This window comes from Sinorhizobium sp. RAC02, assembly GCF_001713395.1.
Classification (GTDB): domain Bacteria; phylum Pseudomonadota; class Alphaproteobacteria; order Rhizobiales; family Rhizobiaceae; genus Shinella.
The window spans coordinates 680,897-794,214 of sequence record NZ_CP016452.1 but is presented as its reverse complement, the minus strand read 5'-3'; the positions used below and the strand labels follow the sequence as shown (position 1 = coordinate 794,214).

At 61.9% G+C, this 113,318-nt stretch carries 107 protein-coding genes and 4 pseudogenes (2 of these 111 running past the window's edge); 37 read left to right on the top strand and 74 right to left on the bottom strand.

Features of this window, described 5'->3' with window-relative positions; genetic code table 11:
* A protein-coding gene (gene lhgD, locus BSY16_RS24845) for an L-2-hydroxyglutarate dehydrogenase (RefSeq protein ID WP_069062481.1) crosses the window boundary here: on the top strand, positions 1-587 show its end. The gene continues 622 nt to the left of window position 1, outside the view; 587 of the gene's 1,209 nt are visible here — the last part of the coding sequence; its start codon lies off the left edge, out of view; the stop codon is at positions 585-587.
* A gap of 21 nt (positions 588-608) precedes the next feature.
* On the opposite strand, the gene BSY16_RS24840 is transcribed toward lhgD, so the two are convergent.
* From BSY16_RS24840 to BSY16_RS32170, 13 genes are all read right to left on the bottom strand, one after another.
* A complete protein-coding gene (locus BSY16_RS24840; protein WP_069062480.1) occupies positions 609-1,970 on the bottom strand; it encodes an amidase in 1,362 nt (453 codons plus the stop codon).
* 2 nt (positions 1,971-1,972) lie between these two features.
* Entirely contained in the window at positions 1,973-3,205 is a 1,233-nt protein-coding gene (locus BSY16_RS24835; protein WP_069062479.1) for an ABC transporter substrate-binding protein, read from the bottom strand.
* Complete coding sequence (locus tag BSY16_RS24830) at positions 3,205-4,281, bottom strand: CobW family GTP-binding protein (RefSeq protein ID WP_069062478.1); 1,077 nt, start codon at positions 4,279-4,281, stop codon at positions 3,205-3,207. The genes BSY16_RS24835 and BSY16_RS24830 overlap by 1 nt, the downstream gene beginning before the upstream one ends.
* Positions 4,274-4,603, bottom strand: a complete 330-nt coding sequence (locus BSY16_RS24825) for a hypothetical protein (RefSeq protein WP_069062477.1) — start codon at positions 4,601-4,603, stop codon at positions 4,274-4,276. The genes BSY16_RS24830 and BSY16_RS24825 overlap by 8 nt, the downstream gene beginning before the upstream one ends.
* Before the next feature lie 55 nt (positions 4,604-4,658).
* Positions 4,659-5,540, bottom strand: coding sequence for a polysaccharide deacetylase family protein (locus tag BSY16_RS24820; RefSeq protein ID WP_069062476.1), 882 nt, complete (start codon positions 5,538-5,540; stop codon positions 4,659-4,661).
* 41 nt (positions 5,541-5,581) lie between these two features.
* Positions 5,582-6,685: an ABC transporter ATP-binding protein gene (locus BSY16_RS24815; RefSeq protein ID WP_069062475.1), complete on the bottom strand. Its 1,104-nt coding sequence runs from the start codon at positions 6,683-6,685 to the stop codon at positions 5,582-5,584.
* A 63-nt stretch (positions 6,686-6,748) separates the two neighbouring features.
* Positions 6,749-7,981, bottom strand: a complete 1,233-nt coding sequence (locus tag BSY16_RS24810) for an ABC transporter substrate-binding protein (protein WP_069062474.1) — start codon at positions 7,979-7,981, stop codon at positions 6,749-6,751.
* Positions 7,982-8,059: 78 nt separating this feature from the next.
* Complete coding sequence (locus BSY16_RS24805) at positions 8,060-8,839, bottom strand: SDR family NAD(P)-dependent oxidoreductase (RefSeq protein ID WP_171902483.1); 780 nt, start codon at positions 8,837-8,839, stop codon at positions 8,060-8,062.
* Positions 8,840-8,841: 2 nt separating this feature from the next.
* Positions 8,842-9,579, bottom strand: a complete 738-nt coding sequence (locus BSY16_RS24800) for an SDR family NAD(P)-dependent oxidoreductase (protein WP_069062473.1) — start codon at positions 9,577-9,579, stop codon at positions 8,842-8,844.
* Positions 9,579-10,424 (bottom strand): ABC transporter permease, encoded by an 846-nt coding sequence (locus BSY16_RS24795; RefSeq protein WP_069062472.1) that lies wholly within the window; start codon positions 10,422-10,424, stop codon positions 9,579-9,581. Before BSY16_RS24795 ends, BSY16_RS24800 begins: the two co-directional genes overlap by 1 nt.
* Before the next feature lie 2 nt (positions 10,425-10,426).
* On the bottom strand, positions 10,427-11,332 hold the full coding sequence (locus BSY16_RS24790; RefSeq protein WP_069062471.1) for an ABC transporter permease: 906 nt from the start codon (positions 11,330-11,332) through the stop codon (positions 10,427-10,429).
* Positions 11,333-11,377: 45 nt separating this feature from the next.
* Positions 11,378-12,451: an ABC transporter ATP-binding protein gene (locus tag BSY16_RS24785; RefSeq protein WP_069062470.1), complete on the bottom strand. Its 1,074-nt coding sequence runs from the start codon at positions 12,449-12,451 to the stop codon at positions 11,378-11,380.
* 104 nt (positions 12,452-12,555) lie between these two features.
* Positions 12,556-12,747 carry a hypothetical protein gene (locus BSY16_RS32170; protein ID WP_150130141.1) on the bottom strand — a complete coding sequence of 64 codons (192 nt, stop codon included), beginning with the start codon at positions 12,745-12,747 and terminating at the stop codon, positions 12,556-12,558.
* Positions 12,748-12,995: 248 nt separating this feature from the next.
* On the opposite strand from BSY16_RS32170, the gene BSY16_RS24780 reads away from it, so the two are divergent.
* Positions 12,996-14,006 (top strand): GntR family transcriptional regulator, encoded by a 1,011-nt coding sequence (locus BSY16_RS24780; protein ID WP_069062469.1) that lies wholly within the window; start codon positions 12,996-12,998, stop codon positions 14,004-14,006.
* Between the two features lie 135 nt (positions 14,007-14,141).
* On the opposite strand, the gene capA is transcribed toward BSY16_RS24780, so the two are convergent.
* Both capA and capB read right to left on the bottom strand, forming a co-directional pair.
* Entirely contained in the window at positions 14,142-16,223 is a 2,082-nt protein-coding gene (capA, locus tag BSY16_RS24775) for a caprolactamase subunit alpha (protein WP_069062468.1), read from the bottom strand.
* A gap of 12 nt (positions 16,224-16,235) precedes the next feature.
* On the bottom strand, positions 16,236-17,996 hold the full coding sequence (gene capB / locus BSY16_RS24770; RefSeq protein ID WP_069062467.1) for a caprolactamase subunit beta: 1,761 nt from the start codon (positions 17,994-17,996) through the stop codon (positions 16,236-16,238).
* Between the two features lie 241 nt (positions 17,997-18,237).
* Between capB and BSY16_RS24765 the strand changes: the two genes are divergently transcribed.
* Complete coding sequence (locus BSY16_RS24765) at positions 18,238-19,194, top strand: AraC family transcriptional regulator (RefSeq protein WP_069062466.1); 957 nt, start codon at positions 18,238-18,240, stop codon at positions 19,192-19,194.
* A 96-nt stretch (positions 19,195-19,290) separates the two neighbouring features.
* Here BSY16_RS24765 and BSY16_RS31730 read toward each other — a convergent pair.
* From BSY16_RS31730 to BSY16_RS24720, 10 genes and pseudogenes are all read right to left on the bottom strand, one after another.
* Positions 19,291-19,591 (bottom strand): annotated as a pseudogene (locus BSY16_RS31730) (tetrahydrofolate dehydrogenase/cyclohydrolase catalytic domain-containing protein); the annotation flags it as partial.
* Positions 19,592-19,600: 9 nt separating this feature from the next.
* Positions 19,601-20,485 carry a formyltetrahydrofolate deformylase gene (purU, locus tag BSY16_RS24760; RefSeq protein ID WP_069062465.1) on the bottom strand — a complete coding sequence of 295 codons (885 nt, stop codon included), beginning with the start codon at positions 20,483-20,485 and terminating at the stop codon, positions 19,601-19,603.
* Between the two features lie 33 nt (positions 20,486-20,518).
* A complete protein-coding gene (locus BSY16_RS24755; protein ID WP_069062464.1) occupies positions 20,519-21,664 on the bottom strand; it encodes a quaternary amine ABC transporter ATP-binding protein in 1,146 nt (381 codons plus the stop codon).
* A 4-nt stretch (positions 21,665-21,668) separates the two neighbouring features.
* Complete coding sequence (locus BSY16_RS24750) at positions 21,669-22,541, bottom strand: ABC transporter permease (RefSeq protein WP_069062463.1); 873 nt, start codon at positions 22,539-22,541, stop codon at positions 21,669-21,671.
* A gap of 117 nt (positions 22,542-22,658) precedes the next feature.
* Complete coding sequence (locus BSY16_RS24745) at positions 22,659-23,663, bottom strand: glycine betaine ABC transporter substrate-binding protein (RefSeq protein WP_069062462.1); 1,005 nt, start codon at positions 23,661-23,663, stop codon at positions 22,659-22,661.
* A gap of 102 nt (positions 23,664-23,765) precedes the next feature.
* Entirely contained in the window at positions 23,766-24,770 is a 1,005-nt protein-coding gene (locus tag BSY16_RS24740) for an Ldh family oxidoreductase (protein ID WP_069062461.1), read from the bottom strand.
* A gap of 10 nt (positions 24,771-24,780) precedes the next feature.
* Positions 24,781-25,359 carry a DUF3726 domain-containing protein gene (locus BSY16_RS24735; RefSeq protein ID WP_069062460.1) on the bottom strand — a complete coding sequence of 193 codons (579 nt, stop codon included), beginning with the start codon at positions 25,357-25,359 and terminating at the stop codon, positions 24,781-24,783.
* Positions 25,356-27,050, bottom strand: coding sequence for a hypothetical protein (locus BSY16_RS24730; protein ID WP_069062459.1), 1,695 nt, complete (start codon positions 27,048-27,050; stop codon positions 25,356-25,358). The genes BSY16_RS24735 and BSY16_RS24730 overlap by 4 nt, the downstream gene beginning before the upstream one ends.
* Complete coding sequence (locus BSY16_RS24725; protein WP_069062458.1) at positions 27,047-28,042, bottom strand: membrane dipeptidase; 996 nt, start codon at positions 28,040-28,042, stop codon at positions 27,047-27,049. Before BSY16_RS24725 ends, BSY16_RS24730 begins: the two co-directional genes overlap by 4 nt.
* Before the next feature lie 4 nt (positions 28,043-28,046).
* Positions 28,047-29,498, bottom strand: coding sequence for an aldehyde dehydrogenase family protein (locus BSY16_RS24720; RefSeq protein WP_069062457.1), 1,452 nt, complete (start codon positions 29,496-29,498; stop codon positions 28,047-28,049).
* A gap of 99 nt (positions 29,499-29,597) precedes the next feature.
* Between BSY16_RS24720 and BSY16_RS24715 the strand changes: the two genes are divergently transcribed.
* Positions 29,598-30,491: a LysR family transcriptional regulator gene (locus tag BSY16_RS24715; RefSeq protein ID WP_069062456.1), complete on the top strand. Its 894-nt coding sequence runs from the start codon at positions 29,598-29,600 to the stop codon at positions 30,489-30,491.
* 355 nt (positions 30,492-30,846) lie between these two features.
* Positions 30,847-30,969, top strand: a complete 123-nt coding sequence (locus tag BSY16_RS32955) for a hypothetical protein (protein WP_286157337.1) — start codon at positions 30,847-30,849, stop codon at positions 30,967-30,969.
* Between the two features lie 190 nt (positions 30,970-31,159).
* Here the strand turns inward: BSY16_RS32955 and BSY16_RS24710 are convergent, their stop codons facing one another.
* The 3 genes from BSY16_RS24710 to BSY16_RS24700 form a co-directional block, all read right to left on the bottom strand.
* Positions 31,160-32,299: a sensor histidine kinase gene (locus BSY16_RS24710; protein ID WP_083243109.1), complete on the bottom strand. Its 1,140-nt coding sequence runs from the start codon at positions 32,297-32,299 to the stop codon at positions 31,160-31,162.
* A gap of 268 nt (positions 32,300-32,567) precedes the next feature.
* Positions 32,568-33,662, bottom strand: coding sequence for an alpha/beta fold hydrolase (locus BSY16_RS24705; RefSeq protein ID WP_069062455.1), 1,095 nt, complete (start codon positions 33,660-33,662; stop codon positions 32,568-32,570).
* Positions 33,663-34,072: 410 nt separating this feature from the next.
* Complete coding sequence (locus BSY16_RS24700; protein ID WP_069062454.1) at positions 34,073-34,684, bottom strand: glutathione S-transferase family protein; 612 nt, start codon at positions 34,682-34,684, stop codon at positions 34,073-34,075.
* 93 nt (positions 34,685-34,777) lie between these two features.
* Here BSY16_RS24700 and BSY16_RS24695 point away from each other — a divergent pair, with 93 nt between their 5' ends.
* From BSY16_RS24695 to BSY16_RS24685, 3 genes are all read left to right on the top strand, one after another.
* Entirely contained in the window at positions 34,778-35,497 is a 720-nt protein-coding gene (locus BSY16_RS24695; RefSeq protein ID WP_069062453.1) for a helix-turn-helix transcriptional regulator, read from the top strand.
* A 156-nt stretch (positions 35,498-35,653) separates the two neighbouring features.
* The gene (locus BSY16_RS24690) at positions 35,654-35,929 is read left to right on the top strand and encodes a hypothetical protein (protein ID WP_150130140.1); all 276 of its coding nucleotides are present in this window, start codon (positions 35,654-35,656) and stop codon (positions 35,927-35,929) included.
* A gap of 47 nt (positions 35,930-35,976) precedes the next feature.
* Positions 35,977-36,783: a Crp/Fnr family transcriptional regulator gene (locus tag BSY16_RS24685; RefSeq protein WP_069062451.1), complete on the top strand. Its 807-nt coding sequence runs from the start codon at positions 35,977-35,979 to the stop codon at positions 36,781-36,783.
* A gap of 9 nt (positions 36,784-36,792) precedes the next feature.
* Here the strand turns inward: BSY16_RS24685 and BSY16_RS24680 are convergent, their stop codons facing one another.
* The 8 genes from BSY16_RS24680 to BSY16_RS24645 all read right to left on the bottom strand — a co-directional run bounded on the left by BSY16_RS24680 (position 36,793) and on the right by BSY16_RS24645 (position 44,628).
* Positions 36,793-37,749, bottom strand: coding sequence for a HEAT repeat domain-containing protein (locus BSY16_RS24680; protein ID WP_069062450.1), 957 nt, complete (start codon positions 37,747-37,749; stop codon positions 36,793-36,795).
* Position 37,750: 1 nt separating this feature from the next.
* Positions 37,751-37,984: a 4Fe-4S dicluster domain-containing protein gene (locus BSY16_RS24675; protein ID WP_069062449.1), complete on the bottom strand. Its 234-nt coding sequence runs from the start codon at positions 37,982-37,984 to the stop codon at positions 37,751-37,753.
* Positions 37,985-37,995: 11 nt separating this feature from the next.
* Positions 37,996-39,732 (bottom strand): fumarate reductase/succinate dehydrogenase flavoprotein subunit, encoded by a 1,737-nt coding sequence (locus BSY16_RS24670; protein WP_069062448.1) that lies wholly within the window; start codon positions 39,730-39,732, stop codon positions 37,996-37,998.
* A gap of 8 nt (positions 39,733-39,740) precedes the next feature.
* Positions 39,741-40,028, bottom strand: a complete 288-nt coding sequence (locus tag BSY16_RS24665; protein WP_069062447.1) for a gamma-butyrobetaine hydroxylase-like domain-containing protein — start codon at positions 40,026-40,028, stop codon at positions 39,741-39,743.
* Between the two features lie 167 nt (positions 40,029-40,195).
* Complete coding sequence (locus BSY16_RS24660) at positions 40,196-40,939, bottom strand: ABC transporter ATP-binding protein (protein ID WP_069062446.1); 744 nt, start codon at positions 40,937-40,939, stop codon at positions 40,196-40,198.
* Positions 40,936-41,772 carry an ABC transporter permease subunit gene (locus BSY16_RS24655; RefSeq protein ID WP_069062445.1) on the bottom strand — a complete coding sequence of 279 codons (837 nt, stop codon included), beginning with the start codon at positions 41,770-41,772 and terminating at the stop codon, positions 40,936-40,938. Before BSY16_RS24655 ends, BSY16_RS24660 begins: the two co-directional genes overlap by 4 nt.
* The gene (locus BSY16_RS24650) at positions 41,772-42,725 is read right to left on the bottom strand and encodes a sulfonate ABC transporter substrate-binding protein (RefSeq protein ID WP_069062444.1); all 954 of its coding nucleotides are present in this window, start codon (positions 42,723-42,725) and stop codon (positions 41,772-41,774) included. The genes BSY16_RS24655 and BSY16_RS24650 overlap by 1 nt, the downstream gene beginning before the upstream one ends.
* Positions 42,726-43,659: 934 nt before the next feature.
* Positions 43,660-44,628 (bottom strand): GlxA family transcriptional regulator, encoded by a 969-nt coding sequence (locus BSY16_RS24645; protein WP_069062443.1) that lies wholly within the window; start codon positions 44,626-44,628, stop codon positions 43,660-43,662.
* 131 nt (positions 44,629-44,759) lie between these two features.
* Here BSY16_RS24645 and BSY16_RS24640 point away from each other — a divergent pair, with 131 nt between their 5' ends.
* From BSY16_RS24640 to BSY16_RS24630, 3 genes are read left to right on the top strand one after another with little or no spacing between them, the layout of a single operon-like run.
* Complete coding sequence (locus BSY16_RS24640; protein WP_069062442.1) at positions 44,760-45,587, top strand: alpha/beta fold hydrolase; 828 nt, start codon at positions 44,760-44,762, stop codon at positions 45,585-45,587.
* Between the two features lie 23 nt (positions 45,588-45,610).
* Positions 45,611-46,402, top strand: coding sequence for an SDR family NAD(P)-dependent oxidoreductase (locus tag BSY16_RS24635; protein WP_069062441.1), 792 nt, complete (start codon positions 45,611-45,613; stop codon positions 46,400-46,402).
* 12 nt (positions 46,403-46,414) lie between these two features.
* Positions 46,415-46,921, top strand: a complete 507-nt coding sequence (locus tag BSY16_RS24630) for a hypothetical protein (protein WP_069062440.1) — start codon at positions 46,415-46,417, stop codon at positions 46,919-46,921.
* A gap of 116 nt (positions 46,922-47,037) precedes the next feature.
* Here the strand turns inward: BSY16_RS24630 and BSY16_RS24625 are convergent, their stop codons facing one another.
* From BSY16_RS24625 to BSY16_RS24595, 7 genes are all read right to left on the bottom strand, one after another.
* A complete protein-coding gene (locus BSY16_RS24625; RefSeq protein ID WP_069062439.1) occupies positions 47,038-47,364 on the bottom strand; it encodes a cupin domain-containing protein in 327 nt (108 codons plus the stop codon).
* Between the two features lie 8 nt (positions 47,365-47,372).
* The gene (kduD, locus tag BSY16_RS24620; protein ID WP_069062438.1) at positions 47,373-48,128 is read right to left on the bottom strand and encodes a 2-dehydro-3-deoxy-D-gluconate 5-dehydrogenase KduD; all 756 of its coding nucleotides are present in this window, start codon (positions 48,126-48,128) and stop codon (positions 47,373-47,375) included.
* Complete coding sequence (kduI, locus tag BSY16_RS24615) at positions 48,125-48,967, bottom strand: 5-dehydro-4-deoxy-D-glucuronate isomerase (RefSeq protein ID WP_069062437.1); 843 nt, start codon at positions 48,965-48,967, stop codon at positions 48,125-48,127. The genes kduD and kduI overlap by 4 nt, the downstream gene beginning before the upstream one ends.
* A 33-nt stretch (positions 48,968-49,000) precedes the next feature.
* Entirely contained in the window at positions 49,001-49,732 is a 732-nt protein-coding gene (locus BSY16_RS24610; RefSeq protein WP_069062436.1) for an ATP-binding cassette domain-containing protein, read from the bottom strand.
* Positions 49,732-50,751, bottom strand: coding sequence for an ABC transporter permease (locus BSY16_RS24605; RefSeq protein WP_171902482.1), 1,020 nt, complete (start codon positions 50,749-50,751; stop codon positions 49,732-49,734). Before BSY16_RS24605 ends, BSY16_RS24610 begins: the two co-directional genes overlap by 1 nt.
* A 79-nt stretch (positions 50,752-50,830) precedes the next feature.
* Positions 50,831-51,781, bottom strand: a complete 951-nt coding sequence (locus tag BSY16_RS24600; RefSeq protein ID WP_069062434.1) for a sugar ABC transporter substrate-binding protein — start codon at positions 51,779-51,781, stop codon at positions 50,831-50,833.
* Positions 51,782-51,904: 123 nt separating this feature from the next.
* Complete coding sequence (locus BSY16_RS24595) at positions 51,905-53,419, bottom strand: aldehyde dehydrogenase family protein (protein ID WP_069062433.1); 1,515 nt, start codon at positions 53,417-53,419, stop codon at positions 51,905-51,907.
* Positions 53,420-53,543: 124 nt separating this feature from the next.
* Between BSY16_RS24595 and BSY16_RS24590 the strand changes: the two genes are divergently transcribed.
* The 5 genes from BSY16_RS24590 to BSY16_RS33325 all read left to right on the top strand — a co-directional run bounded on the left by BSY16_RS24590 (position 53,544) and on the right by BSY16_RS33325 (position 56,046).
* Entirely contained in the window at positions 53,544-54,245 is a 702-nt protein-coding gene (locus tag BSY16_RS24590; protein WP_069062432.1) for a GntR family transcriptional regulator, read from the top strand.
* Between the two features lie 401 nt (positions 54,246-54,646).
* The gene (locus BSY16_RS24585; RefSeq protein ID WP_069062431.1) at positions 54,647-54,844 is read left to right on the top strand and encodes a hypothetical protein; all 198 of its coding nucleotides are present in this window, start codon (positions 54,647-54,649) and stop codon (positions 54,842-54,844) included.
* A gap of 11 nt (positions 54,845-54,855) precedes the next feature.
* A complete protein-coding gene (locus BSY16_RS33335; protein WP_502696027.1) occupies positions 54,856-55,329 on the top strand; it encodes an MFS transporter in 474 nt (157 codons plus the stop codon).
* A 58-nt stretch (positions 55,330-55,387) separates the two neighbouring features.
* Positions 55,388-55,909 (top strand): MFS transporter, encoded by a 522-nt coding sequence (locus BSY16_RS33330; RefSeq protein ID WP_502696031.1) that lies wholly within the window; start codon positions 55,388-55,390, stop codon positions 55,907-55,909.
* Positions 55,909-56,046 (top strand): hypothetical protein, encoded by a 138-nt coding sequence (locus tag BSY16_RS33325; RefSeq protein WP_502696041.1) that lies wholly within the window; start codon positions 55,909-55,911, stop codon positions 56,044-56,046. The genes BSY16_RS33330 and BSY16_RS33325 overlap by 1 nt, the downstream gene beginning before the upstream one ends.
* A 58-nt stretch (positions 56,047-56,104) precedes the next feature.
* Here BSY16_RS33325 and BSY16_RS33320 read toward each other — a convergent pair.
* From BSY16_RS33320 to BSY16_RS24545, 8 genes and pseudogenes are all read right to left on the bottom strand, one after another.
* Positions 56,105-56,458 (bottom strand): annotated as a pseudogene (locus BSY16_RS33320) (sulfite exporter TauE/SafE family protein); the annotation flags it as partial.
* A 29-nt stretch (positions 56,459-56,487) separates the two neighbouring features.
* A complete protein-coding gene (locus tag BSY16_RS24575; RefSeq protein WP_069062430.1) occupies positions 56,488-57,306 on the bottom strand; it encodes a DUF2182 domain-containing protein in 819 nt (272 codons plus the stop codon).
* Positions 57,307-57,316: 10 nt separating this feature from the next.
* A complete protein-coding gene (locus BSY16_RS24570) occupies positions 57,317-57,958 on the bottom strand; it encodes a DUF1326 domain-containing protein (protein ID WP_069062429.1) in 642 nt (213 codons plus the stop codon).
* A gap of 98 nt (positions 57,959-58,056) precedes the next feature.
* The gene (locus BSY16_RS24565; RefSeq protein WP_069063686.1) at positions 58,057-58,512 is read right to left on the bottom strand and encodes a DUF411 domain-containing protein; all 456 of its coding nucleotides are present in this window, start codon (positions 58,510-58,512) and stop codon (positions 58,057-58,059) included.
* 2 nt (positions 58,513-58,514) lie between these two features.
* Positions 58,515-61,688: an efflux RND transporter permease subunit gene (locus tag BSY16_RS24560; protein ID WP_069062428.1), complete on the bottom strand. Its 3,174-nt coding sequence runs from the start codon at positions 61,686-61,688 to the stop codon at positions 58,515-58,517.
* Entirely contained in the window at positions 61,685-63,094 is a 1,410-nt protein-coding gene (locus BSY16_RS24555; RefSeq protein WP_069062427.1) for an efflux RND transporter periplasmic adaptor subunit, read from the bottom strand. The genes BSY16_RS24560 and BSY16_RS24555 overlap by 4 nt, the downstream gene beginning before the upstream one ends.
* 2 nt (positions 63,095-63,096) lie before the next feature.
* On the bottom strand, positions 63,097-63,498 hold the full coding sequence (locus BSY16_RS24550) for a FixH family protein (RefSeq protein WP_150130137.1): 402 nt from the start codon (positions 63,496-63,498) through the stop codon (positions 63,097-63,099).
* Between the two features lie 110 nt (positions 63,499-63,608).
* Positions 63,609-63,977 (bottom strand): hypothetical protein, encoded by a 369-nt coding sequence (locus BSY16_RS24545; protein WP_069063684.1) that lies wholly within the window; start codon positions 63,975-63,977, stop codon positions 63,609-63,611.
* Positions 63,978-64,105: 128 nt separating this feature from the next.
* Here BSY16_RS24545 and BSY16_RS24540 point away from each other — a divergent pair, with 128 nt between their 5' ends.
* The 6 genes and pseudogenes from BSY16_RS24540 (at position 64,106) to BSY16_RS24515 (ending at position 69,826) form a co-directional block, all read left to right on the top strand.
* Positions 64,106-65,035: a sulfite exporter TauE/SafE family protein gene (locus BSY16_RS24540; protein WP_083243106.1), complete on the top strand. Its 930-nt coding sequence runs from the start codon at positions 64,106-64,108 to the stop codon at positions 65,033-65,035.
* Positions 65,034-65,330: pseudogene (locus tag BSY16_RS24535) on the top strand (SOS response-associated peptidase family protein); the annotation flags it as partial. The gene BSY16_RS24540 and the pseudogene BSY16_RS24535, both read left to right, overlap by 2 nt.
* Before the next feature lie 225 nt (positions 65,331-65,555).
* Positions 65,556-65,804 carry a DUF982 domain-containing protein gene (locus tag BSY16_RS33175; RefSeq protein ID WP_069062426.1) on the top strand — a complete coding sequence of 83 codons (249 nt, stop codon included), beginning with the start codon at positions 65,556-65,558 and terminating at the stop codon, positions 65,802-65,804.
* A 107-nt stretch (positions 65,805-65,911) separates the two neighbouring features.
* On the top strand, positions 65,912-66,169 hold the full coding sequence (locus BSY16_RS24525; RefSeq protein ID WP_069062425.1) for a hypothetical protein: 258 nt from the start codon (positions 65,912-65,914) through the stop codon (positions 66,167-66,169).
* A 70-nt stretch (positions 66,170-66,239) separates the two neighbouring features.
* Positions 66,240-68,201 carry a hybrid sensor histidine kinase/response regulator gene (locus BSY16_RS24520; protein WP_069062424.1) on the top strand — a complete coding sequence of 654 codons (1,962 nt, stop codon included), beginning with the start codon at positions 66,240-66,242 and terminating at the stop codon, positions 68,199-68,201.
* 86 nt (positions 68,202-68,287) lie between these two features.
* A complete protein-coding gene (locus BSY16_RS24515; RefSeq protein WP_150130135.1) occupies positions 68,288-69,826 on the top strand; it encodes a sensor histidine kinase in 1,539 nt (512 codons plus the stop codon).
* 12 nt (positions 69,827-69,838) lie between these two features.
* On the opposite strand, the gene BSY16_RS24510 is transcribed toward BSY16_RS24515, so the two are convergent.
* From BSY16_RS24510 to BSY16_RS24495, 4 genes are all read right to left on the bottom strand, one after another.
* Positions 69,839-70,381, bottom strand: coding sequence for a DNA-3-methyladenine glycosylase (locus tag BSY16_RS24510; protein WP_069062422.1), 543 nt, complete (start codon positions 70,379-70,381; stop codon positions 69,839-69,841).
* Positions 70,382-70,660: 279 nt separating this feature from the next.
* Complete coding sequence (locus BSY16_RS24505; RefSeq protein WP_069062421.1) at positions 70,661-70,912, bottom strand: YMGG-like glycine zipper-containing protein; 252 nt, start codon at positions 70,910-70,912, stop codon at positions 70,661-70,663.
* A 475-nt stretch (positions 70,913-71,387) separates the two neighbouring features.
* Entirely contained in the window at positions 71,388-80,018 is an 8,631-nt protein-coding gene (locus tag BSY16_RS24500; protein WP_069062420.1) for a GH36-type glycosyl hydrolase domain-containing protein, read from the bottom strand.
* Positions 80,019-80,186: 168 nt separating this feature from the next.
* Complete coding sequence (locus tag BSY16_RS24495) at positions 80,187-80,438, bottom strand: DUF1488 family protein (RefSeq protein ID WP_069062419.1); 252 nt, start codon at positions 80,436-80,438, stop codon at positions 80,187-80,189.
* A 420-nt stretch (positions 80,439-80,858) separates the two neighbouring features.
* Here BSY16_RS24495 and BSY16_RS24490 point away from each other — a divergent pair, with 420 nt between their 5' ends.
* Positions 80,859-81,128 (top strand): hypothetical protein, encoded by a 270-nt coding sequence (locus BSY16_RS24490; protein ID WP_069062418.1) that lies wholly within the window; start codon positions 80,859-80,861, stop codon positions 81,126-81,128.
* Between the two features lie 595 nt (positions 81,129-81,723).
* Here BSY16_RS24490 and BSY16_RS32550 read toward each other — a convergent pair.
* The 3 genes from BSY16_RS32550 to BSY16_RS24480 form a co-directional block, all read right to left on the bottom strand.
* On the bottom strand, positions 81,724-81,864 hold the full coding sequence (locus BSY16_RS32550; RefSeq protein WP_171902481.1) for a hypothetical protein: 141 nt from the start codon (positions 81,862-81,864) through the stop codon (positions 81,724-81,726).
* Between the two features lie 292 nt (positions 81,865-82,156).
* Entirely contained in the window at positions 82,157-82,744 is a 588-nt protein-coding gene (locus BSY16_RS24485) for a hypothetical protein (RefSeq protein ID WP_069062417.1), read from the bottom strand.
* A gap of 128 nt (positions 82,745-82,872) precedes the next feature.
* Positions 82,873-83,283: a hypothetical protein gene (locus BSY16_RS24480; RefSeq protein WP_069062416.1), complete on the bottom strand. Its 411-nt coding sequence runs from the start codon at positions 83,281-83,283 to the stop codon at positions 82,873-82,875.
* Between the two features lie 523 nt (positions 83,284-83,806).
* Here BSY16_RS24480 and BSY16_RS24475 point away from each other — a divergent pair.
* Entirely contained in the window at positions 83,807-85,123 is a 1,317-nt protein-coding gene (locus BSY16_RS24475; RefSeq protein WP_069062415.1) for a glucoamylase family protein, read from the top strand.
* 41 nt (positions 85,124-85,164) lie between these two features.
* On the opposite strand, the gene BSY16_RS31720 is transcribed toward BSY16_RS24475, so the two are convergent.
* Positions 85,165-85,389: a transglutaminase-like domain-containing protein gene (locus tag BSY16_RS31720; RefSeq protein ID WP_286157351.1), complete on the bottom strand. Its 225-nt coding sequence runs from the start codon at positions 85,387-85,389 to the stop codon at positions 85,165-85,167.
* A gap of 174 nt (positions 85,390-85,563) precedes the next feature.
* Entirely contained in the window at positions 85,564-86,277 is a 714-nt protein-coding gene (locus tag BSY16_RS24470) for a carboxypeptidase-like regulatory domain-containing protein (RefSeq protein ID WP_069062414.1), read from the bottom strand.
* 663 nt (positions 86,278-86,940) lie between these two features.
* On the opposite strand from BSY16_RS24470, the gene BSY16_RS24460 reads away from it, so the two are divergent.
* A complete protein-coding gene (locus BSY16_RS24460) occupies positions 86,941-87,375 on the top strand; it encodes a pyridoxamine 5'-phosphate oxidase family protein (RefSeq protein ID WP_069062412.1) in 435 nt (144 codons plus the stop codon).
* Between the two features lie 24 nt (positions 87,376-87,399).
* On the opposite strand, the gene BSY16_RS24455 is transcribed toward BSY16_RS24460, so the two are convergent.
* The 4 genes from BSY16_RS24455 to BSY16_RS24440 form a co-directional block, all read right to left on the bottom strand.
* On the bottom strand, positions 87,400-88,863 hold the full coding sequence (locus BSY16_RS24455) for a UdgX family uracil-DNA binding protein (protein ID WP_069062411.1): 1,464 nt from the start codon (positions 88,861-88,863) through the stop codon (positions 87,400-87,402).
* The gene (locus tag BSY16_RS24450) at positions 88,863-90,092 is read right to left on the bottom strand and encodes a putative DNA modification/repair radical SAM protein (protein WP_069062410.1); all 1,230 of its coding nucleotides are present in this window, start codon (positions 90,090-90,092) and stop codon (positions 88,863-88,865) included. Before BSY16_RS24450 ends, BSY16_RS24455 begins: the two co-directional genes overlap by 1 nt.
* Positions 90,093-90,465: 373 nt before the next feature.
* The gene (locus BSY16_RS24445; protein ID WP_069062409.1) at positions 90,466-90,930 is read right to left on the bottom strand and encodes an MgtC/SapB family protein; all 465 of its coding nucleotides are present in this window, start codon (positions 90,928-90,930) and stop codon (positions 90,466-90,468) included.
* Between the two features lie 1,411 nt (positions 90,931-92,341).
* Positions 92,342-93,382 (bottom strand): LacI family DNA-binding transcriptional regulator, encoded by a 1,041-nt coding sequence (locus BSY16_RS24440; RefSeq protein WP_069062408.1) that lies wholly within the window; start codon positions 93,380-93,382, stop codon positions 92,342-92,344.
* A 102-nt stretch (positions 93,383-93,484) separates the two neighbouring features.
* Here BSY16_RS24440 and BSY16_RS24435 point away from each other — a divergent pair, with 102 nt between their 5' ends.
* Both BSY16_RS24435 and BSY16_RS24425 read left to right on the top strand, forming a co-directional pair.
* On the top strand, positions 93,485-94,321 hold the full coding sequence (locus BSY16_RS24435; protein WP_069062407.1) for a phytanoyl-CoA dioxygenase family protein: 837 nt from the start codon (positions 93,485-93,487) through the stop codon (positions 94,319-94,321).
* A 658-nt stretch (positions 94,322-94,979) separates the two neighbouring features.
* Positions 94,980-95,414: a DUF1810 domain-containing protein gene (locus BSY16_RS24425; RefSeq protein ID WP_069062405.1), complete on the top strand. Its 435-nt coding sequence runs from the start codon at positions 94,980-94,982 to the stop codon at positions 95,412-95,414.
* A 72-nt stretch (positions 95,415-95,486) separates the two neighbouring features.
* Here the strand turns inward: BSY16_RS24425 and BSY16_RS24420 are convergent, their stop codons facing one another.
* The 3 genes from BSY16_RS24420 to BSY16_RS24400 all read right to left on the bottom strand — a co-directional run bounded on the left by BSY16_RS24420 (position 95,487) and on the right by BSY16_RS24400 (position 98,549).
* A complete protein-coding gene (locus tag BSY16_RS24420) occupies positions 95,487-95,720 on the bottom strand; it encodes a hypothetical protein (protein WP_069062404.1) in 234 nt (77 codons plus the stop codon).
* A 44-nt stretch (positions 95,721-95,764) separates the two neighbouring features.
* Positions 95,765-96,519 (bottom strand): IS5 family transposase gene (locus tag BSY16_RS31710; RefSeq protein ID WP_502695997.1). Its coding sequence is split into 2 segments (ribosomal slippage): positions 95,765-96,175 and positions 96,178-96,519, totalling 753 coding nucleotides; the frame shifts between segments, so codons are not numbered across the junction.
* A gap of 1,160 nt (positions 96,520-97,679) precedes the next feature.
* Positions 97,680-98,549, bottom strand: a complete 870-nt coding sequence (locus tag BSY16_RS24400; protein ID WP_171902480.1) for an SDR family oxidoreductase — start codon at positions 98,547-98,549, stop codon at positions 97,680-97,682.
* 163 nt (positions 98,550-98,712) lie between these two features.
* Between BSY16_RS24400 and xth the strand changes: the two genes are divergently transcribed.
* On the top strand, positions 98,713-99,495 hold the full coding sequence (gene xth / locus BSY16_RS24395; RefSeq protein ID WP_069062402.1) for an exodeoxyribonuclease III: 783 nt from the start codon (positions 98,713-98,715) through the stop codon (positions 99,493-99,495).
* A gap of 2 nt (positions 99,496-99,497) precedes the next feature.
* Here xth and BSY16_RS24390 read toward each other — a convergent pair whose 3' ends face one another.
* On the bottom strand, positions 99,498-100,394 hold the full coding sequence (locus BSY16_RS24390) for a hypothetical protein (RefSeq protein ID WP_353652400.1): 897 nt from the start codon (positions 100,392-100,394) through the stop codon (positions 99,498-99,500).
* 198 nt (positions 100,395-100,592) lie between these two features.
* On the opposite strand from BSY16_RS24390, the gene ku (BSY16_RS24385) reads away from it, so the two are divergent.
* From ku (BSY16_RS24385) to ligD (BSY16_RS24375), 3 genes are read left to right on the top strand one after another with little or no spacing between them, the layout of a single operon-like run.
* Positions 100,593-101,498, top strand: a complete 906-nt coding sequence (ku, locus tag BSY16_RS24385; protein ID WP_069062400.1) for a non-homologous end joining protein Ku — start codon at positions 100,593-100,595, stop codon at positions 101,496-101,498.
* Positions 101,499-101,509: 11 nt separating this feature from the next.
* Positions 101,510-102,322 (top strand): non-homologous end joining protein Ku, encoded by an 813-nt coding sequence (ku, locus tag BSY16_RS24380; protein ID WP_069062399.1) that lies wholly within the window; start codon positions 101,510-101,512, stop codon positions 102,320-102,322.
* 55 nt (positions 102,323-102,377) lie between these two features.
* Positions 102,378-103,436, top strand: a complete 1,059-nt coding sequence (gene ligD, locus BSY16_RS24375; protein ID WP_069062398.1) for a non-homologous end-joining DNA ligase — start codon at positions 102,378-102,380, stop codon at positions 103,434-103,436.
* A gap of 6 nt (positions 103,437-103,442) precedes the next feature.
* Here the strand turns inward: ligD (BSY16_RS24375) and BSY16_RS24370 are convergent, their stop codons facing one another.
* From BSY16_RS24370 to BSY16_RS24360, 3 genes are read right to left on the bottom strand one after another with little or no spacing between them, the layout of a single operon-like run.
* Positions 103,443-103,820: a DUF4112 domain-containing protein gene (locus BSY16_RS24370; protein WP_069062397.1), complete on the bottom strand. Its 378-nt coding sequence runs from the start codon at positions 103,818-103,820 to the stop codon at positions 103,443-103,445.
* A 37-nt stretch (positions 103,821-103,857) separates the two neighbouring features.
* On the bottom strand, positions 103,858-106,497 hold the full coding sequence (ligD, locus tag BSY16_RS24365; protein ID WP_069062396.1) for a DNA ligase D: 2,640 nt from the start codon (positions 106,495-106,497) through the stop codon (positions 103,858-103,860).
* A 37-nt stretch (positions 106,498-106,534) separates the two neighbouring features.
* On the bottom strand, positions 106,535-106,906 hold the full coding sequence (locus BSY16_RS24360; RefSeq protein ID WP_150130134.1) for a hypothetical protein: 372 nt from the start codon (positions 106,904-106,906) through the stop codon (positions 106,535-106,537).
* A 205-nt stretch (positions 106,907-107,111) separates the two neighbouring features.
* On the opposite strand from BSY16_RS24360, the gene BSY16_RS24355 reads away from it, so the two are divergent.
* The gene (locus BSY16_RS24355) at positions 107,112-107,462 is read left to right on the top strand and encodes a response regulator (RefSeq protein ID WP_069062394.1); all 351 of its coding nucleotides are present in this window, start codon (positions 107,112-107,114) and stop codon (positions 107,460-107,462) included.
* 126 nt (positions 107,463-107,588) lie between these two features.
* On the opposite strand, the gene BSY16_RS24350 is transcribed toward BSY16_RS24355, so the two are convergent.
* Complete coding sequence (locus BSY16_RS24350) at positions 107,589-108,281, bottom strand: DUF899 domain-containing protein (protein ID WP_083243105.1); 693 nt, start codon at positions 108,279-108,281, stop codon at positions 107,589-107,591.
* A 217-nt stretch (positions 108,282-108,498) separates the two neighbouring features.
* Here BSY16_RS24350 and BSY16_RS24345 point away from each other — a divergent pair, with 217 nt between their 5' ends.
* The 4 genes and pseudogenes from BSY16_RS24345 (at position 108,499) to BSY16_RS24335 (ending at position 111,951) form a co-directional block, all read left to right on the top strand.
* Entirely contained in the window at positions 108,499-108,735 is a 237-nt protein-coding gene (locus tag BSY16_RS24345) for a DUF6894 family protein (RefSeq protein ID WP_069062393.1), read from the top strand.
* 64 nt (positions 108,736-108,799) lie between these two features.
* Positions 108,800-109,168 (top strand): response regulator, encoded by a 369-nt coding sequence (locus BSY16_RS24340; protein WP_069062392.1) that lies wholly within the window; start codon positions 108,800-108,802, stop codon positions 109,166-109,168.
* A gap of 404 nt (positions 109,169-109,572) precedes the next feature.
* Positions 109,573-110,022 (top strand): annotated as a pseudogene (locus BSY16_RS33315) (methyl-accepting chemotaxis protein); the annotation flags it as partial.
* Positions 110,005-111,951, top strand: a complete 1,947-nt coding sequence (locus BSY16_RS24335; protein WP_502696030.1) for a hybrid sensor histidine kinase/response regulator — start codon at positions 110,005-110,007, stop codon at positions 111,949-111,951. The pseudogene BSY16_RS33315 and the gene BSY16_RS24335, both read left to right, overlap by 18 nt.
* A gap of 113 nt (positions 111,952-112,064) precedes the next feature.
* Here the strand turns inward: BSY16_RS24335 and BSY16_RS24330 are convergent, their stop codons facing one another.
* The gene (locus tag BSY16_RS24330) at positions 112,065-112,658 is read right to left on the bottom strand and encodes a general stress protein (RefSeq protein WP_069062391.1); all 594 of its coding nucleotides are present in this window, start codon (positions 112,656-112,658) and stop codon (positions 112,065-112,067) included.
* Between the two features lie 22 nt (positions 112,659-112,680).
* Positions 112,681-112,998 (bottom strand): PepSY domain-containing protein, encoded by a 318-nt coding sequence (locus BSY16_RS24325; RefSeq protein ID WP_069062390.1) that lies wholly within the window; start codon positions 112,996-112,998, stop codon positions 112,681-112,683.
* A gap of 264 nt (positions 112,999-113,262) precedes the next feature.
* Here BSY16_RS24325 and BSY16_RS24320 point away from each other — a divergent pair, with 264 nt between their 5' ends.
* Positions 113,263-113,318: the start of a hypothetical protein gene (locus tag BSY16_RS24320; RefSeq protein ID WP_069062389.1), read on the top strand. 844 nt of this gene lie beyond the right edge of the window; only the first 56 of its 900 coding nucleotides appear in the window; it begins with the start codon at positions 113,263-113,265; the stop codon falls past the right edge of the window.

Below are 113,318 nucleotides of genomic sequence, written 5' to 3'. Positions count from 1 at the left end.
CTGTGATTGCCGGACTTGCGATCGAGCATCGCATCGTTCCCTTCCGTGGCGAGTACTATCGCCTTCCGGCAGCGAAGAACGACATCGTCCGCCACCTGATCTACCCTATTCCGGATCCCACCCTACCCTTCCTCGGCGTGCATCTGACACGGATGATCGACGGCAGCGTGACCGTCGGGCCGAATGCCGTGATCGGTTTTGCCCGCGAGGGCTACCCACGCCTTTCCGTCAATTTCGCCGATATGGCAGACTACGCGCTGTTTCCCGGCTTCTGGAAAACCGTGTTCGCCCACCGCGGATCAGCCGTGACGGAGCTCAAAAACTCTCTCTGGAAGCGAGGCTATCTGGAGGAGTGCCGGAAATACTGCCCGAGCCTCGAGCTCGCCGACCTGTTGCCGCACGAGGCGGGCATTCGCGCGCAGGCCGTGGGCAAAGATGGCGCACTCATCCACGATTTCCTCTTCGCGCAGACGGACCGCATGCTGCACGTCTGCAACGCCCCCTCACCTGCCGCGACATCAGCGATCCCGATTGCGGAGATGATCATCGACCGCATGACGCAGGAACACCGCTTGCAGGTCTCGTAGTGCGCAGATGCCAGGGACGGACTAGCCCAACAGGCTTTCCACTGCCGAGGCGATAGCCAGGAGGCGCGTATCGCTTCCCCTCGGCGCCGAGACCAGAAGCCCGGCGGGCATGCCGCCGGCGCCGACGCAGCAGGGGAGCGACACGCCGCACCAATCCAGGAAATTGCCGATAAGGGGATTGCGGAGTGTCTTCGCGTTCACCCGAAAGAACAGGTCCTCGTCATCCACGAGCGGCTGGAGCGGCGGGGCGACATGGGGCAGCGTTGGGCTGATCAGGACGCTATCCCGGCCAAGCCGCGTCTCGAAGGACGCGATCAGTCTTTCTCGCGCGTTCAGCGTCTCTATATAGTCGGCCAGCGAGATCTTTGCGCCCAGGGCCGCCCGCTTGACGACGCGAGGGTCCATGCCGGCAGCGGCCGGTCCCTTGAGGCGCTCGCGGTGCAGGACGAAGGCTTCGGCCGTGACGAGTGCGCCATGTTTTGCCATGAGATCGAAGATCGCGGTGAATTCCGGGAAAGCCATGCGCCTGATATCGGCGCCAGCCCTTTCCAGCCGCTCGACCGCGGCCTCGAACGCCGCAACGACCTCCGGTTCGGCGTCATCGAAGAACACGGTCTCCGGAATGACGAACGAAAGATCGGTTGGGCTGGGGCGCGGGAGTGCGTCGGCTGCCGGCAGGCCGCGCATGGCGGCGTCAATCCAGATCGCATCCTGCACGGTGTGGCACAGCGACCCCAGAGAATCGAGGCTCTTCGAGAGCGGGAACACGCCGTCCATGGCATATCGGCCCCGGGTCGCCTTGTAGCCGACGGTACCGTTGAAGGTTGCGGGGATGCGCACGGAGCCACCGGTATCCGTGCCGATGGAAACAGGCACAAGGCCCGTGGCCACAGCAACCCCGGAACCGGACGACGAGCCGCCGGGAATACGATGCTCGCCGGCGGGCGAGGCCGGATTGCGCGGCGTGCCGTAATGCGGGTTGATGCCGAGGCCGGAAAAGGCGAATTCGCTCATGTTCACGCGCCCGACGTTGACCATGCCCGCACCCGCAAGCGCCCGCACCACGGCAGCGTCCGTGTGCGCCGGCTCATTGCTGGCAAACACGCGGGAGCCGGCCGTCGTCGGCAGGCCCTCGATATCGAAAAGGTCTTTCCAGGCAATCGGCACGCCATCGAGCACGCCGAGCGAACGGCCTTTGCGAATGCGCCGGCGGGAGGCTTCCGCCTCGGCTTTCGCCCGGTCCTTCAACAGATAGGTAAAGATCGCGGTGTCCGTATTGCCTTCGATCGCCTTCAGCGTCTCTTCCGCAAGCTCCACGGGATCCAGCGTGCCGGACTGGAGGAGAACGGAAAGCTGGGCGACCGACCGGGGTCGTCTCGACATCGTCAAATGTCCTTCTCTGCACGCCCGACAAGCTGCATCCAGCGGCGAACGAGGTAGTTGTGTTCATCCATGGTGGTGTTCCACACCGCGATACCGTTGGCGCGCTGCCAATAGGAGCCACCGCTGCGCACGGAACCACGCTTGACGCGGATGGCACCGTCGGGGCCGGCAAGGTCTTCGCGCGCCGGAAGACCCTCATACCAGTAATCCCATTCAGCGGCCGTCATGTAGCGGCGCGAGCGTTCAGGCGTCGAGATGTAATAACCCTGCCGCGCGACCACCGCGCCGGGCCAGCCGGAAATCCACCAGTTGAGGTACTCGTAGGCGACGTCGAGCATGCGGCCGCTGAGATGCCTGGAGAGGCAGAGACCGCCGTGCCAGGCGCGATAGCCTTCAGCAGGCGCCGCCTGTTCGACGGGGAAGCCGCGGCCGTTAAGGATGCCGATGCCCGTCGACCACATGCTCTGGATGTCGGTCTCGCCGTCGATCATCAGCGCGGCGGCGTCTTCCGCCGTGCGCCAGAAGCCGCGGAAGAAGCCCACCTTGCGCCTAGCCTCCAGAATGTCCACCAGCTGGTCGATTTCGGCGACGGTCATGTTGCCGATATTGCCGAAGGTCATAAGGCCAGACGCCTGCGCAGCGAGCGCCGCATCGAAGATGCCGATCGCCGGCTCGTCGACGAGGGCAGCGCGGCCGCTCCAGCGCTCGTCGAAAAGGGCTGCCCAGCTGTTCATCGATGGCAGGTGCTCGACGGCATCGCTGCGATAGGCGAAACTGTCGAAATTATGCGTCGTCGGCAGCATCGAAATCCGTCCGGTCGGCGTATCGCCAAGGGCAAGGCTCGGCTGGACGTAGAGCTTGCGGGCCGGCACGTCGCCCTGTCCCATGCGGGCGCTCGGACTGATCTGGCCGATCTTCGTCAGGTCGTTGATCTCGTCCCACAGCGCGATGCGGGAAATCTCGATCGGCTGAATCGCGCGCCAGTACCAGACGATGTCCAGGTTGTGGAAACACTGGTCGTAGATGTCGTAGCTGTCCGGCTCCTGCGCGGCCTTGTGCTGGGTGACGATGAAATCATTGTTGTCGAAACTGACATCAATACCGAGATCGGTCTCAGCCTTTACCCGCAACTCTTCCAGCAGGGAGATTGCGGTGCCGAGCACGCGCAATTTCGGCCGGCCAGCCGTGTGGATGGCCGGTGCTGCAGGTTCCGGTTTCGGGGAATGTTTGTTCATCAAGTGCTCTGGGCGTTACGGGCCTGCGCTGCCGCCTCTGGCTGCGGATTGCCAGCTGCCTTCCCGGCAAGCGAGAAGGCGCTGAATGACCGTTTCAACAGGTTCGCGTCGAGACCGTCAACAATAAAGACGATCCGCGACACGCGTTCCGTCGTGGGCCAGGCGTCCAGATGCACCGGTGGATGGACGAGATGCTGCACGCCGTGAATGGCCACGGGTCGCTCCTCGCCTGCAATGTCGAGAATGCCCTTCACCCGCAGCACCCGTTCGCCGTGGCGGTTGAGGAGCATGGTGAGCCACACCCCGAAACCGGTCCAGTCGATCGACTCGTCGACGGCGATCACGAAAGAAGAGATTGCCGTCTGATGCGTCGTGCCGTCTGCCGTCAGCAGCGTCGCAGCGGCATCGCAGTAGAAGCCGCTCGCCGATTGCAGTTGTGCCGCGCGCTGTGCCTCTCCGGCACCGAGCAACGTTTCGGCGTCGGGGCCGTCCGTTGTCGCGATATGGCGGATCGCATCCGGGTTGAGCTGTGCCAGTCGCTCGACAAGCGCCGCGGAGACGGTCGCGCCCTCGCAAAGATCCGCCTTGGTGATGACGATCCGGTCGGCGATGGCCGCCTGGCGATTGGATTCGACATAGGTGGCGAGCTGGGCAAGGCCGTTGACGGCATCGACCGTCGCCACCACGCTGCCCGCCCGGAAATGGTGGCGCAGTACCGGATCGGACTTGAGGGTCGAGAGAACCGGAAAGGGATCGGCAAGTCCGGTGCTCTCGATCACCACGCGCGTGAACGGCGGCACGAGACCGCGTTCACGCTTCGAGTGCAGTTCGCGTAGGGAATCGGCAAGCTCGCCGCGCACGGTGCAGCAGACGCAGCCGGATTGCAGCAACACCACCGTGTCATCGATGCGTTCGACGAGGTGGTGGTCGAGGCCGACCTCGCCGAACTCGTTGATCAGCACGGCGGTGTCGGCAAGTGCCGGATCGGCAAGCAGCCGTTTCAGCAGTGTCGTCTTGCCGGAGCCGAGAAAGCCGGTCAGCAGGTGGACGGGCGTGAAGACCGGTGCATCAACCATCCCTGCCCTCCATACGCGCAATGAGGAGCGGATCGAGTGGGTCACACAGACGACCCGAAAGCCGTTCGGCCGCCGGCCACAGATGACCGAGATCCTCGATCACCTCGCTCTTGCCGGTCTGCGTGGAAAGAACGAAGGACGAGCCCTGCCAATCGGACAGGCTCATGCCGAAGGCCGCGAGTGTGCGGTTGGCGACCGTCACCCGCCGCGCCCGCTCACGGCGCCGGTCGAGCCGCTCGACATTACGTGTGAAGACGCCGGGCCGTGCAACGGCATCCGTCCAGTGCTCGTTTCCACCGAGCACACCGCAAAGCGAACACATGGCACTCCCTTTCCAATCGTTCGAGGGAGCGGGCAAAACCCGCTCCCTCCTGCCCTTACGCCTTGCGCGGCGCGCGCTTGGCGAAGTCGTCTGCCATCTCGTTCATCGTCACGAATTTCACGCCAGGATGCTTGATCATATGCGCATAGAGGCGTTCGAGCATCATCAGCACCTGCGGGCGACCGGCCACATCCGGATGGATGGTGAGCGGGAAGACGGCATAGTCCATCTCGCGATAGACCCAGTCGAACTGGTCACGCCACATCTGCTCGATATCGCGCGGGTTGACGAAGCCGTGGCTGTTCGGCGCCTTCTTCATGAACATCATCGGCGGCAGGTCGTCGAGATACCATGAGGCCGGGATTTCGATCAGGTCGGTTTCCTTGCCCCTCTTCAACGGGATCATCCAGTCGGAGGGCTTGCGCGAATAGTCGATCTTGGTCCAGCTGTCGCCGACACGCACATAGTAAGGTGTGAAGTCGTTGTGCATCAGCGAGTGATCGTACTTGATGCCGCGTTCCAGCAGCAGTTCGTTGGTGACGTTGGAAAACTCCCACCACGGCGCGACATAGCCGGTCGGCCGCTTGCCGGACAGTTTGGTGACGAGTTCGATGCTCTTGTCGAGCACTTCCGTCTCCTGCTCGCGCGTCATTGCGATCGGGTTTTCGTGGGTATAACCATGGATGCCGATCTCGTGCCCGGCATCGGCCACGGCCTGCATCTGCTCGGGGAAGGTCTCGATCGAATGGCCCGGGATGAACCACGTCGTCTTGATCCCGAAGCGTTCGAACAGCTTCAAGAGCCGCAGGCTGCCGACCTCTCCGGCAAAGATGCCGCGCGAAATGTCGTCGGGCGAGTCCTCGCCGCCATAAGAGCCGATCCATCCGGCCACGGCATCGACATCGACGCCGAAACTACACAATATCTCTTTCGCCATTGGGTGTCTCTCCTTTGGTTTCCTTGGGTCTTCTAGGATTGTCAGTGAGCGGGAATGACCGTCGCCTCGGCGGGGTTCCAGCTCAGGAACACGTTGCTTCCGGCCGGAAAATCGCCCGGACGGTACTTGTCGACATGGGCTTCCAGAGAAACGGAGCGCCCGTCGCCGAGGCGCGCCGTCAGGTGGGCGATATGCCCCACTACCTCGGAACGCTCGATGCAGGCATCGACGAGGTTGCGTGTGCCGGCTGCGGCGAGCGCTTCGCGCCGTGCCACCGCGTGCACCTCGATGGCTTCGGCCGGAATGACGAGGTTGACGCGGCTGTTGCCGGCAAGCGTGCCGTTGGCGCGACCGGCAAGCGTGCCGATCCCCGTCGCCACCACGATGTCGGCGCCATCGTTGCCGGCAACCTCGCCCGAGAGCACGGTGTTGCGGCCTATAAACTGCGCCACGAAGGGCGTGTTGGGCCGCGTATAGAGCTGGTGCGGCGGGCTTACCTGCTCCACGCGGCCCTGGTTCATCACCACGATGCGGTCGGAAAGCGCCAGCGCCTCCGACTGGGCATGCGTGACGAAGATGAAGGTAACGCCGAGGCGCTTCTGCAACAGCTTCAGCTCGTTCTGGATCGCCTTGCGCAGATTGGCGTCGAGAGCGCCGAGCGGCTCATCGAGTAGCAGGATGTCCGGTTCCACGACGAGGCCGCGCGCAAGCGCGATGCGCTGGCGCTGGCCGCCTGAAAGCCTGTCCGGCTTGCGTTCCGCGATATCCTCCAGGCCTAGTGTTGCGAGGATGCGATCCACCTTCGCGTCGCGTTCAGCCCTGGCTATTCCCTTCACTTCCAACCCGTAGCCGATGTTGCGACGCACGGACATGTGCGGGAAGAGCGCGTAGTTCTGGAAGATCGTTGAGGTCGGGCGGCGTTGCGGCGGCACATCGTTCATGCGTTCGCCGCGGATCAGCATGTCGCCCGAGGAAATGCTCTCGAAGCCGGCTATCATGCGAAGCGTCGTCGTCTTGCCGCAGCCTGACGGGCCAAGGAAGGCGATGAACTCACCCTTGGCGACCGACAGGTTGAAGTCGATGACCGCCGGCGTGCCGTTGTCATAAACCTTGCCGACAGTGTTGAGTTCCAGATCGAATATCATGGGGGCGTCTCCCGGAGGATCGGTCGGGACCGGGGCATCGAGCCCCGGTCCGCAGTCTTAGGATCATGCGTTGAGAAACTCGTCCCACTTCTGGATGAGGTGATCGTATTCTTCCGGCCACTGGTGCCAGTAGGCGACGTTCTTGGCGCGCTCTTCGAGCGAGCCACCGTCGCGCAGGTCGCCTTCCTTAATGCCACGCTCCTCGGCACCGACCCAGGGCTTGCCCTCGTACCAGAAGGCATATTTCTCCGGCGCCATCACATCCTTGATTTTGGTGGAGGGCGAATAGTAACCCTGCTCGGAAACGGTGATGCCCGGCTCGCCCGAGAGCCAGTAGTCAGCATAGGCGATGACGGCGTCCCGGTTCGCCGTGCCGGCGATCATGGAGGGGCCGATTGCCCAGCCGCGATAACCTTCCTTTGGCACGGCATATTTGCAGGGTTTTCCCTGCGCCTTGACGGCCATGACGGCGGGCTGCCAGGCGTCGCAGACGACCATTTCGCCGGAAGCCATGAGGTTGACCAGTTCGCCGAAATCGCCCCAGAGCGCACGGAACTGACCTTCCTTCTTCTTGGAGACGAGGAAGGCGGCGGCCTCGTCGATTTCGGCAACGGTGGGGTTGCCGGGATTCTTTACGTCGGAAAGGCCGAGCGTGTTCATCGCCATGATGGCCTGGCCGAAGGCGATCAGCGGATCGGTATTGAGACCGGACTTGCCCTTCCACTTCGCATCGAAGATCGCCGTCCAGGTGTTGGCCTCCTCGTCGGAGAGCACATCCGGATTATAGCCGATGGAATCGTAGTTGTAGACGGCGGGCACCATGTTCAGCACGGTCTGAGCCTCGTCCGCCCAAATCTGGCCGACGATCTGCGAAGCCCGGTCCCATTTCTCGCTTGCGGTGGTGAACGTGTCGCGGATGTTTGCCCAGTTCTTGAGAGAAGCGGCTGGGATCGTCTCGACGTTGTCGGTCATGACGATGGAGGGCAGGCGCTCGGCGATGATCTCCCAGCAGTCATAATCCTTCGAGCCGGAGAGGATCTTGGTCTGCGCGTCCGGAAAGGTCGCGGCAGTGCCCGAGGTGGTGCCGACTCCGGACACTTTCTTGAATTCGTCGAGGATGCGTTCCTGCACCGTGACCGAGAGGCCAATGGTGCGCAACTGTTGTCCGGCGAGGTCCGCCGCCTGTGCGAAGGCCATCCGCGACGACAGGAATGGCGCGCCACCGCCGATCGCCAGCGCCATCACGCCGGCCGAGCGCTTCAGGAGCGAGCGGCGATTGATTTCCGACTTGATCATATCTCTTCTCCAGTTTGTTTATCGTTCCCCGGAGCCGCTCCGCGACCCCTTGTTTTCGCCCCATTACGGCGGGACGTTTCAGTACCGGCCCACGAGCAGGCCGCCATCCACGACCAGCACCTGGCCGGTCACGTATCTCGCGCTGTCGGAGGCGAGGAACGTGGCGACATCGGCAATGTCCTCCGGCGTCCCGAGCCGTCCCATCGGAATGAATTCGGCAGCCTTCTCCGCACCCGCCGGCCCGAGGGAGTTTTCTTCGGAGAGAAGCTGTGCGGTGCGGATGTAGCCCGGCGCGATGCCGTTCACCCTGACGCCGTCGCGCGCCATCTCCACTGCAAGGCCGCGCACAAGACCCACCACGCCGGATTTGGCGGCGGAATAGTGAACATGCTCATCCCATCCATAGGCGACGCCCATAATCGATGAGAGTGCGATGACAGCGCCTGAACGGCGGGCACGCATGCCAGGAGCGACCGCACGCACGAGGCGGAAGATGCCCTTGAGGTCTATGTCGAAGGTAAGGTCCCACTTCTCGTCGGTGAGGGTTGCCAGCGGCACGCGGTGCGCGATGCCGGCATTGGCGACGACCACGTCGATCCGCCCATGGCGTTCCTCGACATGGGCGACGAGCCGGTCGGTCTCCTCCGTCGACCGCACATCGTAGAAGCGGAACTCCGCTGAGCCGCCTGCCGCGATGATAGCCTCGGCCGTTTCGCGGCCCTCTCTTTCGAGGACGTCGGTGACGACGACGTGGTCGCCCAGCGCTCCGAACGCCTTCACCATTGCCCGACCGATGCCGATGCCGGCACCTGTAACGATAACGATCCGTTTTTTCTCTGCGGTCACGGGTTGCTCCATGTTCAAAGCATCACATCGCCGGAATTGGGTCCAAGCGTCTGGCCAACGAAGAGGCTGGCGCCGGGCGACGCGAGGAATGCGACCGTCTCGGCCACCTCTTCCGGCTCGCCGAATCGGCCAAGTGGAAGGCCCGCGCGCTTGGCAGCGCGCCAGTCCTCGGAAAGCTCCATGACCAATGGCGTGTTGATCGGGCCGGGTGCGACGGCATTGACGCGCACGCCGCGGGCCGAAACCTCGCGGGCAAGCGCCTTGGTCATGCCGATGATCGCCGCCTTGGCGGCGGAATAATGCACGAGTTCGACGCCACCGATCTGGCCGAGCTGTGAGGCGATGTTGATGATCACGCCTTCGCCTGCGGAAAGCATGGCCGGCAGCACGGCCTTGGTCATCAGGAAGGTACCGCGCACATGGACGGCGAACATCCGGTCGAAATCCTCCACCGTCAGGTTCTCGAACAAAGCCTGATGGGCGATTCCGGCATTGTTGACGAGCAGCGAGGCCTCCCCGTGTACCGCGACGGCGGCGGCGTAGATGGCAGCGACATCGGCTTCGCGGGAAACGTCGCCCGCGACAGCCACAGCGGTTCCACCCGTTGTCCGGATTCCAAGGGCTACGGCTTCGGCACGCTCGAGAGAAAGGTCGTTGACCGTCACGGCATAGCCGATGGCAGCGAATTTGATGGCGATGGCGCACCCGATGCCGGAACCGGCGCCGGTGACGATTGCAGAGCGAGCCGCCATCACGCCTCCTCCTGTATCGCGAGGCGCTTGGCGCGGCGAACCGAGAGCGCCATCAGAAACGCGTAGGTGCCGAGCAGCGCGAAGGAGAAGATCGTCGTAAGCACGCCGAAGGCAAAGACGTTGGGATGCACCTCCACGGAAAAGGTACCGTAGATCGCTAGCGGCAGTGTCAGATCACGGCCCGAGGCAAACAGCGTGCGCGAAAATTCGTCATAGGAGAGCGTGAAGGCAAACAGCATGGCCGAGAGCACACCGGGAAAGATCAGCGGAAAGGTGATCTTGCGGAAGGTGCGCGCCGGAGTGACGCCGAGCGACCAGGCGGCTTCCTCGACGCTTGGATCGAAGCGGTTAAAGATCGCGAGCATCACCAGGAAGGCGAAGGGAAAAGTGTAGACAACGTGCAGCACGAAGGCTGTGCCCCACCAATGCCGGTCGATGCCGAGTGTATTGGCAACGAGTGCCATGCCGAGGCCGACCAGCACGCCAGGCACCATCATGCCAAGCACGATGAGGTAGAAGACGATGCCCGAGCCGCGGAATTTTTTGCGGAAGGCCTGGGCGGCGGTAACGCCGAGCACGGTCGAGACGATCATGGTCATGACGGCGAGCGCCAGCGAGCGCACCAGCGCCTGTTCGATCGGCAGCGGAGCAATGCGTGACGGCGGAGTTAAGCCAAAAAGATGTTTATACCAGTAGGTCGACCATTCGATGATCGGGAATTGCGGCCCGCCCTCCGGTCCCGTCTGGAAGGAGAGGATGGAAAGCACGACGAGCGGACCATAGAGGAAGACGATGAAGAGCGTCGTGTAGAGGCCGAGGCCGAACTTGGTGCCGATAGCATTCATGATCAGAGCTCCTTCCTGAGATCGACGACCCGCAACAGAGCAGCGACGACAGCGCCCATCAGGATGGTGAGCACGACGCCGGCGACAGCGGCGAACGCCCATTTCAGCGAACCGACCTGGGTGACGATGATGTTGCCGAGCAGATTGACCTTGCGGCCAGAGAGCGCTGCGGAGGTGGCGAACTCGCCGAGCACCATGACGGAGACGAAGATCGCGCCAACCACCACACCCGGCATGGAGAGCGGCAGGATGATGGTGCGGAAGATTCGCCAGGAGCTGGCACCGAGATCCTGCGCCGCCTCGATCACCGACGGATCGATGCGCCCCAGCATGAAGGCGATCGGGCCGACCATGAAGACGCAGTAGATCTGCGTCATACCGATGATCACCGACAATTCGGAAAACAGCAGCACCTCGATCGGCTGGTCGATGATGCCCAGAGACGCGAGGATCATGTTGATCGCTCCCTCCTTGCCTAGCATGGGCCGCCAGGCCAGCACGCGTAGGAGGAAGGAGGTCCAGAAAGGAATGACGCAGAGAACCAGCAGCGCCGTCGAGAGCGTCTTGTTCTTCACGAAAAGCCCGACAAAGAGCGCCGCCGGATAGCCGACGAGAACGGTGGAGACCAGCACGATCAGCCAGATGCGGATCGTCGTCCAGAGCGCGCCGAGATAGGTGTCGCTGGAGAAAAAGGTGACCCAGCTCTTCAGCGTCAGCGTCGGCTCGATCTTGAAGGTCGTTTGCGTCCAGAACGAGACGTAGACCATCATCAGGATCGGCGCGACGAGGAAGAGCAGCATCCAAAGAACGCCGGGAGCGAGCAGCCAGAATGTGCGATCCGGTTGTTTGCGCGTGGGCGTTTGCGTGGTTTCGACAGGCGTATCACGGCTGGTGGCGGCCATCGTCATCTCTCGTTCTCCGATGGGGCAAGGACGGGTGCGGGACGCCGGGGTTCAGACGAAGACAAGGGCGTCCTCCCGCTTCCAGACGAGGGCGTAGCGACCGCGCTCCTCATAGGCTTCCGGCGCCGCGTGGCTCAGATGCGTCTCGACCTCGAAGACACGGCCATCGTCGAGCGTGAAGAAGGAGTTGATTGCGGCCCCGGAATATTCGCTGGCGACGAAGCTGCCCTCGATGCGAACTTCGTCGCCAGCCGCCACCGCGTCTACGGGAAGGATCGCAACGCGGTCATAGCGGATGGCATAGGCCGGCTTGCCGGAGGGCTGGCATGCGCCGCCGAGTACGAACATGCCGACGGGGCTTTCAAACCCCTCCTCCGCAACATCGCCGGGAAAAATGTTGTAGCAGTTGAGGAAGCGTGCCACGTCCGCAGACGCGGGCTGGCTGTAGAGTGTACCGGCATCGGCGGACTGGGCGATACGCCCGCTATCGAGCACGAGCACCGTATCGCCCATGGCAAGCGCCTCGGTTTCGCTGCCCGTCACGTGCAGAAAGGTCACGCCACAGCGTTCGCGGATCGTCCGAAGTTCGCTGCGCATACGCGTGCGTAAGTTGGCATCCAGTGCGCCGAGCGGCTCATCGAGAAGCACCATGCTCGGCTCCGTCACCAGAGTGCGCGCGAGGGCCACTCGCTGCTTCTGACCGCCGGAAATCTGCGTGACCGCGCGGTCCTCCAGACCGGAAAGGCCGACCAGCGCAATCATGTCGCGCACTTTGGCCGCAACAACCCTCTGGTCAACTATGGCGTCGATCGCCCTGTTCTCAAGCCCGAATGCGATGTTCTGCGCAACGCTCAGATGCGGGAAAAGCGCAAAATTCTGGAAGACGAAGCCGATGCCGCGCTCATGGGGCGGCACGCCGTCGATGCGCCGCCCAGCGAAGACAATCTCCCCGCCATCCGGCTGTTCGAAGCCTGCTATGACACGCAGCAGAGTCGTCTTACCCGAACCGCTCGGCCCGAGCAGTGAGATATACGCATCCCTGGGAAGCGCGGCGTCGATGCCTGCCAGCGCGGGCACGCCTGCAAACGACTTCCGGACATTTTTCAGTTGGAGGACGGATGACACGTCTGTTCCTGCCAGTTTGAAGCCGGGAACGTCTCCGCGCATAGCTCCGCACCCGCCGGATGCAATGGCATCCCGGCGCAGCAGGCTACCCTCTCACCCTGAGATCAGGCGAAGGCTGCAGCGATGTTCCTTGGCATTTCGTTTCGTTCCACCTGCGGCAACTCTTCCTGGCGCCTTGGTGTAAAAAGCATGGCATGAATGTCTTTTGTATTCAATAGGCTTTTTATTGAATTTTTGCGACCGGGCGTTTCGCCATGATGCGGCGCCGATTTACGCAACAGTGGAAGATTTCCCATTTTCTTTTTTTACGAAACTTGGCGGTACTCTCGCATATTTCGCCTGCAACTGCCACTTCTCGCCGAAAGCAGCACTCTACCGAGCGGCGACCCGCAACCACCAAAGCCGTGAGGCTAATGTAGGGCGCCAACGAATGGCCTAAAATATTTCAAACTTTGTATTCAATACTCATTCCTACGTCGCTTTCATTCCCGTGGAGAATGCGTCAGAGTGCGGCCTTCCCACCTCTGCCAGAGACGATGGAACCATGAAGGACGAACAGACAGCCACCGGCACGCAGAAGCTCTACGAGATCGCCGAAGACGTGCTGCGCAGCAATATTGAGGCTGGCGTCCTGCCACCGGGGCTCGTGCTTCTTGAAGGTCCCATCGCCGATATCCTGCAGATTTCGCGTGCACCCGTGCAAAGAGCCCTGCAAACGATCGAGGCAGAAGGACTGGTGCATCGCTTTGCGGGCCGCGGTTTTCTCGTCGGCCCACCGGGCGCCGGTATCGAACCGAACAGGACCGACATCAAGGCGCTGGGCCTGATCGTGCCGCGCCATGCCGACGAAGCGCTGCAGAGCCGGTCCTCCTGGGAACGGATCTACAACGAGGTGGAGGCGGATGTCGCCGGTTGCGTGGTCTTCGGCCGCTACCGCATCGTCGAGATGGAACTTGCCAACCATTTCAATGTCAGCCGCACAGTGGTGCGGGATGTCCTGACCCGGTTGCGCGAGCGCGGGCTGGTCCGAAAGAACCAAAGTTCGCATTGGATTGCCGGCCCGCTCACGGCGCAAATGGTGAAAGACCACTTCGTGCTGCGAAAAATCCTGGAGCCGCCCGCGATTCGGCTTGGCGCACGGACGGTAAGCCAGACCCGGCTGGAGGTCCTGCTTCAGCGACTGCTCGTGGCAGAGGCGGATGGCTCCTCCGGATCCTTGCGGGGTATCGAAATCATGCAGGCAGAGTTCATCGAGCACTGCGTGCTGGCCGCACCGAACGAACGGTTGAAGGACCTTGTTCGCAACAACCTGCTTCCGGTCACCGCGACCGATCGTTTGCTGCGTCGTCTCGGCCTGCCGGGAGATCCGGCGATCATCACGGAGCTGCGGCTGATCGTGGAGCTTCTGCTGCGCGGCGCGACGGAAGCGGCCGCCTCGATGCTGGAGACCCACATCGAGGCCTCGCTCAATCGCACCATCGCTCAGATGAAGATCGTCGCGATCATACCTGGCCCCAGCGTCACGGCCGCCTATCTGACACCAATGCCCGACTGATCGGCCACCAAGCGGGGCGCCGCCACCGGCGCCCTCTCTTCCGGGTTCACGTTTTGCGAAGAGTGGCGACCCTGCCATTGCACCCCCTTAGCTGATCAGGTCCGGTCGACGGCTTCCGATCGACCGGGATGAATCTCAGTTTTCTCTGGTCAGCAGATAGCTGCCGCTTTCATGCAGCGCGCTCGTCCAGCCGGGCTCGATAACGATGGTCGTCGTCACCTCCTCGATGATGGCAGGGCCATGGATGCGGACACCCGCCCCGAGCTTTCCGCCGTCGTAGATCGGCGTGGATGTGGCCTTGCCGGACGGGTCGAAGATCGCCTCGCGAAACCCCTTCAGCGCCTGTTCCGCGCCGCCGCCCTCGGCGAATTTTGGCGGGCGGACTTTCTCAATGCGGCCGTAGATGGTTGATTCGAGATTGACCACTTCGACGGCACTATGGCGTTCGGCATAGGTGTAAAGTTCCTCGTGTCGGGCGTGGAAAGCATCCTTCACTTGGTCGATCGTGCTTTCGTCGATGGCGAAGGTGCCGATATCCACCGTGCATTCATGCACCTGACCGACATAACGCATGTCGATCGAGCGCTTGATATCGATCGCCGCAGGTGCAAAGCCATCGGCCTCCAGATGCGCGACGCCCTTCGCCTCGATATCCCGAAAGAGGCAGTCGAGACGTTCGTAGACGGCCGCATTATCGAGCCGCACCGGCGCCGGCGCCATGTAGTTGTATTTCACGTCGGAGATGATCTGGCCGAAGGCGCAGAGCCCCGAGGCGAGTTTCGGCAGGATGATGGTGTCGATACCCATCTCCCGCGCCAGCGCGGTGATATGCGCAGCCGTGGCGCCGCCTGCCCCCACCAGCACGAAATCCCGCGGATCATAGCCCCGCTCGACCGAGACGCGGCGGATGCCGTTGACCATGCTGTTGTTGACGATCGCGAACATGCCATAGGCCGCCTGCTCGACGGAAATGCCGAGCGGCTCCGCGACCCTTGCCACGGCCGTGCGCGCATTTTCGATATCGAGCGGCAGCTTTCCGCCAAGCAGGCCATCGGGATTGAGGTAGCCGAGCACGAGGTTCGCATCCGACGTCGTCGGCTCCACGCCGCCCTGGCCGTAGCAGGCGGGGCCGGGTTCGGAGCCCGCCGATTGCGGGCCGACCTGGAGCAGGCCGAGTGGATCGATCCAGCCGATCGAGCCGCCCCCCGCCCCCAGCGTCTCGACCTGGATCATCGGTACGCCAATGCGATAACGCAGGAAGTCGATGTTCTTGTTGAGGTTGGTCTGTCCGTTGCGCGTCAGCGTGATGTCGAAGGACGTGCCGCCCATGTCGACGGTGATGACGTTCTTCTGGTCGAAGGGCGCACCGGCATAGAGCCCGGCCTGCGGTGCCGATGCCGGGCCGGAATTGATCGCGTAGACGGAGCGGTCGGTCATGACCTGGCCGACCGCCAGCCCGCCGTTCGACTGGAAGTACCGCACCGGCTGCTTGGCGCCGAGCTTGCGGAAATAGGTGTCCACGGCGGAAACATAGCGGCGCATGACCGGCGCCAGATAGGCATTGGTCACGGCGGTCGAGGTGCGCGTATATTCGCGGACCTGAGGATAGAGCTCGCTGCCGACGGTCAGGATCGCATCCGGCATCATCTCGCGCACGATCTCGGCCGCCCGCACCTCATGCCGCGGATCAAGCACCGACCAGACGAAGGAAATGGCGACGGTCTCGATGTCCTCCTCCAGGAAGAGCCGGCAGGCGTCGCGCACGTCTTCCTCCTGCAGCGGCGTGCGCACCGAGCCATCGGAGAGGATGCGCTCGCGCACGCCGCGCCGGAGATACCGCGGCACGAGCATGGTCGCTGCCGGATATTCCGGATCGTATCGGAAGCCGTCTTCCTTATGCCCGTTACGGATCTCGATGGAATCCTCGTGGCCCGCGGTGCAGATCAGCCCCGTCTTGCCGCCGCGATGCGTGATGAGCGCGTTGAGGCCGACGGTGGTGCCGTTGATGCAGAGGTCGCAGTTGGCGATGATTTCCTCGATCGGCCGGGCCAGATCGGCGGCGATCAGGCCGAGACCGTTCTCGATCGCCCGTGTGGGATCGGACGGCGTGGAGAGCGCCTTGAACAGCTTGACCTCTCCGCTGGCGCGGTCAGCGATCACGAAGTCGGTGAAGGTGCCGCCGGCGTCGATGCCGAGACGATAGGAATGTAGAGTCATGTTTCGTCTTCCTTACGCAGTGGCTCTGAGCCGTTCGGTTTCCGCCCGGTCGACCTCGAGGGTCTCCCGGTCCGCGATCGCCACGCCGTAGTCGGCGCGCGCACCGGCAATCGAGACGAGGCCGTTCAGCACGTCGGAGACCACCTTCTCCACGGGGCGCTCGAAGGGATTGCCGTAGCCGCCGCCGCCCGGATTGAGGTTGGTGATCGTCTGGCCGGGCTTGATGGTCTCGATGATGTTCTTGCGTTCCACCTGCACGGCGCCGTCGCGGCGCAGCTCGACGCGGCCGACCTTGGTATCGACCACTGCCGATTTGGCGCCAGCAGCGCCCATGGCCGGGATACGGCGCCCCTCGCCAAAACCAATGCACAGCATGTCGCCGTTGAGCGGCTCCACTTCCCAGGCCGTGCCCGAGCCGCCGCGGAATTTGCCGGCACCACCGGAATCGGTCATCAGCGAATAGCGGTGGATGATGATCGGATAGGAATATTCGAGGAGTTCCACATCGCCGGAGGTGAGCGCCCCGAAGCAGCATTCCGGGCCGACCGCATGCCAGCCGTCCTGCTTGGGCGTCGCACCGCCGCCGGAAATGATCGTGGCGAGCACCATGGTCACGAACTCTTCGTTGGTGCGGGCGTCGCGGCCGGCGATGTTGAGGCCGTTGGCATGGCCCCAGGAGGCGGAGACCTTGGAGGGTACGGCCTTTTCGAAGGCGAGGCGCACGGCATCCGTCAGCGTCTCCATCGGCGTCGTCGTGCAGTTCATGTGCGGCGCCGGCTCCTGCGCATTGCACAGCGTGCCCTTCGGTCCGAAATCGACGCTGACGCAGCGATAGAGCCCTTCGTTGTAGGGCGGCGGCAGGGCGGCAAACATCATCAGGCCGAGATAGACGCCGGAATGGGAATTGCCCTCGTAGGAGTTGATGAAATAGGGGATCTGCGGTGGGCTATCGATGGCGATATGGCAGCTGTCTCCCGTGATCGTGACCGTCGCCTTGATCTCGAAATCGCCAAAACCGTGGCCGGCATCCTCCAGGATGGCTGCACCTTCATACGTTCCATCCGGCACGGTGGCGATCAGCGTGCGCATGTGACGGTCGGCCATGTCGAGCAGCGTGTCGACGCAGGTGTCCACCTGCTCCTTGCCATATTTGTCGAGCATGGCGATGAGGTTGCGCTCGCCGACCTGGCAGGCACCGATAAGGGCGCGGAAATCGCCCTCCTGGTCGCGTCGTGCCCGCATGTTGGTGAAGATCATGTTGAGCACGTCGTTGCGCGGCTTGCCGCGGTCCCAGATCTTGACCGGCGGAATACGCAGGCACTCGGCGTAGATCTCGGTCGCATTGGGATTGTAGCCGGCCGGCACCGGTCCGCCGATATCGGTGAGATGGCCCTTGCAGACGGTCCAGTAGACAAGCTCGCCCTTGTAGAAAACCGGCTTGTACATGCAGGTATCGATGGCATGGCTGCCGCCGAAGGCCGGGTCGTTGTGGAGGATCAGGTCACCCTCGTGGATATCGTCGCCGAAGAAGCCTGCAACCGCCTTCATCGCGGGAATAAGCGAGCCGAGATGGATCGGGATGTCCTGGCCCTGCAGGATCATTTCCGGCCGCGCATTGAACAGCGCCGTCGAATAGTCGTGCGCCAGGTTGAAGACCGACGAGCGCGCGGTCTTTTCCAGCGCGAGCGTCATTTCGCGCTGGGTCGTCTCGAGCATGCCGCGCACGACCGAGAGCGTGATCGGGTCTACTTTCGAAGTCTGGGTATGAAGCATCGTGTTCACGCTGGTTGAGGGCGAGAACCGACGGTCTGGAAACCGCGTGGATAGGTCGAAATGTCTGTTCCCGGAGCCGCCGGCATCTGTCGCACCGTTGAAGCTGGCGCAATCTAGGCAGAGTTTTCCGCAGCGGTCTTTGCAGCGCGGGAACAATAAATTGCGTCAGAACGCACAGTCTGCCATTTTCATTGCCGGGCAGCGGCCATGTGCATACCTTTATTGCAAGAGGGGAAGCCGCATGAAGACGAGCATCACCACAAGCGCGACGCGCGCACCGGACCGCAGCCGCCACTGGCACGAGGCCATCGCCTCGGCCTATTTTCCGCTCGACCTTCGCTTTCGCGATGCCGACGAGTTTTCCGGTGACCTGACGACTTGGGAATTCGGCGACGTTTCTATCTCGCGGCTCACCTGCGATGCGCTGCAATATCTGCGGCTACCGCATCACTTCCGCGCCGCGCGCGAGGAGGAATTCCTCGTCACCGTGCCAGCCAAGGCGGAAGTGTTTTTTTCCCAGGGCGGCCGCGAAGTCAAATGCAGGCCCGGCGGGTTCTTCCTGGAGCGCAGCAGCGAGCCCTACCAGTTCAGCCATGCGGAAGCCGCCGACATGTGGGTGCTGAAGGTCGAGGCCGATGCACTTGGCGGGCGTATGCGCGCGCCCGACCGCTTCTGCACCTTGCAATTCGAGGCAAACAACGGTGCCGGCGGCCTGTTCACCGACATGCTGCATCTCCTGCCTGCCCGTTTCGACGGGATGACGCAGGAAGCGCGGGTGACGGTCGGCCGCCAGCTGGTGGACCTGCTCGTGCTGGCGATCAAGGCCGACGACAGGGTGCTCGCCTCCGGCAACTCGACCGTGCGCACCGCTCACCTCGCTCGCATCGAGGCCTATATCCGCGCCAATCTCCAGGATTTCCGCCTCGACCCCGATCGCATCGCGCGCGCCTGCGGCATCTCCACCCGCTACCTTCACGAGTTGTTTCGCGACACCAACGAGACGGTAAGGAGCTGGATCCGTGACCAGCGGCTGGCCGCCTGCCGCGAGGCGCTGGAAGACCCGGACAACGTCCAGACCGCCGCCGAGATCGCTTACCGCTGGGGTTTTGGCGACCAGACGCAGTTCTCCCGCGTCTTCAAGGCGCAGTTCGGCGTGCCGCCGGGAGAGTTCCGAGCTGAATGCCAGAAACGGCGCTGAAAAGGGCGGATTTTTCCGCAACCAATGTCCATCAGGTAAGTGAGGTCAGTCTGCCACCTCTCGTTCGGTCGGATGGTCTTGTCCTCAACTTTTCATGGGCAGGGGCAGTTGCACGAGGATACCGTGCACGGCGGGATCCGCGTTCAGCGACGCCACCAGGCTTGCGAGGTCCCCTTGCGTGGTCTCCTCCGGCAGCGTGCTGGGTGGAGTTGAAGCCGCATTCCTTGGCCAGACGACCCTTGGCGCCGACATAGGTGTGGCTTGCCGGATCATCGCCGACGATGACGACCGCAAGCCCGGTCCTCGCCCCTGCCTCATTTTCGAGCGCCGAGCTCGCAGCCTTCACAGCCTCGATCACCGACGCCGCGACTTTCTTCCCGTCAATACGCGCCGCGATCCCCATGGTTCAACCCATACGCTCTGACGCGTACGAGCCGGGGCTGGGCGGGAAGACGATGGTCTTGTTGCCGTTCATGAAGGTACGGTGGTGGATGTGGGCATGCACGGCGCGGGCAAGCACCTGGCTCTCCACGTCGCGACCGATCGACACGTAGTCCTCCGCAGACTGCGCATGCGTGATGCGCGCCACGTCCTGCTCGATGATCGGACCCTCGTCGAGGTCCTCCGTCACATAGTGCGCCGTCGCGCCGATCAGCTTCACCCCGCGCTCGAAGGCCTGCTTGTACGGGTTCGCACCCTTGAACGACGGCAGGAACGAGTGGTGGATGTTGATGATCCGGCCCGACATCTTCTTGCACACCGCATCCGACAGCACCTGCATGTAGCGGGCGAGCACGATCAGTTCCGCACCGGACTGTTCCACCACCTCCATCAGGCGGGCTTCTGCCTGCGGCTTGTTCTCCTTCGTTACCTTGATGTGGTAGAAGGGGATGTCGTGGTTGACGATGACCTTCTGGTAATCGAAGTGGTTCGACACCACGCCGACGATGTCGATCGGCAGCGCGCCGATCTTCCAGCGGTAGAGCAGGTCGTTCAGGCAATGGCCGAAGCGCGACACCATCAGCAGAACCTTCATGCGCTCGTCGCTGTCGTTGAAGCGATAGTTCATGCCGAAGGGCTTGGCGACCGGGGCGAATTCAGCCTTGATGTCCTCCTCCGATACGCCTTCCTGGGACAGGAAGGTGAGGCGCATGAAGAACAGGCCGGTTTCGAGGTCGTCGAACTGCGACGAATCCGAGATGTAACACCCCTTCTCGGCGAGGTAGCCGGTGATCGCGGCGACGATGCCGCGGGTCGATTGGCACGATACTGTTAGGACGTGGCTTTTCATCGGTTCTTTTCTCTCGGATGTAACGCGGCCGCTTCAGATCGGGCGTGCCGAGCGCGCCAGCGCCCTGAAGGCCATTTCACGCGTCAGCATACCCGTCGCCGCCCCGCCCTCCGTAACGACAATCGCGTCATGCGTGGCGAGTAGCGGAAAGCACTGGCCGATGGCGACAGCGGCATCGACCGACGCCACCGCGATCGCCTCGCCCGATGCTCCCCGCGCGAGAAGGCGCGGCGCGACACCGTTAGTGACGACGACGCCCGGATGCTCCCGCAGCAGCGCAGCCGACCGTTCGGGGGTCGCCTCAGCACTTGTCAGGACCGGAACCTTCGTGAAGGCTTCATGCGCATACATCGCCCGCGACAGGTCGACCTTGCGCACGAAGCGCTCGACATAATCGTCGGCCGGGCGGAACAGGATTTCCTCGCCAGTGCCGACCTGGCGCAACTCGCCGTCCTTCAGGATGGCGATGCGATCGCCGAGATGCAGCGCCTCGTCGAGATCGTGGGTGATGAAGATGATCGTCTTCTTCAGCCGCGCCTGGATGTCCTTCAACTGCTCCTGCATGTCGCTCTTGATCAACGGGTCGAGCGCACTGAAGGCCTCATCCATCAAGAGCACGTCCGCTTTGGTCGCCAACGCCCTGGCAAGGCCGACGCGCTGCTGCATGCCGCCCGAAAGCTGCCGCGGAAAACGGTTTTCGAAGCCCTTCAGCCCGACAAGTTCCAATTGCTCCATACCGAGCGCTACGGCCTCGCGGCGGTTCACGCCTTGCAGGATCGGCCCGCAGATCGTGTTCTCCAGCACCGTCTGGTGTGGCAGAAGGCCGAAGCGCTGGAACACCATGGAAATGCCGTTGCGCCGGAAAGCCAGAAGCTCTCCGGCGTTCATCTCCGTGATGTTGCGGCCATCGATCAGGATGCGGCCGGCGGTAGGCTCGATCAGCCGGTTGAAGTGGCGGATCAGGGTCGATTTTCCCGAACCCGACAGGCCCATGATGACGAAGGTTTCGCCGTTGCGGATCGAAAAATCGATGTCTTTGAGTCCGACGACACAGCCGGTCTTCTGCAGCACTTCGGTCTTCTGCGCCCCGGCGCGCAGCTCGGCTATCGCATCGTCCGGGCGGTCGCCAAAAATCTTGTAGACCTTGTCGACCTGGATTTTCACGTCGGAAGCGGTCACGGCCTCACTCCCCGCTGGCAAGATGTTTCTGGGCACGTCGTCCATAGGACTGGGCGATGCGATCAAAGATCACGGCGAGGAAGACGATGGCGATGCCGGCGATGAGGCCGCGGCTCACTTCCAGCCGCTGGATGCCCTGCAACACCTGATAGCCGAGACCGCCTGCACCGATCATCGACGCAATGACCACCATTGAAAGCGCCATCATCGTCGTCTGGTTGATGCCGGCCATGATCGTCGGCAGGGCGAGCGGGATCTGCACCTTGAAGAGCTTTTGCCGGGGCGTGGCACCGAAGGCGACGATCGCCTCGACCACCTCGCTATCGACCTGGCGGATGCCGAGATCGGTGAGCCGGATGACCGGCGGAATGGCGAAGAACACGGTGGCGAGGATGGCCGGGATCTTTCCGGGACCGAACAACATGACGAAGGGGATGAGATAGACGAAGATCGGCAGCGTCTGCATGATGTCGAGCAGCGGCAGGGCCATCGAGCGCAGCCAGTCCGAGCGCGCCATCGCGATGCCGAGTGGAATGCCAATCACGACGGCCACGACGGTCGCGGCAAGCATGAGCGCGATCGTCGCCATGGCGTCGTTCCACAGACCCAGCGCACCGATGAAGACAAGCATGACTGCCGCGCCGGCAGTCGCCTTCAGGCTGCGCGATGCGGAATAGGTCAAGGCGGCGATGACGGCGATGGTGACGTACCAGGGCAGCCATTGCAGGAAGGTCTCCATGCCGCTGAGCAGCTTGAGCAGCGGCATCAGCAGCCGTTCGAACATGTCGCCGTAGTTCGCCACGATCCAGCTGAAGCCATCGTCGATGGCGAAGCGCAGGCCGCGGGTGTCAATGAGCTCGGGGAAATTGTCTGCCACGGCACAAGCCTTTCAGGATACGTCTCTTGCCGGCCACACCGCGGCGCAAGCCATCGGCAAAGGGAGGCTGCAAGGACGGCGCAACCGGGGGATTGCGCCGTCCCCACAAGGTGGGCCTCAGAGCGAGGCCTTGACCTTCTCGGCGACATCGGCTGGCACCCACTTGGTCCAGATCGCTTCGTAGTTTTTGAAGAAATATGCCGCGACCTCTTCCGGCGAGGCTTTGTTGTCGTCGCCCCAGGCCAGCACGTCGCTGATCTCGGCATTCGGAACCTGCATCTTCGACAGGAACTCGGCGACAGGAGGGGCCTTTTCCTTGAGGCTGGTCGTCGCTGCAACTGCGACTTCGCCGACCGCCCAGCCGGTGAGTTCCGGCTTCTCGCACTTCGCATCGGTGAGGCAGGTGAACTTGGCCGCATCATAGGCCGGCATCTCGAGCACCTTCAGCTTGTACTTGCCGATCACCTCGGTCGGCCCCCAGTACCAGCCGATGAAGGGTTTTTTGCGCGACACCTGGCGGGCGATGGTCGCCTTCAGGTTGGCGCCGGAACCGGTCGGATAGACCTCGTAGGTCTCTTCCAGGCCCAGCGCCTTGACGAGGTTGTTGGTGATGATCTCACAGCCCCAGCCGGGTGGGCAGGCATAGAAGCGACCCTTGCCGGTGGCCGAGGCATCCTCGAACACTTGCCAATTGTCCTTAAGGTCAGTGACGGAGCGAATTTCTGGATGCGCCTCGGCGACATAGTCCGGAATCCACCAACCCTCCTGGCCGCCACTCGCAAAGATATCGCCCGCCTTGTAGACGGTGCCCTTCGCCAGCATCTGGTCCCAGGTCGATTTGACGGTGGAGACCCAGAGCTCCGGCGCAATATCCGGCTCGCCCTTGGCCAGCATGGAGGATGCGGTCGGCACCGTATCGCCCGGCACGATCTGGACGGTGCAGCCGTAGCCTTCGGCCAGGATCGCCTTGGTCACATAGGCGAGCGTGCCGGCGGAAAGCCAGGTCATTTCGGCGACGGTAATGGGGTCGGTCGTGCCGCATTCCGCAGCCTGTGCGGTGTTGCCGCCGAGAACCATGCAGGACAGGCAGGCGCCCGCAAGAATGGATGTCTTGATCTTCATGTCCGTTCCCTTTGTTGTGGTTATCGTGGTCTTAATGGTTACGATGTCGAAAGCGGCGACTTTTATCAAACCGAAATAACTGATCCGGACTTCAGAAAAACTTTAGTTGAACAGCGCTTCGATCCGTTCGATCAGCACCGGATCGACAGGCACGCCGTCGCGCTCGGTCCGCTCGCGTGCCGCCTTCCGGCGACCACCGGGAAGCCGCGCGCCGTCCTGCAAGGCGATGGCGCCAAGGAGGCTTGCGACCTGCTGCGAAAACCCTTCGGAGAAGGCTGAAGGGTCGAAGGTGATAAAACACTGGCCGGTTTTCGGCGGGCCGCCCGCCGTGCCGGAAAACGGGCTGGCATCCTTGCTGAGGACCGCCCCCGACAGGCAGGAGGCCAGGATTTCGACAAGCAATCCGGCGCCGAAGCCCTTGTGCCCGCCGGCGGGTAACATCGATCCTTTAAGTGCGGCGGCCGGATCCACCGTCGGCGCGCCCTCCGCATCGAGCGCCCAGCCGGGCTCGATGGGCCTGCCCTCGCGGGACCGCAGTAGGATTTCCGATTTCGCGACCACGCTCGCCGACTGGTCGAGCACGAGTGCCGCCCCGCCCCCGCCATCGGGAACGCCGAGGGCGAAAGGATTGGTGCCGATGACCGGTGCGCGGCCGCCGGGTGGAGCGATAGAGGCCGGCGCATGGGTGGTGCAAAGACCGACCAGGCCGGCTTCGGCGATGCGCTCGGCGTGGTGGCCGAGCACGCCGCAATTGTAGGAGTTGAACACCGTCATCACGGCGACGCCATTTTCGCGCGCGGCGGTGATGAACTTCTCCCAGCCGGCATCGATTGCCGGATGGGAGAAGCCGGTTGCTGCGTCAACGACGACCGCGCCGGGGCGCGGGCGCGACACGACGGGTTGCGCCATGCCATCGACCTTGCCAGCGCGCACATGCTCCGCATAGATCGGCACATAGAGCAGGCCGTGGCTGCGGATACCGTCGCGCTCCGCCAGCATCGTCGAGCGGGCAACGGCGGCGGCATTGGCCTCGCTGGCGCCCGCGGCCATCAAGGCGCGCAGGCACAGGTGCTCGATCGCGGCGAGCGTCATTATCCGGTCCGTCATGGAAACATCCTCAATCGTTGTCGGTAGTACCGGCGCCGGCGCCCTGGGTGCGCGACAGGTCCGAAGCCGGCACGTAGGTCCTGGCTGCCAGTCTAAGCGCTGTCGCGTAGGCAGCGGCATCGGTCGCCGTTGGACGCGGCGTTCCGGAGCAGGCGGGCGCGTCATCGTCAGGCATAAGACGCAAGGTCTTCATAGCGGGTAGCAGGCCGCCGGCATCGCTCACCCGGGCGAGCGGCATGAGATCGCCATTTCCCTGCTGCACGGCGAGGCTCAGCCCTGTGTCAATCGCCGCCGCGCCGGCAAGGCCGATCAGCAGCAGTCCGTATTCACGATCCCGGAGCCAGACTTGCTCGGCTTCGCCGCAGCACAGCGCGTCAACGGCCGCTTGATCCCGGAGAACCGCCTGCCTGCCCCGCGCATCGTCACCAAGGGCATCGACGACGATCCTGATGGCATCGACGCCGCGTGCCGAGAGCCAGATGGCTGCGTGGCCGATCTCCTCCGCGACGCCATGGGGCAGTCCCGCGCCACTGGCCGCCTTGCGGGCCAGCGACTGCACTTCGTTGTAGGAAAGAAGGATCGTCTTCATGGCAGCACCGGAAGCCAGCAATCGTCGGTTTCGCCGGCCGTGATCTCGCCAGCCGTCGGGGCGCCCTGGAAGAGCGTGATGCGGGTCCAGCGGTCCGAGCGCGGGTCGAACTTCGAAGCGCCGAAGAAGGCGAGCTTGCAGCGCAACATATCGATCGGCAGGCAGCGATCCGACAGCAGGTTGTCGCGGATTTCCGCATAGGGCGCGGCCACCGTCGTCTGGATGCGGCGAACCATGTGACGGTGCTGCGGGAAACGGGCAAGGAAGGCGGCGACGGTCTGCTCGCCCGGCGCATCCGCAAGGTCGGCGGCTAGCCACTGCACTTGCCGGGCGATATCAAGCGGCAGCTCCAGATCCGCACCGGGCTCCGCGTCGCGACGACCGAGGCGGGGTTCCAGCTTCTCCTCCGAGACATACCAGAACTGGGCGGTTTCGGCTGGCGCGTCGAAGGCGATGGCCATGGCCCAGCCGTAGTGGTCGTGCAGGAGACCGCGGAGGGCTGCGGCCCGCATGCCCGGTTCAAGCGCGCCTTCCCGCGCGGCTGCCATGCCGTCCGCAAGGTCGTCGTTCTCCGCGCCCACCATTTCGATGACGAGCGCGGCCAGCAGCTCTTGGAAGTCCTCGGACAGCGATTGCGAACGATCCAGCAATGACGCGACCGGGAACGAGGTGGCGAGCAGCCTTGCCGGATCAATCCAGCCTTCGGCTTGCACCCATTCCCCTCGGAGAAGCAGGATGCGCGCCATCAATGCACTATCTTCAACCGACCATTGATCGAGATGCAGCGCCGCCTGCCGCCAGAGATCGGCGAGCCGGTTCAGCGCCGCCGCATCCAGACAGGGCTTCGCCCGCACCCGCGCCAAGGCGGTCTCGCGGGCGAGGACCCAGTTGTTCAAAAGCACCGGATGGTTCGCCAGGAACGGCGCCATGCCGAGGCCGGTGGAATTGCCGACACCGATATGGCGGCGCAGGTCCGGCGCAAGTGGCACGAAGGTTTCCGGCGCTCTGCACCGGGCGACATGTTCGACGAGGTCATGGGAGAATTCGCGAATCAGCCAGACGGTCAGCATCTCCGCCTGGAAAGGACTGTCGAGCCCGTCGCGTTCCGCCAGCACAAAACGATCGGCAATGCCGAACTTGCCGTTGCCGTAGACGGCGGTGGTGCGCAGCAGGTAGCCGACCTCGCCGAGGCGTTGCCGATCCGGCTGTCGGCCGTGGGCGAGGCTGTCGGCGACATGCTCGAAGAAACGCACGGACTTGTTGGCGCGGCTCAGCACCAGATCGCGCGCACCGAACCGGCCCGCCTCCTGCCGCGGGGCATTCGCCCGCAGCCGGTCGATCTCGGCGGCGTCGGGAATGCCGTCATAGAGCACGTAGCTCGTATCCCAGGCTTCCGCGATCACGCGGTCGGAGCGCTGGTCGTCGGGAAGCGGGCAGGAGAAGGCGACAAGGCTGTAATCATGCCCGCCGAGCGTGAGCGTATAGATGGCATCACCGAAACCTGCATCGTCCATGCTCCAGACCGGGCGGCGGACCGTCGTGCCGCTTGCGGCAAGATGGCGGATCAGGCTGCGCAGGAAGCTGAGCCGCGTCGGGAAGGAGGCGCCCATCCGCCGCAGACGCATGACGACGTCCGGCGAACGCAGCGCCAGCGCCGGTCCTGTGGTGAGGTCGAGCGCCCGGCTGGTCATGGCATCGGCCCGAAGGACGCAGTGTAGAACCGCAGCCAGTTGCCGCCCATGATGCCGCCGACCTCCTCTTCGGAAAAGCCGACATTGCGCAGGCCGTGGCGCAAGTTGCCGAGATCCGCATTGCTGTTGAACCATTGCGGCTGCCGGGGAAAACCCGCCGCTGCCGCCGATCCTTCGCCGTAGTCCGTCGCCTTCGACCAGCGGCCGTTGCGCATCCAGGTCACGACCGAATCCGGCTGGTCCTGGCACAGATCACTGCCGATGCCGACATGCTCGGCGCCGTAGCGCGAGGCCGTCTCCGCGACCATGGCGCAAAAGCTTTCCAGTGTGCAGTTCGACCCGTCCTTCAGGTGATGCGGATAGAGCGACAGACCGAGCATGCCGCCAGACTGCGCCAGCGCCTTCAATACGGTGTCGGATTTGTTGCGCAGCGCCGGATGCCACCAGTGCGGATTGGCGTGGGTAATGGCGATCGGGCGCGTAGAAATCTCGATTGCCTCCAAAGTGGAGCGTTCGGCGGAATGGCTCATGTCGATGACCATGCCGACCCGGTTCATCTCGGCAATGGCCTGCCGGCCGAAGCGGGTAATGCCCGGATCTTCCCCCTCGTAGCAGCCGGTGGCAAGCAATGACTGGTTGTTGTAGGAGAGCTGCATGAAGCGCACGCCGAGCATGTGGCAGACCTCGATCAGGCCGATGTCGTCCTCAATCGGCGACGGGTTCTGCAGGCCGAAGAAGATGGCCGTGCGCCCTTCCCGCATCGCGCGCTCGATATCGCTGCCGGAGCGGCCGGGGAAGATGATATCCGCGTGGCGCTCGAAATGGCGGTTCCAGGCAATAATGTTCGCCACCGTCTCGCGGAAATTCTCGTGATAGGCGATGGTGGCATGCACGGCATGCACCCCGCCCGCCCGCATCTCGGTAAAGACGCTCGGGCTCCAGTTGGCATATTGCAGGCAATCGACGAGGGGGCTGGCGATCTTTGTGTCCATGGCCTTACTCCGGCTCCCCCGCCCGGATGTAGGCGGTCTTGACCTGGGTGTAGAACTCGGCCGCCGAACGGCCCTGCTCGCGTGAACCGAAACTCGAATCCTTCCGCCCGCCGAAGGGCACATGATAGTCCGTCCCCGCCGTCGGCAAGTTGATGGTGACGCAGCCGGTCTCGACATGGCGTCGGAAATGCGTGGTGCGGGCAAGCGAGCGGCTGAAGATGCCGGCGACGAGGCCGAAGCGCGTGTCGTTAACGACGGAAAGCCCCTCCTCGTAGGAAGAGACCTTCTGCACCGCGGCGATGGGCGCGAACATTTCCTCGCGATTGAAGTCCATGGCGTTGGTCGTGCCGGTCAGCAGTGCCGGCGCCATGTAGAAGCCGTCATGGGCAAGCTGGAGGCGTTCACCCCCTACCGCAACCTCCGCGCCGGCGGAACGGGCGCGGTCCACCCAGGCGAGGTTCGCCGCAAGCTGGCGTTCGCTCACCACCGGCCCGATCTGCGTGCCGTCCGCGAGCGCATGCCCCACTTTCAACGCGGCAACGGCGGCAGCAAGCTTCTCGACGAAAACGTCGTGGACCTTCTCATGCACCACAAGGCGTGAGGAGGCCGTGCATTTCTGCCCCGTGCCGGAATAGCCGCCGCCAATGGAGGCCGCGACCGCGAGGTGGAGATCGGCGTCATCCATGATGAGCAGCGCGTTCTTCGAGCCGAGTTCCAGCTGGAACTTTGTGAGGTTTGCGGCGGCAGCGACTGCGACCTCGCAGCCAACCTCGTAGGACCCCGTGAAGGTAATCGCATCGACCCCGCAATGGCTCGCAAGTCCATTGCCGACGACTGCGCCCGGCCCCATCAAAAGCTGGAATGCGCCATCCGGCAGGCCAGCCCGATGGATGATGTCGGCAAGTGCCCAGGCGGAGGCCGGCGTCTCGTTGGCCGGCTTCCAGATGACCGTGTTGCCATAGGCGAGTGCCGGCGCGATCTTCCAGCTGGCGGTCGCTGTCGGGAAGTTCCAGGGCGAGACGACGGCGACAAGCCCCATGGGCTCACGGCGCATGTCGATCTCGATGCTCAGACGCACGGAATCCGCGTTCTCGCCGAGCTGCCGCAGCACCTCGGCCGCATAATAGGTGAAGAACTGACCGGCTCGGAACACCTCGCCGCGACCTTCCGCGAGCGGTTTGCCCTCTTCGCGCGAGAGCAGTTCGCCAAGCTCGGCGGAACGATCCATCAGTTCCATGCCGATGCGGTTGAGGATTGCCTGGCGCTGCTCAAGACCCACGGCCCGCCAGGCCGGCATCGCGGCACGACCGGCAGCAACCGCCTCGTCGACGTCGGCGGCATCGGCCTGCGCATAGAGACCGATCAGATCGGTGAGGTCAGACGGATTGCGGTTCTCGTGGAAGCGTTCGCTCTGCCTCCATTTGCCGCCGATCAGGTTGGCGTAACGTTCTGCCATGTGCGGTCTCCATTCTGTTGAGACGAAAATCCGCCGGCACAGCACTTCAATCAAGCGGATATTTCTGTTATCAATTTCAGAAGAATTGAAGTTGGTACCATGATCAAGCTGGAAGCATTGCGGGTCTTCGTCACGGTGGCGGAGAGCGGAAACATCAAGGACGCCGCCGATGCCGTTGGCCGCACGGCCTCAGCCGTGTCGATGACGCTGAAACAACTGGAAGACGAGATCGGTGGGCCACTGTTCCAGACCGACCGCAAGAACAGCCTGACGGCGCTCGGCAACCTGATGCTCGATCTCGGCCGCGAGCAGATCCGCAGCTTCGACAAGTCTGTCAGCATCATGCGCGCCTTCGCGCACAGCCGCATCGGCAGCCTGTCGATCGCCTCGGTGCCGTCGGTGGCGACGAATGTGCTGCCGCCGATCCTGCAACGCTTTCTCGAAACCCGGCCGCAAGTGCAGGTGGAGCTGTTCGACATCGACAGCGCGCAGGTGCGGCGGCTGGTGGAAAGCGGCGTTGCCGATATCGGGATTGCCGGCGAAAGCCGTGCCGGCGGTGGAGTGGAGTTCACGCCGCTGTTCAGCGATCGGTTCATGCTGCTCTGTAAGGAAGACCACGATCTCTGCCGTCTTGACCGGCCCATCGAATGGGACGATCTCAACGCAACGACTTTGATCCGCAATGGCGCGTCCGACAGGATCGAGGCGGAGGACTACAAGCGGCTGGCGGGCCAATCGCTGATCAATGTCTACAACGTCACGTCGCTGGTGGCGCTAGTGAAGGCAGGGCTCGGCCTCACCATCCTGCCGTCGCTGACCATGCATGGCGCGCATGAAGGCGTAGCGGCGCTGGAACTCGCCGATGCGGCGGCAAGCCGCCGGGTCGGGCTGGTCGAGCGGCGCGACGTTCCACCCTCCCCCATCGCCGCCGCATTCCGCGCCTTTGCACTAAAGGAAATTCCAGCGCTGGTCGCCGAGCGCCTTTCGAATTAGTCAACGGCGGGCGCCGGCGGTGATTTCACCATCAGCAGTCTTGAAGGTGCGGGAAAAATGCCCGGCGCTTGTAAAGCCGGTGGCATACACGATTTCCGCGATGGACAGTGGGCCACGCACGGATATGACTTGTTTTTAAAGCCCTTGAAGAGGTTGGAACCGCCGGCACTCTATCACCTGACATAAGCACTTAGAAAATCGATGTATTTGGCGTAAGCCGCTTTATACAGTGGATGATAGGCGCCTCGGCCGTAGCGCAAAAACGTGGGCCATGCGATCTGGTCGAGTCGGCGAGAGGTTTCCTCCCTGTCCAGAAATTCACTCCGCCAGACCGAGTGGGGTGCCGGTGAGCGTGATGGCCAAGTTCGATGATGGTCTTGGTGAAGCCGATTTTGCCCGGCCGCGCGCGGCTGTAGATAAACTCTATCCTATCCTGCAGGATAAGGATTGGACCGTCGCTTACCGCTACGCGCGCTGATGTCATCGAGATTGCGCCAGAGCCCCGCTTGGATGCCGATCATCCCATTTGCAGGGGCCTTATTCCATGCCTATTCACATCAAACACCTCCACGCCCCTACAGGCTTAGCAAAGGTGTCCACGAAGTCGAGGGATCGTCAAAGATCCCAACGGCTCCTCCTTCTCGATCAGGCCAATCTGGCGGCGACCATCAAGATGCGAGCTCGCTGGATGTGTCTGGGCGTTTGGCCGTACGTAAAGGCATGGTAAGCGTTGCGCGAAAATGCGTCGGGGAGATCGGGCCGGCGATCAGTGATCCCATCTGTGGAAAGCGGGCGCGAATGCGCTGCTCGACATTGGCAAGACCAATCCCCAGGTCCGAGCGAGGGGCCGTATGAAACGGCATCGGCGCCTGTGTCACATTGTCGATGAAGAGAACCAGGGTTTCCCCTTTTTGCGCGGCTGCGATCGTTATTTTCAAGAATCCGGATGAAAAGTGGAGCCCATGCTTGATCGCATTCTCGATCAAGGGTTGCAAGATGAGGCTAGGAACAAGCGCATCTCCAAGCTCTCTGGGTATCTGGAGCGAGACGCTCATCCGATCCGAAAAGCGCTCCTGCTCAATCCTGAGATACTCTGTTTCCAGCGCAACCTCCTCGGCCAATGTCAGATCGCGGAGCGGGTCGAGCTCGAGCACTTTGCGCAGGAACGACGAGAGCGAGACGACCATGAGGCTGGCATGCGTCGAGGCACCTTCTTCGATCAGGCCGACGATGGAATTGAGGGTGTTGAACAGGAAATGCGGGTTGATCTGATAGTGCAAGGCTTGAAGCTTGGCGTTCAAAGCCTCTTCACGCGATATGGCGGACCGCCGCTGATGGGCACGGGCTTCCTGATTATACATATGGGCAATGAAGAAGCAGCACCAACCAAGGAACAGCGATATCTCATAAAAAAGCGTATAGCAGAAGTTTTCCTGATCATACTCAACCGCAACCGATGGATCGACAGCATGGAAGAGCCCAAACTCCGCTGACGCCGCCACCAATGCTGCCAGGATGGATATAGGGAATGATAGAAATATCTTAGAGATGATGCTTGGCGTTCCAACGGACGCGAGAACCCAGGTCAAGGTAAACGTCAACAGGAGCGATATCAGCAACACCGCCATCTTGATCGGCACGTAATTCAACGGATTGACGCCGAGAAGTATCCAGAGCGCCATGGACATCAAAAACTCTGTCGCCCAGAACCCCAGCATCAGCTTGACCACCATCGGAGAAGGCTCGGCCCCGCTTCGGTCCAAATCCATCATTTCGAATGGTTCATAAGCGAGCTTCTTAAGCAACATTACCCGGTTCCTCGGTCAACGGATCGCCAGTATCATAGAGAAAAGATCTTGGCAGGCCATCGCGAGCGAAGTCTCTCGTCGTTTTCCTCAGCCGGGTGAACGGTGGACAAAGCCGTTTAGCCAGCCCTCCTTGAGCCAATTGAGGAGCCGTCGCGCACGTGCGACGGTAGAACGGCATACTCTGGCCACAAGGCGATCGGCCAAGCAAGGCTGCTTACGCATGAAGGGAAAATCAGATCATCAAGCCTGAGCTTGGCCTGGCGCCCGCTCAAAGACACAATCTATTTCTCGGCACAACGGCAAGGCCAGACGACGCGCAGACTGGATCGGATCCATTGCGTTCATCGCGCACTTTTCCGACGACTTCGGTGATTGCTGCGATCACCGCGTTGGGCCGTTCCAACTGCACGACATGGCTTGAATCGCGCAAGATCTGGTGGGTGCTGTCGCGCGACCACGCCGTTAACTCGTCTTGCATTTTCGCCCATGCGGCCTCATGGCGCTCAAATTGCTCCCGGCCCATGCCGGCGACGGCTTGCTGGTCGGCAGTGTAGTCCTGCCACTGCTTGCCGTGCGAAAGGACGGCAAGCGGCCGGCTCCCTAAATCGCGAAAGGTGCCGGCCTGCTGGAAGATCGCCGGCATCGCGACGGCCTCGTCAAGCGCGGCGCGCAGCGACGAAGCTTGATAGGCGTCGACCTCGGCCGCTACGCGGTTAGGTAGCTCGGGCAGTTCGGGAACCGGCAAGAGCAAGCGGGGCAAACCCGTCCATGCAAGACTCGCGATAACCCGAAAGAGGAAGGGCGCCGGATCGTCTTTGACGCCGGATGCTTCTTCAAGCCGGGTGATCTGGTCGGGATGCGCGCTATCGACAAGCACGACGCCGGCAACGTCGGCGGGGTGGTGTTTGGTGTAGAGCATGACGAGAGGACCGCCGAGCGATGCGCCAACCATAACGTATGGACCATGCTCGTTCATCGCGGTGAGAGCCTTTTGCAGATCGGCGACGATGGCCTCGCCGTCGCGAGGTCGTGGGCCGGAATCGCTCCACATGAGACCGGCGCGATCATAGGAGCAGACACGGGTGGTCTGCGAAACGGCTTGCATCACGGAATACCAGAGCGTTGATCCGCTCGTGTCCGCACCAGCCTCCAAGATGACGGTTGGCGAGCCGTCGCCCCTGCAATCGATATGGATGCGACGACCGCCAATCTTGGCCAGCTTGCCGGGCGGCGGGAACGCCGTGGCGGCACCCCGGCGTGCGATTGCTTCATACGCTGCGCCCGAGGCCAGCGACACAGCCGCAGCCAACAGCGCGCCGACGCCAATACGACGGGCAACGCGCCCGCGTCCAAACCGCCGCATCGATGTTCTCTTTCCGATCCGCCAAGTAATCACGGGCGCGATCTGTGTTCGTCGTTTCGCGACTACCAATCGCAGTCGGTAACGGCCGTATGATGGCAAAACCGGCATTGCCCACAGCTAAACCCGCTGGCCCTTCGATATTCGGTGCCTTCGGGCCGGCTGGCGGCGCAACAGCGCCGGTCGGCGACAATGCCGCGTGGCGACAGGCCGCCAATCTGGCCGCGCCCGAGGCGGCGAAGGTGACGGCGAGAAGCTGGCGGCAGAGCCGAGGCCGATCACCGCCGAAATCGTGGCGAACTGCCAGATATTGCTGGTGAAAGCCGCCGCCACAGAGCCGACGCCCAACAGAGCCGCGCCGATCGACACAGGCACCACGATGCCCGCGCGGTCGGAGCGGCCAGTGCCAGCGATCAGGCCGCAACCACGGTGCGGGTTTCATAGTCGGTGGTCCATTGCAGCGAAGGCCGCTCGCCGCACCGTTGCACCCAGGCCTTGACCACGTGGCTATCCGGCGCCGCTGCAGGGTACCAGGCAAAGGGCGAATGCAGCAGCAGATCTACAGCTGTGTACCGCTCTCCCATCAGATAGGGGCTATCCGTAAGCGCGGCCTCAAGGCGTGCCGCCAGTTCCGCCGGGCCACGGAAGGTAGCATCCACAAAAGGATGCGAGAGCCCGGCTGCCTGTGCGATCAGCACCGGTTCGACCACACCAGCATACCAGGCGAGCCAGCTGAGATACCGACCGCGCTGCGGGTCGCCCGCAACCGGCGCCATTTTCTTTTCCGGGAAGAGATCCGTCAGGTACTGAATGATCGCGATGCTCTCCCAGATCACGACGCCGTCATGGACGACCAGCGGCACCTTGCCTTCCGGATGCGGGTTCCTCGGATCCTTGTGGCCGCTGCCATCGCCACGGGTGATGTCGACGATCTCGATCGCGACCTTGTCGATGGCGTCGAGTTCGCGAAGCAGGGTGACGATACGCGACGAGCGCGAGCGGGGGGCGTGAAAGAGCGTCAGCATAGTCTGGATCCTCGATTGCGTTTGGCAATGGGGATCTTGTACAGTCGGCCAACTGCCATTTTCCGTCAGTAGGCTTCGTTTATTCTCTTCGTCATGGCCCGCAGTGATCGTCTGTTCCGCCTGCTTCAGGCGCTTCGCACTCTCCCCTCCCCGGTGACGGCCGCGCGCCTTGCCGAGGAGACCGGCGTATCGTTGCGTTCGCTCTATAGGGACATCGACAGCCTGCGCGCCGCAGGCGCCGTCATCGATGGCGAGCGCGGCTTCGGCTACCGGCTGACGGAAGACATCGCCTTGCCGCCGCAGACATTCACACGGCTTGAAATCGAAGCTCTGGTGCTCGGCCTTGCCGAGGTGCAGCATATGGGTGAACCCGCCCTCGCGGCGGCCGCAGGTGCCGTGCTTTCGAAGGTCACGGCAACGCTGCCCGACCGACTACAACGCCAGGCGCTGCATACCGCCTCCCAGGTCTATCGCTTCGGACGCCGCGATCCGCCAATTACCGATGTCGGCCTTTTGCGCGAGGCCTGCTGGCAAGAGCGCGCCGTGGTGATAGGCTATGTGGACGCAGAACAGCAACGAACCGACCGGCAAGTGCTGCCGCTGGCGATCGTCTATCTGGAGCGGGTGTTGGTTCTGCTTGCCTGGTGTTGTCTGCGCCAGGATTTCCGAAAGTTCCGCGTCGATCGGATCGCCGATATCCAGATGGCTGAGGAGAGCTTCCGTCCGCGCCGGGTTCAGATGCTCAGGGACTTCGTCGCTATTCTGAACGTCGGCGCGTCCGAAACGTCGAAGATGATCTTGAGCAGCCAGTAGCCAAAATGACGATGCGGCCGGTCTTGCCACGGACCGCGTTCGGACTGCTTTTCACAGATCCATTGTGGGCCAGCATGTTCAACGCGCATCCGGATTCAAGTTAAGGTGAGATCGCCGATTGAGTTGCTGCTTGAGAGCGCTGCCGCGCAGAAGCGCATGCAGCGATTCTATGGGGCGATCAATCGGTATCTGGCCGCCGTGCGGTTGATCGTTTTTATGTTGCCGGAAGATATGAGATCGGGGGCTCTGTTGCCAAGAGGGCCGCAGCCGGCCGATCTTTCTCGAACTGACGAGGTACTGGCGGTGGGTGTAAACCATGAACAGGCCGCCGCGCGAACTCATCTCGCTCCGGTGAAAATGCTCCAGATGCCCGGGCCGCGACATTCTTTCAGGCTTAGCCTCGAAGTCGGAATTATTTTCCTTCTTAATTGATAGAATACATATATTTTAGAACGCGATCACAATGGGAAGGAGATCGCATGAGCCTCGACGTCCGCGCGGCCGCCCGCGAAACATCCCGCCAGAATCACGAGCCGGCCCCCGACCTTCCCCGACAGGTCGTCCTTCCCGGCGACCGTGCGCTTTTTCTCAGCGAGAGCGTCGAAGGACTGGATGAAGGGGCGCACTTCCTCGACGCTCTCACGCCCGAGGAGCGGGAAAGGCTGAGGGCGCACGGCCGCAAGCTCTCCTTCCTGCCTGGCAAGGCGATCTTCACCCAGGGCGACACGCATGGCGGAATCTTCATCATAGATGCCGGCCAAGTGCGGGTGTTCTACACCGCGCCGTCCGGCCGAGAGATCACGCTGGCCTACTGGACGACGGGGCACTTCATCGGCGGTCCGGAAATGACCGGCGGTGGGGCGCATATCTGGTCGGCGGAGGCGTTGAGCGGCTGCCGCATTCTGTTCCTTCCCGCCCCGGCGCTGAAGACCCTGCTCGTCGAGATGCCGACCTTCGCCCTCTGTCTTCTGCAAGGGCTGGCCGCCAAGGGGCGATGTTATTCGGCGATGGCGCAAATGCTGGGCACCCGCTCCGTCATCGAACGCCTGGCGCAGTTCCTGATCAACCTCGGCGACTTGCATGGCGTGCTCGACGGCCGGGCGATCATCATCAACGCCAAGGTCACCCATGACCAGATCGCGGCCATGGTCGGCTCGACGCGCCAATGGGTGACCATGATGATGAAGCGATTCCATAAGGACGGCCTTTTGACCGTGACCCCGCGCCACATCCGCATCGAGCGCCCGCAGGCGCTGCTGGACATGGTGTCGAAGACCGGCAGCTGATGCCGCCTTCTAGCCGATCCGCGTCAAAGCCCAGCGCACGGTCTTGCGCACGTCGGGATCGGCATCGGATATGTGGCCCATCAGCGCGTCCCGCGTGGCGGGATCTGCGATTTCGCCAAGAGCGGCTGCCGCCTCCTTGCGAAGCGACGGCATGTCGCTCGCCAGCAGGGCCGCAATCTGCCGCGCCGCCGGCTGCGCCTTGAGCTTTCCGAGCGCGTTCAGGCATTTCTGCCGAACCTGCCAAAAGTCGTCGGCGAGCCCGGCGACCAGGCCGTCAACGGCCGAAACATGGCCGATCCGACCAAGCGATTCCGCCGCCGCCGCCCTCACCTGCCAGCTCGCATCCTGCAAGGCCGCGACGACCGCGGAAGCCGCTGCAAGCTGGCTCGTGAACGACAAGGCATTGACCGCGACGGCGCGGACGGCGGCGCCCGCATCACGGGTCGCAGCGATGAGCGACGGCAGCGTTTCCTCCAGCTTGAGATAGGCGACCACGCCGAGCGCTTCCGCCCGCACGTCGGCGTTCTCGTCGCGCATGGCGGCGAGCGCAGCGCCGAGTGCCACAGGCGCGCGCAAGGCGCGCAACCCGCGAAAACCGGCCGCCCGGACGAAAGCGCTGTCATGGGCAACCAACGGCAGAATGGCGGCCGCGGCCGCGGCGTCCTTCAGTTCCGCGAGGCTGTCGGCCGCAGCCTGGGCCACCGTCGCGTCCGCATCCGCCACCAGCGTGCAAAGCCCGGCCGCCGCCTCGACCGTGTCGAAATCGGCGAGCACGATGGCCACTTGCAGGCGCACGCTCGCATCCCCGTCGGAGACAGCGGCGAGAAGATGCGGCAGCACCTCCGGGCTTGCGGTTTCGGCAAGGTCGATGACGGCAAGGCGCCTGACGGCCGCGTCGGCATCGCCAAGGCGCGGCGCGATCTCCTCGGTGTCGCCGAAATCCTCGAATGGATCGAAGGCACTCATGTCAGCGCAACAGATAGGGGATGTTGACGCTCACCGCGCCGGTCGGGCAGTCGGTCTCGCAGGGCATGCAGTACCAGCACTCGTCGAACTTCATATAGGCCTTGCCGGTAAGATCGCTGATGCGCAGCACGTCGAGCGGACAGACGTCGACGCAGACGGTGCATCCCTTGTCGGCGATGCATTTCGCATCGTCCACGACGACGGGAACGGCGGTGGGGGAAAAGGCAAGTGGCATGGTTTTCCTCGTCAGGCTTGAGTGGAGACGCGCAAGCGATCGTAGGCATGGCGCTCTTCGGTCTCGATCGGCACGATGTAGGGCTGGATGGCGCGCTTCTCGGAGGTCATCCGGCCGTCACGCTTGCGCAGAAGCGTGTGACAGAACCAGTTCTCGTCGTCCTTTTCGGGATGGTCGACGCGATTGTGGTAGAGACCCCAGCGGCTTTCCGTCCGGTAGAGGGAGGCATGGGCCGCCATGTCGGCACAGTCGATGATGGACGACACTTCGAGCGCACGCATCAGTTCGTGCGCATTGCGCGCGACCATCGCCGTTTCGAGATCGTCCCTCACCTCGGCAAGCCGCGCCTGGCCGAGCCGCATCCGCGCGGTCACCTTGGGCGGCTGGAGGTAGTCGTTGACGAGGCGGCGGGCCTTGTATTCGAGCTGGTTCGGCGGAATGCCGTCCTCGCGCCGCGTCGGGGCGAGAACCCGCTCGCGCTCCAGCCGCACGAAATCCGCGTCGAAGGCCGGCAGGTCCACCTCCTGCGCCACCTCGGCCGCGTGCTCGCCAGCGACGGCACCGTTGGTGAAGGCGCCGAGCATGTAGTTGTGCGGCACGCTGGCCATGTCGCCGGCAGCATAGAGGCCCGGCACGGTCGTCCGCGCATAATCGTCGACAAAGACGCCCGAGGCACTGTGGCCGGAGCAGAAGCCGATTTCGGAAATGTGCATCTCGATCATCGTCTGGCGGTAATCGGTACCGCGCGCCTCATGGAACCGTCCGCGCGACGGGCGCTCCACCTTGTGCAGAATGCCTTCGATCTCGCCGACCGTATCGGGATGCAGGTGATTGAGCTTCAGGAAGACCGGGCCCTTGCCCGATTGCAGTTCGTTGTAGAACTCCTGCATCATCTGGCCCGACCAGTAGTCGCTTTCAATGAAGCGCTTGCCTTCGCTGTTGGCGGTGTAGGCGCCGAACGGGCCGGCGACATAGGCGCAGGCCGGACCGTTATAGTCCTTGATCAGCGGGTTGATCTGGTAGCACTCCAGATTGGCGAGCGCCGCACCCGCGTGATAGGCCATCGCATAGCCGTCGCCCGAATTGGTGGGGTTCTCATAGGTGCCGAACAGGTAGCCGGAGTGCGGCAGCCCCAGCCTGCCCGCCGCCCCCATGCACAGGATTACGGTCTTGGCGCGCAGCACGAGGAATTCGGCGGTGCGCGTGTTGACGGCGACGGCACCCGCGATGCGCCCGTCCACGGCGGTGAGAAGGCGCGTCGCCATGAAGCGGTTCGAAATCAGGATGCGTTCGCGTTTCAGCTGGCGATAGAGCGCCTTCTTGACGGTATCGCCGTTCGGCATCGGCAGCACGTAGGTGCCGAGGTGATGGACCTTCTTGAGGTCGTAGTCGCCATTGGCATTCTTCTGGAAGCGGATGCCGAAACGATCCAGTTCCTGGATGACGTCATAACAGCGCGAGGCATATTTGAAGACCGCCGCCTGGTCGACAATGCCGTCGTTGGCGATAGTGATCTCCTTGGTATATTGCTCCGGCGTCGCATAGCCCGGCACGACGGCGTTGTTCAGGCCGTCCATGCCCATCGAGATCGCGCCCGACCGCTTCACATTCGCCTTTTCCAGCAGCACGACATTCAGGGCGGGGTTCTTCTGCTTCGCCTTGAGTGCGGCCATCGGCCCGGCGGTTCCGCCGCCGATCACCAGCACGTCGCAGGTGACCTCGGAAAGCCCGTCGACAAAGGTATCCATTTCTGACCTCAAAGTTGGGCTTCGGCGATGGTGCGCAGATAGCTCCAGGGATAGATGCCACGATCATGGCCATCGGAGAAAACCAGCCGGACTGCATAGGCGCCGATCGGCTCCGCGCCGGTCAGCATAACATCGTCGAACGTGCCCGCGGGACCGTAAAGATCGGCGCGCACCTGGATGGCGGCCCGGCTGTGCGCCCGCAGCACCGGCGCCGGCAAATGAGACACGACGCCATCGTCCCAGGTGACGGCGAGACTGCTGCGGGCTGCGTTGACCTTGAGACTGAGGGCTATCATGGCGTTTCCTGATGGTTCGCCCCATCCTAGGGATCACGCAAACCGGCACACGCAATAAATTGCCAAGACGCTCCGCATTGTGGGCCGATCGCATCGGCGCGAAGCCAGGGCGAAACGAAACCGGCGCCGGATCATTCAGCATTGTAATGTGCAAGGCGTCAGCGACGCTAAACGGCTTCGAGTATCCGCCGCTGGAGATCGACGGCCCGCGGATCGGCAAGCTCCTGCCGGGGGCGGTCGAGGTCGATGTCGATATCGAGCGCGATGGCGCCCTGCCGGAGCACGACCACCCGGTCGGCGAGCGCCACGGCCTCGGCAACGTCATGGGTGATCAGCACCGTGGTGAATCTGCGGCCGATCCAGATCCGCTCCAGCAGGCGGTGCATCTCGATGCGGGTCAACGCGTCGAGCGCGCCAAAGGGCTCGTCGAGCAGCAGGATCTGCGGCTCGCTGACCAGCGCGCGGGCCAGCGCCACGCGCTGCCGCTGGCCACCGGAAAGCACGCTCGGCCAATCGTTCTCGCGGCCTTCGAGCCCGACATCCGCCAGCGCCCGGCGGGCCGTTTCCTGCCAGTTCGGGCCGCGCGCGATGCCGACATTCTCGATGACCCGCTGCCAGGGCACCAGCCGTGCTTCCTGGAAAAGCAGTCGCACGGACGGATGCAGCCGCTCGACCTTGCGTCCCTCGATCGCCACGCGGCCGCTGCTGGCGGTATCGAGACCGGCGATCAGCCGCATCAACGTGGACTTGCCGCCCCCCGAGCGCCCGACCACTGCGAGGAACTGGCCGGCCGGAATCTCGATGTTGAAATTGCCGAGCACGTTGAGCTTGCCGAACGACTTTTCGACCCGCGAGAGCGAGATTGGTAAGCCGCCCGTGCCTTCCAGCGTGTGGAGTTCGGCGACGCTCATTGCCCGACCCCTTCCTTCACTTGATAAGCGGGGTGCCAGACGAGGACGCGCTTCTCGATCGCGCGGGTCGCCACGTCGGCAAGCTTGCCGAGGAGCGCATAGACGATGATGCCGAGCAGCACGATGTCGGTCTGCAGGAACTCGCGGGCGTTCATCGTCATGTAGCCGATGCCGTCAGTGGCCGAGATCGTCTCCGCGACGATGAGCGTCAGCCACATGAAACCGAGCGCATAGCGCAGGCCGATGAGAATGGACGGAAGCGCGCCCGGCAGGATGATGCGCTGGATCAGGGCCCGACGGTCGAGGCCGTAGACCGAGGCCATCTCGACGAGCTGGGGGTCGATCGTGCGCACGCCGTAGAAGGTGTTGATGTAAATCGGGAAGAAGACGCCGATCGAGACCAAGAACATCTTGGCCGTCTCGTCGATGCCGAACCAGAGGATGACGAGCGGGATCAGCGCCAGATGCGGGATGTTGCGCACCATCTGGATCGTGCTGTCGAGCAGCGTCTCGGCCGGTTTCCAGAGGCCGTTCACGACGCCCGCGACAAAGCCGAGCCCGCCGCCGATGGCGAGGCCGATGAAGGCGCGCCGCGTGGACGAGAGCGTGTGAAAGATCAGCGATCCATCCAGCAGCGACCGCCAGAAGGCGGCGGCGATCGTCGTCGGCGCCGGCATCAGGCGGGCCGTGACAAGACCGGTGCGGGCCGCTATTTCCCAGACGATCAGGAGGATGATGGGAAGAGCCCAGGGCGCAAGCGCGCTCCCCAGGCCCTTCAGATTCGGTTTACGAGTTTCGCCGGTAGCAAAACCGGCCACCGACGTGTCAGCCATCAGGCACCGCCCTTGTGCACGACATCCGCAATCGAGATCTTGTTGGGGATGAGGCCAAGATCGAAGAACGTATCCGCGATCACCTGCTGCTGCTGGACCACGCTCTCATCGAGCGGCTTGATGCCGTAGGATTGGCGCTCCAGCGCAACGGCAAGCACGTCCTCCGGAATGCCGACGGACGGGGCGAGCTCCGCGGCAGCGGCGGCGGTGTTCGACTTAGCCCATGTGTCCACCTCTGCGATGGCTTCGATCAGGACGCTGATGACGTCCGGATTTGCGTCCACGAAGGGCTTTGCACCAAGGTAGAACTGGTGGTTCGGAACGATGCCTTCGCCGTTGCGCAGTTCACGGGCCTCGATCGCCACTTCCGCGGCGGCCTGGAAGGGATCCCAGATCACCCAGGCATCGACCGCACCCTGCTCGAAGGCGGCGCGCGCGTCGGCCGGCGGCAGGAAGGAGGTCTTGACGTCGCTGTATTGGAGGCCCGCCTCTTCCAGCGCCTTGACCAGTAGGAAGTGAACGTTCGAGCCCTTGTTCAGCGCGACCGTCTTGCCCTTGAGCTCGGCGACGGTCTTGATGGGGCTGTCCTTCGGAACGAGGATCGCCTCGCCGCGCGGCGCCGGCGGTTCGTGTGCGATGTAGACGAGCGGAGCGCCTGCGGCCTGCGCGAAGATCGGCGGCGTCTCGCCGGTCGCGCCGAAATCGACCGCGCCGATGTTCAGCGCTTCCAGCAGCTGCGGGCCACCGGGGAACTCCGCCCAGGTGACGGTGTAGCCGATCTTCTCAAGCTTGGGCTCCAGGAGACCCTTGCCCTTAAGCAGCACCAGCGTGCCGTACTTCTGGTAGCCGATGCGCACCACCTTATCGGCGGCCGCGGCCGGACCGAGCTTGAGGAAAGGCAGCGCGACAGAGGCGGCCAGGGTCATGGAAAACAGGCGTCGAGAAATCTTCATGGCGCTCCCCTGCGGCACATTCTCAGATTAGAATATATAATCTATAGATTTTACCACGACTCTAGAGCACCCATTCCAACCTTGCGCCGGTCCGTAGTTTTTTCTCCTAATTCCGGGCGGCCTAGCCTGACTACGGGGCTAAGTAGATGTTGTCTTGAACGGATCCGAACTGGCTACCCACGCTAAATCGTCCGCATCGATGAATGTGCCGCCTCTTTAAGGGCTTGCACCAACCGGCCAACCGAAGTCCGCTGCGGCCGATCTCGGGATTGTTCGAAATAGTAGTTTCCAGGACCCGGTGTTTTCGGAACAAACGGACAAGCAACGAGCCCGAGAGAGGCGTTTGCCCGGGACGTCTCCAGCCGGATCGTCTTCCTGGAACAGGGCCGCATCCATGCCGAAGGTCCGCCGCAGCAACTATTCGGCGGTGGCGCCAGCCAGCGCTTCGACCAATTCATCTCCCGCTTCACGCAGGGCTGAAGAAGTCCAACGGCGATCTCGTAAACGCGCGGCAGGCTCTTGAGCGAAATCGAATAGTCGCCCCGTTCACCGAGCGCTGGGCAAGTTTATGATTTGATCGACGAGCGCCCGGCGGCTTGCCGATATCGAAGGGGTTGGCATCTTAGTTCGCCGCGAGTGGTTCCAGCGTCGCGAACTGGATGTCGTGCAGACTTGTTGCATGGAGTGGTTGGAACGCGTGCCTATGCGAGCAACGATCAGGGCCGTTATGGCGCCAAAATGGACGAAGGCGACGGGACGGCGATGTCACGTCGTAAGCAACTTAATGGTTAGGGGGTAATTCGGCTGAGATGAACTCATCGACAACCAGCGACAAGAACTGCGCTGAGCCCTGAAAAGCGGCCGTTTTGAAAAGCAGTTACATACCGAAGGCCGTGTCGTCGTAGATCTTGATTGTATCTCAGCGCGTTTTTTTTCACGCCACCGCGGCGACAGAGAAGCGGCTGCGGTATTCGCCCGGCGACAGGCCGAGAATGCGGTGGAACACCCGGCGGAAGGCGGCGGCGTCCTCATAGCCCACCGCCCAGGCGATCTGGTCGACGGTGCGCCGGGTGAATTCCAAGAGCTCCCGCGCCTTCCCGATCCTGAGATGCTGGACATATTCGATCGGCTTCATGCCGGTCGCGGTCTTGAAGCGGCGCAAGAACGTGCGCTCTTCCAGCCGCGCCTGGCCGGCCATGTCGGCGATGCTGGTCGGCCTTCCGGCGCGTTCCTGCAGCCAGTGCTGCACCTTCAGGATCGCCTCGTCGCCATGCATCAGTCGCGGGGAGAAATTGCTGTAGTGCCGCTGCTCGCGGCCGGCCGGGTCGATCAGCAGGAATTTTCCCGTCTCGATCGTCACCGAGGGGCCGAGCAGGCGGTCAACGATGCGAAGGCCAAGGTCGGTCCAGGCCATCAGCCCGCCGGCGGTGATGATGTCGCCATCCTCGATGACGATCTTGTCTGGCTCCATGCGCACTTCGGGAAAGCGCTCGCGAAACCGCTCGGCGAACAACCAGTGCGTGGTGGCGGAGCGACCGGAAAGCAGGCCCGTCGCGGCGAGAATAAAGGTGCCGCCGCAGGTGGCCGCTAGCGTCGCGCCCTGCGCGTGGCGGTCGAGCAGCCAGCGGGCATAGGGTTTTGCTTCCTCAGCCTCGGCCGGTCCCGTCAGCCGGCCGGGCACGATAAGAATATCCGGCTGGCCGGTCGCGCCCGCATCGGTGTCGTAACAGCGGGAAAAGCGGCCGTCCTCCTCCGCTCGCCAGTGGCTGACGCGCAAGGCCGGCCCGCCGCGCTCCTGTGAAAAGATCGAGGCGATGGCGAAGAGATCGGTGATGCCGTGCACCATGGCAATCTGGCAATCGCGATAGAGCACCAGCCCGACTTCCAGTGTCTTTGTCGCCATGTCCACGCTCTCCGCTCTTTGTCAGTTTCGGCTCGGCTTCTGTCAGAAGCGCCAATTCAGCCGCGATGTCTGCCAGAGTATCTCTATTCACACGGGAGGCAATCAAGCCCCCGACCAGAGGAGACAGAACAATGGCGACGATCACCACCAAGGACGGCACGAACATCTTCTACAAGGACTGGGGCTCGAAGGACGGCCAGCCGATCATCTTTTCGCATGGCTGGCCGCTCAGCGCCGACGCCTGGGATGCGCAGATGGTGTTTTTCGCCAACCAGGGCTTTCGCACCATTGCCCACGACCGCCGCAGTCACGGCCGTTCCGACCAGGTCTGGTACAACAACACGATGGACCAGTATGGCGATGACCTTGCCGAACTGATCGAGCAGCTTGACCTTCACGATATCATCCTCATCGGCCACTCCACCGGCGGCGGCGAAGTCACCCGCTATGTCGGCCGCCACGGCACGAGCCGAGTCGCCAAGATCGCGCTGATTGGCGCCGTACCGCCGTTGATGCTGAAGACCGAGGCTAATCCGGGCGGCCTGCCCATCGACGCCTTCGACGGTATTCGCAAGGGCACCTATGACAACCGCAGCCAGTTCTTCAGGGACCTGACCACACCCTTCTACGGTTACAATCGGGCGGGTGCGGCGATCTCCGAGGGCATTCGCGAAGAGTTTTGGCGGCAGGGCATGATGGGCGGCCTCAAGGGTCAGCTCGATAGCATCCGTGCCTTTTCCGAGAGCGACTTCCATCAGGACCTGAAAGCCTTCGACAAGCCGACGCTGGTTCTGCACGGCGATGACGACCAGATCGTGCCGATTGGCGCTGCCGCGCTTTCCACCGTCCAGATCGTCAAGCATGCCGTGCTGAAGGTTTACGAAGGCGCCGACCACGGCCTGACGCAGACCCATCAGGACCGGTTCAATGCCGACCTTCTCGACTTCATCAACGCCTGAAACCCATCCCTAAGGAGACAGACATGAGCAAGACCACATTTCTCGTCACCGGCGCATCCGACGGCATCGGCGCCGTTTATGCAGACCGCCTCGCCCGCCGCGGCAACAACCTGGTGCTCGTCGCCCGCCGTGCCGAAAAACTGGCGGCCCTGGCCGAACGCTTGCAGAAGGATCATGGCGTCACCGTCGAAATCCTGCCCGCCGATCTCGGCGCCGCCGAGGGACTGGCGAAGGTCGAAGCGCGCCTCCGGGAAGACGCCGCCATCACCGGCCTCGTCAACAATGCCGGCATTGCCGGGGAAGGCATGATCACCGAACTCGACCCGGCCTATGTGACCGGCATGATCAACCTCAACATCCTCGCCGTCACAAGGCTCGCCGCCGCCGTCGCCCCGCGCCTTGCGGCCGCAGGCCAGGGCACGATCATCAACATCACCTCCGTCACCGCGCTGATGCCGGCCGCCTTCACCGCCGTCTATCCCGCCACGAAAGCCTTCGTGCTGGCCTTCACCGAAGCCTTGCAGGCGCAGCTTTCGCCCGCCGGCGTCCGGGTGCAGGGCGTGCTGCCGGGCATTACCCGTACCGCGATCTGGGAGGAGGAAAAGCTCGAAACCATACCCGCCGCCATGGTGATGGATGTCGAGGAGATGGTCGATGCTGCGCTGGCAGGTCTCGATCTGGGTGAGGTGCTGACTGTTCCCGCACTGCCGGAATCGGCTGATCTTGACGCCTTCCTTGCCACCCGCGACGCCCTCCGGCCCAATCTGTCGCTCGCCCACGCTGCCGTTCGCTACGGCCTGCACAACAAGAATTGACGGGAGCCGATCATGATCCTCGGTCTTACCATTTCCCAATTCACCACTTTGCATGTCGTGCTGAGCTTCATCGGCATCGCCGCCGGCCTCATCGCCCTGCCCGCTTTTGCCGCGGGGCGGTGGATGCCGCGCATGACGGCGCTGTTCCTCGCCACGACCACCGCGACCACGCTGACCAGCTTCCTCTTCCCGATCAGCACCTTCACCCCGGCGCTTGGCGTCGGCATCATCTCGACTGCCATCCTGGCCGTCGCCTTAGCAGCGCTGTACGGCTACGGCCTCAAGGGCCGGGCACGCCCTCTCTATGCGATCACCGCGTCGATCGGGCTCTACCTCAACCTCTTCGTGCTGATCGTGCAGGCTTTCCTGAAGGTTCCGGTGCTGAACGATCTGGCACCGAACGGCAGCGAGCCACCGTTCCTCGCAGCCCAGGGTGCTCTGTTGGCTGTCGCGATCCTGCTTGGACGACAAGCTGTGCGCACCGGCGTGGGACGAAACCAACGCGATCAAACCTTGTGATTGTTTGCGAGTGTTCCGAGCCGTTTGGCTTCGACGGCATGCAGGCAATAAAAATCACCTTCGATCGCCACTTCAGCTTCTCGGCAATGGCATTCAGAGTACCAATCGTCAAAAACCTATAAAAAATCGTCGCGGCGTGGCGTAAACGTGTCAATCAGCAGACCCGGGGCCAGCGCGACTACCCCATGAACGAGGTTCGGGGCGACGATGAAACTGCTTCCGGGGCCAAGCCGGGTGGTCTCACCATCCACCGTGACGTCAAAGCTGCCTTCGGCAACGTAGCTCACCTGCGTATGGGGGTGCGAATGCAAGGCACCGATAGCGCCTTCTTCAAAGCGGAAGGCAACGAGCATCAGTTCCGGGCGATGGCTCAGCACGGCACGGCGGTTGCCGGGGGCGACCTCGGTCCAGACGGTGTTTTCGGGCAGGGTATAGGGCTGCATATGACCTCTCATCGGGCAAGCCATCCGCCGTCGACCGGCAGGATGGTGCCATGCACATAATCGGATGCCGGGGCCGCAAGGAAGACGGCGGCGCCGGCCATGTCGTCCGCCCGCGCCCAGCGCCCGGCAGGAATGCGCTTTAGGATATCGGCGTCGCGCTCGGCATCGGCCCGCAGAGCAACCGTGTTGTTGGTCTCGACGTAGCCGGGCGCAATGGCATTGACGTTGATGCCCTTGGCCGCCCATTCGTTCGCCATCAGCTTGGTGAGGCCGGCAAGGCCGCTCTTCGCTGCGGTATAGGACGGCACGCGGATGCCGCCCTGGAAGGAGAGTAGCGAGGCGATGTTGATGATCTTGGCCTTTCGCTCCGCCGCGATCGCCGCCTTTGCAAAAGCCTGACAGAGGAAGAAGACGGATTTCAGATTGGTGTCGAGCACCGCATCCCAGTCCTCTTCGGTGAACTCCAGCGCATCGGCGCGGCGGATGATGCCGGCATTGTTGACGAGGATATCAGGCATAGCGCCCGCTTCCAAAGCCTCGGCGAGGACCTTTCCGGCGATGCCTGGCTTCGCAAGATCAGCTGTGAGGGCGACGAACCTTCGGCCTGAAGCCCTGACCTCCGCCGCAGTCTCCGTCATCGCAGAGCGCCCGACGCCGACGATATCGGCGCCGGCCCTCGCGAGCCCCACGGCGATGGCCTGGCCGATGCCGGTATTGGCGCCGGTGACGATGGCCCAGCGGCCGGAAAGATCGAACGGGTTCATCGAAGCGCTTCCATCGGCACCTTGTCCATGTCGGTGAAGCTCATATTGTCACCGGCCATCGCCCAGATGAAGGCATAACGCCCGGTGCCCGCGCCGGAATGGATCGACCAGCCCGGCGACAACACCGCCTCATGGTTCTTAAGCACGACATGCCGCGTCTCGCCGGGCTCTCCCAGGAAGTGGAAGATGCGCGTCGCCTCCTGCATACCGAAATAGAGATAGACCTCCATACGCCGGTCATGCACATGCGCCGGCATGGTGTTCCAGACGGAGCCCGGCTCGAACATCGTCAGGCCAACGAGCAACTGGCAGCTCTCGCACACATCCGGATGCACATATTGGTTGATGGTGCGGGCGTTGGATTCTTCGGCAGAGCCGAGCACGACCTTCTTCGCCATCTCGCGCGTTATATGCACGGTCGGGCAAACCCGATGGGCTGGCGCACTCAGGAAATAGAACAGGGCCGGCTCATCCGAGTTGTGACTTGAGAAGGCCAATGGCCCCTCGCCCATCCCGATATAGACGGCCTCCTGAAAGCCGAGTGCGTAGTCTTTTCCACCGACGCCGACAGTGCCCGCCCCACCGATGTTGACGACAGCCACTTCTCGGCGTTCAAGGAACTGCTCCGTGCCCGTCTCGGCAACACGGTCAATCACCAGCGCTTCGGAAAGCGGCGCGATGCCGCCGACGATCATGCGGTCAAGGTGGCTATAAGTGAGGTTGATCTCGCCTGGACGGAACAGCGCCTCGATGACGAAACCGTCGCGCAGGCCCTGTGTGTCGCGCCTTGCGGCGTCCTGCGGCCCGACGACCTGTCGTACTGATACGGAAATTGTCACGGCATATGCCTCTTGCTTTCAGGTTTTCTGGGGTCAGGTGAGCACGACATATTCGGTCAACTGGTTGATCGTGGTGTCGGCCTTGTCGACGTCGAACACCTTGGTGCCGTGGCTCATGATCACGAAGCGGTCGCAGACCTGGTAGGCGTGATAGATATTGTGCGTCACCAGCACGCTGGAGACGTTCTCCGCCTTGAGCTTCAGCACTTGATTGAGGAGCGCTTCCGTCTCGCGCACCGAGAGTGCCGAGGTCGGCTCGTCGAGCAACAGCACGCGTTTCTTGAAATAGACGGCGCGGGCAATCGCCACAGCCTGCTTCTGGCCGCCCGAAAGATTGCCGACCAGCGTATCCGGGGAATCGATGCCCGAAATGTGCACGGCGTTCTGCAGCACGTCCATGGCGATCTCACGCATCTCGGCCTGCCGAAGGAAGCCGAAGCGGTCCGTCAGTTCGCGGCCCATGAAGATGTTGCGGGTGATCGAGAGGGAATCCACCAGCGCGGTATGCTGGTAGATCGTCTCGATACCGGCATCGGCCGAATCCGAGCGGCAGGTGAAGGCGGTCTTCTTGCCGTCGACGCTGAGGTAACCCTCGGTTGGCTTGTGGATGCCGGAGATCAGGTTGACGGTCGTCGACTTGCCGGCGCCGTTGTCGCCGAGCAGGCCCACCACTTCGCCTTCGCCGATGTGGAAGCTGAGGTTTCGGAGCGCCGTCAGCGCACCAAAACTTTTGGAGATATTGTGCAGTTCGAGAAGGTTCGACATCACGCTAGACCTCGCCGCTCGATGAGATGGTTGAAGATGGCGGCCAGAACGATCAGCGTCGCGATGAACATGTCGAGATAGAAGCCCGGCGCGCGCAACAGCAACAGAACGTCCGTCATGGTGTGGATGAGCAGCACGCCGAGGAAGACGCCGATGATCGAGCCGCGGCCGCCGCGCAGCGACAGGCCGCCGATGACGCAGGCGGCAATCGCCTGGAGTTCGAGGCCTGCGCCCTGTCCCGGCTGCACGCTGCCGACGCGGGCCGTGGCGAGAATGCCCGCGACCGCCGCCATGCCGCCGGCAATCGCGAAGGCGATGAGCTTGACACGATTGGTGTTGATGCCGATTGCGGTCGCGGCACCGGGATTGCCACCCGTCGCGAAGACGTGATTGCCGAAGCGGTGGCGGTGCAGGAGCAGGTGGAAGCCGATGACGAAGAGCACGATCCAGATGAAGGCGGCATTGATGCCAAGGAACGTGCCGGAGAAGAGGCTGGTGAAGATCGGCTCGGGATCGAAACGCACCTGAACTGCACCGTTGTAGAGCAGCACGGCTCCGCGCCAGAACAGCAAGCCGCCAAGCGTGACGATGAACGACGGCAGGCCGAAACGCAGGGTGATGTGACCGTTGAGCAGCCCGATCAGCACGCCGGCGAGAATGCCGAGCGGTGCTGCCAGAAAGGCGCTCAGTCCCGCCTCGACGAGCGTCGCCATCAGGATGGCGGTGAAGGTGTAGACCGAGCCGATGGACAGGTCGAACTCGCCGGCGATCATCAGCACGCCGGCACCGAGCGCCAGGCAGCCAAGTACCGGTATCGCCTTCATCAGGATCGTCAGGTTCTGAGGCGAAAGGTAGCGGAACTCGTTGGGATAGAGCAATGCGCCGGCAATGCAGACGATCTGCAACGTCATGAAGACGAGGAAGATCGCGCCCGCGGGCATGCCCATGATCTGCTTGAGGATGGATTGTCTCTGGCTCCGCGACCGGGGCGCGGCACTGTCTGCGAGAATAGGGGTCACGGTCTGGCACTCGATCGTTTTGGGAACGGGGAACCCGCCGGACAAACCGGCAGGTTCCCGCTCATGGCGTCGGAAAGCGCTAGCGGTAGCTGCCGATCAGCGGCTTGACCGAACTGATGCGCGACTTGTCGAGGAAGGCGCCCTGCCCCGTATCGATATCCGTGGGCGTCAGCCCGTACTTCTTGGCAAGCGCGATCTGGGCGATCGGGTGATAGCCCTGCAGGTAGGGCTGCTGGTCCATGGTCGCGAACATCGCGCCGGATTCCACCGCATTGACGATCTCGACCGCGAGGTCGAAGCCGCCAAACGGGATGTCGACACCAGCATCCTTGATGGCGCCCGCACCGACAGTCGAGGTCACCGAGCCCGTGCCGAACAGTGCTTTCACCGTCGGATTGGCGATGAGAAACTGCGCCATGATGTTCTGGGCTTCCGCCGGGTCGAGGCCGGCACGTACCGTCTCGACCTTGATGCCGGCTTCCGTCATCGCCTTCTCGATGCCGCCGCCGCGAGCGACCGCAAAGCTTGCCTCGGGAATTTCGCGCGGATTGAACACCACGTCGCCGGATTTCAGGCCGAATTCCTTGATCATCCGGTTGCCGAGCTCGTAACCGGAGGCAAACTCATTCATGCCGACATAGGCCTGGCGGCAATTGCCTTTGGCGCCGTCAAGGTCGTCATTGTTGAAGCCGATGACGACGATGCCGGCCTTGACCGCCGCGCAGATGCTCTCGTCGAAGGCATCCGACGAAGAGATTGCTACGGCGATGCCGTCGACGCCGCTCGCGGTCGCGCTCTCGATCAGGTCGTTCTGGCGCACCGGATCGTTGTTGGCATATTGCACGTCGAGATCGACCCCAAACGCCGCGGCCGCGTCTTGCGCGCCCTTCACCACGGGGTTAAAGAACTGGACACTCGGATCGAGGTAGATGATCATCGTGGCCTTGACATCCGCGGCAAGCGCCGTCGATGCCAGCATGGTGGTCAGGCCCGCGGCCAATGCAGCGGTTCTCAACCTGGTCAATTTCATTTGCGTATCCTCCCTTTGGATGTGCAATGCGGGTCCAAAAGACCCAAGTCTCGGCTGGCGGGCTCCGACCAAAGATCACGCCAGCCGAGATTTTCCTCCTCATGACCGCAAGATGCGGCCCTGTTATCCGAACCAGGGCGCCGGGCGCCCGAGCGTGACGTGAACACCCTTGAACTGGGAATATTCGTCGAAGCCGTAGCGGCCGAGTTCGCGGCCAAGCCCGCTCTTCTTGTAGCCGCCGATCGGCAGCTCCGGCGTGCCGTCAATGACGCTGTTGATCCAGCAGCGGCCGGCGCGGATGCGGCGAATGCTCTGCAGCGCGGTCTCCAGATTGGTGGACCAGACGGAGGCCGACAGGCCGAACTCGCTGGCATTCGCCATCGCCACGGCCTCGTCCGCCGTCTTGAAGGTCAGCGTCGAGAGCACCGGCCCGAAGATCTCCTCCCGGGCGATCGACATATCGGGCGTCACGCCGCCAAAAACCGTCGGCGCGTAGTAGAGCCCGGCCCCCTTGCCGACCCTTTCGCCGCCAAGCAGTAGTTCCGCGCCAGCGGCGACACCGGCCTCCACATAGGAATGCACCTTCTCTGCATGGGTCTCCGAGATCATCGCACCGATCTTGGTGCACTCGTTCAACGGATCACCGAAGGTCACCTTGCGCGAAATGTCGAGCAGGCGCTCCATCAGCGCATCGCGAATGCCTTCCTGCACCAGAAGCCGGCTGCCGGAAATGCAGCATTGGCCGGCATTGTGATAGACGCCGTAGGCAATACCGTCCGCGGCCGCATCGAGATCCGCATCGGCAAAGACAATCTGCGGCCCCTTGCCGCCAAGCTCCAGTCCGACCCGCTTGACGCTGCGGGCCGCGATCTCGCCAAGCTTGGTGCCGACGCGCACCGAGCCGGTGAAGGCGACCATGTCGACACCCGGATCCTCTGCCAACACCTGGCCGGCCGGATCGCCATAGCCGGTGACGACGTTGAACACGCCGTCGGGTATGCCGGCTTCGCGCGCCAATTCAGCCATGCGGATCGAGGTGCCGGAGGTGAATTCGGAGGGCTTCAACACCACCGTGCAGCCAGCGCCGATGGCCCACGGCACGCGCTCGGAGGCGATGATGAAAGGGAAGTTCCACGGCGTGATGATGCCGACGACACCGACCGCTTCGCGCAGCACGAGACCGAGGCGATCGTCACCGATATTGTTGTGGCTCTGGCCCTCCAGCGCGCGAGCCTGGCCGGCCGCATAGGACCAGAGGTCGGCGCAGAAGCCGATCTCGCCGCGCGCTTGGTTGATCGGCTTGCCGACTTCCAGGCACTCGGCAAGCGCCAGTGCTTCCTGATGCACAAGGATAAGGTCCGCCACCTTGAACATCAGGCGCGAACGCTCGGCGCCCGACATGCGCGGCCAGGGGCTGCTATCGAAGGCGCGGCGCGCCGCGGCAACAGCCGCCCGCACATCATCGACCGAAGCCTCGGGCCATGTGCCGACCACGACGCCGGCATGGCCGGGGCTGACCCGATCGATCGTCCGGCCGGACGCCGCGTCGACGGACTTGCCATCGACAAGCATCTGGTAGCGGGATTTAATGCCGAGGCGGGGATCACTGGAATCGGGTGCGATGAAATTGGACAGCAATATCTTTCCAAGGCCGGACACGCGGTGTCGACCCCTCCCTGTTCGACCGGCTTTTTGGCCACCGGATTTCTGTTGGACTTAAGATGTATGGTACTGTATGGTGGTTTAAATTGGATGTCAACGCATGACGGCGGCGAAAGAAATGAACCTTGAATCCCTGAAGATCGACACTGGCGAAACCGCGGCGGCGCAGGTCGAGCGTGATCTGCGCGAATCGATCATCCGGCTTGAACTTGCCCCCGGCACGCGGCTCTCCGAACAGGATATCGCCACCCGCATGGGCGTCTCGCGCCAGCCCGTCCGCGAGGCGCTGATCGCGCTCGGCAAGTCGAAGCTGGTCGATATCCGCCCGAACCGGGGCACCGTCGTCGTCAGAATTTCCGCCCGGCAGATGATGGAAGCCCGCTTCGTGCGCGAGGCGATCGAGACCGCGGTCGCGCGGCGTGCCAGCGAGACCTTCGACGCCTGGACGCGGCGCAAGATCGACACGATCCTCGCCCGCCAGAAAGCGGCGATGGAAGCACACGACCACAACGCCTTTCGCCGCGAGGACGAGCAGTTCCACATCGCGATTGCCGAAGGTGCCGGTTGCGGCCTCGCCTGGAACGCCATTTCGGACATCAAGGCCCATATGGACCGCGTCTGCAATCTCCAGCTCCGCCACCCCGATTCCATGACCCGGCTGATCACCGAACACGAGGCGATCATCATCGCCATCGACGCGCGCGACGCCGACGCCGCCGGAACCGCCATGCGCAGCCACCTGAACGGCATCCTGGCCGACCTGCCGCAGATCGAGGCCAGCAATCCGGACCTGTTCGAATAGGCTCAGGACCTGTTCATTTGGCTTCAGATGTAGTTCACCGCCGCCTGACAGCTTGCCGACTTCACAGTTAATTGCGCAGCTATAATGAGCATCAGCGTATGGCGCGCTTCTCGCCGATCCCATGAAGGATTTGTCGCGCCTCTTTCCGGCGCCGCCATTTTGAAAGCTGTTGCCCCACTCTCCTGCTCTCATCTATGCGTGTATCTTACGTCTCGCACAACCCAACTGGAAACGGAATCGACGTTGTGGTCCGTAGACTAAACAGGCTGATATTTGAATAGCCGCATCAACTATAAAATGCATATTTCCTTCCAACTTTAGAGATCTTTAAGCTAAGGCGCCTTCCATAGGCACAACCAAAGGTTTGCAATAGATGCGTGCCAGAATTGGGGAGCGTGCCTGTGAACTTGGGCAAGGCCTTTAGGTGGATAATCGTTGTTTTACATTACGTCGGGGGAACTCAGGTCGCGTCGCTGACCCTGACGGCGCTCGCTGTCGTCGCCCTGTTCCGGCTGAAGCTTTCCGTCGTCGCAACGCTCGTGATCTACGCGTCGGGCGGCATCGCCTGGACGTTGCTTACAAGCGCCGCCGCGGCATGAGCGAAAGCAAAATGACCGCCGCCTCCCTGCCAACCGCCGCGGCCCGCGGCCGGATTCCAGCCACCGTCTGGGTCCTCGGGATCGTCAGCCTGCTGATGGACGTCTCCTCGGAGATGATCCAGACGCTCCTGCCGTTCTATCTCGTTTCCGGCCTCGGCGCCTCGGCGCTTGCCGTCGGCTTCATCGAGGGTCTTTCGGTCGCGATCTCCACCACAACGAAACTTTTCTCCGGCATCATCGCGGACTGGACTCGACGCCGAAAGGCGCTCGCCGTCCTCAGCTACGGCCTCGGCGCCCTGTCGAAACTCGCCTTTCCCTTCGCCACCTCCGTCAGCTGGATCGTCGCTGCCAAGGCGGTGGACCGCATCGGCAAGGGCATTCGTGGCACCCCGCGCGACGCGCTGATCGCCGACGTCTCGCCCCGGGAGATCCGGGGAGCGGCCTTCGGCCTTCGCAAGTCCATCGACACGGTGGGGGCTTCATAGGCCCGCTTGCAGCGATCGGACTGATGTTCGCGCTCGACGGCAACGTGCTCACGATCTACTGAATCGCAGTCGTGCCCGCATTCCTGTCCGTCCTCATCCTGGTGATCGGCATCCGGGAACGAGGGAGCCGGCGGCGGCGAAGGCAGCGGCCCCGCGACTTCGCATCAGCGATATCATCCGTCTCAACAGCTCTGTCTGGGTCGTCATCATCGCCGCCTCGATGCTGACCTTCGCTCGTTTCAGTGAGGCCTTCCTGCTCCTGAAGTCGCAAGAGGCAGGTTTTATCCCCGCATGGATCCCGATCACGATGGTCGTCATGCATGCGGTCTACGGGCTGACCGCCTATCCGGCAGGCCGGCTGTCGGACGCTATCGGGCAGTCCGGCATTCTTGCCGCGAGTGTCGGCTTGCTGGTCTTGGCCTACGTCGCCCTGACCTTCGCCGGCTCGATCCCGATGTTCCTTATTGGCGCTGTCCTCTGGGGCCTTCACATGGGCCTCTCCCAAAGGCTGCTGGCAACGCTCATTGCCGACACGGCGCCGCCAGCCCCAAGGGCACGGCGTTCGGTGTCTTCAACCTGATGACCGGCAACATCATCGCCGGCCTGCTCTGGGATTCCTACGGCTCGTTCGTGACATTCGCGACCGGCGCGGTGCTGTCGCTGATCGCTTTGCCGATCGTGACGCTGGTGTCGCGCTGGAGAGTGCTGAAGCCATAGGGATAGACCCCGTCGGACCTGCGTAGGCCCCAGCACTGCAGGACCAAAACCTGCATTCCAGCGAGAGGCTACCTGCAGGCTTGACAGCCGTGTCAAACAGCAAGGTCCGCGTTGGAATAAGCAGCTCGCCGCCTGCAACACCGGGCAGCGAGGCTGACCCCGATCAGGAACCCAGCGCCTATTCCAGCGACCACCTGCGCCCATCCTTGTGGTAGCGGTTGATCAGCCGCGGCGGTGACGAAGTCGTAAAACTGCGGCGCTTGCAATCACCGTAATAGGGTTACGGAACGCAGGCCGTTGCCCCGGAAGCACCGACCCAAGCTTCCGGCCAGCAGATTGACGACCATATGCCAATGATCGGCAATCAAGCCGAATGGAATGGTAACGCGGTCGCAACAACCACGAGGCTCATGGCCTTGATCGAGCCGTCGGGAGCGCAGTCTATGCACCTGCGCTAAGCGATCCGACAAGCAAGACCAAGCCGCCAGAGATCAGAATGATCGCCATCACCTGTGCAACACGCCTTCCGCCGGGCGCAAGTTTCTCAATGGCGACATAGAGAGCGATGCCAACGATCCACCAGATATTCATGACGCCGCCGACAAACAGCAGCGCCATCAACGCCCAGCAGCAACCGAGACAATAGCCGCCATGGACGAGCCCCATCCGGAACGCCGCCGCGTGCCCCGTGCGCCGATGGCGGGTGAGTGCCTCGACCGGACTGCGGCAAAAATCCAGACAAGCGGCCTTCAAAGGAGACAGCTGATAAAGACCGGCGCCGATCAAAACTGCTGCCGCGAGATAGATCGACGCAAGGTTCATGTACATAGCGGAAACAAGCCCGCCTGCCGACAAGGCCCCCTGGATCAAGGTCGCAGCCGCGCTGAACCCTGCCCATACCGCGAGGTAACCGAGGAAGAATTCAAGTGCCGGCCCAGCACCCTCATCTCGGTGAAGCGCGCCGTAGAGCAGAACGACCGGCGAGGCGCTGGGAACCATCATGGCGACCATCATCAGCCACCACATGACGAAGATGACGATCAGGTAGCCGGGTGTCCAAATCACCGAACTGACCATGTCCGGCGTGCCGGCGATAAGGGCGCCGGCCGGACCTGTATCCATCGACATGCCGAGTGAGGACATTCCCGTTCCCCCGCCCGCCAGGATGTAGGCGGCGGAAAGCGCCACGGCGCTCGACAACGACAAGAGGACGATCAAACGATCGCGGGAAAGGAGACCTTCAAGCGTCGACCGGCCCATGACGGACCCCTTATGCGGCGTGATCGATAACGCCTTGCCCGTTCATGTAGATCCGGCAGATGTGAGCGTGCGTCCCCCTGTTCTTTTCGAGCGAAATCGCCCCTGATGTCTGCGTCGTGCCGCTGGCCATCTCCGCCACGCGATACTCGAAGCCGTATGGCAGGTTGATGCGTGCCCGATGCTCGGCGCCCGTCACCGGATTGCGGATCGGCTCGACCCCAAGATCGAATACGTCTGCCACCCGCACATATCCCGTCCGTGCTTCCGCATCGACCTGCGCGTCGATCCGCTTCGTCAGCGTTTCGAGCTTGTTCGGCGACATCTTGCTGAACACCCAGAACATGGTTGCCATGTCCTCGGTGTCGCTACCCGTGACGATCTTCTCCACGGCCTCGCGCTGCTCCGACGTGAGTGTGGTGTCCACGACCAGCTGTATCGTTCCGTTGCCAAGATGGATCGGCCCGGGCCATTTGGCTGTCAGCGCAAACTTCACGCCGTCCAGCCGGACACCGCCAAAATGCCCCTTCCTGACGATGAAGCCCACGGCGGCTTCGCAATTGCCGTGGGTCGGAAGCGAATTGAACTGGCACGGGCATCCAAAATTGCAATTGCAGTTCGCGATCTCCATCGCGTCGATTTCCCAAGGCGTCATGTCAGCCTCCTGAAACTGGTCCCGATGACCGTCATTACAGATACCACTAAAGTACGGTGCGAGATAGGGCGGAGCGACGGCGCCGGGCTGGAGCAACCTCAGATCTTGGGCCGAACCTCCAGGAAGACCGAAGTCTTGCCGTCCTTGCCGACGCCGATCACATCGTAGGATGCAGAAGGATCGTCGCCCATGCCGAGCGATCCGGCCGGCATGCCCGGCACAACCAGCCCGGCAAGGTCCGCTCTGCTTTCAAGCATCCGTGTCGCTTCGAGAGGAACATGACCCTCGAGGAACTGCCCGCGGTAGACCGCCGTGTGGCATCCCTGGATATCCAGCGGCACACCGAGCTTCTGTTTAAGGGAAACCAGGTCACGCTGTTCGACAATCTCCACCCGATATCTCGCCTTCCCGTAGCCGTCCGCCCATAGAGAGCAGCAGCCGCAATTGGGATCTTTGTGGACCGTCAAGATATCGGCATTCGTCGCCGCGAATGCGGAGGTGCCGGGAAACGCGGCGGTGGCGGCCAGGGCCGTGATGAACTCTCTTCTCTTCATGGTCATGCTCCTTCCAAAGCCGGCGTGGAAACCGTCCCCGACGCGGCTGATTGATGTTCTTCTGTCTTCCCAAGCTCAAACCCCTTTACGAGGCCGTAGACGGCGGGAATGACGATCAGGGTGAGCAGGGTCGACGAGACCATGCCGCCGATCATCGGCATGGCGATCCTCTGCATGATCTCCGATCCGGTGCCCGTGCTCCAGAGGATCGGGACGAGGCCCGCCATGATGGCGACGACCGTCATCATTTTCGGCCGCACGCGCTCGACCGCGCCGACCATGATCGCCCGGTTGAGGTCGGCGGAGCCAAAACGGCGGCCTTCGCGTTCGCAGGTCTCCTTCTGCTCCCGGAGCGCCTGGTCGAGATAGATCAGCATGATCACGCCCGTTTCGGCCGCCACGCCCGCGAGCGCGATGAAACCGACGGCGACCGCGACGGATGCGTTGAAGCCGAGCCACCACATCAGCCAGATGCCGCCGACCAGTGCGAAAGGTAGCGACAGCATGACGATCATTGTCTCCGTCAGCCGGCCAAAATTGAGGTAGAGCAGCAGGAAGATCAGCGCGAGGGTCAGCGGCACCACGATGGAAAGCCGCACCTTTGCCCGCTCAAGATATTCGAACTGGCCACTCCAGGCGACGGAATAACCCGGCGGCATCGACACGCGCTCGGCAACCGCCCTTTGCGCATCGGCAACGTAACCGCCAAGATCGCGCCCAGCGATATCGACGAAGACATAGACCGCAAGCTGCCCGTTCTCGGTGCGGATCGATGTCGCACCACGAGTAAGCTCAACCTTGGCGACCTCGCCGAGCGGGATCGTGCCGCCGCTCGGCAGGGAGACCTGCACTTCCTCGGCGATCGATTTCGGATCGCTGCGATAGGCGCGAGGATAGCGCACCGCCACGCTGTATCGCTCCCGACCCTCGACCGTGGAGGTGATGCTTTCCGAGCCGAGCGCCATGGCGATGACGTCCTGCACGGAGCCGACACTTATGCCGTAGCGCGCCAGCGCGTCACGGTCTGGAACGATGTCGAGGTAGTAGCCACCGATGACACGCTCGGCATAGGCCGACGACGTGCCCGGTACGGCCTTGAGGGTGGTCTCGATGTCGCGGGCGATGCGCTCCATTTCCTTGAGATCGGTCCCGAACACTTTTACCCCGACAGGCGTGCGGATGCCCGTCGAGAGCATGTCGATGCGCGCCCGGATCGGCATCGTCCAGGCATTGGAGACGCCGGGGAACTGGAGTGCCGCGTCCATCTCCTGCTTGAGGCTATCGACGGTCACGCCAGGCCGCCACTGTACCTTGGGCTTGAGGGTAATGATGGTCTCGAACATCTCGGTCGGCGCGGGATCGGTCGCGGTCAGAGCACGCCCGGCCTTGCCGAACACGGTCTCGACCTCCGGGAACGACTTGATGATGCGGTCCTGTATCTGCAGAAGCTCGGCCGCCTTGGTGACGGAGAGACCCGGCAGGGTCGTCGGCATGTACATCAGCGTTCCTTCGTTCAGCGACGGCATGAACTCGCTGCCGATCTGCCGGGCGGGCCAGGCCGTGGCGGCGAGGATACCCAAAGCCAGCAGGATCGTCAGTGTCTTGGCCTTGAGCACGCCAGAGATGATCGGACGGTAAGACCAGATCAAGAAGCGGTTCACCGGATTGCGGTGTTCCGGCACGATGCGGCCGCGCACGAAGATCACCATCAGCGCCGGCACCAAGGTCACCGAGAGAAGCGCCGCCGCGGCCATCGCAAAGGTCTTGGTGAAGGCGAGCGGTCCGAACAGCCGTCCCTCCTGCGATTCCAGAGTAAAGATCGGCAGGAACGACACCGTGATGATCAGCAGGCTGAAGAACAACGGCGGGCCGACCTCGGAGGCCGCTTCGACCAGCACCTCGGTTCGTGGCTTGTCGGGCGGCGCGCGTTCCAGATGCTTGTGGGCGTTCTCGATCATGACGATGGCAGCGTCGATCATCGCGCCGATGGCGATCGCGATTCCGCCGAGGCTCATGATGTTGGAGCCGAGACCGAGCAGCCGCATGGCTATGAACGCCATCAGGATGCCGACGGGCAGCATGATGATCGCCACCAGCGCGCTGCGGACATGCAGCAGGAAGAAGACGGTCACCAGCGCAACGACGATCGATTCCTCGACCAGCGTCGACTTCAGGGTCTCAATCGCCGCCTCGATCAGCCGCGAGCGATCGTAGACCGGCACGATCTCCGCGCCGCCGGGCAGGCTCTTCTCGGCGATCTCCAGATTCTTCTTGGCATTGTCGATGACGGTCAGGGCGTTTTCGCCAAAACGCTGGAGCACGATGCCGCTTGCCACCTCTCCCTCGCCATTCAGCTCGGCAATGCCGCGGCGTTCGTCGCCGACGACTTCGACCCTGGCGACATCAGACAGGCGGAGCGGAACCCCGTCCTGGCTCCTGAGACCGATTCTCTCGATGTCCTCGACGCCTTTGAGATAGCCCCGGCCGCGGACCATGAACTCGAACTCCGACAGCTCGACGGTTCGCCCACCGACGTCGCGGTTGCTCGAACGCACGGCATTGGCGATGTCTTCGAGCGATACGCCCTGCGCCTTGAGCCTGATGGGATCGACCACGATGGAATACTGCTTCACGAAGCCGCCGACACTCGCCACTTCGGCGACGCCCTCCGTCTTCGAGACGGCGAAGCGCACCACCCAATCCTGAAGCGATCGGAGTTCCGCAAGCGACAGTTCCTTGGCGACGACCGCATACTGGTAAACCCAGCCGACGCCCGTCGCGTCCGGTCCGAGGGTGGGCGCCACGCCCTGCGGCAGCCGGCTCGCCGCAGCGTTCAGATATTCGAGCACCCGGCTGCGCGCCCAGTAGGGATCGGTGCCGTCTTCGAAGATTACATAGACGAACGAAACACCAAAGAACGAGAAGCCACGCACGACCTTGGATTTCGGGACCGTCAGCATCGAAGTCGTCAAGGGATAGGTGACCTGGTCCTCGACCACCTGCGGCGCCTGGCCCGGATAGTCCGTGAAGACGATCACCTGGACATCCGAGAGATCGGGGATTGCGTCGAGCGGCAGGGAGCGCAGCGAATAGAGGCCGCCAGCGACGGCAAGCATCGCGCCGACGATGACAAGCAGCAGGTTGCGCGCCGACCACGCGATAAGGTTGGCGATCATGGCGTGGCCTCCGTTGCCGTCATCGCGTTGAGCGCGGAGGTCAGATTGCTTTCGGCATCGAGCAGAAAGTTGGCCGCAACGACGACACGCTCGCCGGCCTTGATCCCGTCCGTGATCGCGATTTCTGTGTTCCCGCGCAGACCTTGCTTGACGTCGCGCGGCTCGAAACGACCGTCACCGAGATCGATGAATACGACCTGCCTGTCGCCGGTATCGACAACGGCGGTTTCCGGCACGCTCACAACCGGCGTCGGCGAGCCGCTTTCGATTTCGACTTCCGCCAGCATATTGGCCAGCAGCATGCCGTCGGGGTTGGCGATTTCAACGCGGACCTTGGCTGTGCGGGTTTCGGTACGGAGTTCGGGATAGACGAGCGAGACCTTGCCGACGAACCGTTTGCCGGGCAGGCTACGAACCGAGACGGTCGCTTTCGCTCCCTCGCGAACGGCGTCAAGCAGGCTTTCGGGCACGTCGGCGACGACCCAGAGTTCGGACGTATCGGCGATGCGGAACAACGGCAGCCCGGCGCTTGCCATCATACCCGGCGTGGCCAGCCGTTCGAGGATCACGCCCGATACTGGCGTCTCGAATGCGATCCTGTCGGGCACTTTTCGGCTCTGGCGCATAGTGTCAATGACGTTGGCGGAGAGGCCGTAGTTTCTAAGCTTCAGAGCACCGCCTTTGTTTGCCGCATCCTGGCCGATCACAAGCTCGGCGCCGGCGGCGGCGATATCCTTCGAATAGAACTGAAACAGCGGTTCGCCCATTTGCACCTTGTCACCTGTGGTGACGTCGGACACCGCCTCGATGAACGCGTCGGTTCGCATGGTCACCATGCTGACACGGCGCTCGTCGAGCAGGACCGTACCCGGCACCCGGATCGTGCGCGAGATCGGCCCGAGCTTCGCCTCCACCGACCTGACGCCAGTCCGCTGGAGCTTGCCCGGCGAGACCTTGACGGTTGCCCCGTCATCGGCCTCACCCTCGAATACCGGGATGTAGTCCATGCCCATGGAATCCTTCTTGGGCACTTTAGAAGTGTCCGGCAGGCCCATCGGGTTGCGATAATACAAGATCTTGCGGCTCTCAGGCGCGGCTGCGTCCGCGACCTTGTCGCCGGGGTTTGCGGGGTCGTCGAATTTCACGTCCTCGCTCGCGCGAACGGGCACAAAGTCACGCCCGTCCGCCGTTTTCCTGGGCGTGGCCGAATAGTCGGGACTTCCATCCGGATGCCGGTAATAGATGACCAGCCCAGAGCCTTTCGGCTTCTCGGCGGCCTCCGACCATTCTGGCGGCAGCCATGCAGCGACCGTGGCGGGATCGACCGGCGATTTGCCCGATCCCACGAAGTATCCTCCCCCGCCGGCCACGGCGAGGGAAACAGTAATCAGTGCGGCGCGGAGCATGGTCAGTCGCCGGCCTTGAGGATGACTTCGCCCTGCGCCGTCTCTTCCTCGCCCTGGATTTTTGCCGCTATCTTGAAGCGCCAGCCCCCGGCCATGCTCAGGTTGAGCTTGAACCGGTAGACGCCCGGCTCCTCGGCCGGCAGCGCATCGACCTTGGAGGTCATGGCCTCCATGCCGTCGGGCGCCATGTCGAGCCGGGTTTCGAAGATCACCGCGTCGGCAACAGACTGGCCCGTGCGTTTGTCGATGATCTTCACCGCGAATTCGGACTCCGGCCCAGTGGGCAGTTCCGTCTTAACGGGTTGGAACTCGTAGTCGGCGCCGCCGGCGAAAACCGGAAGGGTGGAGGCGGAAAGGAGAAGGATTGCGAGGGCGATCCTCACGGTTGAGAGAATGGTGTTCATGGTTTCACATCTTCATGCTGGCGGACTTGGGTCCGGCCTTGTTGATATCGGTCGCGCATGCCCGCAGCATCACAGCCGCGGTCAGCGTCATCGTTGAAGCGAATGTGAAATCAGGCTTTTGGAGGTCGCGCCGGAGGTTCTTCCTCCAGCGAATGCAAGCGACCGAACCGCTGGCTACCGTACTCAAGCGGCGCCCATGCGAGCGCGGCAGAGGTCCACGTGGTCCTGAAAACCGCGAGAGGTGCCGGCGTCGAGCAGATGATGACGAACGGGCAGCTTTGATCGCAGCCTGATTTGACCGGCTGCTCATCCGGGCAACAGGACATGTCGTCCGGCATTCCAGCCATAGCGTCGACCGTGGCGGCGGCGGTTATGTCGACCATCGCAATCTCGGCTGCACTTGTGCTCACGGGAGCGGTCAGCATCCCGACGAGGGCAAAAAGCGTCACGAGCCGCAAAAGAGCAGACACTAGTTTCATCAATTCCTTGATTGACACAGGGAGCATGGCTTTGAAAGAGCATCACGGAAATTTGCGATAGCTTGCGATCTCCGAATTCTCTTATGCCGACTGTCCAATCTCGTGATGTTTATGCATACATATCGCCCATGACTGATGCCACCAATACATCTCATGCCCGCAGTCCCGTCGCAGTCTTCGGTGGAGGCGCGATTATTGGCGCCCTGGGAGGCCTCATCGGTCTCGGCGGCGCCGAGTTCCGCCTTCCAATCCTGATCGGGTTCTTCAACTTCGCAGCCCTGGAAGCGGTCATTCTCAACAAGGCGATGAGCCTCGTCGTTGTCGCGACCGCGCTCCCCTTCCGCGCGGGCACGGTGCCTTTCAGTGTCATTGCCGACAACTGGCCGATTGTGCTCTACCTTCTCGCGGGAATCCTGATCGGCGCCTGGTTCGGCGCTGGCTGGGCGACAAAGTTGCGGTCGGAGACGCTTTACAAGGTCATCGCCGTTATGCTCGTGACGATCGCGATCGTTCTGGTGCTCGGACATGATGCGTCAGCGGGCCAACCTATGTTGACTGGTGCGCGCCGGCTCGTTGCGGGGGTCGTTGCGGGCTTCATCATAGGCATCGTCGCTTCGCTCTTGAGCGTGGCAGGTGGCGAGTTGCTGATCCCCACTTTGCTTCTGCTCTTCGGCGCGGATATCAAACTCGCGGGTAGCCTTTCGCTTGCCGTAAGCCTGCCGACGATGCTGGTCGGATTCAACCACTACAGTCGCGACCAGAGCTTCTCCGTCATCGGCCGCAACAAGGCTTTCCTCCTCATCATTGCTGCCGGATCGATCGTTGGCACGTTTATCGACGGCCTGCTGCTCGGGATCGTTCCGAACACGGTGCTTCTGCCCACCCTGGCAATCATTCTGCTGATCTCCGCTGTTAAGGGGCGGCGGCATTGGGGCTCGCGCGCTAAAACTGCTATGGTTTGCCACCGAGGTCCGTCGTGCTGCGCTAGATTTGAAGGCTTCGCACGGCGGACCTCGCCAAAAACGCCGCGGGAAAAAATTGGGTGTCCACATAACTGAGTTCATCGCGCCGGCGGATCACAAAAAGAAGCGCAAGGACAAGTGGCTGTTTCGCAAGATCGGCGAACCGATCGTCGCCATCCGGCGCGAAACCGAGGAGATCGGTGAGGCCTTCACGATGCTGACAATGGCGCCTGGGCCGGACATTGTGCCGTATCATGACGGGCAGATCGTCATCCTCGAGCGGGAGACGTGGGCAGACTGGCTGGATCCTTCGGTTTCCGCGAAATCGCTGATCAAAATGACCAACAATCCAAAGGAACCAAAAAAGCCTCTGGAGGCTCCGCTTCAGTAGACGCCAGACATTCCCGAGCGCCCGATTGAGGAACCGGCGCCTGACATCGTGCCGGGAGAAGCATCCGACGTAACACCCGTCCCAGGCGAAGACCTGCCCACGAAGATGGACGGGTAATCCAGTCCAAGCGACCTAACACGTCTGCTACGCAAGTTTCATCAATCTGTCACGGAACCACTTCCACGGATTAGCATTTACTGCCCCGTTCAGATTGGGAATAATGAAATGCTTTCTGTGATTTGGGACCACGCACTTGCCATTCTGCTTCCGGGTATGCCCCGTGCAATAGAGATCAAGGATCCACGGAGCGCCATGTTCGTGCTGGCTGAGAGATGGCCGTTGACCTACGGACGCGCATTTCAGCGGGCGCTGGCGTTTTGCGCCAAGGCTATCGAAGGTAAATGCTCCCCAACCAAGGCTCGACTGGCGTTTCTCGCAGCAGCCCGGGAGGCCAACGTCTTGGTCGTACGATAGCGCGCCAACCAGGGCCGTTGGTTGCTGAGCTTGGTAAGGGCCGGAACGAATCGCAAGTTCCAAGCATTTCTCCCACACGTTTTAGTCCTCTGCTTCGGAGACCACCGATGAAGTTCCGAATTCCTCCACCTAAGCAACTGACGACCGATCCAGACGTCGCACTCGAATGCGAGCGGGCGGTCGATGCGCCGGTGCAGAAGCTTGCTGACCTTGTGATCACCGCAGGGTGGCCACCGGAGGCGGTATTTCAAGCTATCAAGCGCGTTGCGCATCGTCAGGCGGCTGCGTTCCAGAAAGATCCGGATCCAACAGACGATCCGGTCTCGGTCCGTCCCCGAACAGGGTTTTCAATGGCACCGTTCTGAAGGACGTCAATGACGTGGAACCTTTCCCCACCTTCAACGTTTTCTGTGGTTGGCTTTATGGGGAAAAAAGATGGTTGGAGACGAGGGATCGGCCTTTGCCGGGGAGGACCGGTATAAAGTGCTGGTCGATGCAATCACCGACTATGCCATCTACATGCTGGATCCGCAGGGCAATATCGTCAGCTGGAATGCCGGCGCGAGCCGTTTCAAGGGGTACGAGGCAGGCGAGGTCCTCGGCACGCATTTTTCCCGGTTCTACCGTGCAACCGACCGCGACAAGGGCCTTCCCCTTTTCGCCCTGACGCACGCCGCTGAGAAGGGCCGCTTCGAAGACGAGGGCTGGAGGGTGCGCAAGGACGGGTCCGAATTCTGGGCGCATGTCATCATCGACCCCATCAGGGACAATGCCGGCAGTCTCGTCGGCTTTGCCAAGATCACCCGCGACCTGACCGAGCGGCGGCAAGCGGAGGAGCATCTTCGCAGAACGGAGCAGCAATTCCGTCTTCTCGTGCAGGGTGTCACGGATTACGCGATCTATATGATGGATGCCGACGGCCGGGTTTCAAGCTGGAACGCCGGCGCCGAGCGCATCAAGGGCTACCGCCCGGGCGAGATCATCGGCAGGCATTTCTCCCACTTCTTTCCCGAGCAGGACCGGCTTTCCGGTATTCCGGACCATGCGCTAGACATCGCCCGCAACGAAGGCCGGTACGAATCGGAAGGCTGGAGGCTGCGAAAGGACGGCACCCGTTTCTGGGCAAATGCCATCATCGACGCGATCCGCGACGACGATGGCGCGCTGATCGGATTTGCCAAGATCACCCGCGACATAACGGAAAAGCGCGATGCACAGGCAGCCCTTGAACTGGCGAGAGAAGAGCTTTTCCAGGCGCAGAAGATGGAAGCCCTCGGCCAGTTGACCGGCGGTGTCGCGCATGACTTCAACAACCTCCTGATGGCTGTCCAGGCGAGCCTCGACCTCCTGAAGCGCCGCATCTCGCCCGCACCCGAAGCCCAATCACTGATCGACAACGCCCTGCAGGCGACGCGCCGCGGCGCCTCTCTCGTCCAACGGCTGCTCGCCTTCTCGCGTCGCCAGGAACTGGATTTCGAGTCCGTCGATCTGTGGAGCCTTATCCGCGGCATGACAGATATGCTGCAACGATCCATCGGCCCCTCGGTCATGATCGAAACACACTTCCCCCCGAACCTGCCGCCTGTTCGCACGGACCCGAACCAGATGGTGAATGCGCTGCTCAATCTGGCGATCAACGCGCGCGATGCGATGCCGGACGGCGGGCGCCTTTTCATCGGCGCACGCCTGGAAGCCGACGGAACCAAAAGCCATCCCGACCTGCAGAAAGGGGCCTATCTCTGCCTCTATATGCAGGATGAAGGACAAGGCATGGATCCCGATACGCTCAGGAACGCAGCGTCGCCCTTCTTCACCACCAAGGGCGTCGGCAAGGGTACCGGGCTGGGGCTTTCCATGGTGCAGGGATTGATGGCGCAGTCCGAAGGAAAGCTCGTGCTCCAGTCCAAATCGGGCGCCGGCACCACCGCTGAGCTGTGGCTTCCGGTCGCCGAAGCCGGGGCCACGGCCATCGAGTTGGCAAGGAAGGAGGTGCCAACCGCACCTCCAGTGCCCAAAGAGATCCACCCGCTCTGCGTGATCGCCGTCGATGACGATCCACTCGTGTTGATGAACACCGTCATGATGCTGGAAGATATGGGCCACATCGTCTGTGAAGCCAGTTCCGGCACGAAGGCGCTGGCATTTCTGGCCGAGCGGACGATCGATCTCATCGTCACCGACCAAGCCATGCCGCAGATGACCGGCTCCCAGCTTGCCGACATCGTCCGCGAGCGCTGGCCGGACATTCCGATCGTCATCGCCACGGGCTATTCCGAATTGCCCCCGGAGGCGCGCGCCGATCTGCTGCGCCTGTCGAAGCCGTTCAGCGAACGCCAGCTCGAAGACATCATACGAAGAGCCGTGTCCGGGGACCGCCAGCAACCGTCACCTTCTTAAGATAGATGACCGGCCCGGTGGGTTTGACAAAAAGCAGCGACACACCCAACCCTTCTCGTTAAGATCGATGCACTTGGGGGATAGCAGTGCTGCGCGGGCTGAACATTCATTTCACGCTGGCAAGAGCGGCTGCGATGATCATCGTTGCGATGTTCGTCTCGCTTGTCCTCATGCTCGGCCTGTGGCTCAACACGAGCTATCGGGATGCGGTCCGCCGCACCGAGGAGCGGGCGGTCGCCGCCTCCAAGATCGTTGCCAGCAACGTGTCCCTGCTCGATTCTCTGGCACGTCAGGCCCTTCAGCGCATCGACGAGACGCTTGGCGAGAACATCGTACCGCCAGCATCCGCCAAGGTGCACAACATCGACGAGGCGGTCGCCGACCTGCCGGGCCAGGTCAAGGCCTATGTGGTCGATGATACGGGGCTGACGCTTTATTCGACCGATCCGATGGTCAAGCCGATCAGCATTGTCGACCGGCCGTATTTCTCGGAGCTGGAAAAGGGCGCCAAGAAGCACATTTCAAGCCTGCTGATCAGCCGCCTTAACGGCGAGCAGATCTTTGCCTTCAGCCGCAGGCTGGAGCGGAACGGCCGTTTTGCCGGTGCCGCCGTGGTTTCCTTCGAGGTGAAGGTGCTGGCCGATGTCTGGGAGGCCGTCGATCTCGGCCCGAACTCCACCGTCAGTTTCGTCCGCTCAGACGGCCAGCTCGTCGCCCGCTACCCGCTTGCCGACGGGCCGCTCGACATGAGCAAATACGTGCTCTTCACCAATTACCTCCCCAAGGCCGCGGCCGGCACCTATGACGCCATCTCGCCCGTCGACGGCGCCCACCGCATCGTCGCCTATCGAACCGTCGATGGTACCGGGCTGATCGCGCTCGCCTCCGCGGACTACGATTTCGGCATCCAGCGCTTCTGGCGGGATGTGACGGTGGCGGTCTCGGTGCTTATTCTCGCAAGCGTCAGCCTCCTTGCCGCCGGCCAGTGGATCCGCCACCTTCGACAACGCGATGCCGCGCAGTCCCAGCTGCTCCGCAATGCCCTTGCGGACAATCAGTTGCTCCTTCGCGAGATCCACCACCGCGTCAAGAATAACCTGCAAGCCGTCCAGAGCGTCATCCAGCTGCAACGCCTGGCCCCGGATATCCAGCAATCGCTGACCGATCGCATCTCCTCCATGGTCGCCGTGCATGAGCAGATCTACAGGCATGATGAATTTTCTCGCCTCCGTGCACGGGACCTGATGACATCGGTGACGGAGAAACTGATCACCGCCTATGGCGCGCCCGTGAAAGTGGATTACGATATCGACGAGCTTGCCGTCTCGGCCGACAACGCCACCCCACTTGCCCTGCTGACAAGCGAACTCCTGACCAACATTCTGAAATATGCTTTTCCGGAGGGCCGCGAAGGCCGGATTTCCATCGCACTCAAAGCTGTCGGGGAGCGACGAGCCCGACTTACCGTCCACGACAACGGCATCGGCTTTGATCCTCAAACCATAAAGCAGGGCATGGGAAGCCGCCTGATCCGGGGCGTCGTCAATCAGTTGAACGGCACCCACATATTTGACGGAAGCAATGGAACGACCTTCACCGCGGAGTTGGAGATCGTGGAGATCTAGGCACGCCAAGGGTCAGATCGGCCTGCTCAAAGAAGGCGACCCTTTCACGGCGAAACGCCAGGGGCGTTCGGCAGCCTTACTGATCCCGATACGGACACCGCTCGCCGATACAGGCGCCTCGGATGGGGGTTTCAGGGAAAAAGGTGCGTGGAAAACCGAAAGCCCGTTCATGCCGACGGTGACGCCGAGTGCCTTGCACAGATTGCCCGGCCCGGCGCAGAGCTTGCGCGCTTCGGTTATGGACCGCCGCTCCATCATCGCCCCAAGCCCGTGCGTCGGCTCCAGAGCGCGGATGAGCACCGCGCTACCCCGCTGGCAGACGATGTTGAAGCACCAGTGCAGGCCATAGGAGCGATAGACATAGGCGCGGCCCGCTTCACCAAACATCGCAGCGTTTGCCGCCGTCTGCCCGCGAAAACTATGGGATGCCTCGTCGTCCTGGCGATAGGCCTCAGTTTCCACGATGCGCCCTCCCGCGCCATCGATCAGCAGGCGTGCCCCCAGGAGATCCACGGCGACGCTGACCACGTCACGTGCGAAGAAACGTTCATCCATCCTGCAACCCGTCGTCAAACCATGTGATCGCGCATCGCCAGATTGCAGTGCACCACGGCTGGCACTATGGGTGCGAGGAGCCTAGCCAAAGTTCGCACATTCCAAATCGGCTGGCATGCTTGCGTGCGCAACAAACTAACCTTTACAGATATGTTATGGGCTCGATGCGGATAGCCCTAGCATTTGCGCGATCACCGCTCCTTTCACGACCGCGCCCGCTCGACGCGGCCGCGGAACGACGTCGGGCCACAACCCAGCACTTGAAGGCTACGGTGACAGTCAGCAGCGATCGATATAGCGATTGCCATAACGGTCGCGGTAGTAGCACTGGCCGGGTTGGTTAGCGACATTGCCGATTAGGGCGCCCGCCACTCCGCCAACTGCTGCGCCGACCGCTGCACCACGAACGTTGCCGGTCGCGACCCCTCCAACGACTGCGCCGGTTGCCGCGCCGATACCAGCGCCACGCTCCGTCGCAGTGCATGCCGCCAGCGACAGCCCCATGCAGGCGAGGATGATGATCTTCTTCATTTGAGCCTCCTGATGTTTACCGTCGTAAAAACTCACCAAACTTGACCTTTGTTCCAATGCGATGCGTCTGAGGCAGAGCCAGCGATGGCCAGGCGGATTGTCTGACTCCGTAAAGCAAGTTTGACGACGGTGTATCGCGCAGAACCTTCCAGCACCTTTCCATTTCACTAGCGCGGGCTGTGTCGATGGGAACCTGGACATTGTGAACTTCCGCATTCTCCCCATGGCCAGCGCCGGCAGGCCAACCTCTAATCGTCTAAAGGGGGTGAAGATTTGACGCCGATAAAGGGTCCACATTCCGCGCCGATTGACGATCAGGTGATGCTCATGCTTCAATGCAACTTGTCAAAACCATTTCCGGCACCATCGCCCTCAGTCAGCAGATCCTCCTCATTTTCGGACAGGGGGACTTTGGTGCTTCTTCAATGCCCTGGTAGTCAGCAAGCGCACTCGACATTCATATGGTTGGCTTTCCTCACCGGTACCCCTGGATAAGCAGAGTGTGGTCACGCCCATCAAGGGGCGCGTGCACTGCTGTGTCCGCATAAGGCAGCATCGAGCCATCCAACGTTGCGCAGGGCGAGCCACCCGCCCAATCCGCTGTTCTTTCCACGCGGATATCGTATCGGGTTTCGCCCATTCTGAGTGTCACCTCGAACTGCGGCCATGACTTCGGCAGGCAAGGCTCTATGACGAGGACTGCGCCTTCCTTGCGCAGGCCGAGGATGCCCTCGATGCCGGCGCGGTACATCCAGGCGGCGGAACCGGTATACCATGTCCAGCCGCCACGCCCGACATGGGGGGCGATCGAATAGACATCGGCGGCGACCACATACGGCTCGACCTTGTAGCGCGCTGCCGCCTCGGGCGTGTTTGCATGAGTGATCGGATTCAGGAGGCCGAAGAGATCATGTGCCTTGTCACCCTCTCTCAGCCGGGCGAAGGCCAGGATGGCCCACATGGCGGCGTGGCTGTACTGGCCGCCGTTCTCCCGCAGGCCGGGCGGGTATCCCTTGATGTAGCCCGGATCGCGTGGGGTGGTGTCGAAAGGTGGCGTGAAGAGGAGGGCGAGGCTGTCCTCCTTGCGGATCAGGTGGCTTTCCAGCGACGCCATGGCGGTTTTGGCCCGTTCGGGATCGGCCGCTCCTGACAGGACGGCCCAGGATTGGGCGATACTGTCGATCCGGCACTCATCACTATCCTTCGAGCCCAGCCACGTGCCGTCGTCGAAGGTGGCGCGCCGGTACCAGGCCCCATCCCAGGCTTCGCGCTCGACAGAGGTTTTGAGCGCTGTGGCACGCGCTTTCCAGCGCGCCGCGCGGTCACGGTCACGGGTCTCGGCAAGCGGCACGAACAGGTCGATCGTGCGGATCAGCAGCCAGCCGAGCCATACGCTTTCGCCCTCCCCGCCCTCGCCCACCCGGTTCATGCCGTCGTTCCAGTCGCCGGTGCCCATCAGGGGCAGGCCATGCCTGCCGGTGAGCGCGATTGCTTGGTCGAGGCCGCGGGCGCAATGTTCGAAGAGGGAGGCGGCCTCACCGGACGGCGTCGGCTGGAAGAAGGCGTCATGCTCCCCTTCACCGAGGGCAGGACCGTCGAGAAACGGTACGCTCTCGTCGAGGATCGCCGCATCGTCGGCCGTTGCGATATAGGTCGCGGCGGCGAAGGCGAGCCAGACCCGGTCGTCGGAAATCCGGGTGCGCACGCCGGCGCCCGAATGGGGCAGCCACCAATGCTGCGTGTCCCCTTCGGCAAATTGCCGTCCGGCGGCGCGCAGGATATGCGCACGCGTCTCCTCCGGTCGGGTGAAGGCCAGCGCCATGCCGTCCTGTAACTGATCGCGGAAGCCATAGGCACCGCTTGCCTGATAGAAGGCGGAGCGCGCCCATATCCGGCAGGCGAGCGTCTGGTAAAGCAGCCAACCGTTGAGCATGATGTCCATCGCCCGATCCGGCGTCCGGACCTGAATGGTCTCAAGGACCGTTTGCCAGTGCCCGGCAACCTCTGCCAGCACCGCGTCCAGGTCTGTGGCGCGATAGCGGGTAACGAGTGCGCCGGCCTCCTCGACTGAAGCGACCTGGCCGAGGAAGGAGACGATCTCGACGCTTTCACCGGCGCCGAGTTCGATCATGCATTGCAAGGCCGCGCACGGATCAAGGCCCGCGCCGACCTTCGCACCGAGCGCTACTCGATCTCTGAGGGCCGCGGGCATTGCGGGGCTGCCATTGCGCCCGAGGAATTCCGCACGGTCGGCGGTCCAGGCGGTCTGTCGTCCGCCAAGATCGGCAAAGGCGACACGGCCGGGAAAGGCCGTGGCCCAGCGATTGCGGGCAAGGATCGCCCCTGTCTCGGTGTCGAGAGAGGTCGATACGAAGGGTCCATTTGCCCCGCGTTGCGTGCCCAGCACCCATTCGGCATAGCTTGTGACCGACAGGCGGCGCGGCCGGGACGAATGGTTGGTGAGCGTCAGCCGCGAAATGCGGATCGGGTCGGCGAGTGGCACATAGGAGAGCAGCTGGCTTTCGATGCCGTGCGCCCGGTGGCTGAAGCGGCTATAGCCGAAGCCGTGGCGCGCCACGTACCGCCCCGCATCCCGGATCGGTTGGGCCGTCGGGCTCCAGAGGTCGAGTGTGTCCTCGTCGCGGATATAGAGCGCCTCGCCGGACGGGTCGACGACCGGATCGTTGGACCATTGCGTGATCTGGTTCTCGCGGCTGTTGTCGGCCCAGGTATAGGCGCTGCCGTCGCTCGACACCTGGAAGCCGAAGGCAGGGTTGGTGATCACATTGATCCACGGCATCGGGGTCGTCGAACCACCTTCCAGGACGGTGACATACTCCTTACCGTTTGCGCCAAATCCCCCCAGTCCGTTGAAGAACTCGAGTGCTTCGGGTTGGGCCACCGTTTCGGCCGAGGGCCTCGACTGCAGGCGGGTGACCAGCGGAACCGCCCGCTCGACCACCCCGGACAGACGCGCGAGCTGGTCGACGATCAGGCCGCGGTGGGCCGCCAGAACGACGCGCGCGGTCGCGCGCAGCAGGTTCTTCGTGTCCTGGTTCAGGAAGTCGGCGCGCAGCACGTACACCGCACCCTGTGCCGGAACATCGCCGAAACGGGGGCGGGACTGGCTGGAGCGGACGGCCGCCTCTATGGCGTTTTGCAGGTCCTGCACATAGGAGGCACCCCGCTCGTTGACGATCACCAGATCGACGGCAAGGCGCTTGATGCGCCAATATTCGTGGGCACGCAGCATCTGGCGCAGCTGAGGAAGGTCCTCGACGTCGTCGATGCGGAACAACACGATCGGCAGGTCGCCCGAGATGCCATAGGGCCAGAGACCGGATTGCGGACCGGCACCGGCGAGAATGGCGTCCGAGGCTGGGCGGAAGCGCGGATCGGCATAAAGGATGGGCGCCGCCAGACGCTGGAAGTCCGCCGCCTCCTCGAGATCCACGGCGAGATGGTGAAGCTGCACCTGCGCCTGGGTCCAGGCCAGCGTCTTCGCCCGCTCGAAGGCGCTCCTGTCGTGATGTTTGTCGATGCGTTCGAGAAGCTCCTCCCGCGAGCCTGCGACGATCGTCCAGAAGGCGACCCGCGCCACCTTGCCAGGGAGAACCCTTATGCTGTGGCGCAGCGAAAAGATCGGGTCGAGCACCGTTCCCGCGGTGTTGGACAGCGCCTGCCCGTCATGGATGGCGGCGGCGGTGGCCATGGAGCGGTTGCGCCCGAGGAAACGGGCGCGGTCGGATTCGTATTGCGGATCGGCGATCGCATCGCCCTCGACCACGGCGAAGTGGGCGGCCCAGATCTCGGGTTCCGCGGGCGTCCGGCGGCGGCGCGTCGCGATGAGCGCGCCGTATTCGGCGAGATGTTCGGTCTCGACGAACATCTTGGCGAAGGCGGGATGCGCATTATCGGTCGCCGTGGTGGCGAGCACCAGTTCGGCGTAGGAGGTCAGTTCGATGTCGCGCGCCCGTCGCCCGCTGTTGGTGAGGCAGATGCGGCGTACCTCGCCGTCGTCCTCTCCCGAAACGATGACATCCATCTCCGTCGTCAGCGTATCGTCATGGCGGATGTATTGCGCATGGTCCTCCCCGAAGACCACCGAAGTCTCGGCCCTGTCGCCGGTCGCCGGTGCGACGGGGGAAAAGACCATGCCGCTCTGCATGTCCCTGAGGAAGATGAAGGCACCACAGTCGTCGAGGGTTGCATCCTCGCGCCAGCGCGTGACGGCGATGTCGCGCCAGCGGCTGTAGCCGCCGCCCGATGCCGTCACCATGACCGCATAACGGCCGTTGGACAGCAGATGCGTCACCGGCGCGCCGGCGACGGGCAATTGCAGTCGGCGAACCGATGGCGCGGGGTTCAGCGAGATGCCGGCAGACGCCTTGACCTCTTCTGCCCGCGGGCGGGCGATCGCAACATCGCGCGGCATACGTTCCGACAGCAGCAGTTCGCTGGCCATGATCATCGGCTCGCGGTGGAACCGGCTGCGCATGCGCCCGTCCTGCAGCAGCACGGCGATGGCGACGATGGTCATGCCCTGGTGGTGGGCCATGTAGCTGCGGATGACTTCGACGCTCTCGTTTTCAGGCAGACGGGCGCGGGTGAAGTCCAGCGCCTCGTAGAAACCGTGCACGCCCCGGGCACCCAGTGCCTCCAGGCGCTTGTAATTATCGAGTGCCGCATGGGGATCGACCATGGCGGCAAGGCCGGTGGCATAGGGGGCGACGACCATGTTGCCCGACAGCCCGCGCTTGAGGCCCAGTCCCGGCACGCCAAAATTGGAATATTGGTAGGTGAACTCGATGTCGCGCGCATTATAGGCCGATTCCGATACGCCCCACGGCACATCCCGCGACCGCCCATAGTCTTCCTGGCGCGCCACGATCAGCCGGTTGGTGTCGGCAAGCAGGCTTCCCGAAGGCGCGCGCATCACCAGCGACGGCATGAGGTATTCGAACATCGAGCCCGACCAGGAGATCAGCGCCGACCCGCTGCCGAGCGGCGTGGCCGCCCTGCCGAGGCGGAACCAGTGCCGCGTGCTGATATCGCCCTTGGCGATGGCGAAGAAGCTCGCAAGGCGCGCTTCGGAGGCCAGCAGGTCGTAGCAATTCCGGTCGAGGCCGTTGTCGGCGAGCGAATAGCCGATCGACAGCAGCTTCCTGTCCGGATCGAACAGGAAGGCGAAATCCATGTCGAGCGCCATCGAGCGGGCCGTGTCCGCAACCGCCTGAAGCCGCTGCTTCAGGGATACGGCATCGTCATGCAAGGCCTGCCGGTCGCGCGCCGCCTGGGTGACGGAGCGTGCGAGTGCGGCAATCCAGAACAAAAGCTCGGCGGTCGTACCGCTATCGGCAGGTCCAGTCTGCTGCGCCAGCTTCAGCGCCTTGTCGAGAAGGCGTGCCAAGGCGGGCGTTGTGGCCTCGATGGATTGCGGGCCGCCCAGCAGGGTTTCGATCTCGTCGAAAACCGATGCGAGGCCGGCACTCTGTTTTCCGGGTATCTCGGCAAGCGCCATGCGGGAGAGCGCCAGCGTATCACGAAAACCCTGGACATTTTCAGCGGGGGGCGCCTCGGCCCATTCCTCACAGGCATTCGCCAGCGCGATCAGGTGGCCGGCGAGATTGCCGCTGTCGACCGACGACACATAGGCCGGTTCGAGGGTCCTGAGATCACGCGTATCGTACCAGTTGAAGAAATGCCCGTTGAAACGGTCGAGCCGCTTGAGTGTCGTGAAGCTCGCTTCCAGCCGTTCGAGCGCTTTGAGGGTGCCAATCCAGCCAAAATCGCGGGCGGCAACCGTTGATAGGAAGTAGAGGCCGATATTGGTCGGCGAGGTGCGGTGTGCGATGACCGGTGCCGGTGTTTCCTGGAAATTGTCCGGCGGCAGCATGTTGTCCGTCGGCGTGACGAAGGTTTCGAAAAACCGCCAGGTGCGCCGCGCAACCAGCCGGAACTGTGCCGCATCGGTGTCCGAAAGCACCTTGCCCGGTCTTGCCGTCGGGGACCGACTGACCCAGAGCGCGATGGCGGGTGCGGCAAGCCAGAGCAGAGACAGGACCAGTGCTAGCGGCCAGGCGGCCGGCGAAAACGCAACGGCGGCCGCCAGCAGGATCAATGCCACAACCGTGCCACCCGCCATATCGTGGTAGAAACCGGCAAGGGTCAGTCGCGTGCGTTTTCCGGAGGTTGCCGCGGTCGTCCATTCCAGAAGTTTCCGACGTGTTACCAGCATCCGGTAGAAGGTTCGAACGATGGCATCGCTGTTGCGCCATGCCTGATCGGGCAGGAAGGCAAGGCCAAGCGCGGTCTGCATGGCAGCCAGCTTGATGTCGGTAGCCAGCCTGATCGCATGGCTGTTCAGTTGCAGGCCGCTGCGCCGCGGCAGAATGGCGAACAGCACTGGCAGGAAAGCGGGAATGGCGATGCTGGAGGCGAGCATCAACGCACCCACTATTCCCGCCTGCAGCGGCATCGCGCAGCAGGCGACGAGGGCCAGAAACGTCGACGGCGCGATCAGGGTGCGGCGCAGATTGTCCAGCATTTTTCCACGGCCGAGCGCAGGAAGCGTCCATTTTCCAAAAATCCAGGGCAGCAACTGCCAGTCGCCGCGCGTCCAGCGATGCTGGCGCCGGGCCGCCACGTCGTAGCGCGAGGGGAAATCATCGACCACCTCGACATCCGAGGCGAGCCCCGCCCGCGCGAACGTGCCTTCGAAAAGATCGTGACTGAGCAGGGTATTGTCCGGGATGCGCCCGGCAAGGGCGGCCTCGAACGCATCGACGTCATAGATGCCCTTGCCGGTGTAGGAGCCTTCACCGAAGAGGTCCTGATAGACATCAGAAACGGCTGCAGCATAGGGATCCATGCCGCCGGGGGCCGAAAAAACCCGCTGGTAGAGCGAGCCTTCACGCCCGACGGGAAGCGACGGGGTGACGCGCGGCTGGATGATAGCGTAGCCGTCGACGATGCGCTGTTGCCCGATGTCGAAGCGCGGCCTGTTGAGCGGATGCGCCATCTTGCCGATCAGCCGCAGGGCCGTATCGCGCGGCAGCTTCGTGTCGGCATCAAGGGTGATGACGTACCGTACCTCCGGCGGAACGGTCGGCGGTTTTCCCGCAAGCATCATGAAGCTGGTGTCGGTGGCGCCACGCAGCAGGCGGTTGAGTTCGTGCAGCTTGCCACGCTTGCGTTCCCACCCCATCCAGACACCTTCGCTGGCGTTGAAGCGGCGCCTTCGGTGCAGTAGCAGAAAACGATCACCGGCCGGGCCGGGGCCATGGCGAACGTTCAAGTCGGCCATGGCCGCGACGGCGAGATCGAGAAGTGCGGCGTCGCCTTCGACGATCTCCTGTGACGCATCCTTGCCGTCGGTCAGCAACGCGAAGCTCAGATCGCCGCCAGCACCGGACAGATGATGGACCTCCAGCCGTTCGATCTGCTCCAGCAGGTCAGCGCGACTGCTCAACAGCGTGGGCACAACGACAAGCGTGCGCGACACCTGCGGAACCCCTTGCGACAACTCCATGCCCGGCAGGCCGACGGCACCGTGGCTCCAGCTCACGCAGCGATTGACGAGCGCAGTGGCGATGTCGGTTGCCGGCAGCAAAGCCAATAAGGCGAAGGAAACCATGGCGAGTGGGAAAAGTCCGAAGCTCGACAGCAGCATAAGGGCGAGCGCGAGAAGGAGCACTGTCACGAGGCCGATCGCCCCGACATAGGCGGCAATACCCACCCGGGCGACCAGGCGTCCGAACATCAGGCGCCGGGGCTGACGGAACCCGACGACACGCTCGAGGGCAGGCCGCCCTTCCGCGATCAGGTGATAGCCCGGATCGGCCATGCGTTCGGCTTCCGTCGCGGCGATGCCCTCGACCGGTGCTTTGCGCGCGGCCTCCAGCGCGTGGCCGGCAATCTCAAGCTCCGACATGTCCGAGCCGCGCGCGAGGTCCTCGATGGCGCTGCGATAGAGATTGCGTGTGGCGAAATCCATGTGGGCGAAGCTGCCGTCTGTCGTCAGCCGCGTATCGACGAGGCTGACGCTTTCAAACAGGTCGGCCCAATCAACATCTGAGATCAGCCGCATGCTGGTAATGATGTTGCGGATCGTGACGTTGGAAGCGCCCTGGCGTTGCTGGGCATGGCGCACGACGGCATCGACCGACGTTCCCTGCCGGGCGAGCCGCATCTCCAGCCAGCCATGGGCCGGCGTCGTGCTGGGATCCTGGTCCCGTAGGCGTTTGGCAAGCTGAGCCGCCAACAATTCAGGCAAAGGATCGTCCGACATCTTCTGAAGCACATCACGACCGGCGTCTTCCGCAAGCAGCCGGTCGGCCAAAGCGTCGGCCTCAGCACGCATCCTGCGCCCGGCAGTGATCTGGTCGGCCAGTCGTCGCAGGTTTTCCACGAGCACGATGCGCAAGGTAATCGCCACCGCCCACAGTTCCCCGATCGTCAGCGGCTGGATCTTCTGATAAGCGCAGATGAACCGGACAAGCGTCTCCGGGTCGAAATGGCTGTCGGTGTGTGCGACGAAGGCCCAGGCGATGCCGAACACCCGCGGATAGCCGGCGAAGGGACCCTCGGCGAGCTTGGGCAGTTGCCTGTAGTAGTTGGGTGGCAGATCATCATGGATCTCGCGGATCTGCTGTTCGATAAGATGGTAGTTGTCGAGCAACCATTCCGCTGCCGGCACGACGCCGCGCTCGTTCTCGACCTCGAACGCACTGGCGCGGTAGGCGGCGAGCAGGACAGCCGCATTGTTCTTCAATCGTTTGTGCAAGGATTGGACGGAGGGCGGCCACCGCGTCACCGGTTGCGCAAGCGCGAGTGTCGCGGCGTGCTGTTCGAGCCGTTCGATGCCGAAGAGTTCTTCGCGCACCGGTATCGGGTCGTTCCACGGCGATCTCGACGTCCGGTGAAAGCGGAAACCGGAAGTACGCTTGGCGACCTCGCCTTTTTCGCGGTGAGCGGGCAGCTCTTTACGAATGGGTTTGGCGCCCGTATCGGGAGTGGGGGACCGCTCGGCGACGAGCTTTTCCGGCAGGACGAGGGTTTCCGAGTGGCCGCTATCTTCGATGTCGTGCTCTTGGCCTCTGGCCATTATCATTCCTCGCCCGGATACGGCCGAACAGCCGGCCGGGCATAGCCCGACGGTCGGTTTTGACAAATCGATCTGGGATAACAACCGGTATGACCCGGCAGTTCCGCTACATATTCATCGACACTGGCGGCAGGGAACGAGCGCCAAAGCGCGCCCTACGTCCGAGCGTCAGCCGAAGTCCGCACGCGTCAGGACGTAGGTTGTTCGACGGGCGCCGGAATAAGCCCGGCGCGCAGCCTTGTAGATGGCAACCCGGGCGGCATCGAAGGCGTTCAGGTAAGCGGCTTCAGACGTTGCAGCCGGAAAAAGATCCGCCCCCGCGAAGAAGGGAATTTCGAACATGCCGTCATGGCCGATGAAGCGGATGCGCTTGCCCGCCTCCTCATAGCTTCGGCTCTGGTTCGGAAAACTCAAGCTCATGGAAAACTCCTGAAAATACACCGTAGGCCTGCCCCTTCAACACGAAGAAACACCCATCCAGCGCTATGAAAACCGATACGCATAAATAAAATCGAAAGAATGATAGCCGCCATCTCGATATCCTGGCCTCACTCTAAGATTTAACTGCCAACAATAATGTCAATTAGAATTGGACGCGCGTAAACTTGCGCGATTTACAATTAAGTTCATCATAGCACGAAACCAAGGGTTCCGATTTTTTATTTATCGCGGAGGAAATTATTCGAGATTTATCGATTTAAATTCGCAATTTCATTTACTTTTCATAAGGCATCATCTCCACCCCGGTCACGGCTAAAAACGCTCCAGTAAGCGTTATGCGCTCGGGATTTGGCTTTGCGGACGCGCTGTAAAGCTGGTCGTCGCGGCACGGCTGCCTCGATGATCGGCCATATCTCCGGCATAGACGGCGCGCCATTGAATTGGATCACCCAGTTCGACCTGCGAAGTGTGGCTTCGGCCTCCGCTTTGACCCAATCGTCGACCCTCGCCGTCACCAGCATGGATATGGTGATCCTGATACTTAAGGGACCAGATAATGGTGCCGGATTCCCAAGGACGATTCTTCGCCAGGTTCTCCGTGACGCAAACTACCAAAGCGAAAATCTCGCGGAGGCACCGGCCCAGAGAACGAAAAAGCGCGCAATTTAGTACGGCTCATCAAATCCGCGACGATCGACCCTGCTTAGTATCCACGCTCCCGATCGTCGCTACCTCGTGACCAGAATTCGGGCATTGACGTTTGGGACAATGAGGGCGACGCAACGGAGTTCGGAGCAAGACTCCCTATGACGTGAAAGCAAAAGTACTACGAGCAACCATGCCCCACGCCTAGTCCAGCACGCGAGGGCAGTCCGATACGGATGTACGACGGCTAAATGTCGCATTTTGCACTGCAAGCATCGTAACGGTTCAGCTCCGCGTTTGGAAAGAGCGCCTTTGGCAACCGACCCGGGAGTCGAACCCGCGCGAAATCGCTCTGGTCATGATGGTGATCGCGGTGGCCGCGCCTTGTTTGTATTGCCGCCAGGAACTGCCACGAAAAGGCGGACACGTCATGGAAGACTATGCCCAACGGATCTAAGGAATGGCCAGAACCAACCCATCCCATCCTCGCACGTAAACATACGCCGTGCCGATGCCACCCGACACCATCTATCGGGCTGCCCTCGCCGCTGTGCTTCTGGCAATCTGCAACCCATCAACCCGTAGCAAGCGGCACACCTTGCATACACGCCCTACCGATTCAGTTCGCGGCCGGTAACTTCGCTGTCTTTGTTGGTGACTTCGTGTCGCCGGGGTCCTTAGCATCCTTCGGCTTGATCTCGCCAGATAGCCGCTTGCGTGCATCCTTCCCCGCGACAATCACACCTTTTTTCTCAGCCATCGTGACCTCCTTCGGTTCAAGCAACAACTCTATGTGCGTCGATTAGGTTCCTGACGAGACTTTCGGTTCTTCCCACTGAAACTGACGGAGGGTTGCCATTCTCCTACCGCCGCGAACGGACCTTTTCGGCTTCCGGGCCAGCAGCTGGTCAGCGCAAAGCAACGAACATTTGAAACCTATGCGTATACGGTTTCCGTAGGCGGTCATCCGCTCGCTTGCCTGGCCACGCTCGAGCGAAAATCGAAAGCACCCTTTTTATCTGCGTGTTCCTGACCGCAGAGCACCCTTGGCCTTAAGTGCTTGAACCGCCAAATCGCTCCAACATCTTTCGAAGCTGAGCGTTCTGCTGCTTCAGTTTCTCCGCCAAGTGGCGCGTCAAAACCCGAATCTGGACATCAATTTCGGCAACTTCGATATGGATGGTGTCTCCCATAGATCTGGTCGGCGTCTCAACATTACTCACAGCATGGACCGTTTGCTTCATCGATTCGGTTGCGACTCGCCTTCCGCCTCGCCTGGCTCGCGTAGCCGGTTGTATATTAATGATCTCTGCCGTCTTGGCTTTTTTGGTCTTTCGAGAAGCGCCGCTACTGGATTTTTTCGTCGGCCGCGTTGCTACCTGATCGACAGCGACCGGATTCGGGAGGGGGATGATGTCGTCGCGTTCGACAGCCTCAAAAGCCCTTTGGCCAACCGGCTCAACATCTTCGGTCCGAGGTTCAAGGAAAGGCCGAATCAACGATGGTGGCGACAACGGTGTCTTCCCGTCATCAGCGACATCCACCTGGCGCGCAGGCTGCTCATTGGCCAAATCTCGCGGTTCCCCCGTCGGCCGGTGACGGAAGATCAGTTCACCAATCATTTTCCAAGGTGACTTCATTGCGCTTCAACCTTCAGTGTCCGCAGCAAGAGTCGCGTATTCCACCTCTGGTTCGCTCTAAATCGGAGGGGCATGGCGTGTTGCAGCATCTGCAGCCGAACTGGTTCGGCTGCAGATACGCCTTCACATCAGTTCAGACCGAGCCGTTTGCGCAGATTTGCATTCTCTTCGCGTAGTTTTTCGGCAAGGGTTTTCCGAAGACGCTTGTTCTCTTCTTCCAACTGTAGGAGCTCGGCCATGTCGTCCAGAACAGGCGCAGGTCCGGTCGCTAAAGCCTTCGTAGACTTAACGGCCGCAGGAGCCTTTTTGGCCCTCGCTTTAATGGGCTTCTTTGCGATCACTGCAACTTTGGCATCGAGATCAACATTTGCGACGCGCTTCTTGCGTTGGTTTACGATGGGTGCAATGTCTAGCGGAGCGCTCTTCGCCTCAGGGGCGATTTTCGCACGCCGAGGGGCGCGCTCTTTCTTCAGCGCCGGCGCGGTCACTTCGGCCGATGCTGCTTCACCTATTTCGATCGTCTTGTCTTCTTCAGCCATAAGCTTAGCCCCTTTATGCTTTAAACTTCTTTGTCCGTCAGGCGGGGGATCAAGTCAAGATCTACGCATTTCGGCGTGACAAGCGGATCACTGGATTAGCAAAAGGCAAAATGACTCTAGGTGTCTGCATTGTGGGTGCCCTTGATGAGGTACCCACAATGCAAGCGGACATGTGAGGCAATTTGGTTCTGCCTTGGCACCGAAAATTGGCATGATGGCATGCAACTCGGGCACCGCGTTCATAACAGATGCGATCATCGGCGCAGCCACCTACAATTAGCCTCGTCGGCCGGCGACGCCCACGTCGCCTAGAGCACCAACAGCCAGCAGACATACCAGGCACCGGAAAATGCCTCGGGGCCGAACATCTGCCGAGGGTGTGGAGCCTACGCCCACACGGTCGCCAGCCTGCCGGCACACCTGGCCCGCTCACCGGCAACCTGCCGTCCGAACGATGACATCTTCCACACCTGTTTCATCGAGCTATCTGGTTGATCGTAATGGCTTGGCCTATTGTTCTTCCATGACCCCACCAACAGATCATCGCCCATGGCGGTTATCCCGATCCGATGACGAATGCCTTGATGTGGTCCAGAAGCAGACATTCCGCTACTTCTGGGAGGGCGCGCATCCGACAAGCGGGCTGGCGCGTGACCGACAGAAGACGACTGGCGACCCCGCCAATGACCTCGTCGCCATCGGCGGTTCGGGCTTCGGCATTATGGCAATCGTTGTAGGCGTCGCACGTGGGTGGGTCTCGCGTTGTGACGCCGTCAACCGGCTCGACAGGATGCTCTCGTGCCTGGAACAGACGCCGCGCTATCACGGAATGTTCCCGCATTTCATCGACGGACGAACCGGAAAAACCATTCCCTTCAGCCGGAAGGACGACGGCGGCGATGTGGTCGAAAGCGCGTTGCTGTTCCAAGGGCTCCTCTGCGCGCGTCAATATTTCGACGACGGCACAACTTTGGAGCGAGATCTTCGCCGTCGCATCGACCGACTTTGGCGTGAGGCGGAGTGGGGCTGGTACAGGCGGGATGGCGGCAACCATCTCTACTGGCACTGGAGCCCCCGCCACGGATGGGCGATGAATCGCAGGATCATTGGTTGGAACGAAGGTCTGTTGGCCTTTGTGCTTGCCGCCGGCGCTCCAGATTACCCAATCGACGCCGACGTCTATCACGACGGATTTGCCTCAGGTCCTGGTTTTCGCAACGGACGAAGCTACCACGGCGTGGAGCTTCCGCTCGGCATGAACTATGGAGGCCCGTTGTTCATTTCACACTATTCCTTTTGCGGCCTCGACCCGCGCGGGCTGTCGGATCGCCACGCCGATTACTGGCAGCAGAACCGACGCCATACCCTCGTCAACTACGAGCATTGTCTACGCAACCCATTCGGGCACGCGGGCTATGGGCCGGACTGCTGGGGATTGACGTCCAGCCACGGGCCGAGAGGCTATGTGGCCCACGCGCCCGATAAGGATATCGGCGTCATTACCCCGAGCGCGGCCCTTTCGAGTTTCCCCTACACACCGGAAGAGTCGCTCCGCGCGCTGCGCTCTTTCCTCACCAAACCGAGGCACCGCATATGGGGCCGATTCGGTTTCGTCGATGCTTTTTGCGAAAGCCGGAACTGGTATGCTCGGACCTATCTTGCAATCAACCAGGGGCCGATCGTCATCATGATGGAAAACTTTCGGACCGGGCTGCTCTGGGACGTCTTTATGAAATCGCCGGAAATCCGCACCGGACTGTCCAGATTGGGCTTCAACAGCCCGCATCTGTCGCGGGTCCCCAGCGCTCCCGCTATGCTTCAGGCGCAACACGAACTTTGACCTCCATGGCGATGAAATCCCCCACGCGCCGATACAACCGCCTATGACCGGCATGATCTGGCGATCGCTGCGGGCGACCGCCACCGGGATGAGATTGGCGCCGCCATCCGGCGATGGGTTGGGTCAAAAGTGTTCCATCCCACGCCGGGAAGATAGAATCCTGTCCCAGGCATGGGTCGAGTCGGAACCGTACGTGGACGCATCGGCATCGAATAGAAGCCTGAGACGGCACCCGCGCCGATGCCTAGATGACGAAACGCTTCAATGAACAGTGCGGCGATATCGCGACATGACCCGCTTGCTAGGAAGAGCGCTTCGCTCGAGGACGAGGGATATCCCGCAACGAAGCTTTAGCTGCGCTGCTCCGCGACTGACCGGTCGAGACAGGCTCGTGATACCAAGCATGAGTGAACAACCTTGCCAATGTCGCAAGGATGGGCTCAGGGCTTCACAGCCACCTGCATTTGGTTCCCGGAATAGCCCATCGTAAAGTTGTGCTCGACGGTTAGGGCGAAGACGTCACTTTCTCCCGGCCCCCATAGCGCGATCTGCATTGAACGACCTGAAAGACGAGCGGACGCGCGATACGCGCCAAAAGGGATTCCGGTGACGACAAGGCCTTCGCCGGTCGAGCGCACCGTCTTAACGTACGTGGCGCCCGTTTCGATGTTCACCAGCGTGATCTCGGTACCACTAAGGTCCGTGTAGTCCCTGATAGCATTGTTGACGACGACAATTCCAGCATTGCCGTAGGGCATGTCGTCAGAGATTTCGACAATTCCTACGGAAAAGTTTCGGATCGTGTCGGCACTCCCTGTGAAGGTAGAGGGATCGCTGCCCACAGCATCGACGTTCACCTCCTCGTCACCATTCACGATCACCTGATAGGCATGCGCGGAATATTCGCCCCGAGGCAAATAAGTGGTGTCAAGCGTGTAAAGCCCATTGGGCCCAGACACTGTTTCTGCCTTGATGCTTTCACCATACCCCGTAAGTTGGTCCGAATTGAAGGTCTGGTACAAGACCTCAACATGGACGCCAGCCACCGGCTTGCCTTGATCATCAACGACTATACCACTGACCGAGCCTGCGAGCGCATACGATGTGCCCAATAGGGGGGCTGCAAGGTAAAGGCCGAACCGCTTCAACTGCATTTTTCTCTCACTCTGAATAATTTCGACAAGAGGGTTCGATAGGCCGTCATCTCGCGAACCACTCGTGGCGTCTCAGCCTGGAGTAACGAGCCAACCGCGCCTCGCGCATGCATCCATTGCCGGCTCATAGTTTCGGTGCGCGTCCCAAACGGCCCCATGAGCGCGATGACTTCGCCGGTAAAATTACGGCAACTGATTTGGCGAGTACGTCGAAATTTTCCGTCGCGGTTGCAGCATGCTGCAGTACCCTCCGTCAGCGCGATCCTGCGATGCCCCGAACGTATACGTCGCACTGACAAAGAGGCGTAACCTCGGTGACAGGGATAAGGATCGAAGTGTGCCGGAGACGGCGGGCGCCAAGGCGCTTTTGAAAGTGAGCGACACGTCAATGGATATACTTCAGGGAATGGGGCAGCCCACTGCCGCATGGAAGTCCCTTGTGAAGGCAGAGGTGGCGTCTTCGAATGCAATCGGCTTATGAGTGACCCAGTATAAATCCGCGGAACCTTCCAACACCTTCTCCATTTCCTCTATTAACGAGGGCTGTGTCGATCGCACGAGAAAACATGGACATTGTGGTTTTCCGCCTTCTCACTACGGCCAGCGAAAGGCACTCAAGCGCCTACGTGTACGCGTCTCACTCTTTTGCGAAGGTTCTGCGCCATGTCCGAGACTCTGCTTGCCGATATCGCCCGAAAGCTGAAGAAGATCGACTTCTGCATGATGTCGACCCACGGAGGATCGGGGGCTATCACCAATCGCCCGATGAGCAACAATGGCGATGTCGAGTACGATGGCGACTCCTGGTTCTTTTCCTTTACCGATACCAATAAGGTCGCCGATATCGGCCGTGATGCGCACGTAACGCTGTCCTTCACGGAACCGCCGAGCCTGCTTGGAAAGCCCGGCATGTTCATATCGATCGAAGGCGAAGCAAGCCTCATTCGCGACATGGCTCAGTTCGGGGAGCACTGGGTACCTGATCTTGACCGCTGGTTCCCGCAAGGTGTTGAAACGCCCGGCCTCGTGCTGATCAAGGTCCAGGGCAAGCGCGTGCAGTACTGGGATGGCGAGGAGAACGGAACGTTCCAGCTTTGACGCAAGGCACACGTCGCCAGCTCACTATAGCGCCTCAAGCCTCTCCACCAACTGCCGAACATGCCTTATGTCCTCAACGAAGCGGGCCTGTTGGTACCGGCGTTCGGCCCCGTCCGGCACCCGGAGCAGGTAGGAAGGGTGGATGGTCGGGTAGAGCACGATATTGCCTTGCATGGTGAGCGTCTTGCCGCGCATTTGGTCAAGCGGCTTGCGCTCCCCGCTCAGCGCATAGAGCGCGGTGGCGCCCAGCGAAACGACAAGCCGCGGCTTGATAAGATCTACCTCCTTTGCCAGCCACCAGCGGCAATGGTCGATCTCTCCCTTGTTTGGCTTCTCATGGATGCGCCGCTTGCCGCGTGGCTCATACTTGAAATGCTTGACCGCATTGGTGAGGTAGACAGCATCACGGGCGAGGCCCGCCTCTTTCAGCGCCGCATCGAAGACCTTTCCCGTCGGGCCGACGAACGGGCGACCGGCAAGGTCCTCCTGATCACCCGGCTGCTCGCCCACCATCATCAGAGGGGCACTTTGCGGCCCCTCGCCGAAAACGGTCTGCGTTGCCATGCAATGCAGCGGGCAGCGTGTGCAGCCGCGCGCCTCCTCCCGCAGGGCCTCGATGGTCCCGGCTCCAAGAGGCTCGATCCTGGGCATGGCCTGCGCCGTTTCCTGAAGACGGTAGTGAAACAACGGCGGATCTTTCGCCGCCTGTTCGGCCATGGCCCGCACATTCGCCTCGGCATTGGCGATCATGCCGGGAATGAGATCCGCCTCCGGCAGGTTGCGCCAGTATTTCTTCGGCATTTCCGCCTGCATGGCTTTCAGCTTGAGGCGGGCCGGATTGAAGATGCTCGCATAATAGGTCCGCCAGAGATCGTCCGTCGGATCGCCATGACCAGGATTTTCGCCCGGCCGGGCGTCGAAGTTCAGCCTTTCGCCATCCCAGCTTGCCGTGCCGTTCGGCGTCGCGATGATCCAGTCCATGTCGGCAAAGCGCCCGCGGAAGAAGGGTGCAGTCCGGGCGACGACGAAATGGGAGGGCTCGAACCAGGCGAAGAAGCGCCGCCGACCGTTCATCTGGCCGGCGATCTCCTTGAAGCGCACGAAAGCCGTCATCTTGTGGCCGTCGCGTTTGACGTTCTTGGCAAGCAGCCGTGCCCAGGCGACATCCGGGTCCGAGTCCAGTTCCAGCAGGTGGCGGTCGGATTGCAGCCGCCACAGCAGCCTGTAGAGCAGGTGGAAACGGCCGGGCTCCGTGTGACAGACGACTGCCTCGGCCAAGGACAGGAACGCGGGCGGCACGGTGAGCGGCGGCGCACTCTCGTCGGGCTTCGGCAAATCCGGCAGCGCATCGGCAGCAAACAGTTCATCGCCTAGGCCACGGATGCGCCAATCCACCATGCGGGGCGAAATGCCGGCCGCGGCCAGGGCCCGCGCCGCATCACGCCACTCAGAGAAATCGCCTCGTCCGGAAAGCGGGATCGTCTGCATCAGAGCAACGAGAGTTGTTCCGGCTTCGGCGCGAAAAGCGCTTTCAGATCGGCGCGATCTGCGAGCCGCAGCGGCACCCAGCCCTCCGCCTCGATGAAGGCACGTACCTTGCGCAGCGAAACGCCGAGCCGCGCTAGGTCCTCGAGCCTGAGACGCCGGAACCGGCGGCTGGAGAGAATGGACGTGACCGTCTTCGTGCCGAGGCCAGGCACACGCAGCAGCCGCTCGCGCTCCGCCCGGTTGACGTCAACCGGAAAATCCTGGCGGTTGGCGAGCGCCCAGGCGAGCTTGGGATCCATGTCGAGATCCAGCATGCCGCCCGTCGCGCCGGTGATCTCCTCCACGCCGAAACCGTAGAACCGATAGAGCCAGTCCGCCTGGTAAAGCCGATGCTCGCGTACCAGCGGGGGCTTGATGAGCGGCAGCGCGCGGGAGGCATCGGGAATGGGGCTGAAGGCCGAATAGTAGACGCGCTTCAGCCCGTAGCCGCTATAGAGCCGGGCACTGGTTTTCAGGATTGTGGCATCGTCCGCGCCATCGGCGCCGACGATCATCTGCGTGCTCTGGCCGCCGGGAACGAAACGCTTGCGCCGCTTGGTCTGCAAGGTCGGGTCATCGGCCGCCTCGATCTTCCGGCGCAATTCCCCCATCGCGCGGCGAATTCCCTCGGGACGTTTTTCCGGCGCGAAGCGCCCAAGGCCGGCATCGGTCGGCAGTTCGATATTGAGGGAGAGGCGATCGGCATAAAGCCCGGCCTCCTCGATCAGTTCCGGAGCGGCATCGGGAATAGACTTCAGGTGGATGTAGCCGCGAAAACCGTGCACGGTGCGCAGGTCCCGCGCCACCCGCACCATCTCGCCCATCGTGTGATCCGGCGAGCGGATGATGCCGGAGGACAGGAACAGCCCCTCGATATAGTTGCGTCGATAGAATTCGAGGGTCAGCCATACGACCTCCTCCGGCGTGAAGCGGGCGCGCTCCACGTTGCTGGAGGAGCGGTTGATACAATAGGCGCAGTCGAAAATGCAGAAATTGGTGAGCAGGATCTTGAGGAGCGAAATACACCGCCCGTCCGGCGCATAGGCATGACAAATCCCCGCCCCTTCCGTAGAGCCCAGCCCGCCGGTTCGAGCGGAGTCGCGCTTGACTGTTCCGCTCGAGGCACACGAGGCGTCGTATTTGGCGGCATCCGACAGGATGGCCAAGCGTTGCTGCAGCGATTTCTTCATATATGTTCACTATATGTTCTTTCCTGTGTAGTCAATTGGAAAGAATGTTTCAGGGGAAGCGGGGCGGAGCACCGACCTCCAAAGATCATCGAAGCAGCATGCCGGCGCGGCAGATACACGATTAGGGTGTCAACCGTTCGATGCGGCCTTCGCGCTGAGCGTCTTGATGAGGATTAGTCCGGAAAGGCAAATGCAGATAGCGTTCGTCAGGATTGTCGGCCACTCGACGCGCAGAATACCGAACGCCGTTCAGAGGGCGAATCTTGTGACGGTGAGACCTGCGTAACAAAGCTAGTGATGGAAGAAGCCTATGCGAGATAGCCGACGAGCAAACTCCGTGGGTTATTTCACCGTCATCAGCGACCCAGGAGCGTTATTCGCCCTCCCGGCGGTCATCCTTGCCCTCTTCTTTGAGGTTTGAGAGGGTGCGCAACGTCAGAAATGTTACGAGAGAGAGCACGATTGCCGTGTCGAAGGAGCCGAGCCCGACGGCGGTTCCGATAGCGCCCGTCGCCCATAGGCTTGCGGCCGTTGCCGTGCCGCGTACGCTGGCCTTCACGACGAGGATGGCGCCGCCTCCGATGAAGCCCATTCCGGTGATTAAACCTTCGACGATCCGGGCGGTGGCTTCAGCGTTGCCACTAATGAGCGGTTCCGCGGCCTGGATGAAGCCACAGCTTGCGATCGCCACCAGGGGAAACGTCCTGAGGCCGGCGCTTCTCTCGTGCTTTTCGCGGTCCCAACCGATCGGTAAGGCAAGCACATAGGCGAAGAGAAGCGACCCCAGATGCGGAAGGAAGTCGAAGTTTGCCCCAATCGTTTGCAGCCACTCGGTCAAGCACGCCCCCCTCTGCCAATCTGCAGGTTAGATAGCTTCCCACCCCCGCGGGACAAGGTGTGGAGGTCTCCATCGGTCTTATTTATCACCGGCAACGTTCCATAGGCATAGCTCCCTTCCCGCGACAGCCCGACGCCAGCTCATTGTCCAATCACAGCCTTATCTGGGAGGTAGAAAGGATCGCGGCGGTTTTCCGAACTGGTACCTTCGAAGGCGGCCGTCGGGCGGCGCGCGCTGGTGCTTCTTGCCGAGCTCCCCATCCGAATACGCTCCGACCGCCCCAATCCTTTCACCGGCAGAGCGCGCCAACCGCGCCTTTCTGGAGCTCCGCACCAATAGGCTGCACCTGGCCGCACGTCTCCGGTTAGACCTCGGAGAACATAGCGGCGAGGGAAAATGTCCTCTCGCGTCTCCGCCCGTAGGCGACCGCATGAAGCACCTCAAACGGAAGGTGGAGAAGCCGTTCGGAAATACGGTACGGCCCCACAGAGCGGCAAAGGATGCCGCTCCGTTCACGGCGTTTTACTTTTGTGGTGGAGGTCGGAACAAAGAGGGCCGAATGTGAATTTGAGCGTCCGATCAGTCAAGCTGGGAGAGCGCTATGAGAGGCAGATCGCAAGAGCAAAGAAAGCAAGACCATACTCTTTTAGCGGCTGGGGCGCTGGTGGTAGCCGGGCTTATGATGCTTGGCATTCCGCCGTGGATTCTCTTTGGCGTCTAAACACTGCGCCCTGCATAGATTGGCGGCACGCGCCCGTACGCGTGAAAGTGACGTGCACGCGGCGAGCATGGTGAGCTTAGGGTTTGCCATTGCTCTTCTCTATATCTTTCTGATGACTCGACTCGCCCCGTAACCCGTGTTTGATTTCAAGCGAAGGGGAAGTTTCAAATGGTCTACGAGTGGGACGCAAAGCGCGCTCGGCGCGCCTATTCAATTAAGTGGCTGTCGGTGGGCGCTGCGACCTTGGCGACCGTCGGCTTACCACTTTGGCTCGTTCTTCATGCCATGGGCTTTCTCGCCCTTTAAGCATCGTGCGAAAGTTGCACATTGTAGGGAGGCAGTCGCGCGGGCCAGACCGCCTGTCGCCGGGCTTATGCCGAGTCTACCATGTGATAATCACGACCATCCTGAGCGTCTGCGAATGGGGAGTATTGTCGACCGATTGGCGTACTGTTGCGGCGCAGTAGTTCTTTCGAGCCAAGCAGTGTTTAGCGTTGCGCAAATCAATGCACACGTCTTAGCAACCGAGACATCGCCGTGGCACTTGCAACGGCTGTCCCACACTCTTGAGTACTGACCTCAGCTTCGGCTTACGTCACTGAGCCTTGCATGCTCTCATTCAAGTGCGAGGTCCAAAATATCCATCCGCAGAAATCACCTGTCTCTCTTCTCTGCACCCGCGTCGTCATGTCAGGCCGACTTGCGACTGATCGAGCCCCGGGCGATGAACGTGCATACGACCTTATGAAGGCTGCGGTGCCCTGAGCGGGATTTCTTTGCGAGTTCCTCGATGGCCCAGGCTCCCATCGGTCGGTGCGGAAGCTCCAGGGTGGTCAGTTGTGGCCGCAAATGGCGCGACAGTTCGTCGTCATCGTAGCCGACGACGGAGATGTCCTGGGGAATGCGCAAACCTGCTTCGCCAATCGCCATGAAGCAGCCCATCGCCATCTTGTCGTTCTGGCAGAAGATCGCCGTAGGCGGCTCTCGAAGTGAAAGGAGCTTTTGTGTTGCCTCGAAGCCGGATGTCGGCGTCCAATTTCCTTCGGCCACGAGGGCGTCATCGTAGTTAAGCCCCGCTTCCGCCAGCGCCGTACGATAGCCCGCGAGGCGATCCTGCGCGGCCTCCATGAAGCTCTCACCGACGATCGTTGCGATGCGTGTATGCCCCTTCTTGATGAGGGATGTCGTGGCCGTGCGCCCCCCGGTCATTTCATCAGGAACGACGGCGGGAAAACGGTTATCACTGGTGTAGCAGTTGAGCAGAACCAGCGGCACTGAAAGGTCGTCGAAGACCGCGTCGAGCGATACGCGACGGGTGAAAATCGACATGTAAACGATACCCTGGACTCCGGCCTGCAGAAGGCGCGCCACCGCCTTTCGCTCATTTTCGGCTCGCCCCTGCGTCTGCGCCACGAGAATTGTAACATCGTTCTCCCATGAAGCGTGCCGGGCGCCCTCGATGGCGTTGACCGCCTCAGGGGTTGTCGCGAGCTGGTCGACGATGAAACCGATACAGCCACCTCGGATGTCTTCGAGGCCCGCGCGACGTATGGGGCTTGCGAGCCCATAGCCAAGCTTATGCGCTACATCTAGCACGCGGACGCGAAGGTCAGAGGATATTTTGATGTCCGTGACATTGTTGAGGACGACCGAGACCGTTGCCTGCGAGCAGCCTGCCGCCTTGGCCACATCCATCATAGTCACGCGCTTCTTCGTTTTCCCGCCGCTCATGTACCCCCCATTTTTCCCTCTCTACACTAACTAATAAAATTCGGCCATTGACTAATAATTATTAGTAGAGGTAGCCTTTCCGAAGATCGGGAGGAGAACCGGATGAACACGAAGCCAGCATTCGACTACGATATCGCTGCGCAGACGGCGCAGCTGGCAGCAGACGGCATCATTGGGCTGAAGGCTGCCTTCAGCCCTGCATGGGCCGACGAGATGCGTGAAGACATGATGACGGCCTTCTGGTCGGCTATCCAAAGACCCGGGGGCGCGGTCGGCCGGGGACCACGCCGCTGGTATGTCGAAATCCATCCGCAGGCCTTCCGCGGTTTCGTCGATCTCATCACCCATACATGGGTCGTGGATGTCTGCACCAATGTGCTGGGACCGGACTACCAGATCGTAGAGATCGGCCTCGACGTACCGTTCCAGGGGGCGAAGTACCAGCCGTGGCACCGCGACTTCCCATCTCCCGCCGATACTTATCGTGACCGCCAGATCACCGCGCTTGCCTTCAACCTCACCGGTGTCGACGTCACCGAAGACATGGGGCCGTTCGAAGTGGCGCCTGGAACGCAATACGACGATGGCCGGGAATGGAAGCACGAAATGTTCCCGGATAAGGCGCTCTGGAGCCGTTTCCAGGAACGTGCAACACGCAAGTATCCGCAGCGCGGCGACATTTCCTGCCGCTCGGCGCTAACGGTCCACCGTGGCACGGAACATCAGTCCCCAATTGCGCGGCCTGTCTTGGTACTGGGTGTGGACAGGCCGGGCGCTGGACATGCCGAACTGCACGACATGATGGTTACCCGGGACTGGTACGATGCCCTACCTGAAATTGGCAAGAAGCACCTCGTCTGCCGCGTCGTTGACGAGCTCGCTCCGATTACCCAGAAGCACGACATCGAGGGCCTTGTTATGGGCGCTGACCCAAGTTGATCACCGCCTTACGGCGGCCTATCGCGACGTCACCGACAGAAAGCAAGGCATTCCGATCGCGACCGACATCATCACCCTGAGGTTTGAAGACGAAGGGCGCTCGAACCTTATCGGGGAGCGCCTTCCGACCATGAGGACTACAAACGCGCGACAATTGATCGTCGCTGCAGGTAGTCATCGATGACGGGCAGTAAGCGAGGGATCGGGGAAGGTATCCGACAAATCAAGGTCATCCGGATGGGTCAACACCTGAACAGGCGTTTCGAGGCAGGCGTCGCAGATCCCGCACCCATCATCGTCCATCGGCTGCCCAGCCTGACCACAGCAGGCGCAGACCACTGGTTGGCTCCCCCCGAAGCATCGCCGAGGCAGTGTAATTTCAACAGCGTCATCGGACAGGATGTCGATGGCAATTTCTTGCATCGCAGGTGTCTCCGTCAATTCGTGATGAGGAAATAGTTTCGGCCAAAGGCTTTGCAATGGCGATTTCTGGCCATTGGTGTCCCCGTCTTGCCGCCATGTCGTGCCGCACTATCTCCGGTGGACGGATGGTGATTTCGTCTCCACTTCCGAGACGACAACCAGTCGTTCCGACGGCTCGCTGATGCGAGCCCGCGCGTCCGGCGGTTTTTTGGATGATGCACGAGTGGAGGCCTAGATGGATAGACATGATCCTTTCAAGCTCTCACGATTTGTCGACGCTCAGGAACTCGCATTTGCTGCCGCCCTCGACGAACTGCGGGCGGGACGCAAAGAGACCCACTGGATTTGGTTCATCTTCCCGCAACTGCGCGCACTGGGCCGTTCGCCGACCGCCCAGTTCTATGGACTTGTATCATTGGAAGAAGCACGGGCCTATCTCGAACATCCTGTCCTGGCTGACCGCCTTGCGCAGGTCACAGATGCCGTTCTCACCCATCGCGGTCGAACCGCTCACGACATCTTCGGTTCGCCCGATGACCTGAAGTTCCGCTCTTCTATGACGCTGTTTTACGAGGCTTGCGACCACACTATTCCGCGGTTTCGCATCACCCTAGAACGATACTTCGACGGTGAGGCGGACAACCGCACCCTGGAGCTTATCCGACGCTGATGACCAATTGCAGAAAACTGCTTCGCGCTGGCGGCGCTTCAAAAGGAGCGGCCCGTTAACGTCTTTTCGCATCTAAGCGGCCGTGTCTCGACTGTAGAACATCCTCGCAGACGCCTCGACGACCGAGCGATGCTTCTTTGCATCAAAGGCACCGGCCGGAAATGTTTCGATGAGATATTTGGCAAAGGCCTCCTTAGCGCCATCGGAGGCGTCAAACCAAGGTTGCACGGTCATTTCGTCGAACAGCAGTTTAAGGCCGTGTAGCTCCTCTGGTTCAAATGCCGTCTTGACGAAAATATGATCCATGTGCGCCTCCCAAAATGCGCGCTTCAGATAAGGGTCCGGACTCACTAGAGCCACCAGATGACGGCCGCGGCGAGAGCGACGGCACCCATGAAGTTTTTGATGTTGCGATCGAAGCGGGTGGCGAGGCGACGCCAGTCCTTGAGACGGCAGAACATACGCTCGATGACGTTGCGCTGCTTGTAAACGGCGCGGTCGTACTCGTACTGGACCTTGCGATTTCGACGTGGCGGGATCACAGCCTCGGTACCGCGCTCGTCGAGCCACTCGCGCAGAGCCTGGCTGTCATAGCCCTTGTCCGCGACGAGCTGCGCGCAGGGCGGCAGGGCTTCGATACACAGCCTCGCCACCTTGCAATCATGGACGTTGCCGGGCGTCAGGAGCAGGACGTGAGGGCGACCTTTCGCGTCGCAGACGGCATGGAGCTTGGTGTTCCGTCCGCCTTTCGTGCGGCCGATACCATGAGCCAAGGCCCCCCTTTTCCCCCGCCTGCGCAGCGGTGGACCTTGATGCAGCTACTATCGATGAACAATCGGTCCGGCGCATCTTCGGCTCCGGCAAGTGCGCTGAAGATGCCTTCCCAGATGCCGCGCTCGGACCAGCGAACGAAGCGATTGTAGAGCGTCTTCTTCGGTCCATAGACGTCGGCGCAGTCCGCCCAGCGGCCACCGCATCGCAGCGCGTGGACGATTCCGCTCAACACGCGACGATCGTCCACCCGCGGCTTGCCCCGCACATCCGTTGGCAGGAGCGGTTCGATCCGTTCCCACTGCGCATCGGAAAACCAAAAGAAATCATACATCTCACCGCCCTTTCGTCGCGGCAATGAATCATGTCCCAGCGCTCAGGGAAAGCCAATTATTGGGTCCGGACCCAAGAGACTTCCTTACGATTTCAAGAGATTGCCGCTCCACGTGACTATAGATAGTTTCCGCCGGCACGCGGGCCGAACGCAACATCCAGCTGGCTCAAATAGGCACCGCCGCGAAAGGCGTGCCAGGCAAAAAGGACCGATCCTCCAGGACCGGGCCTTTCGCCGCGACTGCTGCTGGCTGAAGCACACACACTCCAGCAACAGCCCACCCCCGGATGATGTGATCCTATGCCGGTGCGACCGTCGCCGCTTTAAACTTTGACATACTAATCATGCGTCCACATCGCTCCTCGACCGCCGTCCCGCAAACTGGAACTGCTAGAAAGCAGGTTCTGCTATGGGAAGAATTTTAGGGGTCGGGGTGTTCGAACGATTTTCAAGATAGACTCTGGCCGGCGCGAATGCTTCATTTCCGTCTTGGAGGAATGCCTATGGTGTACGAGTGGGATGAAATGCGCGCCCGACGGACGCGAGTAATCAAAATTGCCTCGATGGTGGCTTTGACAGCGTCTGCAATCAGTGTGCCGGTCGCGTTGCTGCTGACCGCCTCGCCGCTCTAGACGGTTTGCATAGGTATCGTGGCCTATGGAGCGGTCGGTGGAATAGGTTGGAGAGCTTATGCAAACCGCACAGCCAAAAGCGCCCAATGCGATCGATATCACGGTCGGTCGACGTAATCGTCCGCGGCGTGCAATGCTGAGTTTTAGCCAAACCAAACTGGCCATTGAAGTGGGGGGACGTTTCAGCAGGTGCAAAAGCACGAAAACGGGCGTAGATAGCGTCGGATGGAGCCGTTTGCAAAGCATCGCCCGATTTCTCGGGATTCCAGTATCGTGTTTTTTTGACCTCGGAGCCTCCCGGTCAGAATAGGCCACTGCCTCCAGCGAAACTTTGTACGACTTCGTGCTTTCCGCGGAGGGCCTGGAGCTAGATCAAGATTTTCTCTCGCTTACCAATGAAGAGGTTCGCCGCAAACTCGTTGCGATGGCGAAGGCTCTCGCCAATGACCAAGATGACAGCGATATCGAGTAAGCGCACGCTGGAGACTATGTCTCAGTGACCAATGCGTGGTGCGCATATGTCCTCGCTCAGATCATAATCTCACCTCCCGTGACGGGTATGATCGCACCGGTCATATAGCTGCCGAGATCAGAGGCGAGCAGAACGAATGCTCCCGCCAGTTCGGCGGGCTGGCCGGCGCGGCCAAGCAACGCCTGCTTCCCGAAACTCTTTGTCTTTTCTGGCGGCATCGTCGAGGGGATGAGCGGTGTCCATATTGGCCCCGGCGCGACGGCATTGACGCGAATGCCCTTGTCAGCGACCATTTCGGCAAGGCCAGCGGTAAAATTCGATATCGCGCCCTTCGTTGCGGCGTAGGCTAGGAGATGGGGCGACGGCTGGCGTGATTGAATCGATGTCGTGTTGATAATTGCGCTTCCGGGTTTCATGTGCGGGATTGCCGCCCGCGCGAGAAAAAATGGCGCATAGATGTTGGTTCGAAAGGTTCGATCCCATTCCTCGGTGCTGATATCGCTAATGTCAGCATAGGTTCGCTGGAAGGCAGCATTGTTCACGAGAACATCGAGCCGGCCGAAGTTTTCCAGGCACTGGCGTACGAGATGCTCGCAGTGAACTTCGCTGGTGATATCGCCAGGAAGGATGACAGCTCGTCGGCCCGCATCCTCAACCCACCGCGCCGTTTCGTTCGCATCCTCGTCTTCGCTTTGATAAGAAATGACGATGTCGGCACCCTCGCGCGCAAATGCGATCGCGACAGCGCGGCCGATACCCGAGTCCGCCCCTGTGATTAGCGCCACCTTCTGTTCAAGGCGCCCCGATCCTGCGTAGCTTTCTTCACCGTGGTCTGGAATAGGCTGCATGTTTTTCGTTAGACCAGGTGGAACCTGTTCCTGAGCGGGTTGCGGCGGCATTGGACGGTGTACAGCATCGTCACGCATCCCTATCTCCGTTGGTAAGGGGATTCACCACCAAACTCGCGATCGCCATTTATGTTCCTGCTTCGAGAGACCACAGCCCGTTTGGACACTATACCCGGCCGGAACTTTTGAAATTGATGGACGGTTTTCTCTTCCACCTGATCGCCGGATGAAGGAGAAATTTATGAAAATCGCCACCTACAACGTCAACGGCATCAACGGCCGTCTACCCGTCCTCCTTCGGTGGCTGGAGGAAGATGCGCCCGACATCGTGTGCGTGCAGGAACTCAAATCACCGAACGAGCGCTTTCCTCTGCGCGAACTGCAGGCGGAAGGTTACGAGGCCGTCTGGGAGGGGCAGAAGAGCTGGAACGGCGTCGCGATCCTCGCGAAGGGTAGGTTGCCCGTCTTGACGCGACGCGGCCTGCCGGGAGAACTCGACGATCGCCATAGTCGCTATATCGAGGCCGCAGTCGACGGCATCCTGATCGGCTGCCTATACCTACCGAACGGCAATCCAGCGCCCGGCCAGAAGTTTGACTATAAGCTGCGCTGGTTCGAGCGTTTGCAGACTTATGCGGCGGACCTACTCGCACTCGACCTGCCGGTGGCGCTGATCGGCGACTTCAACGTCATGCCGACCGATCTCGACGTCTACGCGCCGGAGCGCTGGCGCGACGACGCATTGTTCCGACCGGAGGTCAGAAAAGCCTATGCCGATCTCCTCGCACAGGGATGGACCGACGCAATCCGCCACCTGCACCCCAAGGAACGCATCTACACTTTCTGGAAATACTGGCGCGGCTCCTTCGAACGTGACGCCGGCCTGCGCATCGACCATCTCCTCCTCAGCCCGGCGCTTGCGCCCTGGCTGAAGAAGGCGAGCGTCCGCCGCGGCCCACGAAGCTGGGATCATACCAGCGACCACGCGCCTGTCATGATCGAGATCGAGCCGCCATCGGATTGACGTCAGGCCGGAGCCTCTCTTCTGACACTGCGCTCGTGCGCCCTTGCCGTCCGCCGCGCCTCGCGCAATTCCTCAAGGGTCGGCAGCCACCAGCCGCGCTGGTGCTCGTGCTCTTCCGGCACCTTTTTCGAGGGCCAGGTCTGCACCAGCTCCTCCAGCGAAGGCGTTCGCCATAGACCCCAGACATGATCTTCCGCGATATCACGATAGAGATCGGCAATCTCGTCGCGCTCGACCAGCTCACCGGTGATGTCGATCAAGACAACGATCCCATAAAGCCTTGTCGCAAGTGGCCGATCCAATAGCGGCAAATCATCGCCTGGAAGAGGGATGCGCCGGCGCTTGCGCTCGGCCGCCCGGCGGCGGGACAGTCTTTCCTCGTCGGTTCCCTTGCGCGCCGCGGCCCGCTTGCGCCGTTCTTCAGGTTCATTTCGCTGCGCTTCCGCCTCGATAGCCTCCCAGCGATCGACAAGATCGTCATAGGAAGCGAACGGCACCCGCCAGACCTTATGCTCGCGATCCCAACGGGCAAGTGGAACCTGCCGGATTTCCGCGATGAGTTTGTGTGAAAAAGGCGTTCGGATGCGAAACCCGTCCCTGTCGGCGCTGAGATAGGGGCTGAGGATCGGCTCGAACGCATAAGCATCTCTGCCCTTTTCCTCGGCGTATGGATCGACGCGGGATTCTTCCTTGGCCAGCCAGCGATCGATGCGCCGGCGCGCAGTCGTACCGGGGACGATCCAGGCCTTTCGCCGGTCGCTCCAGCGAGCACGCGGGAATGCCTCGCGAAAACGCTGTACCGTCATCCGGTCGAATGGAAACGAGACCGTGGCGCGCTCGTCGACCTCTACGGCGTCGCCGCTAATCTCGTCATCGTCGACCATCGCATCACCCGTCACGTTCTCTTCCAGTTGAGATTCTCAAGAAACGCACGCCGCCCCGAAAAGATGCAGCAAATCAAAGGCATGATCGAGACTCGTCAAGAACGAGGAAGAAGCGGCCTAACTTATTGATTTCTGATTCTTTTCGACTCGGAACAAATCTGCCCGTCATTCGCTTGACTCGCTTTGGTTGCGTCGAGTCGGGAGTTTTCAAGAATGGGCGGTCACCGTGCTCAGTGGAAGGGTTTCATCAAGTTCGGCGAAGTGAGTTGCGGTGTAGGCCTCTACACGGCCGCCAGCACGTCCGAGCGCATCTCGTTTCACACGATCAACCGCCGCACGGGCAATCGCGTCAACCGTGTCTTCATCGATAGCGACACCGGCAAGGAGGTCGAGCGCGAGGCCCAGACCAAGGGCTTTGAGATCGAGAACGGACAGTACATCATGGTCGATCCGGAGGAGGTGGCCGCTACCATTCCGGACAGCGACAAGACGCTGCAGATCGAGGCCTTCATCTCCTGCTCCGACGTTGACGACGTCTATTTCGACAAACCCTACTATCTCGTGCCGAACGACCGGGTTTCGTCAGACGCCTTCACCGCGCTGCGTGATGCGATGGAGAAGTCGAAGGTCGCCGCAGTTGCCCGCACCGTCCTGTTTCGCCGCATGCGCACCGTGCTGATCCGTACCCACGGCAAGGGCCTGATCGCCACCACGATGCAGTACGACTACGAGGTCCGCTCCTCGGAGAAGGCCTTTGACGAAATTCCGAAGCTGCGCATCAAGGGGGAGATGCTGGATCTCGCCAAGCATATCATCGCCACCAAGAAGGGAGCCTTCGACCCGACCGCGTTCGACGATCGCTATGAGACGGCGGTCGCTGAACTGGTGAAGGCGAAGATCGAAGGCAGGGCCTTTCCGAAGCGCAAGGCGGTCACGGTCTCCAAACCGGACGACCTGCTGGCCGCGCTGCGCGAAAGCGCCAAGATGCTGAAGGCCGGTGGCGATGAACCGAAGCGGTCCGCCGCCAATGCCGACAAGGGCGCCGGGCGCAAGCCGGCGGTGCGCTCCGCGGCATCGAAGGCGCGCGGCTCGTCGTCCGCACAGCGTAAAGCCGGTTGAGGAGAACGATCATGGCGCCGCGTCCATACTGGAAAGGCTACCTGAAGCTCTCCCTCGTCACCTGCCCCGTCTCAATGTCACCGGCGACCTCGGAGAGCGAGAAGGTTCGCTTCCACACCTTGAACAGGGAGACCGGCAACCGCGTCGTCTCGCAATATGTCGACTCGGTCACGCGCCAGGCGGTGAAGGACGAGGACGAGGTGAAGGGCTATGCCCGCGGCGAGAACGACTATGTCCTGCTCACCGACGACGAACTGGACGCCGTCGCGCTCGACACGGTGAAGACCATCGATATCGACAAGTTCGTCCCGCGCGACAGCATCGAATGGATCTATCTGGAAAAGCCGCACTATCTCGTGCCCGACGATCCGGTCGGTCATGATGCCTTCGCCGTCATCCGCGACGCTATGGCTGCCGACAAGGTGCTCGGCATATCAAAACTCGTCATCGGCCGGCGCGAGCGTGCTGTCGTGCTCGAACCGCGTGGCGAAGGCATCGTGCTCTGGACGCTGCGCTTCGGCGACGAGGTCCGGCCGGAAGAGCCCTATTTCGAGGATATCGACGATGAATCGGACCCCGATCTCATTCCCCTTGTCGAGAAATTCATCAAGCAGCACACGAAGACCTGGTCCCCGGACATGGTTTCCGACCCCGTGCAGGACGCTCTCCTCGACATCATCGCAAAAAAGAAGAAGGCGCTGAAGCCCTCGAAGAAGGGCAAGGTCAAGGAAGAGACCGGCGTGGCTGGCAGCAACGTCATCGACATTATGGACGCTCTGCGCAAGAGCTTGGCGGCGAGCGGAAAAGGAAAGCGCGCATCCTGAAATCGTCACGCAGGGCACTTATGTTCGTATTCTCTCGCATGCATGATGGATCTCCATGAAAGTGAAGCGCCGATCGGCCGTACCCTTGCTCGATGAATCCGGCACTGCGCTGCGGTCGCGGCCGGTCCGCCGACGCGACCCCGAGCAGCCAAGCCTGCCCTTCGATCCGATGCCCGAACGCGTCGAGCCGTGCCTGGCGCTTCTCCGGCCGACCGCGCCGGAAGGACCGGAATGGCTCTTTGAGATCAAATGGGACGGCTATCGCCTCGCCATCCACATCGAGCCGAAGGGCGTGCGGATCATCACCCGCAGCGGCCATGACTGGACCCATCGCTTTCCCGGGATCGCGGAAGCTGCGAAGAAGCTCGGCGTCGGGACCGCCATCCTCGACGGCGAGGCCGTGGTTCTCAACAAGGAGGGCCACGCGGATTTCGGGGCGCTGCAACGCTCGCTGGGCGGGCGCGGCGGCAAGCGCGCCTCGACGGAGGCGGTCTTCTTCGCATTCGATCTCCTCTATTTCAATGGTCACGATCTGACGAACACGGAGCTTTCGGTTCGCCGGCATCTCCTTTCCGACTTTCTCGACGGCGCGATCGGCGCCGTGCAGCTCTCGGAAGAAGCCCACGGCGATGGCGTCGAGCTTCTGGCAAATGCCTGTTCGATGGGCCTCGAAGGCATTGTCGCCAAGCACCGCGAGCGGCCGTACCGGTCGGGACGAACAGGCGACTGGGTCAAGATCAAATGCGTCCAGAGTGAGAGCTTCATGATCGTCGGCTACGAGCAGTCCGCTGCTGCGCGTGGCGGGATCGGTAGCCTTCTGCTTGCCGCCCGGCGCGGCGATAGCTGGGTGTCGGTCGGCTCTGTCGGAACCGGGTTCAAGGCGAAGGATGCCGGATACCTGCGCAAGACATTGGACAAGCTGAAGTCGAAGAAACCGGTCGTGCCGGTCAAGGGGAAGAACTACGTCTTCGCGCTGCCGACGCTCATCGCCGAGATGGAGTTCCGCGGCTGGACCGACGACGGAAATCTGCGCCACGCCTCCTATAAGGGCCTGCGCGAACGACAGGACAATGCCGCCGTCTTCGACATGGATACCTTGGTCGGCGGCAAGTGATCGTCCCTATCGATCGAGATCTGCGTGATCGAGGCCGAAGTGGTCCAGCACCAGCTGCAGATTGCGGCGATTGGATTTGAAATAGACATCGAAGACATCACCGAGCACCGGCACGCTTCCTGCGACCGTGTCGAAGCCGACATTGACGAGCATCTTCACCAGCTTGTCATTCGGCACGCCGAGACGGCGCGCCTCGTTGACGATGACGAGGCTGATGGCCGCCGCTGCGAAATCGCCGACGCCAGGGATCACGCCAAGAACCGAGTCTGCGCCCAGCGATATGCGCGTGCCGGGAACGCGGAGCGCCGTGTCCATCAACCGCGCCAGGCCGCGAATGCGCCGAAGGCGGATCAGGTGCTCGATGGGGACATTGTGATTTTTCATGCTTCCTATGTGGTCTTGGCGCCCCGCCGTTCAACGATCATGCCGCAGCCTTGTGCTTGCCGAGCCGCTTGATGGCCTGTTCGAGCGGGCGCTGTCCGTCGCAATAATCTTCCCAGGCGCTTGTCTTCGCCAGCAGCGCCGGCACGGTCCGCACTGTGAACCGCTTCGGGTCGAGATTGGATTTGACCTGCGTCCAGGTCAGCGGCATCGACACGGTGGCGCCCGGACGCGCCCTTGGTGACAGAGGGGCGACGGCCGTCGCCATGCGGTCGTTGCGCAAATAGTCTAGAAAGATGCGGCCTTCCCGCAGGCTCTTGGTCATCTTGATGAGATAGGCGTCTGGGTTGTCGCGGGCCATCTCCTGGCAGACGTCATGGGCAAAGCCCTTTGCCTCGGCCCAGGAGAGTGGCTTGCGGGAATTGACCGCAAGTGGCGTCACGACATGCAGCCCATTGCCGCCGGTCGTCTTGCAGAAACTGATGAGCCCGAGGTCGTCCAGTCGGTCGCGCATCTCGCGGGCGGCCGCGACGACAGCCGAGAATGGAACATCCGGCCCGGGATCGAGGTCGAAGACCAGCCGGCCCGGCACTTCGGGCTTTCCCGGTTCGCAATTCCACGGGTGCAGCTCGACACCTCCAATCTGCGCGATGGCGATGAGCCCTTCGATCCGGTCGACTTGCAGGTATGGTTTCTTGTCGCCGAAGACCTTGACCAATTCCAGCAGGTTCGAGGTGCCGGGCATGGCGTGGCGCTGGAAGAACTGTTCACCGCCGATCCCATCCGGCGCGCGGATGATCGAACAGGGGCGACCCTTGACGTGTTCGGTGAGCCAGGCGCCGACGGCTTGGTGATAACGGGCCAGATCCTCCTTGGTGACGGGCTTACTGTCACCAGCGTCCGGCCAAAGCGGCTTGTCCGGATTGGAGATGAAAACGCCCATGACCTCCGCTTTGGCGCCCTTGCGGCGCGCGGGTTTCGCATTGGTTTCAGGCGCGGGCTCGGGAGTCTCCGTCTTCGCCGGCGAGGCCGGCTTCTCCGCTTCGACCTCCGCCGCCGCCTTGTCTTCCCGAAGGCCCTTGAAGGCAGCCTGGCGAACCAGGCCGTCGGCCGTCCAGCCGGCGAACTCGATCTCGGCGACCAGCTCCGGCTGCAGCCAGAAGACTTCCTTTTCTTTTCTCGGTGCGCCGATCCCGGTGAAGGGCGATTTCGAAGTTTCGAGCGCCCTCAGTTTTGGTAGAAGCGTTTCGACCTTCTTCGCGCCATAGCCCGTGCCGACCCGGCCGACATAGACGAAGTGTTCGCCGCGATTCACGCCGACGAGGAGGGAGCGGAACTTTCCGTTCGTCCTGGCGTAGGCGCCGATGACAACCTCATGCCCGGCCCGGCATTTCGATTTCGCCCACGTATCGGTCCGGCCGGATCGATAGGGCGCATCCGCCTGTTTCGAGACGATCCCCTCAAGCGAGAGCTTGCAGGCGGAGCGTAGAACCGCATCGCCGCCCGTCTCGAAATGCTCGACGAAACGCAGATGCGGATCCTTGGTCGCGTCCACAAGCAACTGCTGCAGGCGGGCTTTCCGGTCGACCAAAGGCTTTCTGCGAAGGTCTTCCCCGCCATCGAACAAGAGGTCGAATGCAAAATAGACGAGATTGCCGGTGTTGCGCTCCGACAGCGCTGCCTGCAATGCGGCAAAGTCCGGGGCGCCGTTGTCGTCGAGCGCGCAAATCTCCCCGTCTATGATGCAATCGGGAAGCGCCGCGGCTGCTTCCGCAATCTCAGGATACTTCGCGGTCCAGTCCAACCCCTTTCGGGTTTTCAGCGTCACCCCGCCGTCAGCGACCCGCATCTGAATCCTGTACCCGTCGAACTTGATCTCATGCAGCCAGTTGTCGCCGGCCGGAGGGCGTTCGAGCGTCTGGCAGAGTTGCGGCGGTATGAAGTCGGGCAGGTCAGCGGCCGTCGATGTGGCTACATCCTTGCGGGCCCTCTTTTTGCGCTCGTCGGCCGCGAGGCCGTGCTTGCTGTCCCACACAGCATCGGCCTCAACCTCCCCGCTTGCCGTCATGAACGCTACCGGATACCGCCCCTTACCGGCGGCGATCTGTTCCATCTTCCGGCCGGATGCGACCGAGGTCATGTTCTCGTCCAGGATGGCAGCGCCGTTCTCATCGACGGCGTGTTCGTCGTGATGCTTGATCAGCAGCCAGTTGGTCCGTTTACCGCCATCGCGATCATTGCGCATCCGCACCAGAACGAAGCTGCCACTCAGGCGCATGCCATGGAGCATGAACTTGAGGTCACCCTTTTTCAAAGCTTCTTCCGGGGACTTGTTGCCTTCGGGTTCCCAGTAGCCGCGATCCCACAGCATGACCGTACCACCGCCATATTGGCCTTTCGGGATGGTGCCTTCGAAGTCGCCATAGTCCAGGGGGTGGTCCTCGACTTCGACGGCCAGCCGCTTGTCATGTGGATCGAGCGATGGGCCCTTCGTCACCGCCCAAGATTTGAAGACGCCGTCGAGTTCGAGGCGAAGATCGTAGTGAAGGCGAGTGGCATCGTGCTTCTGGACAATGAAGCGAAGCTGATTTGCTTGTCGCACAGCGGCAGACCCGCTTGGTTCCTGCGTTTGCTTGAAGTTGCGCTTGCTCTTGTAGGTTGAGAGCTTGTCACTCGCCATGTTTACCTCGTTACTTTCGCTTCACGGAGGCGCTCACCTAATACCAGATCCTTCGGTCCAGCTGCGTGGCGATCATCGGGACGGCGGCAGCGCCAGAAGCACCGAGACGTAAGCGCTGGACGAGCCGGCCAAGAAGACAGGTTACGGCAATGATTGCAGCAATCCTTAGCCAAGCATGACGCTCGCCCCGCGACAGTGGTGTATCAATCCCGTCCGCCTGCCCACGAATCGCGACCAATCTGCCGCGGAGGTCAGCGACTTCCCGTCTAAGCGCCGCGAGCTGCCGCCCAGTGGAGAGGTTATCGCCCTTCACATCGGGGTTGCTGACCAGAATAGCCTCTTCGATTTCCGCCAGGTGCTCGCGCAACTGCGCTGGGCTGTCGAACCCCTTCGCTCGGATATCGGTCATCCTAAATATCTCCATCGCCAGATTCAAAGCCCAGCAACCAGGAATATGGGCGCTGTGCGTTGAGAACCCCGCTGCACGACAGTTGTTCCCATCGCCTGCGCGTCGCCGATTGCGTACACGCGGGCGGGTAGCATTGGCCGAATGACGGACTGCTGAAGCGGGCGCCGTACCGTGGCACCATGAAAAAACTGACAGACGTTGACGATTGATCGCTTCTCATCTGGAAACCATTGTCGAAGAACAAGGCCACGAACGGCTGGGTCCAGCTGCAACGGTCGAGCAGGCTCTTGCCCATGCGCCGCGAGCGGACGTCGCATTCGTGGATGTCGGACTTTCCGACGGGAACAACGGGCAATTGCTGGCGCGCCGCCTTGTCGACCGCTTCGGGATAGAGGTTATTTTCGTCACTGGGGATCCGGGCACACTTCAAAACGGCTTTGATGGGGCTCGCGCGGTCATAAGGAAGCCCTTTCGCGAGGAGGACATCATATCAGCGCTTACTGCAGCGCTCGACCGACGCCAAAGGATGGTCGGAAAAGCACGTTTACCACAATGATCTCGCCAAGGATTCGAATTTGCATGCCACTACGATGGGACGAAGCGTATCGACCCAGATGAAGCGCGGGCAATTTTGCTTGAGATTTCAGGCCTTGCCTGCGGTGCCGTAGTGGTCGTGCAAGCGTCACCATTTGTAGGGCTCTCCGTGGGGTCGACCGACAGGTGCATCCTGCCAGGTTTCCTGCCTGCCTAGGGGCGTTAGATCAAGAAGCGTGAAGACCGGGCCTACTGCCTCCACACCGCGACCGTTCATGAAATAGGTGCGATACGCTCGATCACCGTCACGGACGAAGACATTGATGCCGAACATGTCCTCGACATCGAAATCCTGAGAAAATCGATTGTCCGGCAGCGTCACCCACGGCGTCGACCAGCCCATCCGCTTCTTGTAGGCGGCGATTCTGTCCTGCGGTGCGGTCGACGCGACCGTAAACGTAATGTCTCGGGCTGCCAGATGCTCGTGGTGCGTGACACTGTCGGCGAACATGGAGCATCCCGAGCATGCGCCGTCCGGCCAGTTTTCCACGTCAGGAGCAAAAAAGAAGCGATAGATGATGAGTTGGCGGCGCCCCGCGAAAAGGCCAAGAAGATCGGTTTCGCCGCGCGCGGTCAGAAACCTGTAATCCGTCGCCACTTCCACCATAGGAAGACGGCGTCTTTCAGCTGCCAGCGCGTCGTTTTCCTTCATGAGGGCCTTTTCTTTCGCAAGTAGGCCGCTTCGCGCTTCTTGCCACTCCTGTTTCGACACGATCTTGGGCCACTTGATGTGGTTCACGGTCGATGACGGGGGAGGAACTCCCGGTTTTTCGTGCGCCATAGCTGGATCCCGTCAGAAAGCAACTCACTACAACGATGCGCGCCGTCGTTGGGTTCCTATTTCAAAATCGCCTGCTGCGGTCCAAGGATTCTCCCTTCGGTCGTCGGCAGCATGCCGTTCCACTGGACGTAGTGACACTGCCCGGCGGCGGTAAAGACTTGAGCGGCAATGGAACAAACGCAGTCTGCTATCGTTCGGCAGGGAACTGGATAAGACCATGCCAAGATTCTACTTCCACATTCGCGACGGAGAGAGCTACGAGTTGGATACCGTTGGGGCGGAGTTCGACAGTCTCGATCTGGCTCGACGCGATGCCTGCCTCGCTGCGCGCGAGATCATCGCGGAAAAGTTGATGGCTGGCGACGTGCTCGATGGGCAGCGATTCGAAATCACCGATGAGACAGGCGTACGTGTAGAAACAGTTGTGTTCCGATCGGTCCTCAACATCCAATAGAAGATTGCGTAGCCATAGACGTGGCGTCAACGCTCGCTTCCCCCTCGCACCTGAAGACGTGCCAATGACAAGTGAATCCCCTTACGTTTTGATCGCTGAAGACGAATTCCTCATTCGGATGAGCGTCGTGGAAGATATGAGGGACGCGGATTTTCATGTGTTCGAAGCAAGCAACGCGGTGGAGGCGTTGGCACTTTTGGAGGCCCATCCTGAGATAGACACGCTTTTTACGGATATTGATATGCCCGGCTCGATGGACGGATTGGCGTTGGCGAAAGCGGTCCGTGAGCTGCGCCCCGATGTCATGATTTTGCTGACCTCGGGTTACCTGAGGGTCGCGCTCAATGACCTGCCGGACCAGTTTCCCTTTTTCTCCAAACCCTATGAAATCGGCCGCGTCATAAACCATATCCGAGGGCATCTGACGCAATAGGCTGGTACTGATTGCGTTGGTTCGACCTTTACGCCATAAAAATACGATTAATAAGCCGCCTCGAAGTGTGCAGCGTCTCTTTCCTTGCATGCTTGCCCTCAGGCTTTCTGAGATATTGGATTGTCCATGGCACTCGTAAAGACATCTCAACTGGGCGCAAAGGCTACGTCGGCCAAAGCCACTCAGGGCGAGCCTCCGGCTCTAAATGTCGGCAAGGCCGCAACCACACGCCGGTCACAGGACCGCACTCGCCTCCGCCGGCAGAAGGCGGCAGAGCGTATCGGCGCAGCGACAGAGGAACTCGCGACCGGGGTCGCCGAGGCCGCATCGGCAGCAGAAGAACTTCGGCGCGCACTAGAGCAGATCGCAAGCGGCGCCGAAGAGGCCGCAGGCGCAGCCCATGAATCCCTCTCCGCAACGACCCACCTCTCCGAACGGTTTTCCGAAGCCCGCTCCGAAGCCGAAGCCGCGCGAGGTCGCACGGAGAAGCTTCAAACGTCAGTTTCGAATCCGCCGCGCAGATCGAGTCGTCAATCTCGGCGATCGAAGCAAATGCCGCGCGGCAGACCGCATCTGTCGCGGTCATCGCCAAGCTTCAATCCCAGGCGGAAAACATTGGTACGACGACCGGCGCCGTCGCCGACATCTCGGACCGGACGAACCTGCTCGCTCTCAATGCGGCTATAGAGGCGGCCCGCGCCGGTGAGAATGGTCGCGGCTTTGCCGTCGTGGCGGACGAGGTGCGCGCACTTGCCGAAATTGCCGAACGCAGTTCGCGCGACGTCAGCCAGCATGCGGCAACGATCGTCGGCGGTGTTTCTCGGATTGCTGCACGAATTGCCGCCGCAGCGGAGAAGGCTCAGGCCCAGACGAAGGCAGGACGGACAGTCTCCGAGGAGCTTCATGCAGTTCGCGCGGGTCTGACGAACAGTGTTTCGGAGCAGTTCTGCCGGCTATTCGGGCTGCACCCGACGCGCGTCCTCCCCATCGGAACGCTGAATGATCTCATTCACCCGGACGACGAGCGGGTGATTGACCTCAGCGATCCGGATGCCCTCCAGAATGATCGGCATATCGAATTTCGCGTCACACGCGCCGACGACGGCGCCGAGCGCTGGCTTGCACGCCGCGGTGAATATGTCGATGACATCAAGAGTAGCGGTCGACGTTATGTTGGGGTGATCTTCGATGTCACGGATGCCAAGCGGACCCAGGAAAGCCTGCACGCGGCCAACGACGCCCTCGCCAAGCTCGCGCAAGAGAGCATGCGAGAGCGAAATCGCGTCTGGAACAATTCGCGTGACCTCCTTGTCGTGCTCGACACCGCCGGCGTGTTTCGGGACGTCAGCCCGGCGTGGGCGGAGATACTTGGCCACGATCCGGACGATGTCGTCGGTCGGCCGATCGTCGATTTTGTGTGGCCGGAGGACGTTGATCTCGTCCGCGCGGAAATGCGCAAAGCGGCCGAGAATGTCTACAATGATCTCGAAATCCGCGTCTCCCATATCGACGGAACGCCGCGTACCATCTCCTGGAGAACGTCGCGAGAGGACGACCGAATCTTTGCCTACGGTCGCGACATCACGGTGGAGAAGGAACAAAAGGCCATTCTAGAGCAAACCGAAGCGCAGTTGCGCCAGGCGCAAAAGATGGAGGCTGTCGGGCAGCTTACCGGCGGCATCGCGCACGACTTCAACAATATGCTCACCGGCGTGATCGGCGCGTTGTCGCTCATCAAGAGGCGCATTGCAGCAAACCGTCTGGACGAATTGGATAAATTCATCAATGCGGCGACGTCCTCCGCCGAACGCGCGGCGGCCCTGACCCATCGTCTGCTGGCCTTCTCCCGCCGGCAACCGCTTGACCGCCAACCGGTCGACGTCAATGGTCTCGTAGCCTCGATGGAGGATCTTTTTCGCCGCACCCTGGGTGAGCAGGTTGAACTGCTCATCAATCTTGCGCCAGATATCTGGAAGGCCTTCACAGATCATAATCAGCTGGAAAGTGCCGTTCTTAACCTTGTTATCAACGCGCGTGACGCAATGCCGCAAGGCGGCAAACTTACCGTCGAGGCAAGTAACGTCGTCCTCTCAGCATCCGATCTGGCCCAAGGGGAAACGTTGAAGCCGGGGAGCTATGTCGTGCTCGCCGTCAGCGACACCGGGATCGGCATGTCGGAAGCAACAATCGAGAAGGCGTTCGACCCGTTTTTCACCACCAAGCCCATCGGTCAGGGAACCGGCCTCGGCCTCTCGATGATTTACGGGTTCGCCCAGCAATCAGGTGGACATGTCCATATCTACAGCCGTGTCGGTCTGGGAACGACAATCAAGCTCTACCTGCCGCGAAGCCTCGATGAGAGATTGTCGGGCGAGGGCATGATGGAAGAAGGGGCCGCCCCGCCCCGCGGCGAAGGGCAAACGGTACTGGTCGTTGAGGATGACGATTCGGTTCGCATGCTGGTCGTCGATCTCCTGAAGGAACTTGGATATCGCGTAATCGAAGCTGTCGACGGCGCAGAGGCGATGCCCGTCATCGACGGCAAGGGACGCCTTGACCTCCTGGTCTTTGACGTAGGACTGCCCGGCCTAAACGGCAGGCAATTGGCGGAAATCGCGATCGCGAGCCGTCCCTCGCTGAAAATTCTCTTTATCACCGGCTACGCAGCGACCGCGGCATCGCGCGCTGATTTCCTCGCACCAGGCATGGAGATGATCACCAAGCCATTTGCAATCGACTCGCTCGCAAAAAAGGTAAGCGAGATGCTCAACACCGGTCCGTAAACCTTTCCGGCTCTCGCAATGCTATTGAGTAGAGCGGGGCGACGCGGTAGGCCGACGGCTTTACGACTACAACTGAAAAAGGCCGGCAATTGCCGGCCTCTTACTTGAACGCTTTAACGTCTGTAGCGCAGACGTTCCTGCTCGATTTCGGCCGTACCATAAGGCTTCTGCGTGTCATCGAAGCGCGTCCAACCGCCCTCGGCATAGGCCGCGCGCCGCTGCTCGGGATCCACCCAGTTCGACTTGCGAAGGATGGCTTCGGCTTCGGGCTGGAGGCTGTCGTCGACCTTCGCGGTCACCAGCGTGCCGCCGCGGCGCACACCTTCGGCATAGACGTGGGCGTGTTCTTCGGACACGCCGGATTCGGTCAGAGCGCCGATCAGGCCACCGGCCGCACCGCCTGCCACAGCACCGGCGACAGCACCTGCTGCCGTGGCAGCAAGCCACCCGGCAGCGACCACCGGCCCGACACCGGGGATGGCCATGATGCCGAGGCCCGTCAGCAGGCCGCCGACGCCACCGACGGCAGCGCCGATGCCCGCGCCGGTTCCGGCGCCTTCAGCGGCATTGGTTTCCTTGCCATGGCGTTCGTCTGCATTGTTGGAAACGATGCTGATATCGCTGGAGGGCACGCCGCGTGCCTCCAGGGCGCTGACGGCGGCGCTGGCATCGGAGTAGTCGTCGAACAGTCCGGTAACGGTTTTCATGGGAATCTCCTGAAGTCTGAAGTTACTTGGCGACGATGTTGCCCTGGTAGTCGAGCGCGACGGTCACGGCCTTGCCGTCCTTCATCGCCTTAGCCTGCCAGATGCCCTTGTCGTCCAGGACAAGGTCGGTGACCTCAGCATAGCCGGCCTCGGCGATGCGTTCCTTCGCCTGGTCCTCGGTGAAGCTGTTGGCACCTTCGACCGGCGCCGTCGCATTCTTGCTGTCGGGCGTGGCGACCGCGGGTGTGTCGCCATCAGTCGTCGGGGTCGTGGACGTCTGAGCAAAGGCGCCAAAAGTCGAGGCGCCCACAAGCGCTGCGGCTAGGAGAAGTTTTTTCATGATTCTATCCTCGTTGAAGCCTGAGAGCAGGCTCCATAGAAACACCGCGCCGGCCGCATGGTTCCACGAGGAGAAAAATAGAAAATGGTGATGATAGTCCGTGGAACATCAGCCGTTTCAAAGAGTTGACGCGCCATGCTGCGAACATTCGCTCGCAGGCAATTGGAGGTTCTCAAAATGGGTCGCGGTATTCTTCTCTGGCTTCTGGGCATTCCCCTGCCGATCGTCATCCTGCTCGTTCTCTTCCTGCGATAGGAGGCGTATATGTCCCTTTACAAATCTGACGTCTCCGACGTCGGCGTAGAATCTAGCACACCGGC

Excerpts from the sequence above, each read along its gene's own strand:
- BSY16_RS24840 (WP_069062480.1), bottom strand. The coding sequence starts at position 1,970 with ATGTCGAGACGACCCCGGTCGGTCGCCCAGCTTTCCGTTCTCCTCCAG.
- BSY16_RS24835 (WP_069062479.1), bottom strand. The coding sequence starts at position 3,205 with ATGAACAAACATTCCCCGAAACCGGAACCTGCAGCACCGGCCATCCAC.
- BSY16_RS24830 (WP_069062478.1), bottom strand. The coding sequence starts at position 4,281 with ATGGTTGATGCACCGGTCTTCACGCCCGTCCACCTGCTGACCGGCTTT.
- BSY16_RS24825 (WP_069062477.1), bottom strand. The coding sequence starts at position 4,603 with ATGTGTTCGCTTTGCGGTGTGCTCGGTGGAAACGAGCACTGGACGGAT.
- BSY16_RS24820 (WP_069062476.1), bottom strand. The coding sequence starts at position 5,540 with ATGGCGAAAGAGATATTGTGTAGTTTCGGCGTCGATGTCGATGCCGTG.
- BSY16_RS24815 (WP_069062475.1), bottom strand. The coding sequence starts at position 6,685 with ATGATATTCGATCTGGAACTCAACACTGTCGGCAAGGTTTATGACAAC.
- BSY16_RS24810 (WP_069062474.1), bottom strand. The coding sequence starts at position 7,981 with ATGATCAAGTCGGAAATCAATCGCCGCTCGCTCCTGAAGCGCTCGGCC.
- BSY16_RS24805 (WP_171902483.1), bottom strand. The coding sequence starts at position 8,839 with ATGGAGCAACCCGTGACCGCAGAGAAAAAACGGATCGTTATCGTTACA.
- BSY16_RS24800 (WP_069062473.1), bottom strand. The coding sequence starts at position 9,579 with ATGGCGGCTCGCTCTGCAATCGTCACCGGCGCCGGTTCCGGCATCGGG.
- BSY16_RS24795 (WP_069062472.1), bottom strand. The coding sequence starts at position 10,424 with ATGAATGCTATCGGCACCAAGTTCGGCCTCGGCCTCTACACGACGCTC.
- BSY16_RS24790 (WP_069062471.1), bottom strand. The coding sequence starts at position 11,332 with ATGACGATGGCCGCCACCAGCCGTGATACGCCTGTCGAAACCACGCAA.
- BSY16_RS32170 (WP_150130141.1), bottom strand. The coding sequence starts at position 12,747 with ATGGGAAATCTTCCACTGTTGCGTAAATCGGCGCCGCATCATGGCGAA.
- BSY16_RS24780 (WP_069062469.1), top strand. The coding sequence starts at position 12,996 with ATGAAGGACGAACAGACAGCCACCGGCACGCAGAAGCTCTACGAGATC.
- capA (WP_069062468.1), bottom strand. The coding sequence starts at position 16,223 with ATGACTCTACATTCCTATCGTCTCGGCATCGACGCCGGCGGCACCTTC.
- capB (WP_069062467.1), bottom strand. The coding sequence starts at position 17,996 with ATGCTTCATACCCAGACTTCGAAAGTAGACCCGATCACGCTCTCGGTC.
- BSY16_RS24765 (WP_069062466.1), top strand. The coding sequence starts at position 18,238 with ATGAAGACGAGCATCACCACAAGCGCGACGCGCGCACCGGACCGCAGC.
- purU (WP_069062465.1), bottom strand. The coding sequence starts at position 20,485 with ATGAAAAGCCACGTCCTAACAGTATCGTGCCAATCGACCCGCGGCATC.
- BSY16_RS24745 (WP_069062462.1), bottom strand. The coding sequence starts at position 23,663 with ATGAAGATCAAGACATCCATTCTTGCGGGCGCCTGCCTGTCCTGCATG.
- BSY16_RS24740 (WP_069062461.1), bottom strand. The coding sequence starts at position 24,770 with ATGACGGACCGGATAATGACGCTCGCCGCGATCGAGCACCTGTGCCTG.
- BSY16_RS24735 (WP_069062460.1), bottom strand. The coding sequence starts at position 25,359 with ATGAAGACGATCCTTCTTTCCTACAACGAAGTGCAGTCGCTGGCCCGC.
- BSY16_RS24730 (WP_069062459.1), bottom strand. The coding sequence starts at position 27,050 with ATGACCAGCCGGGCGCTCGACCTCACCACAGGACCGGCGCTGGCGCTG.
- BSY16_RS24725 (WP_069062458.1), bottom strand. The coding sequence starts at position 28,042 with ATGGACACAAAGATCGCCAGCCCCCTCGTCGATTGCCTGCAATATGCC.
- BSY16_RS24720 (WP_069062457.1), bottom strand. The coding sequence starts at position 29,498 with ATGGCAGAACGTTACGCCAACCTGATCGGCGGCAAATGGAGGCAGAGC.
- BSY16_RS24715 (WP_069062456.1), top strand. The coding sequence starts at position 29,598 with ATGATCAAGCTGGAAGCATTGCGGGTCTTCGTCACGGTGGCGGAGAGC.
- BSY16_RS32955 (WP_286157337.1), top strand. The coding sequence starts at position 30,847 with ATGGCCAAGTTCGATGATGGTCTTGGTGAAGCCGATTTTGCCCGGCCG.
- BSY16_RS24710 (WP_083243109.1), bottom strand. The coding sequence starts at position 32,299 with ATGTTGCTTAAGAAGCTCGCTTATGAACCATTCGAAATGATGGATTTG.
- BSY16_RS24705 (WP_069062455.1), bottom strand. The coding sequence starts at position 33,662 with ATGCGGCGGTTTGGACGCGGGCGCGTTGCCCGTCGTATTGGCGTCGGC.
- BSY16_RS24700 (WP_069062454.1), bottom strand. The coding sequence starts at position 34,684 with ATGCTGACGCTCTTTCACGCCCCCCGCTCGCGCTCGTCGCGTATCGTC.
- BSY16_RS24695 (WP_069062453.1), top strand. The coding sequence starts at position 34,778 with ATGGCCCGCAGTGATCGTCTGTTCCGCCTGCTTCAGGCGCTTCGCACT.
- BSY16_RS24690 (WP_150130140.1), top strand. The coding sequence starts at position 35,654 with ATGCAGCGATTCTATGGGGCGATCAATCGGTATCTGGCCGCCGTGCGG.
- BSY16_RS24685 (WP_069062451.1), top strand. The coding sequence starts at position 35,977 with ATGAGCCTCGACGTCCGCGCGGCCGCCCGCGAAACATCCCGCCAGAAT.
- BSY16_RS24680 (WP_069062450.1), bottom strand. The coding sequence starts at position 37,749 with ATGAGTGCCTTCGATCCATTCGAGGATTTCGGCGACACCGAGGAGATC.
- BSY16_RS24675 (WP_069062449.1), bottom strand. The coding sequence starts at position 37,984 with ATGCCACTTGCCTTTTCCCCCACCGCCGTTCCCGTCGTCGTGGACGAT.
- BSY16_RS24670 (WP_069062448.1), bottom strand. The coding sequence starts at position 39,732 with ATGGATACCTTTGTCGACGGGCTTTCCGAGGTCACCTGCGACGTGCTG.
- BSY16_RS24665 (WP_069062447.1), bottom strand. The coding sequence starts at position 40,028 with ATGATAGCCCTCAGTCTCAAGGTCAACGCAGCCCGCAGCAGTCTCGCC.
- BSY16_RS24660 (WP_069062446.1), bottom strand. The coding sequence starts at position 40,939 with ATGAGCGTCGCCGAACTCCACACGCTGGAAGGCACGGGCGGCTTACCA.
- BSY16_RS24655 (WP_069062445.1), bottom strand. The coding sequence starts at position 41,772 with ATGGCTGACACGTCGGTGGCCGGTTTTGCTACCGGCGAAACTCGTAAA.
- BSY16_RS24650 (WP_069062444.1), bottom strand. The coding sequence starts at position 42,725 with ATGAAGATTTCTCGACGCCTGTTTTCCATGACCCTGGCCGCCTCTGTC.
- BSY16_RS24645 (WP_069062443.1), bottom strand. The coding sequence starts at position 44,628 with ATGGCGACAAAGACACTGGAAGTCGGGCTGGTGCTCTATCGCGATTGC.
- BSY16_RS24640 (WP_069062442.1), top strand. The coding sequence starts at position 44,760 with ATGGCGACGATCACCACCAAGGACGGCACGAACATCTTCTACAAGGAC.
- BSY16_RS24635 (WP_069062441.1), top strand. The coding sequence starts at position 45,611 with ATGAGCAAGACCACATTTCTCGTCACCGGCGCATCCGACGGCATCGGC.
- BSY16_RS24630 (WP_069062440.1), top strand. The coding sequence starts at position 46,415 with ATGATCCTCGGTCTTACCATTTCCCAATTCACCACTTTGCATGTCGTG.
- BSY16_RS24625 (WP_069062439.1), bottom strand. The coding sequence starts at position 47,364 with ATGCAGCCCTATACCCTGCCCGAAAACACCGTCTGGACCGAGGTCGCC.
- kduD (WP_069062438.1), bottom strand. The coding sequence starts at position 48,128 with ATGAACCCGTTCGATCTTTCCGGCCGCTGGGCCATCGTCACCGGCGCC.
- BSY16_RS24610 (WP_069062436.1), bottom strand. The coding sequence starts at position 49,732 with ATGTCGAACCTTCTCGAACTGCACAATATCTCCAAAAGTTTTGGTGCG.
- BSY16_RS24600 (WP_069062434.1), bottom strand. The coding sequence starts at position 51,781 with ATGAAATTGACCAGGTTGAGAACCGCTGCATTGGCCGCGGGCCTGACC.
- BSY16_RS24590 (WP_069062432.1), top strand. The coding sequence starts at position 53,544 with ATGACGGCGGCGAAAGAAATGAACCTTGAATCCCTGAAGATCGACACT.
- BSY16_RS33335 (WP_502696027.1), top strand. The coding sequence starts at position 54,856 with ATGACCGCCGCCTCCCTGCCAACCGCCGCGGCCCGCGGCCGGATTCCA.
- BSY16_RS33325 (WP_502696041.1), top strand. The coding sequence starts at position 55,909 with ATGACCGGCAACATCATCGCCGGCCTGCTCTGGGATTCCTACGGCTCG.
- BSY16_RS24575 (WP_069062430.1), bottom strand. The coding sequence starts at position 57,306 with ATGGGCCGGTCGACGCTTGAAGGTCTCCTTTCCCGCGATCGTTTGATC.
- BSY16_RS24570 (WP_069062429.1), bottom strand. The coding sequence starts at position 57,958 with ATGACGCCTTGGGAAATCGACGCGATGGAGATCGCGAACTGCAATTGC.
- BSY16_RS24565 (WP_069063686.1), bottom strand. The coding sequence starts at position 58,512 with ATGAAGAGAAGAGAGTTCATCACGGCCCTGGCCGCCACCGCCGCGTTT.
- BSY16_RS24560 (WP_069062428.1), bottom strand. The coding sequence starts at position 61,688 with ATGATCGCCAACCTTATCGCGTGGTCGGCGCGCAACCTGCTGCTTGTC.
- BSY16_RS24555 (WP_069062427.1), bottom strand. The coding sequence starts at position 63,094 with ATGCTCCGCGCCGCACTGATTACTGTTTCCCTCGCCGTGGCCGGCGGG.
- BSY16_RS24550 (WP_150130137.1), bottom strand. The coding sequence starts at position 63,498 with ATGAACACCATTCTCTCAACCGTGAGGATCGCCCTCGCAATCCTTCTC.
- BSY16_RS24545 (WP_069063684.1), bottom strand. The coding sequence starts at position 63,977 with ATGAAACTAGTGTCTGCTCTTTTGCGGCTCGTGACGCTTTTTGCCCTC.
- BSY16_RS24540 (WP_083243106.1), top strand. The coding sequence starts at position 64,106 with ATGACTGATGCCACCAATACATCTCATGCCCGCAGTCCCGTCGCAGTC.
- BSY16_RS33175 (WP_069062426.1), top strand. The coding sequence starts at position 65,556 with ATGCTTTCTGTGATTTGGGACCACGCACTTGCCATTCTGCTTCCGGGT.
- BSY16_RS24525 (WP_069062425.1), top strand. The coding sequence starts at position 65,912 with ATGAAGTTCCGAATTCCTCCACCTAAGCAACTGACGACCGATCCAGAC.
- BSY16_RS24520 (WP_069062424.1), top strand. The coding sequence starts at position 66,240 with ATGGTTGGAGACGAGGGATCGGCCTTTGCCGGGGAGGACCGGTATAAA.
- BSY16_RS24510 (WP_069062422.1), bottom strand. The coding sequence starts at position 70,381 with ATGGATGAACGTTTCTTCGCACGTGACGTGGTCAGCGTCGCCGTGGAT.
- BSY16_RS24505 (WP_069062421.1), bottom strand. The coding sequence starts at position 70,912 with ATGAAGAAGATCATCATCCTCGCCTGCATGGGGCTGTCGCTGGCGGCA.
- BSY16_RS24500 (WP_069062420.1), bottom strand. The coding sequence starts at position 80,018 with ATGGCCAGAGGCCAAGAGCACGACATCGAAGATAGCGGCCACTCGGAA.
- BSY16_RS24495 (WP_069062419.1), bottom strand. The coding sequence starts at position 80,438 with ATGAGCTTGAGTTTTCCGAACCAGAGCCGAAGCTATGAGGAGGCGGGC.
- BSY16_RS24490 (WP_069062418.1), top strand. The coding sequence starts at position 80,859 with ATGATCGGCCATATCTCCGGCATAGACGGCGCGCCATTGAATTGGATC.
- BSY16_RS32550 (WP_171902481.1), bottom strand. The coding sequence starts at position 81,864 with ATGGCTGAGAAAAAAGGTGTGATTGTCGCGGGGAAGGATGCACGCAAG.
- BSY16_RS24485 (WP_069062417.1), bottom strand. The coding sequence starts at position 82,744 with ATGAAGTCACCTTGGAAAATGATTGGTGAACTGATCTTCCGTCACCGG.
- BSY16_RS24480 (WP_069062416.1), bottom strand. The coding sequence starts at position 83,283 with ATGGCTGAAGAAGACAAGACGATCGAAATAGGTGAAGCAGCATCGGCC.
- BSY16_RS24475 (WP_069062415.1), top strand. The coding sequence starts at position 83,807 with ATGACCCCACCAACAGATCATCGCCCATGGCGGTTATCCCGATCCGAT.
- BSY16_RS24470 (WP_069062414.1), bottom strand. The coding sequence starts at position 86,277 with ATGCAGTTGAAGCGGTTCGGCCTTTACCTTGCAGCCCCCCTATTGGGC.
- BSY16_RS24460 (WP_069062412.1), top strand. The coding sequence starts at position 86,941 with ATGTCCGAGACTCTGCTTGCCGATATCGCCCGAAAGCTGAAGAAGATC.
- BSY16_RS24455 (WP_069062411.1), bottom strand. The coding sequence starts at position 88,863 with ATGCAGACGATCCCGCTTTCCGGACGAGGCGATTTCTCTGAGTGGCGT.
- BSY16_RS24450 (WP_069062410.1), bottom strand. The coding sequence starts at position 90,092 with ATGAAGAAATCGCTGCAGCAACGCTTGGCCATCCTGTCGGATGCCGCC.
- BSY16_RS24440 (WP_069062408.1), bottom strand. The coding sequence starts at position 93,382 with ATGAGCGGCGGGAAAACGAAGAAGCGCGTGACTATGATGGATGTGGCC.
- BSY16_RS24435 (WP_069062407.1), top strand. The coding sequence starts at position 93,485 with ATGAACACGAAGCCAGCATTCGACTACGATATCGCTGCGCAGACGGCG.
- BSY16_RS24425 (WP_069062405.1), top strand. The coding sequence starts at position 94,980 with ATGGATAGACATGATCCTTTCAAGCTCTCACGATTTGTCGACGCTCAG.
- BSY16_RS24420 (WP_069062404.1), bottom strand. The coding sequence starts at position 95,720 with ATGGATCATATTTTCGTCAAGACGGCATTTGAACCAGAGGAGCTACAC.
- BSY16_RS24400 (WP_171902480.1), bottom strand. The coding sequence starts at position 98,549 with ATGCGTGACGATGCTGTACACCGTCCAATGCCGCCGCAACCCGCTCAG.
- xth (WP_069062402.1), top strand. The coding sequence starts at position 98,713 with ATGAAAATCGCCACCTACAACGTCAACGGCATCAACGGCCGTCTACCC.
- ku (WP_069062400.1), top strand. The coding sequence starts at position 100,593 with ATGGGCGGTCACCGTGCTCAGTGGAAGGGTTTCATCAAGTTCGGCGAA.
- ku (WP_069062399.1), top strand. The coding sequence starts at position 101,510 with ATGGCGCCGCGTCCATACTGGAAAGGCTACCTGAAGCTCTCCCTCGTC.
- ligD (WP_069062398.1), top strand. The coding sequence starts at position 102,378 with ATGAAAGTGAAGCGCCGATCGGCCGTACCCTTGCTCGATGAATCCGGC.
- BSY16_RS24370 (WP_069062397.1), bottom strand. The coding sequence starts at position 103,820 with ATGAAAAATCACAATGTCCCCATCGAGCACCTGATCCGCCTTCGGCGC.
- ligD (WP_069062396.1), bottom strand. The coding sequence starts at position 106,497 with ATGGCGAGTGACAAGCTCTCAACCTACAAGAGCAAGCGCAACTTCAAG.
- BSY16_RS24360 (WP_150130134.1), bottom strand. The coding sequence starts at position 106,906 with ATGACCGATATCCGAGCGAAGGGGTTCGACAGCCCAGCGCAGTTGCGC.
- BSY16_RS24350 (WP_083243105.1), bottom strand. The coding sequence starts at position 108,281 with ATGGCGCACGAAAAACCGGGAGTTCCTCCCCCGTCATCGACCGTGAAC.
- BSY16_RS24345 (WP_069062393.1), top strand. The coding sequence starts at position 108,499 with ATGCCAAGATTCTACTTCCACATTCGCGACGGAGAGAGCTACGAGTTG.
- BSY16_RS24340 (WP_069062392.1), top strand. The coding sequence starts at position 108,800 with ATGACAAGTGAATCCCCTTACGTTTTGATCGCTGAAGACGAATTCCTC.
- BSY16_RS24330 (WP_069062391.1), bottom strand. The coding sequence starts at position 112,658 with ATGAAAACCGTTACCGGACTGTTCGACGACTACTCCGATGCCAGCGCC.
- BSY16_RS24325 (WP_069062390.1), bottom strand. The coding sequence starts at position 112,998 with ATGAAAAAACTTCTCCTAGCCGCAGCGCTTGTGGGCGCCTCGACTTTT.